Here is a 115343-nt window from a genome sequence, read left to right as displayed (position 1 = left end):
CATTACAATATCAATCGGTTTCAAATCCCAATCCTACTGAAATAGGGGTAGGAGACGCTTTACTGAACAATCAGCTTCCGTTAACCCCGCTGCAGGAGACGATTCTAGCGATGTGTTTTCGTGAGACCATAACGAATGTGGTGCGGCATAGTGGGGCAAAAAAGTGCAACATTCATTTGGACATTCAAGAAGGCGAAGTCCGTGTATCTGTAAGTGATGACGGCATTGGGGTAGATGCGGATCAACTCTATACCAGCAGCAACGGCATCGCCGGATTACGGCAACGGCTTGTTATGATAGATGGCCATATGTCGCTTTCTTCATCCCCAGGCAAGGGAACAGATGTAATCTTGCATATACCTAGGGTAATTCGCAATGAAAAGGCAGGTAACGCTTAGATGATTCGTATTATTTTGGCAGAAGATCAAAAGTTATTAAGAGGAGCACTTGCAACGCTACTTTCTTTGGAAGATGATATTGAAGTAGTTGGTCAGGCCGAAAATGGGGAAGAAGTGATATCCCTGATTCAGCAGCATAAACCGGACATTGTTGTCATGGATATTGAAATGCCGCTGAAAACAGGATTGGATATTGCGGAAGTGCTTCAAAAAAACAAATCAGATTGTCGTGTAATTATCTTGACGACATTCGCGCGTCCTGGATATTTTCAGCGGGCTATGCAGGCAGGGGTTTACGGATATCTTCTTAAAGATACGGGCAGTGACGAACTGTCTGATGCGATTCGCCGGGTCTATGATGGAAAACGCGTGATTAATGCGGAATTGTCCCTCGCGGTATGGGATGACCCATGTCCATTATCACCCCGCGAGCGCGATGTTATAAAGCTGGCTTCCCAAGGCTTAACTCTTCAAGAAATTGGTGAAAAGTTGTTCCTATCCTATGGAACGGTACGGAACTATATGTCGGAAGCGATTGGGAAGCTTGGAGCAAATACACGGATCGAAGCGATAGATATTGCACGTAGTAAGGGATGGTTGGATTAAGGGAATTCTCCGACGATCATTTCAATGTTGCTGTATTGTCATCAACTGCCTCAGCTTGCTCTCTGTTGTAGAATCAGCAGCGGGTGTATAAATACTGCAACGCAGATCGGTATCGCCTTGTACCTGTAGCGAGGTCAATTGAAAGAGCATTTTTCCTGCTTTGGCATGTCGAAATTCAAGCACGACCTCAGGAGCCGAGCTAACTCGGCTCTGCTCCCACAGTCTATTAAAATCTGGATGAGCTTCTTTCATTTCCTTCAAAAATCCCTCGTACCAATCATCTTCAACATACTGTCCATAATAGGCACGGAAAATCGCCAAAAATCCACTAGCAAAGTGCTCCCAATTAACTGCCAGCCTCTGAAGCTCCTTGCGTGTAAAGAGTAGCCGCACCAAGTTTCTCTCTGATGGAGGCAGCTGCTCAAAATCCAAAAAAACATGTGCTGCGGCTTCATTCCACCCAACAATTTGACAGCGTCGATCTGAAATAATGGTTGGACAAGTGTGCAGCTCTCTTAATATTCGAGCAAGCGAAGGGCTTACCTCGGATTGCTGCTCATCCTTAAAAGGTTGGATCGTGGCCGAGCTTTCCAGTGCCAGTGCAAATAAATACTTACGTTCGTCTGTAGTGAGTTGAAGTGCAGAAGCTATAGCATCCAGAACGGAAGATGATACTTTAATATCGCGTCCTTGCTCCAGCCATGTGTACCAGGTTAAGCTTACCCCTGCTAGCTGAGCCACCTCTTCTCGGCGCAAACCAGGTGTACGACGCCGGGTTCCGGAGGGCAGTCCTACGCTTTGGGGCATAATTTTCGCACGTTTAGCTTTAAGGAAGGTGGACAGGGCTTGTAATCTATTTTGACTTTGTTGATTCATAATACCCTCCAATTTACGATTCGTACTAAGCTATTACTTATTATACTAGTATAAACAACAACTTGTAATAGGATAAATGCTGTGGCAAAATATGTTCAAATCATTGATTAATACCTGGTACTAGTACCTAGTATTATAATAGTGCTTTAGGTAGTCAGAAACAGACTAGCTTATGAGGGAGGCTAATTTTATGGAACGTGTAGTCATTACAGGAATGGGAGTTATTTCACCGATTGGCAACGATGTTAAAACATTTTGGGATAATATATCTGCCGGAAAATCTGGAATATCGATGATCGAAACATTTGATACGACCAGATACAAAACAAAAATTGCTGGAGCAGTAAAAAATTTTGACTCAGAGTCGATATTTGGTCGCAAGGAGGCTCGTCGAATGGATCGCTATACTCAGTTTGCGGTAGCGGCTGCACAGCAGGCGATTGAGGACGCAGGGCTTGAATTGGATAAAATGGAACGTGAGCGAGTTGCGGTATATGTAGGCTCTGGAATTGGCGGTATCCAAACACTGCTTGAACAGGATGAGCAGCTAAAAAGAAGAGGTCCTGAGCGTGTTAGCCCATTGCTTGTACCAATGATGATTGCTAATATTGCGGCGGCTGCAATTAGTATTCGTTATGGTATTACGGGACCAACGATGTCTCCTGTTACTGCCTGCTCAATTGGTAATACGGCGATTGGAGAAGCAATGCGACTTATTCGATTAGGAATCGCAGATGTTGTGCTTGCAGGTGGGGCTGAAGCAGCAATTACAGATATTTCGTTAGCAAGCTTTGGCAACGCTACAGCGGTTTCAACTCGTAACGATGACCCTGAGCGTGCGAGCAGACCTTTTGATAAAAACCGTGACGGTTTTGTTATTTCCGAAGGTGCGGGTATATTTACGTTGGAAGCTTTGACACATGCTAATGCTCGGAATGCCCATATTTACGGCGAAGTCATTGGATATGGGGCTAGTTCAGATGCTTATCATATTGTGGCGACTCATCCTGACGGAGAAGGTGCCTTTCTTGCAATGCGTGCTGCTCTTAAAGATGCAGGTATATCTGCTGCAGAAATTGATTTGATTAGTGCACATGCAACAAGCACCGAGGTGGGAGATCGTTCTGAGACGGTCGCTATTAAACGACTATTTGGTGAGGATGCTTACAGAATACCAATTACAGCGAACAAATCAATGCTTGGTCACATGCTTGGTGCGGCAGGAGGAGTGGAGGCGATTGCCCTTGTTAAGAGTTTAAATGAAGGGTTAATTCCACCGACGATAAATTTGCAGGAGCAGGATGAACAATGCGATCTTGACTATGTGCCAAATATTTCCAGAAAAGCTTCACTGCGGACGGCAATGTCAAATTCATTTGGTTTTGGTGGACATAACGCTGTTATTATTATTAGAAACTATGAACAATAAATTCTAAAAAAACGAATGAAAGGATGTAGTTAGCATGGATCTGGGGTTAAAAGGGAAAAAAGCAATCATTACTGGGGGAAGCAAGGGGATAGGGTTTGCTACAGCAAAATTACTTATCGAAGAAGGGGCGCAGGTTGCTATTGTTGCACGAAATGAAGAATCGCTTCAGAAAGCAAAAGCACGGATTACTGAGCATACAGGCGTAGCACCATTCATTATTACAGCGGACGTTAGTATAGAAACAGAGGCACAACGTGCAGTAGTAACGGCGGCAGAGCAGCTCGGTGGCATTGATATCCTCATTAATAATGCAGGTTCAGCGGCGGCTCAACCTTTTGACAAAGTGGGAAGGGGAAAATGGGATAGCGATATCGATCTGAAGCTGATGGGTACTGTTTACTTCTCTCAAGCCGCAATACCTTTTATGAGGAATGCAGGTAGCGGAGCTATTGTTAATGTGACGGCAATAAGCGGCAAAGCGCCAGGTGCCTCTTCACTTCCGTCTTCAGTAAGCAGAGCAGCTGGATTAGCTCTTACTAAAGCGATGAGCAAGGATTTGGCGTCGGACAATATTCGCGTCAATGCGGTTTGTATTGGTATGATTCGAAGTGATCAGACTGAGCGCTTTTGGAAAGCTTCTGCTCCTGAACTGACATGGGAGCAGTTTGCGAGAGATGCTCAGCACCAAATTCCACTTGGAAGGATTGGCCAGGCTGAAGAAGCCGCTAATGTTATCGTTTTTCTAGTTTCTGCAGCGGCATCCTTTGTAACGGGAACCTCAGTGAATATTGACGGCGGGAAGTCTGTAGTTCTATAGCGTTGGTGGTCAACGTTCTATTGAAGAAATGACGGTGTATGAGCCTCATCGCGAATACTGCTTCTTCCATACATCACGTCCTGAAGTAGTGGCAAGAGAACGCTATGTAGGAGTAAGAGGGCCAAGATGAAACTAACAGAATGTTACGGTCTTTCGTTTGTCACTCGCTTTAGCAGCAAATAACATGTAAATCCACAACCTCATGAGGCTGCGGATTTTTGCTGTTACAAAATGCAAGTTACTGAAGAACCAGCTGTAAACAAACACGAAAAAGTTCCATTCCTAGCGGAACGGAGCTTTTTCTAGAGTTTATTTAGAAACAGGTGAATGATTGGATTGACTGCAAACTCAAACCAGTATACATCCAAAACCTTCCGTTCCACTGAAACCCCGCAACCGAGGTTCGCCCTACGAAAATCGGGAAAAACCAGAATTGATTTCTATTCACGAGCCAAACGTACGTATTCCGGAATAAACAGCCAGCAATCGCACCAGGGTCGACAGCAAGTGGCGAGACCGCAGGCTGCTGAGGGATGAATCCCGGGGGAGGTGAGGTAGGTCCCGTGGGCCCTTGCTGCCCCGGCTGCCCTGGAAATCCAGGGAATCCAGGGAATCCTGGTGGACCTGTGGGTGGTAAAAATGGCATGATCTATTCACTCCTTTATTGATGGGCTAAAACATTGTATGTAGGAGCGGAGATAAGTGAATGGGCATATTTACTTTCCAATATGTAATTCGTTTATTCCTAACTAGTGTTTGAACGGCTTAATTATGGTATATAACAATATAGGGGTTCAAAATTTCTCCATAAAGGGGCTGCTGAATAATGTCAATTCGTTTAACAGATCAAAAAATCGTTCCGCATCTTTGGTACGACAAGGAGGCAAAAGAAGTAGCAGAGTTTTACGCTTCCTTGTTCCCGGACTCAAACATTACGAATGTAACTACATTACAAAATACACCATCAGGCGATAGTGAAATAGTCTCTTTTGAAATATGGGGTCAGAAGTTTATGGCGATCAGCGCAGGACCCTATTTTAAAATCAATCCGTCGGTGTCTTTCATGATTAATTTTGACCCTTCTCGAGACAAAGATGCGAGAGAGAGAATTGATGAGATTTGGAATAAACTATCCGATGGCGGAACAGCCTTAATGCCGCTTGATAAGTATCCATTCAGTGAGAGATATGGCTGGATTCAGGACAAGTACGGGCTAACGTGGCAGTTAATTCTTACTAACCCGGATGGCGAAGAACGCCCTACGATAATACCGTCGATATTGTTTGTCGGTAATGTATGCGGTAAAACAGAAGAGGCGATAGATTTTTACTTGTCAGTATTTAAGAATTCCAGGCAGGGATTTACTGCTCGCTACCCCAAAGGCATGGAGCCCGATAAAGAAGGGACGATCATGTTCGCTGATTTCATGCTTGAGAATCAATGGTTTGCCGCAATGGACAGTGCGCATGAGCATAGGTTTAGTTTCAACGAGGCAACTTCCTTCATGGTGTATTGCGACACGCAAGATGAAATTGATTACTACTGGGAAAAGCTCTCTGCAGTTCCTGAAGCCGAGCAATGTGGCTGGCTGAAAGATAAGTATGGCTTGTCCTGGCAAATCGTGCCGAGAGAGATGGACGAGATGTTGAGCAAGGGTACACCGGAGCAAATTGCTTCCGTAACAAAAGCATTTCTTAATATGAAGAAATTTGATCTTGAGGAATTACGGAGAGCTTACAAAAGATAATGGTTGAAGCCGGCTGCGAGTGGCCTGCTTTCTTGCGATTTATTTGCTGGGGTATTAGCAAACAATAGGGACAACCCGTCACATGTGCAGTTGTATGTCTGAAGGTAACATAGTGTAGCCTCCATAAATTTTTAAATTGCTATGTATTTGAAAGGAAATCAAGAACTAATTGATTGAATTCATGCGGTTCCTCGATAAAGGGGAGGTGGCCGCAGTTCTGCATCATGACTTTGGATGATAGCTCTATGCTTTTATGCAAGTTTTCGGCAGTCTTTATGTTAAATGGATGATCTTGATCAGAAGTGATTATAAGGGCCGGAATGTTAATCTCTCGTAACCGGCTGATGGCGTAGGGTTTAACAGCGGCAGAAAGGTTTGGAGAGAAGCGACAGAAGTTGCTAGTTTTCCTGACATTATCGAGCACCTTTTTTCGAGCTTCTTCTTTTCTTTCGGAAGGAAAGAAGTATTGCCAGAAATGATTTGTGATGAATGCTTCGATAGCTTTCTCATGTCCATTCAGACGAACATTGAAATAATTTTTAATTCCTTGCCACGTCATGTTAATAGGATAAAGTTTGCCGTTTATAGAGGGCGAGGCCAGAATAAGAGCTTGAACCAGATGGGGATACGTGAGAGCAAAATCTATAGCAACGCCACCACCCAAGGAAGAACCGATTAGAGTAACTTTATGGAGTTTTAGGTGCTCAATTAGTGCCTTTAGATCGTCGAAATTAGCGAATGAAGAGTTTGGTGTGCTGGAAAGACCATATCCCCGCAAATCATAGCGGATTATTTTATAATGTGCGGAAAAAGTGTCAACCTGATCGTTCCAGATTTGATGGTCATTAAAGTTTCCATGAATGAGTAAGATGGGATCTCCTTTTCCGGAAACTTCGTAAAAAAGTCGTCCATCTTCTAAGTCTAAATAGTTCCGAATCATAAAATTGAACCTCCTTCGCCTACTAATTATAAGAGATCGGCATTATGAAGGTTGTCTTCTATAATGGATCTCAGCACCTCGGAAACGGAATAATCGCCTTTGCGGCAGTAGCGGTCTATTTCTTCCCAGCATTCCTGCGGCAAGGTTAATGATATTTTTCGAGTTGTACCTATTGGCTTGCGGCCTGCCCCTTTGCGGCTGCCTCCCCTGCTGCCAGCCATACAATCCGTATCTCTGTTATTTATTAACTCCATCATGTCATCACCCATCAATATAATTTCATATAATGATTTGGGAGTCAATTAATGCTACCTTAATCAAACTTTATGGTTGTAGCTATAAACAGCTGGCCAGCATATAATTTTGTCGAAGTGTCGTGCTGCCAGGACATGTGACAAATCTTGACAGGGGTGGGGTTCTGCTATAATATAAGGATCATGAAGTAAATCAAGCGATATGGTTCGATGTAAATTAAATATGACATTTACGTGTTACCCAGAGGGCTAGATATAAGGGGCATTAGTAAAAAGTATGTACTTTTTACTAATGCCCCTTTTTGTGTTCACAAAAATAGCCAAACTTACACAACTGGTCTATGAGGGCCTAGTTCAGGACTCGCGATCATGGGTGACGGCCAATGTCGCAAAACAAAAAAATAAGGGGGGAAGAAAAGAAGAATGGTATGGCTTTTGCCAAATGCCACAGTCGTCATACTTGGGTTCAACTAATTGCTGGATTAGATTCATTAACCGAAATCTAAGGAGGGTTTACATGGAAATCAGGGCAAGGGGAAAAATGAATGTCGCAATCCTTTGTGTTCTTTTGTTAATCGTCAACATGTTTCAGGGAATAGCGATATCAGCGGAGGGAGGCGAATCGAATCCTATTAATTTAGCGCTGGGGAAATCGGTCACCTACTCGGGTGTTGAAGGCGGAAAAGCAGGTGACAATTGGAAGTACCCGCAATTTGTCGGTGAAATGGTTGTAGACGGGAATGCGAGCACACGCTGGTCGGGGGAAAAGATAGACGATCAATGGTTAATCATCGATCTGGGTAAAGTGCAAGAAGTGAATGAAATCGTCATTGATTTCCACGCCGTCTCGCCCGATTACGAAGTGTTTGTTTCGCAAGACGGTACTCAATATGAAAGCATATATAAGGTAACGGACGGCCCGGAAGGCACGAATATCGGGATTACAGAAATCACCTTTGACCGCCAATCTGTTAGATATATTAAATATCAACAATATAAACAATGGTTGCATTCGGATGGGGTTAGATATTTTGGCTCTAGTATTCGCGAGCTGGAAGTGTATAACAAATATGCGAACGAAGCTCCATCGGTTCCTTCCAAAGAATTGTTGGAGATCCGCTTAAATGAAGCGAAAGGCTATCAGGCTGTACAATATACGGAAGAAAGTTATGCGCTTCTACAAGATAGCATACAGAAGGCAGAGTACGTATTTGTTCATGCTGATGCAGAACAAGCTGAGATTGATGAGGCTATCCAAAGCTTAGTCGAGGCCATCGATCAGCTAAAGACGAAGCGTGCGGAGTCCAACGAAAATTTAGCTCTTGGGAAACCCGTTACCTACTCGGGAGTTGAGGGGGGCAAGACCGGGGCGAACTGGAAGTATCCGCAATTTGCCGGTGAAAAGACTGTAGACGGAGATTTGGCCACACGCTGGTCGGCAGATAAGGCTGATGATCAATGGCTAATCGTCGACCTGGGCGCAGGCGTTGAGGTTAGCGTAATTAAATTGAGCTTCCATGCCATCTCGCCCGATTACGAAGTCTTCGTTTCGCCTGACGGCAATCAGTATGAAAGCGTATATAAGGTAACAAATGGTCGGGCAGGCGCGATTAGCGAGATAAAGGAAATCATCTTCAATCGTCAGCCTGTCAGATATATTAAATATCAACAATATAAACAATGGACGCATTCGGATGGCATTAGAACTTTTGGCTCCAGTATTTATGAAATAGAAGCATACAAAGATAGACCAGTTACAGCGGAGAATGTACTGGAAACAGCTGAAGAACAGGCACTAAAACTATCGGGGGATGGCAAGAAGCTTATTTTGCCAACTGTTCATGACGACTATCAAATCAGTTTATTTGGCTCGGATACGAAGGAAATCATCGCCATGGATGGTTCGGTCTATCAACCATTGGTTGCTATGGATGTCAATGTGCTCTACAAGGTTGAAAACAAGTATGATCCAAGTGATTTCGCAACATCGGAAGCGGATATTAATATTGTTATCCCCGGACAATATGTGCAAGAAGCCGGAGATAACCTCGTTCCCCCCGTGTTGCCGGGCTTGCGTGAATGGAAAGGTCATACAGGTAGTTTCACGATCACCGAAAGTTCAAGGATTGTGGTGGTCGATGATACCTTGAATGAAACGGCCCAGACGATACAAATGTACTTTAAAAGTATGCTTAACAAGGATATTCAAATTGACACTGGAATGGCACAGCAAGGCGATATTGTGTTGGCACTGGATGGTAAACAAGCCATTCTTGGTGAAGAGGGCTATACCCTCGACATCGATGACAAAATTGTTATCTCGTCCTCACAAGCTAAAGGAGTATTGTATGGCGGAATTTCGATTACGCAAATTCTTTATCAGGATAAAGATCATAGCAGTGTGCCGAAAGGATTCGCTCGCGATTATCCGAAATATGAAGTCAGAGCGGGCATGATCGATGTCGGAAGAATGTATATTCCGCTTGAATATATTCAAGAAATGTCGATTTACATGGCTTGGTTCAAGTTGAATGAAGTACAGATTCACGTGAATGATTATTGGGGCACCTCCGGCTATTCCGCGTTTCGTTTGGAAAGTACAAAATACCCGCAGATTGTATCTCAAGACGGATACTACACCAAGGAAGAGTACAAGCAGTATCAGATCGATATGAAAAAGTTCGGGATCGATGTCGTTACAGAAATCGATACGCCTTATCATTCGGAGGTATTCAGAGCTATACCCGGGGTGAAGATGCTGAAGAGAGGATCCCTTGACATTCGTGATGCCCATACAGTCAATATTGTATTGGATTTACTGGATGAGTATTTGGATGGAGAGGATCCGGTTATTCAGTCCAAAAAATTTCATGTTGGAACAGATGAATACGATAAGGCCTACTCGGAGGAGATGCGCGCTTATACGGACAAATTAATTAAATATGTTAACGGAAAGGGATACGAAACGAGGATCTGGGGCGAGCTGGGCACTAGAGGGTACAACGGCAAGACGCCGGTCACCAATCAAGCTACAATGAACATTTGGTCACCAGCCAGATCAGATGTTAAGGAAATGTATGAGGCTGGCTACGACATTATTAATACCGATGGCGGCTGGCTGTATATTGTGCCAGGCTCGAATGCCAATTTCCCGGATCGGCTGAATTTAACGAATTTGTACAATAATTTCGATGTCAATAATTTCGAGGACCCCAAGTACACAGCTGGAACGGCTATTATGCCGATGGCCCACCCGCAAACCAAAGGCGCCGAGTTCGCAATCTGGAACGATATGACATCATTTGGCGGAGGATTCTCTGAATTCGATGTTTTCGATCGAATGAAACCCGCGGTTGCCATTGTAGCCGAAAAAACGTGGTACGGTGAAAAAACAGAGGGACAAACTGCCGAACAATTCTTGAAACGCGTAGAAGCTTTATATCATACCGCTGGAGGAGCCAATCCGGGGCGATATGTCCGATCGGATGGCGATGTTATTGCGAAATATACGTTTGATGAACTGGATGGAGGGTACTCAAAAGACGGTTCGCCTAACAGGTACGATGCACAGGTTGTAAACGGGATACTTGACAAAGGTACCGATAACAATGGAATTGCCTTGAATGGGGACGGTTATATTTCGCTGCCGTTTGACAGTGTCGGATTCCCATATACGGTGTCTTTGGATATTAATCTATCCGAAATTCCGGAGAATACCGAGCTGTTCTCAGGGAAGGACGGAAGCCTGTATGCCAATATGAACGGCACCGGGAAGCTGGGGTTCAAGCGCGGTGAACTGGGGATTGCTTATGAATTTCTGTTTGATTACGAGTTGCCTGCGGGCGAATGGGTTAACATTGAACTGGCGCAGGAATTGACGTACAGGACAGGATCCAGTGAATCCAATACCAGTATGACGAAGCTATATGTGAATGGTGAATCCGTTGGAGTAGCAGAAAGCACTAAGGAGCCTATTAATAATATTCGTTACTCGTCCAGCTTTGTGCTGCCTACGGAGAAGATCATGAACCAGGCAATGGGACGCATTGATAACTTAACAATTACTCGGACTACAGGGGAAGACAGGGATAATCGGAGGGAAAACCTGGCTCTGCACAAGCCGACATCTACCTCAAGCGTATACCCCGATAGTACCCGGACGGGAGATAAGGCGGTTGACGGTACAGATAAAGATCTATCCAGCCGCTGGTCCTCCAAGAAAGCAACGGGATTAGGATCGAATGAAGACAGCGGCCTGCATGGCTCTAAGGAACAATGGATATCTGTTGACCTTGGCCATCCGTACACACTGTCTGAGGTGTACATTTCCTGGGAAGCAGCTTATGCCAAGTTGTTCAAATTGCAAGGCTCTTTGGATGGCATAGAATATTTCGATATGAAAGAGATCACGGAATTTACCGGCGGCAAGATTACAATTAGCGATATCGGAGGACGGCCTGTTCAATACATTCGCGTCTTTGCGATGGAGCCGTTTAATGCAGGTTGGGGATACTCGATCTATGAGATAGAAGCTTATGCTGCAGACAAATCCAAATTGGCAAAAACTATTGAAACGGCAACAAAAAGATTAGAAGAAACGGTGCAAGGTGATGAGCCGGGTCAATATCCAAGATCGGCGCGGGAGGCGCTGGAAGCGGCAATCGCACTGGCCAAGAAGCTTATCGAAAATAAATTGGCGACACAAGAGGCGGTAGATGAAGTGGTTGTCGCATTAAATCATGCGATTGAAGCCTATAACACTTCAGAAGTCCCGGGAATGGAAAAACCAGATACGCCGACTGCGAAGGATGTATCCATTACCCGGCCGGCCGTGAACGCAGCAGTGGGCCAAACTCTGATTACGATAAGTACTGCTTTGGAGTTTAGAATTATTGGTGAGTCCAATGCGGAAAAACAAGCGTGGACCTCGGGAACGGGAGAAGCGCAAAAGACTTTGGCAACTCCGGTGCTCGTTGCAGGAGACAAGATCGAAGTTCGCGTGAAAGAAACCGATTCTACTCCGGCTAGTGGGATTTACACTTATAAGGTTGTTGCCGATGATATCGGTACAGCGGCAACGGTAGTTACGCCGCCAGTTACAATCCCGGGAAGCAAGCCGGAAGGCGAATTGACTCTTGCTCCCGGACAATCGGGAACGGTTAGCTTGAATAAAGAAATGACGATTGCGATACCAAGCGAATCAACAGGCAAGACGCTTCATCTCGTGCTGAAGAAGATCACTGATCCGAGTGCTCTTGTACGCAATCAGGACGAATTGATCAGTTCTGTCATTGAGGTCTCGAATAATCTGACCGATGAGCTTAAAAAGCCGGCTACGGTTACGGTAAACTTCGATTCAAGCAAGCTGGCTGCCGGTACTAAAGCGTCTTTGTTTATCTATGATGAATCGGAGAAAGAATGGATAGAAATCGGCGGTGACGTAAGCGGAAATACGGTTACAGCTCAAGTAGATCGCTTCGGAACATTTGCCGTATTTGTAGTGAAGAGCATCGACGATTCCAACGAAGTGACTTTCGTAGATGTAACGAAGCATTGGGCTGAGGAGTCTATTCAGCAGGCAGTTGTGCTAGGATTCGTTAACGGATATCCGGACGGCACATTCAGACCAAATGCCGAGATTACAAGGGCAGAGTTTATCGTTATGCTGACCAAAGCTTTGAAACTGCAAGGAAGTGACCAAGTATTGAATTTTAGCGATCAAGCGGATATTGGCCAGTGGGCAAGGCAAGCGATCGCTCAAGCAGTTGAAGCCGGTATTATTAACGGCTATACAGATGGCACTTTCCGGCCGAATGCAAAAATTAGCCGCACCGAGATGGTATTAATGGCTGTACGGGCATTGAAGCTGAATGCAGAAGCTGTTGAACAAACCTCATTCAAGGATGACTCGGATATTCCGCAGTGGGCTAAGGCATCCGTGGAAGCGGCGATCAAGGAAGGTCTCGTGAACGGCATTGGAGCTAACAGGTTCGCTCCTAATCATACGGCTACGCGCGCCGAATCGGTTACGCTGCTGTTGAAGGCAATCGAACGCCGCAGCTAACCAGGCCAGTCACAAGCAATAGTCGTATTTAACCGAATAAGATGCAAGGGGATATCCTGCGTTCAATCGACCGTGGATATCCCCTATTTAGCTTGGAAGGCGATGTAAAAATGAGCGATAGATATTTGGCTATTGTAGAGACAACCTACGGCAAACCGCGGCCAATTCGGATTGGGGCATTGTGAAGCAAGCCGTTTTGAACGGAGACGGGGGTATTGATTGGGGGGATCTGGTTGCAGTAGCTTTAAAAATAGTCACTGATTAAATAATGCAAGGGATATCCACAAGGTCAAATGACTACGGGATATCCCTTTAGTTTGTTTTATTTTACGGCGCCGGCGGTTACGCCTTCCGCGATTTGTCGTTGGAATATGATATAAACGATGAGAACCGGGACGATGGAAAGCAGCAGGCCGGCGAATAGCGGTCCCCATTCCGTCCGATACTGCATTTCCGTCTGCATGACGGCAATGCCGACCGGCAGTGTATACAGCTTCGGATCGTTGACGAACACCGTTCCCATAATATATTCGTTCCATATATTTAACCCATTCATAATACTTATGGATATTAAGCCGGAGCGGGCCAGCGGCAGCATGACGGAAAAGAAGGTGCGCGAGTAACCGGCGCCGTCAATGAAAGCCGCTTCTTCCAGTTCCTTTGGCAGCATTTTGAAAAAGCTGACGAGTACAAATATTCCGAAGGGCAGTGCGCTGGCGGTGTAAACGATAATCAGACCAGCTAGCGTGTTGATTAACCCCATGTCATTCAATAGGAAAAACAGCGGAATAAGGCCTAGAATCATAGGGATCATCATAGCAGACAGATATAAGTAGTACAGCGTGCGTCCCGTTTTAAAAGTAAACCTAGCTAATACATAAGCTGTCGTAGCAGCGAGAAAAACAGATAGTGCGATGCTGAAAATGGTTACGATGATTGAATTGATAAAGAAGCCGCTAAAACCGTATTTACTCCATACATAAGTAAAATTGGACCAAAGCAACGGAAATTCCGGCAGCGCCCAAGGGTTCTTGAGCAAGAACTGCTGGTTATCTTTTAGAGCGCCCATCATAGTCCAGAGAAGAGGGTATAGTACCGCGACAGTCCATAAGAGCAGTATTCCGTTAGTGATGATGCGAACCAACGGATTTTGTTTTTTTAAGATCATTTTGTCAATTTCACTCCTCAAGCCAATTCGGTAGTATTTCTGCTAAGCAGGCGCTGAAGAACTAGTGTAGTAATTAGGGAAAGCACAAGAATTAACACGCCAATCGCAGCTGCATATCCCATGTGATATTGCCGGAAGCCCATTTGATACAAATAAGATCCCATAACTTGAGTAGAGTTGTCAGGGCCGCCCTCGGTCATAATCCAGACGATAATAAAAGAACCATTCAAGGTAGTCATGACGATATGCAGAATACTGACCTTCATCTGCTCCCAGATCAAAGGCAGGGTTACGGACCAGAATTGTTTGCCCTGAGAAGCGCCGTCCAGATTGGCAGCCTCATAAAGGTCAGCTGGAATGCTTAATATCGCGGCAATTAACAAAATCATATAAAAGCCGATACCTGCCCAAATGGAAGGCCACAGTAGTGACCACATGGCCAGGTTCTCGGATCCCAGCCAAGTAATTTGAACCGGCTCGCTGCTAAACAGCGACAAGAAGGAATTGATAAAGCCCATATTCGGATTATAGACGTATCGCCATAGCACACCGATGACGACGACAGATATCACGTTCGGAATAAAGAAGAGAACCCGATAAAATTTACTGCCCGCTACCTTCAGGCGTGTAACGGCTATTGCGAAGAAGGTTGCAAGCAGCATGATGCCGATAACCTTGCCGACAACAAGGAAATAATCGTTTTTGATTGCCGTCCAAATAATCGGATCGCTAAACAGCTCGCGAAAGTTATCCAGGCCGATGAAATCCATGTTCTTCGAGCTGCCGGACCAATCGAATAAAGAAATATGAATGCCTTTCACGATTGGATACAAGGTGAATAAACAGAAGAACAAAAAAGTGGGTAGCAAGAAAAATATAATAAATGCATTGCGTCTAGTTTGTTGTGCCATCGCGTTCACCTTTCTTAACCTGTCGATCAATCAGACAGCCAATAAGGGAGAGGCCATTCGTATGGCAGGCATTTTCCTTATTGGCTGCTTGTTTGTCACTATGCGTTTGTATATCGAAATTATTGCTTGCGTGCTTTTGCTGCTGCTTCTTCCATGCGTTTCATCCATTCTTCAGGCGTGATTTTGCCCACAGTCAAGGCTACAATCGCGTCTTGCTTCACCTTTTCGACGTCCGCATTCAGTACGGCAACGGGAGCAACAGTCGTTTGATTAGAGTTAAAGAAGCTCATCGCATCTTTGACGACTTCGCTTGCAGAGGAAGAGCTAAGATCTGCTTTAATGTTCATAAGCGCTCCTGTTAGTTCTGCCCAGCGTATCGCATTTTCTTTAGTGAACGCGAATTCGAGGAATGCTTTTGCCGCTTCAGGATTTTTCGCATCTTTGGCAATGGCAATCGTATTCGTGTAAGGAATGACAATGTTATTTTGACCCACATCTTGGGCGACCGAAGGAAGGAAACCGAATTCAAAACCGCTTGGAATATCCTTCTTCATTTCGTTCTCGAGCCACAGACCATTCGGAATGAATCCGGCTTTGTGTTGCAGCCATTGTGCTTGTGAATCGGTATGATTCAAGGATACGGAGCCTTTGTCAATCAACTGCTTGTCGACAAGCTCAATGATTTGATTCAGCGCTTTTTTCACCGGTTCACCAGAGAAGCTGCCTTCTTCCAGGTTTGCTTGGCGCGTTAGGATCGAGCCGTCCCCTCCATTGGCTGCGACAATTGCGGAATCAAGCAGTCCGCCGTTAATGTAGTATGGATAAACGCCAGTATGAATCAAGGCAGGTATGCCAGATGCTTTAATCTTCTCGCTAGTTTCGATAAATTCACCCCAGTTGCTAGGAGCGGACCAGCCATTCTCACGGAATAGCGCCTTATCGTAGAAAAGTCCCCATGAGCCGAATACAAGCGGGAGCGTATAGCTTTTGCCGCCCTCATAAGCCGTTGGCTGTGCAATGAGAATATCTGTTAGTTTTTCGCCATCCACGTTATTGGCTGTACTCAGAAAGTCTGTAATATCAAGCAACTGTCCATCATCGATCATTTGGCGCTCGTTAGAACCGGCTCCATCAATATAGACAACATCAGGCGGGTTGCCTTGAATCCAGCGAGGCTTCATTTGCTCATTAATTTTTGGCCCTGCAGATTGTTTGATCTTAAGCTCAGGATTGGCTTTTTGGAATGCTTCGATTACTTCCAGCCACCAAGCGTCGCCATAACCGCCAACGAAGTATTGAATTTCGAATTCGCCGGTTAAGCCGGCTTTTTCCGCGTTCGTGCTTGGTTCACTGGACGGAGTATTGCTGGAGGCCGGGGTTGGTGAGGATTGCCCCGATTGGTTGTCAGTTTTACTGCCGCAAGCAGCAAGTGAAAGTATTAACAGCAAGATCATCCCATACACAAACATTCGTTTTTTGAACATCATTCATGACTCCTTTTTCATCTCAATTGCCATTTTCTGGTATGTGGCAGCACAGCGTGAACACAAAAAAGGCACAAGTTGTGTAAGCATAATCACTGCTTACATAACTCATGCCCTTGCGGTTGCACGTTATGTTGCCTTACGTATTCGGCTGGAATTAGCATATATCGGGTTAGTAAAGTTTGTCAACTAAAAAAAATAACTTTTGAAAAAAAGTGAAAAGTTGGAAGTCTTATTGACATAAAGAGAAGCGTATAATAATATATAAAAATATTAGGCGTGTTACTAGTTGACTAGGCATGAGCCGAAGATATTCGACACCACTTTTTGTCGAAGTCTTCGGCTTTTTCTTTTTTTGTGCTAGTCTATATTCCGCAGGAGGGATGGATTTGTCCAGAAAAGGAATGTTGCAAATTGATCGCATCGTAGGCAATAACGTCATTCTGACTCTAGACCCCGGAGCGTCCAAGGAGTACGTTTTAGTTGGCAAAGGCATCGGATTTGACTTCAAAGGAAGCAAGTGGGTCGATATGGAAGATCCTCGGATCGAGAAGCGATACCGGTTGGATGAGGAGCAGCCTGCCCAACAATTTCAGGAGCTGGTTGAGAACATTGACCCGGAAGTTATTCAAATCTCGGAGCAGATTATCGAAAGCGTAAAAGAGAGGATGGGCACGCCAGTGCAGCCTAAAGTCTATTTTGCGCTCCCAAATCATATTCAATTTGCTATGTACCGATTGCAAAACGGGATGGAAATCATTAATCCGTTTCTTCACGAGACCAAAATGAGTTTTTCGCTGGAGTATGAGATCGCCGCCCAAGCCGCCATTATGATTAGTGAACGGTTCGGTATTCTTGTTCCGGAAGACGAGGTAGGTTTTTTGGCGCTTCATGTGCATTCTTGTGCCGGTAATGTAACCGTAGGACAATTGGTGAGAATAACCGGGCTTTTGAATCGAATCGTAGAGTATATTGAGCAACAAATGAAAGCAAGGTTGCAAAGAATGGGAAGCGATTACATAAGACTCATTACACATATTCGGGGAACGCTTGAGCGACTGCTGACAGGTCGTCATATTCATAATCCGTTGACAGCGGAAATAAAAACCCATTATCCAAAGTTATTTGCACTTGCCACCCAAATAACCGGGCTAATTAAAGAAGAACTGGACGTTACAGTTTCTGAGGATGAGATTGGCTATTTGGCCGTACATTTACACCGTCTTCTTCAGGTCCAGCCTCCAATTGGAAGGGAGTGACCGATGCACAATGTTTCAGAGATGGCTGGATCGTACGCAACAAAAACAGGACTATGTTGCGGCTGTGGCACCGGTTGCTGGTAAATTATTTCCGCTTCACGAGGTACAGGATGAAGCCTTTTCCCGCGAATTGATCGGGAAGGGAGTAGCAATAGAACCTTTGAACGGCTGCGTAGTTGCACCTGTTACAGGCAGAGTAAGTCATGTTATTGATACGAAGCATGCCATATTGATTGAGCATTCATCTGGATTACAGTTTCTTATCCATATCGGAATTAATACAGTCGATCTAAAAGGCGAAGGCTTCCATGTGTCGGTTAAGACAGATGACATCGTAACAGAGGGGCAGACTCTTATGGAGTTCGATATTCATAACATTCGCAAGGCGGGATATGTCGCGCATGTTATTGTAATCGCCATCGGAGAGCGGCTTATTGATTATATTGAATGTGATTACCGCGAAGTTCGAGCAGCGGAGCCAAATGTATTACGTATCGCACTGAAATAAGTCAGTTGGCTAAGGAGAGATTCAAGTATGTTTGCTTTCCTGCAAAAAATCGGAAAATCCTTGATGTTGCCTGTCGCGGTCTTGCCTGCGGCATCTATTCTGCTTCGGTTCGGCAATATCGATTACGAGAAAGACTTTCATTTCGGCGATTTCGGTAGATGGCTAAATACGTATATTGCCCCATTTTTAGATGCAGGCGGTTCTGCTATCTTCGACAATCTCCCACTTATCTTCGCGATCAGTATCGGGATAGGTGTCGGAGGGGATGCGGTTGCAGCATTGGCTGCTGTTATTGCTCATTTGGTCTTGAATTTTGTGTTTGTCGAAGTTGCAAAAGTATTTTCGCGCTGGTCTATGCTGGACGCCGAGCTGAATATGGGTGTTATGGGGGGCATACTAGCAGGGCTTGTCGCTTCTTTCTTTTATAAAAAATATTACAATATTACACTGCCAAATTGGCTTGGCTTTTTTTCGGGCAAAAGGTTTGTTCCGATCATTACTTCATTTTCGATGGTATTTATCGCGGTTGGGTTAGGCTTGATATGGGGTCCAGTCCAGGTCATTCTGAATGATTTTGGAAAGTGGATTACCGGCCTTGGAGGCATTGGCGCTTTAATTTATACGATTGCCAATCGGCTGCTGATTCCTTTTGGTCTTCATCATATTTTGAATAATATTGCATGGTTCCAAATCGGGACTTATGTCGAAGCCGGCGGGCAAGTATATCGCGGCGACATCAATCGTTTTTTCGCTGGAGATCCTGCAGCGGGACTGTTTATGACCGGGTTTTTCCCAATCATGATGTTTGCGCTTCCGGCGGCTGCACTTGCTATCGTTCATTCGGCAAAGCCTGAAAAACGAAAGCTTATTTCATCGATTTTTCTAAGTGCTGCGTTAGCATCGTTCTTGACCGGTATAACAGAGCCGCTGGAATTCGCATTTATGTTCGCTGCCCCGCTATTATATGTTGTCCATGCAATCCTTACGGGGATAAGTGCGTTTATTGCCGCTGAGCTTGGCATTAAGCATGGATTTGGTTTTTCAGCTGGCTTTATAGATTATGCCATTAATTTTCCGCTTGCAACGAAACCTTTACTCATCATACCGTTCGGGATGATCTTTGCAGTCGGGTATTATTTTCTCTTCCGTATTATGATAGTGAAATTGAATTTGATGACCCCTGGCCGGGAGCAAAGTGACGGGAACAAAGTGAAGATAACCGATGAACGAATTTCAGCAGGTGAGAATACCGCTGTTATGGTGGCTCACGCGCTTGGCGGTGTGGTCAATATCCAAAGCATTGATGCTTGCATTACACGTTTGCGGGTTATCGTTCGCGATGAGGGGCTTGTGGATGAGCAAAGGCTAAAAGAATTGGGAGCAGCGGGCGTCATTCATTTGGGCAAAGGATCCATACAGGCGATCTTCGGAATGGAAGCGGAAAAGCTGAAGGATAGAATTAAATCAATATTATAGGAGTGCTTCTATGCAAAAAACCTACACAATTACAAACATAACGGGTATTCATGCACGTCCTGCCAGGAAGATTGTTGAGGCTGCTGTTCGTTACCCTTGCGATATATATTTAACAAAGAAGGGAATTAAGTTCAACGCTAAAAGCTTGGTGGCAATGATTTCAATAGGGGCCAAATTTGAGGATCAGATTATTGTTGCTGCTGAAGGGGAACACGCAGAGCTTGCAATAGAGGAAATTGGAATGATCTTAACTTCAAAACATTAAAATACCAACAGCAGTCGTAAGTTCAATCATGGTTGCAGTTCGATGAATGTAATAATCACAACCTTGGAGGTTGAAAGCATGCATTTGACAGGAATATCAGCGTCCGAGGGGGTTGCATTCGGTCAAGCATTTATTATACGGACGGCATCGCGGTGTCCGCAAGGGAACGCGATGATCAAACCGTCCATGGTTCCTTCTGAATTGAAAAGTTTTGATGCTGCGGTTGATCAAGCTTGCAGAGATTTAAATAATATCCATTCAAGCTTATTGATGGAAAATAGGAAGGACGATGCGGAAATTATAGAAGTGCAGATGCTTCTCTTGAAAGATGCAGCATTGATCGGCGTTGCAAGGGACAAAATCAAGCAGTTATATTACTCATCCCAGCTAGCCGTTGAGTTAACGATGAAGGAAATCATAAAGGACATTCAACTTTTGGATGACGATTATTTGAAAGAGAGAGCGGTAGATGTAGAGGATGTGTGCCGCAGAGTCATCCGTAATTTACGGGGAGAAGAGGAGGAGTTTAAAGCGCTTGAAGACAAGGCGGGACTGATCTTGCTATGTGATGATCTTACGCCTTCGGAAGCCGTACGGCTGAATCCCAAAGTAATAGCGGGTCTGGCAATGGCGGCCGGAGGGACAATGTCTCATTCGGCTATCATAACTCGTTCCATGGGCATACCTGCCGTAGTGGGAATAAAAGAAGGGCTACTTGATATACATGATGGCCAGTGGCTGCTGTTGAATGGAACGGAAGGTTCATTAATGATAGATTCCTATGAGGCACTGCAATGCATGTATCAGAAGTTGATAGAATTTGAAAAGTCCGAGGAATCGTCGCCAGATACACATTCGTTTTCCTTAGCAGAAAAAGAGCCGTTTCCAGCAGTCGTCTCCAATATTGGTTCGGTTGCAGAGGCGCACACTGCGAAGCTGAATGGCGCTGATGGAGTCGGTTTATTTCGAACTGAGTTTTTGTTCATGGGGCGAGAGGACTTTCCTTCAGAGGATGAACAATTTGAAGCCTACAGAGCTGTAATCTCGGTCTTTGGTCAAGGGGCACCAATCGTTATTCGGACGATGGATGTGGGTGGAGACAAGCATCTGTTTTCACTTAAGCTGGAGAGAGAGGATAATCCATTCCTCGGCAATCGCGGCATTCGTATATCTTTTCAGCATCTCGATCAGTTCAGAACCCAACTTCGGGCTGCTCTAAGAGCAAGCAGTTGCGGAAACATCAAATTGCTGTTCCCAATGATCTCCACTATGTCTGAGTGGAGAAAAGCGGTAGCCGAAGTGGAAGCGATTAAGCGCGAGCTTAAAGAGAAGGGCATTTCGTATAATGAAAAGATGGAAATCGGTATGATGATCGAGGTACCAGCAGCAGCATTAATGGTCAGCCGATTAGCAGATGAGGTTGATTTCTTCAGTATTGGAACGAACGACCTAATTCAATACGTGATGGCGGCAAGTAGAACGGCTGCTCATTTGGTCGAATTAAACGATCCGCTGCAACCGGCGGTGCTACGATTGATACACAATATCATTACAGCAGCGCATGAGAAGGGAAAGAAAGTTGGGATGTGCGGCGAGATGGCTGCTCATCCTTTGGCTGCCCCGCTGCTGCTCGGAATGGGCTTGGATGAATTTAGTATAAGCGGTGCGGCGATGTTGCAAATGAGAAGTCTGTTAAGTCAATATGACAGAGCACTTCTGAGATCCATAGCAAATACGGCCTTGAGCATGGATGATGCGGAAGAAATTAAACAATATGTGGCGTGCGGGCTGCAGTTTTCTTAAATTTACAGTGGTTGCAGACAATTCCCAAATTCGAAATATGACAGATTGAACACAAAAAGAAATCGCTCTAGGCGATTCTTTTTGTGCCCTAAACAATCGACTCCAAATGATAGGCCCATAAATACCCTTTTGACTCCAGCAGAAGCGCATCCGGCCTTTCCTTGGGCTCGATTACGATACTGTTATTGGTATTCATCACATATCCGTTATTGATCCGATCAATTACGATAGGCACATCCAGCTCCATAAAAAGCTGCCGCATCCGATAAATTGTATTATATAGATTGGAAAGCGCGCGTTTTTCCTCTACATGCGCCCATATATCATCGATGATTCTCCATTTTAAGCACAATTTATTTTCATGAAGCAGGAAATAATAGAATAGCTCCTCGGTTATGCGAGTAGGCCATTTTGCCAGAAGATCCCCTTTTTTAACGTATGCTTCCCCATAAAGCTGGATATGAAGTTCATTTTTATTCGTTTGCTTCTGTTTCACCCCATAATACTTCTGAAGCCGTTCATCCAGCCGCTTAACTATATTTGGAGTCATCGGTTTCAAGATATAATCGAGTGCTTGGACACGGAAGGCCTGTACAGCATATTGCTGATGAGCGGTTGTGAAGATTACAGGGACGTCTATGCCGTTATCCACTAAGGTTTGAGCAAGCTGAAGTCCCGTCATTCTCGGCATTTCAATATCAAGCACAAGGGCGTCCAAATCATGTTTCGGTATTTCCTGCAGCGCATCGAACGGCGATTCGAAGCAGCCTACAATTTGAAAGGGCCCATAGGTTTCCAGCAATCTGGCATGCAGCCCCAGAATCGGCTTTTCATCCTCTACGATGATTACTTTCCACATCATTTCGTCCCTCCTTGATCGGAATTATGATTTGAATGATTGTTCCTTTGCCTGGCGATGAGCTAATCTCCAGGCTGCCTTGGGTGAGATCATGCACGCGCCGGCGCACATTTGTAAATCCGATGCCGGCATTGGCAATCGCTCCCCCCATTAATTGAGTGCATTGCGCTGCTGACATGCCTACACCATCATCAGTAACTCGTATGTATAAGTGAGCTTCCTGTAAGGTAATCGAAACCTGAACATGACCCGGACCCTCTTTGTCGAATAGGCCATGGCGAATGGCATTCTCAACTAAAGGCTGTAAAAGCAAGCTGGGAATCAATACGTTCTCAGCGGCGATTATCGGATTGATGTCATAGGCAAATGTTAATCGCTCGCCAAATCTTGCTTTCTCCACTTCCACATAGGCTTCAATTATTTCTAGTTCCTTCTGAAGGGAAGAGTATTGTCCATCCCGACTTGATTCAAATATGTAACGTAGGAAGGAACTGAGCATCGTCAGAAGGTAGGCAGCACGTTCTCCATCCGTATAGCAAAAGGAAATAATGTTGCTAAGCGCATTGTATAAAAAGTGCGGTTTGATTTGAGTTTGCAGAAAGGCCATTTCATACTCAATAGCTTTCAGCATAGACTGCTTTGTTTGTTCGGCGGCATTGAGGCGAGCCATCAATGTTTCTTTTGAGAAAGGCTTTATTAAATAATCATTTGCTCCAGATGCAAAGATTTTTTCAATATGCCTTGGGTATTCGGAAGAAATCATCATGATGACCGGCAAATCCATTAAAGGTGCTTGCGTACGGATTTGCTGAAGCAATTCGAGACTATTCATATTGCCCGGGATGATGTCATCAATGACCATCATTGCTATTTCCGGGTGATTGTTGTAATAGTCAAGCGCCTCTTGAGCTGTATAGGCAATACGTACTTTGTAGGTTTCGCTCAGCATGCCCCTCATGACTTCCGCGTGCATCACATCGTCATCAACGATTAGGATCGTTTCCAGCTCTCGGTCTTCTGCCGATAAGGCAGGCCGCATGTCGTATTCGGATGGTTCGACAGTAACCGGTTCCTTGAACTCGCTGAAGGCTAGTTTGAGCGTAACCCGGATACCAGAGTCCTTACGTTCATACGATATACTCCCATTCATTTGCTGGATAAGTTCCTCCGTCATCATGAGCCCGGAAGAAGGCTGCCGCTCGCGAAACGCTGTCGTTAACTTGCGGTTTGACGTCACACGAAGCAGAACATCCTCGCCATCCCGAATGGATTCTATAGTAAGGCTGGCATTTGCGGTATCGTGAGATATTTCTGTCATCATGCGCAAAAATACTTGCGTCAGACGCTGCTCATCGGCCCATACATAGAGCTTCTTTGAAATATTTTCGTGGACCTGAATTCTCTTCTTCGTAAATGTAAGCTGCATCAGCTGGACAACATGAAGCATAACCATTCGAAGATTGGTGGATTTAAGCTGGATGGCGTAATCATCAAATCGAATACGGGTAAAATCATGCAGATCTCTCAGGAGATATACCATGTTTCCAATTAGCTGTTCAGCCAGGTATAATTGCTCGCTTTGCTTTTCGTGATTGTGTTCGCGGGTAATTGATTTAATTAAATGGCCGGCATCATGCAGGGGTCTCTGCAAATCTTGCGTAGCGACCTTCAAGAAATTATCCTTCGCATCGTTTGCCTTCTTCAATCGGGCGGTCAGCTGTTCCGATTCCGCAGCCCGATTCATGAGACGCATGCCGAGAAAAACGTTCATCGTTATAATTCCCCCGATCAATCCGATTCTGTTCAAAATGTTGCGGCCGGAGAAGAATAAACTATCTGATGAACTGCTTACAGCGAAGATGGTTAGAAACAAAAGCAGGGATAAAAGAATGACAGCTTCGTTTCTGCGTATAGCTATTTTATTTTTAATCATTAGATAGATGATACGAATAATAATGGCCAGGAATAATCCATCGATGTAGTAAAAGAATTGATATTGCACGCCCGACACGGTTCTGGCCGGAAGAATTGCATTTAAAAAGGTGTAAACCAGAACCGGAAGAAAAAGCAGATACAGCGTCTTTCGGTTCATAATGTTAGGAATCATTTTGGCAATAAAGACAATAATCAATATAGCCATTAGGAGAGTCACGGTGTCTTGCAGACGAAAATAAAGCTCAAAGGGCAAGAAAGGGAATTCACGTATTAAAAGCCGCTCCCCGCGCAGCACAATGACTAACGCTAATAGAAGAAAGTGCAATCCGCTGTATAAAAATGCTTCATCCTTCGTCCGCAGCAGGAAGATGGTCATATGGAACATGCAGAACAGCAGCAAGCATAGGACTGCTGTCCATTCCAGGGAAAGATCTCGATGCACGTCCTCCTTCATATGCTCAGCGTCGCCTATATCGATCGGCAGGATAATGCCGCCTCTTGCATTGTAAAAGTTGGATACGTGAGCGGTAATAAGAAGCTGCCGGCTATCCGGTTTAAAGTACACCTCATAAGCAGGGTTATCCGGGACGGTTTCTTTTTTGGAAGCGGCTACGTTTCCTTTTTCCGAGACTGCTGCACCATTAATGTAGATGGTATGAGCAGACCAAATATTACGGACGCGGAGACCGATATCAGACCAGTGATCAGGCAAATACACGGTTATCTGATAGGAACCCCATTGTGCATTCGGCGCCCAGGGACCGGGCACCTTTACATTATTCGCTTCTTTCGAAAAGAGAGCCGGGGCGATAAAGGCTTCGGCTGTAAATTTCCAATCGCCTGCTAAAGATACGAATGGTGAACCAGTAAGCTCTCGCAGGTCTAGTATGCCATCTACAGCTTTTATATGGACTGCGCTTGTATCATCATCACTAAAAATCATATAGAGTATGGCGATTAAGGCACATACCGCACCCAGTAAGCCAATCCATTTTTTCATGTCTATGTCACACCCCTATAGATACTATCATACGTTAAAGATCTCTCAAAAAACTACCATCTGGCAGTGACGTTTGAGAGATTTTTGAGAGATATCTCTGTTATGTTGTAATCAACAGCTTGAATAACTAGTAGTGGAATCGTTTTTTGCAAGGTACTTAATTCTTAATTTGGAGGGTGTTGTCTGCGTAAATCATCATGAAATGGGGATAAAGGCACGAGTCATTATTACTAAATTTACAGGATGGGTGAATCAGATGAAGAAAAAAATGATTGCGATGGTAGTCGTTTTTCTATTAACAGTTACGAATACGTCAATGGCGCACGCACTATCGCCGGTAGCAGAGGTTTACTATAATATTGGAACAATAGATACATATGACCCTTCTGATTTTGAAAGCCAATTAAATGACGCAATTAAAGCCAAGCTGCAAGCAGGGGGCGTAAATCCTAAATATGTGTCCATCATGGATGCAAGTGCGAATCCAGTGGATGTAGAGGAAACTCATGTGCATTCCGGATACGAAAGCTGGTATAATGCCACTCCCCCGGAGGTTGAAACAGCCGATTATAACCATGTCCAAATTACTAATGACGGTAAAACATTAACCTTCTACGGTTATACTGCACCTGCCTACAAGGATTTTATGCTGACAAGCGGAACTCCTTCCGGCAAGAAAATCATCACCTTCGATATGGATGAATCCAAAGTGGATTATCATAGCATGGAAGGCGGAGGTTTCCTATTTAATACGAAGATTGATAGTGAAGGAAAATTAAGCGGTTACGCAATTTTATATATTCAAGGCGCTATCAATGTATATATGATCAATGGCGTGAACGCGGACGCTCTGCACAATGAGCCGTCGAGAGCTTTGAGTGCAATGACAGATGTCGTTACACGAATCGGAACATATACAAAAGGGGCATCCACTCAACACAGCATTAAAATTAATGTAACGGATACGGCCCTTAATATGTGGGATAACGGAGAACAAATCATTAAAAATTTAGCTCTGCCGGAAGCTTATGGCGATGAATTTGGTCCAATCGTTAGTCATATAAGTCATGGTTGTCAGATTATCTCGATTTTTTCATTTGACAATATGAAGCTTTTCTCCACCTCTACCAAGACATTAGGCGAAGCTGTAAAGGATATCGCGTGGGATACTTATTCGCCTTTGCGCTACGTCGTTAACATTAATGAAGATCCTACTGAGCAACTGGACGATTTGAAGGGTTCATTCAATAGCCACGATTTACAATATGTAGGTATATCCGATGAAGAATTCAGTGAAATCAGCCAAGATTTTATTGACGAAATTGATAAAGGCGGACTATATGTCAACTCTGGCGAATCAGCTGAAGATATTATTGAAGCAATCGCTAACCGAGTAGCAGAGCAAATTATTAACGATTACAAAGAGGCTATTCACGCTATTGAAATAGCAGAAGACAACACTGATATTTTGTTTAATTCCGGTGATACAAAAAATTCGGTAAGAAACAACATTACTCTGCAACAGGGTGAGAATGTTACTACAATCTGGTCTTCGGATCAGCCTTCTGTTATCGATCAGGATGGAAACGTAACAAGACCGGTTACTGCTCAATCAGGAACTTATGTGACCTTGAAGGCAACGATTACAGAGGGCGGTCTGACAAGCGAAAAAACTTTTACTGTTTTTGTTAAAGCAGCGGATCCTGCACCTGTAAGCAATCTGTCAGCTGTTGCAGGCAATAGGCAGGTTACTTTGAATTTCCCTGCTTTATTGGGAGCGACGGACATTATCGTCGAACAATCCACAGATGGTAACACATTTACGCCTGCTGTTACATCAGAGGTGCTTGATGCATCTTCTACAAGCGCAACGGTAACTGGATTAACGAATGGCACAACGTATCATATTCGATTGACGGTTGTTTCGGGTCCATATGAAGGCCCGTCCAATGTGGTTACAGTTAAACCAGTAGCGCCTTATGTGAATGTAGTTGAAACGCCTACAATGAAAGCCGATGTCATCGTTTCTGACCAAGCGAACGGAGGAAAAGTCGTTCAGGAAAAGATTACGAAGTTAATCGGAGATAACTTGAATGTAACTGGAAAAATAATATCGGCAAACGGCCAAGAAATGAATGTGCCGAAAATTGAAATGAATGAAGACGGAAGCTTCACACTTCCGAAAGTAGCGCCTGGCGAATACAAATTATCGATGAACGTTATTGCGCCAAATGGGGAAAAGCTGGCCGGCCCTGCAGGCAAGCTGATTGTTGACAGTGATGGAAAAGCAAGTTTATCGGTTGATTTGGTAGATCCGTACGGCACGATTCTCGACACGATCACCAATAAGCCTGTTACAGATGTGAATATGAAACTGTATTGGGCAGATACAGAGCTGAACCGTTCCAAAGGCAGAGTGCCTGGAACGCTAGTTAATCTGCCTGAACTGCCAGACTTTTCACCAAACAAAAACCATAACCCGCAAATCAGCTCTGACAGCGGTGAATATGGCTGGATGGTTTACGCAGATGGCGATTACTACTTCTTAGGCGAGAAGGATGGATACGTCGTTTTCGATAGCCGCAACGACAAGCGCGAGGAAGCTTTTGGGGATGACAGCTTTATTAAAGATGGAATCATCCATGTCGGTGATACAATTGTAAAATTCAGCTTCTCAGCACAGCCAAAAGTAAAAGCTGCAGGTGACCATAGCCCGTATATGGTTGGATATCCTGATGGAACTTTCCAGCCGGATCGCGGCATTCTCCGTGCTGAGGTTGCTGCAATTTTGTCCCGTTTGTATACATCTGCTGCGAGCTCCAACCAAGTATCGTATTCGGACGTAAGCGCAAACCATTGGGCAACAGATGCTATTTCCGTTGCAACTAATAATAAATGGATGGTAGGTTCCGGCGATAATACGTTCAAGCCGAAGAAGCAAATTACGCGTGCAGAATTCGCCCAGATCCTTGCGAATGTGTATAAATGGGATGCTGCAACAGAGAGCACATATACGGATGTAGCAGGACATTGGGCTGAACAGGCCATTGCAACGGCAGAAAAGCAGGGTGCGCTGAATGATTTCACGCAGCATACGTTCAATCCAAACCAGCCGATTACAAGAGTGGAAGCTATTCGGATCTTTAACAAGCTGCTCAACCGTAACCCGTGGCATATCGAGGCTGGAATGAAATGGACTGATGTACCTGAAGGTTACGAGTATTATTCAGACATTATGGAAGCTTCGATTCCGCATGCATTCGAGCAATTCGAGACTGGAATCGAAAGCTGGAAAGAATAATATTAATTGAATTCGTTCTCTAAGCATTCAAGGTCTTGGCCTTGAGTGCTTTTTATTTTTCATTAATATATAGACTGCGACCGCCACAAAACTGTAACAATTGCCCGTTGTGCAACTTTGCCCATTGGGCAATAATAGAAAAGAGCATTTATCGAATATATATTACTATTAACTTCTGAAATGAGGTGTACGCGTAGTCGGTTAATAATGAAAAAATATAGCCTACGGGATATGAAAAGGGAAGCAACCGCGAATGCGCTAGCCGATGCAGCGTTCGCACTTGCCCAGGAGAGGGGGCTTGATGGCTTCGTCGTGGAAGATATCGTTCAGCAGGCTGGCTACTCTCGGAGAACGTTCGCTAATTATTATTCCTGCAAGGAGGAAGCGGTGGCTGCAGCTACCGTTAACTTTAAGGGAGCGGATGAAGTCATTCAATGGATTGAGGCATTAGACGAGGAGATGTCCTTGCTAGACAGCCTGTACCAATTGATGAAACTGCAATTGACGGCAGAGCATATCCGCAAATTACGCCAGCTCGTGTCACTATCGAAACAGTACCCCACACTAGAGCCGTATATCCTCAGCGCATTTTATGGTTTGCAAAAAAACGCTTTGGAAATGTTAAACGAGCTGTCTCGCGGACGTTATCCCGAAGGATATACCCATCTTCTTACCGGCGCGGTTTATGGGGCCGTAATGCCCTTGCTGGACGGCAGCCTGAACGTGCATCTTCCAGAACATTCAACCGCCGAAGCTGCTGACGCTGTCACATTCGACCAATATTTAGACACTATGTTCAACTGTTTGCGCAGCGGTTTTTAGCGTATTGTCATCGTAATTCTAGTAGGTAAAGGAGTAATTCTGCCATATGTCCACTTTTTTATATAAATTAGGCAAGTCAGCATATACGAAACCCTGGTACTTCATCATCAGTTGGATTGCAATCCTCGGGATTGTTCTCGCTATTCTCGGTGTCAATGGCATACATGTCAGTTCCGAAATGAAAATAGAGGGCACGGAGTCTCAGAAGGTGCTGGACCAGTTAGCGAAAGAACTGCCGGAAGCTTCTGGAGGACAAGCAAGCATCTTGTTTAAGGCGCCTCAAGGTGAACGCTTGGACACAGAGGAACGTTTAGGATCTATCGCCGAAGCTGTTAATAAGGTATATAACCTTGAATATGTCATTAATCCTATAGAATTGGCTGCAAAAGCCGGGGTTTCGACGAGTGACGCTGCCCAAGGAAATGAAGCCGCACAAGCAGCTGCTGGTGAAATGCCTCCCTTTAGTCCGCTAATCGTTAATGGCATGCCGATACCTGGCGTGATGCTTGCTTCTGATGGCAGCGTTGCTTTGTTCCAGTTCCAATTCACCGTGCAACAAATGTCACTGCCGGATTCGGTTCCTGACTCTGTCATCGAAGCTGCTAAAGCTGTTGAGAAGGCTGGAATCACGGCATTGCCAAGCGACTCGCTTATGAGCAAGCCAGCCATTGGTTCGACAGAAGCAATCGGCATTGTCGTCGCTGCTGTTGTGCTTTTCATGACGCTCGGTTCAGTTGTTGCAGCAGGTTTGCCGCTTATGACTGCTCTTATGGGAGTTGGGATAAGTGTAGGAGGAGCTTATGCTTTTTCGAAAATGTTCCATATGACCGATCTTACGCCTGTCCTTGCGCTTATGGTTGGGCTCGCTGTTGGCATCGACTATTCCCTGTTTATAGTAAACCGTCAGCGCCGCATGATTCTCGAACAGGGACTTAGCGCCCAGGAAGCTGCGAGCAGAGCGGTCGGCACTGCCGGAAGTGCTGTGTTTTTTGCCGGATTAACCGTCATAATTGCTTTATGCGGCATGCTTGTGATCGGAATTGGCTTCTTATCTGCGATGGCGCTTGTAGCGGCTCTGGCAGTTCTTGTTAATGTATTGGTTGCCCTCACCCTGTTGCCGGCTCTGCTTGCCCTGGTAGGTGAGCGAATCTGTTCGGCAAAAGCTCGTTTGAAGAGCAGTAATGCTGCACAGCAAACTCGTAATAGGGCTGCACAGCGCTGGGTAACTGCAGTTGTGAAAGGCCGCTGGATCATTATTGTCGGCGTCATAGTGCTCCTTGGATTGGCGGCAATTCCGGTGACAAAAATGGAAATGGGTATTCCTTCTGGTGCGACGGCGAACTTGGATACCCCAGCAAGACAAAGCTATGATGCGATTTCAGATGGCTTTGGCGAGGGCTTCAACGGCCCGTTGCTATTGGTTGTCGAACCTCAGGGCTCCTCGGATATACTATCACCCGAGACACTAGGCTTATTGGTTCATGAGTTGCAGAATCATGACAATGTTTCGTTGGTCAGCCTTATGGGCTTGAACCAAACTAGCGATATGGCCATTATAAGTCTTATTCCGGAAACAGGCCCAACTGACACTGAGACGAAGAACCTGGTACAAGAGCTTCGCGCTTCGGACTCCAGCATGGCGCAGGCGAATGATGTCTCGATTGGGGTAACTGGATTTACAGCGATCAACATTGATATGTCGTCGAGGCTGGCTGAGGTGTTTCCACTTTACGTGGGAATTATCGTCATTCTCTCGCTTATTATTTTATTGCTGGTATTCCGTTCCATAATTGTTCCGGTCAAAGCGACGGTCGGTTTTCTTCTCAGTATTCTTGCCACCTTCGGTGTCACTACGGCCGTGTATCAATGGGGATGGCTGCATGCCTTCTTTGGTTTCGACACGGGTGGTCCGCTGTTAAGCTTTATGCCGATCATGGTTACAGGCATTCTGTATGGGCTCGCGATGGATTATCAGGTTTTTCTTGTGAGCTCTATGCGCGAATCCTACGTTCATGGGCATCACGGGACGGAGAGTGTTATTCACGGATACGATCAAGCTAGCCGCGTTGTAGTAGCTGCAGCCGTGATTATGGTGTCTGTCTTTGCGGGCTTTATCTTCGCCCATGATATTATGATCAAACAAATTGGTTTTGCGCTTGCTGTTGGTATTTTAATCGATGCTTTCATCATTCGTATGGCACTAGTTCCTGCTGTCATGGCGGTCTTCGGTGATAAGGCCTGGTGGCTGCCAAAATGGTTAGATCGTTTGCTGCCGAACCTGGACGTAGAAGGAGATAAACTTATTGCTAAAATAAAGACCAAAGAAGGAACGTCAAATATTATCTCCTAGCCTCAATGATTAAAGTATTTCTCATACCATATAGTAAACACCTTCAAGAGTTTGAAAGCATGTCGTAAGACATGTAATCAACCTTGAAGGTGTTTTATTAGTAGTAACCATGAAAAATTGCTTAGCAACTAAAATTCCTCTATAATAGTAGGCCAATGTACAAGAATTAGGAGGAAACCATGGATTTAATAAAAAAGCAGCTGGACGGAAATGGCTTGGGCGAGCAAACCATGGGATTTATAAAAAAACAGCTGGATGATTATGGAATGACTGAGCAAGCCATTGGTTATCTTTCGAATATAACTATGATTATATTGATAGCTTTGGTCTGCATACTGGCTAATTTCATAACAAAAAAAATCGTGCTAAAGACGATCATTCATATCGTTAATAACAACCGGTTTACATGGGATAACATTATTGTAGAGAAAAAAGTGTTCCACAAGCTGTCGCATATCGTGCCGGCGATTATAATTTATAACTCTGCGTCAATGTTTCCAGCCTATCAGACTTTGATTGAAAAAGCTGCGGTAACTTATATAATTATCGTAACCATCGCGGTATTTAATGCGCTGCTCAACGCTTTCGAGGCGATTTACCGCTCGTTTGAAGTGTCCAAGATCAGGCCGATCAAGGGATACATTCAGGTTATCAAGATTGTTCTATTTATTATCGGCGGCATTGTGGTGATTTCGAATCTCATCGGTCAGAACCCGCTTATTATTCTTAGCGGACTAGGTGCATTGTCAGCTGTTCTAATGCTTATTTTTAAGGACTCCATATTAGGACTCGTGGCAGGTGTTCAATTATCCTCCAATGATATGGTGCGTGTAGGAGATTGGATTGAGATGCCCAAATATAATGCCGATGGTGACGTGATCGACATTACTTTGAACACGGTTAAGGTCATGAATTTCGATAAAACGATTACGATGATCCCGAGCTATGCGCTCATTTCAGATTCGTTCAAAAACTGGAGAGGGATGCAGGCATCAGGCGGCAGAAGAATTAAACGAAGCGTATATATCGATACGAATAGTATTACTTTCTGTACGGAGGAAATGCTTGAGCAATTTCAGAAAATTCACTATCTTACTGAATATATCACGACAAGGGTAGAGGAAATCAAAGCATATAACCTAAAACACCAGATTAATACGGAAAGCAAGGTGAACGGAAGACATCTTACGAACATTGGCGTGTTCAGAGTGTATATACAGCAGTATCTCAGAAATCATCCGAAAATTCATCAGAATATGACGCTGATTGTCAGACAGCTGGCGCCAGGCGAAAATGGGCTGCCTCTGGAAATATACGCATTTGCCAATGATATTAATTGGGGAGTATACGAATCGATTCAGGCGGATATTTTTGATCATATTTTTGCAGTGGCGCCGAAATTTGGACTTCGTCCTTTCCAAAACCCGACTGGCTATGATATTGCTCGTATAAAAGAAAGCGCTGAATATGCGAGGGAACATTGAGATGAAAGAAATAAGGATATCCCTAAATAGATTTATCATTATATTCCAAACCCGGCCTGTAACTCAGGCTGGGTTTATTTAATAATATAAGAAAGTATAAGTTTTTGTAACCTTATATCTTTTCTTATATTTCAACGGTAAACGCGCCAATCCAAAGGACGGCGAAGCCGTGTATCCTTGGTTTTAGCGAGTATTTATCTTTCGGTGAAAAAAAATGCCGCCATTTACAAATTAAAAAGTAATTTTTTTTATAAAACAGGGTGGAACGTATTGACAGAGCAAGTGGACTTAAATAGAATCAGTATCAGGAATATCTGTAAGAATTATCATGTATTTATTAATGTTTGAAAAAAAGGGGGAATGAGATCATTGGTAAAAATGAAAGGGTTTTCAACTGTATTGGTTGCGTTATGTTTGGTACTGATTGTAGGCTGTGCTAACGCTGGTGGATCGAAGAAAAATGTTGAAATTAAATTTTGGACCATTTCATTAAGCCCTACTTTCGATGATTACATTAACGGATTAATTGATCAATTTGAAGCAGAGAATGAAGGTGTAACGGTCATATGGGAGGATATTCCGTATGATACCGTTGAACAGCGTGTATTGACTGCAGCGGCTTCTAAGCAGCTGGCAGATGTATTGAATTTGAATACGGATTACTTAAAGAAGCTGGCAGCTGTTGGAGCAGTTGCTGATCTCACTGAAAAAGCTGCAGATGTAAAGGATGACTTCTTTGAAGGCGTATGGGAAGCGGGCAACTTAGGTAATAAAACCTATGCGCTGCCTTGGTATTTATCTACTGGCGGAATGTTGTACAATAAGGAATTGCTGGCAAAAGCCGGATTTGATCACCCGCCTGCTACAGATGAAGAAGCTTGGCAAATGTCAGAAGTGCTTTATGAGAAATTAGGCGTATATGGAAATACGCCAAAGGATATTCATTTATACCTTCCGCAAAACGGAATTCCTCTAGTTTCAAGTGACCTCAAGAGTGCTGCTATCAACACACCCGAAGCCGTTGAAGTATTTAAGCAATTTAAAGAAAGATTTGATAAAGGTCTTATTCCAAGAGAAATTTTATTAGGGCAGGCGAAACCAAATGAATGGTATGCACAAGAGAAAATGGCATGGTGGGGCACAGGTCCTCAGCTTTTCCGTCAGGTTAATGATTTGGCGCCTGAAGTTTACAAAAAGTCTGATGCCGCTCCTTCCATTCTAGGAACGTCTGGCTATTATCATATTGCCATTATGAATATAGCCGTATCAGCCAAATCAAAGGCGCCTAAAGAGGCGTTGGCGTTTGCTAAATTTGTTACGAATGCTGAAAGCCAACTCGAATTCAGCAAGATCGTCGCAATCCTTCCATCTGTCAAGAAAGCTGCAGCGGATGAGTATTTTACACAAGGCGAAAATTCTGAAGATCCGTCAGAAAAAGGCAAGTTTTACGCAGCTGCGCAGTTAGAGCACGCTAAAGATATGTTCGCGCCTGTCGAAAATATTTCCGAAATTAATAAAGCGGTCAATGAAGAATTCCAACGCGTATTGCTTGAAAATAAAGACCCGCAAAAAGCGATTGAAGATGCTGAGGCACGCATTAATGAACTATTACAAACGAAATAAATTGACCTTTCATTTAGTGTGAAAATTTAGAAATTGTTGTAAGGCATTCATCGGTGCATAAGCATAGTGGATGCCTTACCTTTATCCAAATGCAGAAATACCTATGTGAGGAGAGGTTGCATGTATAAAGCAAGACACGCATGGATGTTTCTCGCACCGGCCGGATTACTGCTTGCAACGTTCAGCTTGATCCCAGCTCTTGCGGCGCTTGTGCTTAGCTTTACAAATTACAATGTATTTGAGCCTGTAGATTGGGTGGGGATAGATAATTTTATTAGAGCTTTTAATGACAAGAAGTTTTGGAGCGCTTTAGGCAATACTTTCTACTATTGGATATTGGTAACGCCCGCACTGGTCGTGCTTCCTGTGTTTATCGCGATTCTTGTCAATCAAAGGCTGATCGGGATAAAGCTTTATCGTCTGGTCTATTATTTTCCTGCACTTGTCTCTGTTGTAATCACAGCGATTTTGTGGAATTGGATTTTTGCTAGTGACGGGATTTTTAATTATGTCGCAAGCTTATTTGGCATCGCGCCGATCAACTGGCTGACCAGCAAACAGTTTGTCATGATTAGCTTAGCACTAGTTACTATTTGGCAAGGGTTAGGCTATTATATGCTATTTTACTTAGCTGGTTTGCAGTCCGTGCCAACCGATTTGTATGAGGCTGCTGAATTGGACGGTGCAGGCTTTAGGCAAAAACATTTTTACATTACGTTTCCGATGCTGAGGCCTATTATTTTCTTTATAACCGTTATGTCAACGATGTCAGCCTTCAAGGAATTCACACTTATGCTGGCAATGACGGAGGGCGGACCGATCGGGTCTTCGACAACTATCGTCTATCTCGTGTTTGATAAGGCATTTAAGCAATTGGAAATGGGGTATGCGAGCGCCGTTTCCTTTATATTGTTTATTATTATTTTGATTATAACATTAATTAACAAAAGAGCCCTGGATCGCCCGTCTTAAGGAGGTGGCTGCATGCAGACAAATACAATGACAACCAAAAAGCCTAGTATAAAAATGAGAAGATCACTTACTAGTATGAAAATCACACGCTATATCGTTTCTTATTTTTTATTAACGCTAGTAGCTGTTATTACGATTGTTCCTTTTCTATGGTCGGTTTCCACCGCACTAAAAGGGCAAAACGAAGCGATTTTTTCATTTCCGCCTAAATTTATTCCCGAAAATATTACATTTGAAAACTTTATAACCGTCTGGAACTCACTCCCTATCCCGTTATATTTGTGGAATAGCACAATATTAGCGTTCTGGGGTGTGCTGCTGCCGGTACTATTTTGTTCGTTAGCTGCATTTCCGTTAGCACGCATGAATTTCAAGGGGAAAAATACGGTATTTCTAATTATACTTGCGACCATGATGATTCCAGGTGAAGTAACGATGATCCCCATTTATTTGATTTTAGATAAATTAAATCTTATCGGTTCCTTTTCAGGGGTCATACTTCCAGGGGCTGTATCTGCGTTTGGCATCTTTTTATTGAGACAGGCTTTTGTAGGCATTCCCAAGGATATTGATGAATCGGCAATTATTGATGGAGCTTTGCCTTGGCAGGTTTGGTGGTATATATTGATACCTATGGTAAAGCCAATGCTGGCTACACTTGCAATATTAAGCTTCATAGGTGCCTGGAACAACTTTTTATGGCCGCTTCTAGTTTTACAGGATCCCAAAACATATCCGTTAACCGTCGGATTATACGACTTAAAGGGAACTTTTGTTACCAACACGAGGCTAGTATCAGCAGGTGCTATGATCGCCCTTTTACCTATTATGATTGTATTTGTAGCGTTCCAAAACTTTTTCATTAAAGGTGCATATAGCAGTGCTGTTAAGGGCTAGCATTTTCATAAAGGAAATTATTCCTAACTACGAGTATAGGTTGTATGTACTTTTACATAACCTATACCTAGTTAGGTTTTTGTGTTTATCCTTGTATGGAGGAAAAGAGATATGGAATCGTGGTTCAAGTTCAAAGAACGCAGCACATCTATTCGAACAGAGCTGTTGGCGGGAATTACCACCTTTTTTACGATGGTGTATATCGTTATTGTAAATCCTGGCATACTTAGCCAAGCGGGGATGGATTTTAACGGGGTGTTTGTAGCTACCGTATTAGCGAGCATTATAGGGACGCTTATTATGGGGCTTGCTGCTAATTATCCGATTGTCATTGCACCGGGAATGGGGCTGAACGCTTACTTTGCATTCAGTGTCGTCGGCGGCAAAGGCGTTTCGTGGGAGACTGCGCTTGGAGCGGTATTCATTGCAGGGGTGCTGTTTATTTTGCTGTCGTTAACATCTTTTCGGTTTATGCTTTTGGATGCGATCCCGGCCAGCTTGAAGCACGCGATTACAGCTGGGATCGGATTGTTCATTACGTTTATTGGCTTGCAAAATTCCGGCATTATTGTGAGCTCGCCGGCTACTTTGCTGACGTTGGGCTCACTTGTTGAACCCCAGGCTATACTCACCATTGTCGGACTGATAATAACGCTGATATTAATGGCTTTCCGCGTAAAAGGCTACTTATTTATTGGGATGCTGATTACCGGCATAATTGCAGGAGTCAGCGGGCTGCTGAAGCTGCCTGAAAAGCTAGTCGCTCTGCCAAGCGGCTTATCATCGACTTTTTTTCAGATGGATATTGGTGGCGTATTTGCTAATGGGCTTTATGCGATTATTTTTACGTTTCTGCTTATAACCTTATTCGACACAACCGGTACGATGCTTGGTGTGGCGGAACAGGCGGGTCTGGTGAAGGGCGGAAAGTTCCCACGCGCACGAGGAGCGCTGCTCGCTGATGCGATTGGGACTACGACGGGGGCAGTAATGGGAACAAGCCCGACCTCGGCGTTCATTGAATCCAGTGCAGGGGTTGCGGTTGGCGGCAGGACGGGATTGACAGCTGTTACTGTTAGCATTCTGCTCGGACTTACGTTATTTTTTTCTCCAGTTATTGCAGTGCTTGCCACATTTCCTGCCATTACGGCGCCTGTGTTGATTATTGTCGGTTTTCTTATGATTAATGTTGTATCGAAAATCGACTGGAGCGACTTTGAGATTGCCTTCCCAGCGTTTTTAATTATCGTGATTTTACCTTTTTCCTATAGCATTGCAACCGGCATCGGTGTCGGTTTTATTACATATCCGATCTTAAAGGCAGTTAGGGGCAAGTGGCGCGAGGTGCATCCTATCTTTTATTTGTTCGCAGTTCTATTCTTTATTCAGCTTGCTTTTTTTGGACATTAGGAGTACGTTAATTTTTATCAACAGGAAAGTTAGGTGTAGGAGATGAGTGAAAAGCTTTGGTTAGTTGTACAGTTTCCGATGAAAAGCGCGAAGGGGAATCAACGTGATGAATGGTTGAAAAATAAAGTGATTGAATATTTAGATTTATTTTTAGCTAATGCAGAGCTTGGTTATGTGGACGGCTTTGATATGGGAAAATGTGTGTCTGATCCAAATCAATATGCACTTAACATTTTTTGCGTTGTTACAGATGAAGCAAGAAGCATTGCTTTAATTAAGAGAGTTTTAAAGGAGTACAGGCTGGATTATACACGCATAAAAATGGCTACTATGCCTTTTGAAAACGGAGAAACACATACACTTAAATACGCCTATAAAAAAGGCGTAACGGAATTTTCACTATAGCTGCTTAGAAAATGAAGACCCAGACCTCGCGCGGACTGGGTTTTATAATCATCATATATGGGCTAAGTTATTTGGCATTCTCATCTGGCTGATGAATGCCCAAAATATTGCCTTCTGTATCTATATAATAGCCTTGCCACAGCGTAATCGCTCCAATCCTCGAACGTCCACCCGAACACCTCGCCATAAAACTTTTTGGCGCGCTTCGCATCGTCGACATGAATTTCAAAATGAACTAATCTGCCCATAATTACCTCCTGCGAGATGACTTTTCATGATCTTTGGCCATTGTAAAAGGAGAGTACTCTCTTTATAATAAAAGAGACTACTCTCGTTTTAGTTTAGGATCGGAGATATTTTATATGCCTAAAATTACACAACAAAAAAAAGAAGCAGTTCGAATGGATATTTTGAATACCGCACGAAATGTTTTCATAGAAAAAGGATATGAAGCGGCTTCCATGAGCGATATCGTAACAGGCTCTAACAGGAGCTTCGGAGGTGTGTATCTCTACTACTCCAATAAAGAAGATGTTTTTCTTGATTTGCTTCGTCGTGAGTATAACAATATGGCTTTGAATTTCGCATCAAATAACAGTACATGGAGCGCATTTGTACAATTCATGAAGGAGCAAGAAAAACGTATACGGGAGGTAGATGCTAGTCTAGCACCTTGCTTGTATGAATATTTTATTGCCGGCCGGAGAAAAGAGGAGCGGCGCAAGCTTATCGATGAACGGTATGAGGCTGTGTATAATAACATCTTTACCTTTTTAAATAATGGCGTACAGCGGGGGGAGCTTTATCCGTCACAGCCCCTGGAAACTTTTGTGCATTGGCTCATTTCGTTGCTTGACGGACTCTTTTTAGAAAGTATGATCAACGGTTTTGAAAACATACAATTAGCCAAGCAATTTGAGTTTATATTGACGGTTTGCCGATCTGCACTTATGCCATCCGAGATGGGGGAAAGCCAATGACAAGTACAGCCTTGAGTGAATTGCCTATATTTAAAAGTGAAGCAGGCTCACAGCTGTTTGCAGATTGTTACGAGAAGCTTTTGACGTACTGGCCAGGTCCATATGAAACGATGGAGATCAAGACTGAATTCGGCTTGTGTCATGTGATCGCTTGCGGACCTGAAGAAGGGAAGCCCGTCTTAATGTTTCATGGCATGACGAGCAATTCGGCATTGTGGTACCCGACCATTGAAGCGCTGACGGATTGCCGTGTTTTTTGTATTGATACGCCAGGAGATTTCGGGAAAAGTAAGGTGATTAAACAAATTCGGACGCCAGAGGATGCTGTGCTTTGGATGGATCAATTATTGGTTGGGCTTAAGCTTGAAAAGCCGGCCTTTATCGGTCACTCCATGGGAGGCTGGCTCTGTTCAAATTATGCTACAGCGCGGCCAGAGCGAATCGAACGGCTGGTGCTGCTTGCGCCTGTGGCGACATTTTTGCCCATCCCATTTCTGAGGCTGCTCCGAAAAGTCTATCCTGCGATGCTATGGCCTAAGCCTGATCGCATACGCCGAGCGTGGGATTGGTTTTGCACGAAAGGTTTTTCCCTGCCGCCGCATGTGATGGATTTGGTAATCGCCGCCTATACACACGGCCGCTCGCAGCTTCCGGTTGTCCCGCGAGTCATTAGCAAGGAAGCTTGGAGCAAGCTTTCAGCGCCGGTTCTGTTCCTTGTAGGGGATGAGGAGAAAATTTACAAGGCAAATAAAGTGATGGAGCGTGTCAAAAAAACGCTGCAAGATTCAGAGGTCATCCTGATTAATGGAGCGGGGCATTGTCTGATTATAGAGCAGCAATCAGCTGTGAATGAAGCGATTCGAAGGTTTATTACGGTCATGGATGACCGCACCGCCTGACTGTGAAAGAACTTTCACGACAAAATGAAGTGAAAAAGAAAGTGGAAGTAAATAGGTGAGTAAGTAGTTTTTATGAGATACGCAGGTATGACTTGCGCGATGGCCTCATGGTATTATAATTAGAATACATGAGGCTGTCCCGCGAGGAGGAACGGATATGCTGCAGAGTCCGAGGAAATTGTTCCGCAAACATCTAATGCTGTTTTTTATGACAATACTTATACCAGCGGTTCTCTTTCTTGCTTTTAACTTATATAGATCATCGAATCAACTGGTCCAAACCATTGAAGAGCATTCCGCCAATCAGCTGAATCAAATGAACCGCAGTCTGGACAGCTTGATCGCCAATGTCGATCAATTGGCGATCCAGTTGTCTTTAACGCCTTCGATCTACGATTTATTGAAAGAGCCATATCGATTGTCGATCTATGATTATTCCGTTATTAAAGAGCAGCTTCGTGGATGGACAACGTCGAACTCGATTATTTCTTCGCTTGCCCTTCATATTTACCAAAATGAAAAAGTGCTGACTACTAACGAAGGAATATATGACAGTGCGCATTATTTTGACAGCGATTTCATAGCGGGTTTAAGAAAAGAAGCAACTGAAAAGCATGTATCGTGGACTGGGATTCGTACGGTAAAAGGAAGCGGTGGTATGCCAGATGCAGAGATGCTGTCATTTGCTCGATCTATCCCAGCAACTTCACAGCTTCCGCTTGGCATGCTTATTATCGATATTCAGAAGGGCAGCTTTATGAAAGCAGTACTTAATTCTCCTGCTGCTGGAGAAACGGCCGATACAATTATAGTGCTGGACCCGCAGAATAAATTGGTTTCAGGCGCGCAGACAGGGCTGAATGCCGAACAATTAGCCTTGCATTTGGACAATGGGGAAATGAAGACAGAAGTGATTTCGTTGCCTGATGCGCGTTATTTTGTAACGGCTTACAAGGTTCAGCCATATGGCTGGACGCTGCTGCAGCTAACTCCATACACGATGTACAGCAAGCAGATGCAAGCGGATATTGGGCAGGCGTTCATGATATTATTGGCCATTTTGCTGGCCGGGCTAGGCGTATCTTATTTGTTTGCTTCTATTCTGTTCGATCCATGGAGAAGGCTGGCGGAGCGGTTAAGGGAGTATGTAGCCCGGCCGTCTGGTACGATTAAGGCTGATGCGTATAATATTGTGGATCATGCAATTGGGCATCTTATTACGACAGTCGATCAAAATAAACCGATTATTCGAGAGCATATGGTGCAGGAGCTGCTGCGCCATCGACAGCCTAAAGACAACGCCATTATTGAGCAATTCGCCCGTATGGGCATTTGCTTTGAGCATCCGAATTTTCTTGTGCTGCTAATTGTCGTCGAAGCCGGTGTTCAGGATCAAGGCAATGACGTTTATTTGTACAGCTTGGCAGAGGAATTGCTGGCTGCTCAATTTTCTGTCGCCGGTTCCATTCTGGATCGCAGCATGTTTGGCTTTATTGTCAATTTTTCTTCAGATCAGCTGGAAGCTGCGGAACAAGAGCGTTTGGAGCAATGCTTTGGCCAAATCAAGCACGAAGCTTATAATCGCTGGGCAGTGTCGCTTCATGCCGTGGCAGGCGGCATTCGGCCATTGTGGCAGGTGTACGAAGCATATGAGCTGGCTCGCCGGGCTGTCACTTATAGAGCGTTTTGGGCCAGCTCTAATTCTCAGATCGTATATGCCGACGGAGAGCGCGAAGAGCTGGAATTTGATTACCCGGCATCTTACCAAAAACTGCTGCTTAACATCATATTGGCGGGAGATCGGCAAGCGGCAGAAAAACTGGTATCGCAACTGTTCGAAAAATATATTCATCAAAACCACTATTCGCAGCCTAAATTGCAGCAAATGATAGTTATGCTAATGAGCCATATGCTCAGTTCACTTGTCGAAGAAGGCTATGACATTGGAAAGCTAATGGGCGAGGTTAATTTGCTAAATTTGGAAAAATACAAGGACAGCGCGGAATTGCAAGCTTATATTCATTCTGCTATTTATTCGATGATCGATTATATTCACGAGATCCGCAGCGAGACGAGCACGCCGCCGTATATTCAGGAAGCAATTATGTATATGGAAAAGAATTACGACCGCAATATAGCTATGTCAGATGTAGCGGAAGCTGTAGGTATTAGCAGCGGCCATCTAGGCCGGCTGTTTAAAGCGGAAACAGGAAAGCCGCCGCTTGAATATTTGACGCAATATCGTCTGCAGGAAGGCAAAAAGCTGCTGCTGGATACAAGCAAATCTTTGCAAACTATTAGTGAGGCGATCGGATATAATGATGTGCACACGTTTATCCGATTTTTCAAAAAATATGAAGGAATTACACCAGGTGAATATCGCAAAAAGGTCATGTAGCCTTTTCGATATCGATGTAAAGTTTTCGTCGTAACATGATTTATAGCGGTTTTTCCCCATTCTAATCGCAGAGTGGGGATTTACTGTCTTTTAGGGGACCTTTACGATGAAAGCGTAACCATATGCATATGGCAAACTTTCTACCACTACTGAAAAAGGAGGATTACTTGTGAAAGCAGTGTCTTCAGCTCCCGCAACAAGACAAAAATCGGTATGGAATATAAGAAGACATTGGAAAGAATGGGGCAAGCACAAATACTATTTTGCGCTTTTACTGCCGGGCCTTGTATACTTTGCGATATTTCATTATTGGCCTATGGCAGGCATTATGATCGCATTCAAAGATTTCCGATTGCTGGAAGGGATTATGAACAGTCCTTGGGTCGGGCTGAAATGGTTCCGTATTTTATTTGATGCTCCGGACTTTTGGACAGCACTGAAAAATACGATCATCATTAGTATTTATAAGCTTGTATTCAACTTTCCAGCCCCCATCCTGTTGGCTCTGTTATTGAATGAAGTATACAATGCGACCTTTAAGCGAATTGTACAAACGATTGTATACTTTCCGCATTTTTTGTCTTGGGTCATCTTGGGTGGAATCATGTTCTCTTTATTTTCCTCCGGTTCCGGGATATTAAGCTTTCTCGGCATGAAAACCTCCCCATTAATGGATCCTGGATCATTCCGCGGCTTCCTGGTAATTAGCGAGATGTGGAAGGAAATCGGATGGGGAACCATTATTTATTTGGCGGCTATTTCAAGCATAAATCCGGAAATGTATGAGGCCGCTCGGATAGACGGGGCGAACAGATTCCAGCTAGTACGGCATATTACGCTTCCTTCAATAACGAATACCATTGTTATTCTGCTCATTTTGCGCACTGGACAAATTCTGCATGTAGGTTTTGAGCAAATTTTCATTTTGTATAATCCGCTCGTTTTCGATGTATCGGATGTACTGGATACTTATGTGTACCGGACAGGTTTAACGATGGGCAGATATTCATTTGCTACAGCCGCCGGATTATTCCAATCCATCGTAGGCTTGCTGTTGCTGTTGATCACCAATGGCGTGGCCAGACGTTTGGGTGAGCGCGGATTATGGTGAGGTGACTATGAGAAAACATTATTTATCCAGACTTTTTGATTACTCCAATGGACTGATCCTTATTCTGCTAAGCGCGATTACACTCTATCCTTTATGGCATGAAATATCACTGTCATTAAGCTCAAAGACGGAAGCATTGCAGGGAGGCTTTTTCTTCTGGCCCCGCAGCTTTACTTTTCAAGCGTATACAAGCGTCCTTTCCTCAGATTATATTTGGACAGCTTACGGGAATACCATATTTATAACGGTTGCGGGCACTTTGTTATCGCTGCTTGTAACATCGAGTATGGCATACCCGCTTGCGAAAAGGACGCTGCCATGGAAAAAGTTATGGCTGACTGTCATTCTCTTTACAATGATTTTCAGCGGCGGTATGATTCCCGTATATTTGATTGTGAAGCAGCTTCATTTATTAAATACGTTGTGGGCATTAATTATTCCAAACTTGGCATCCGCATTTAATATCATTATCGTTATTAATTTTATCCGCGGAATTCCGGAGGAAATTGAAGAATCGGCTATGATCGACGGCGCTAATCCAATTCGTATTTACTTTTCTATTATTGTTCCTTTATGCAAGCCGGTATTGGCAACGCTGGCATTGTGGATTGCGGTAGGTTTGTGGAACAATTTTTTTCAGGCGCTTATTTATTTGAATGACAAATCGCTTACAACGCTGCCTTTGCTGATCAGACAAATTATAGCGGGCCAGCAGCTGGCGGAGGAAACAGGGCAATTGTCTGATTCTTCTACGGAGTCGGTTATAGCGGCTACTATTATTCTATCTATTATTCCGATTATTGCTGTTTATCCTTTTTTGCAAAAATATTTTGTAAAGGGCGTTATGCTCGGTTCTGTTAAATCCTAACCAATATTTTGGAGATAAATAGGGAGGTCTTTGTATGCAAAAGAAATGGAAAAAAGTAATGGCAGCAGCTTGCGCAGCAGTATTGGCTGTTACAGCCGCAGGTTGTGGAAGCACGACCAATTCAACAACACCAAAAGGCAATACGGCTGAAGAGAAAGCAATAACGTATCAATTTTTACGCAATAGCGGAATAGCCGAATATCCGGCTGATGGCGGAGAAGCTAGAAAGGTGCTTACAGAAGCCGCTGCCAAGGCTGGAGTGAAAGGCGTCGATTTTGTTGCCCAGCAAGCGCCTGGCGATGATTACAATACGAAGCTTAACTTGTTGGCCTCATCGGGTGAGCTTCCAGACTTTTTCGATATTGATGCTTTGACGCTAAGCCGCTTTGTTGAGCAGGGCCTTGTACAGCCTATTGATGAATATTTAAAAGCTGCTCCTAATTTAATGAAGCTGATTCCGCAGCATTACTGGGAGCAAGTTACTTTCGATGGCAAGATTTACGCGCTGCCTAATGGTTTGAGAGAGGAAGCATTTAATAGCCCGAATGTAGGCTCTATTTTGATCAGACAGGATTGGCTGGATACGCTGAATTTGAAAGCGCCTACAAATTTGGATGAGCTTTATACTATTCTAAAAGCATTCGTTAATGACGATCCGGATCAAAATGGAAAGAAAGACACCTTTGGCTTTAGCGGCACCAAACTGTCACGCTTCAATTCTATATTTGGAGCTTACGGGGTAATACCAAACTTTTGGATAGAGAGAGACGGCCAGATCAAGAAAGGCTTCACACTTCCTGAAACGAAGCAAGCGCTCGCTTTGCTGCAGCAGTGGTACAAGGAAGGCTTAATCGACCCTGATTTCCCGGTAATGGAATCCAAACAATTGAACGAGAAAATTATTAATTCCAAAATAGGCTTATTTGAAAATGATGCTTATCTGGTCGATCCCAAAGCGAACCCGACGTCCGAGGCATTAAACAAGACAACGCCGTCTTCCAAGCTTGTTTTAATACCTCCTCCTAAGGGACCTGAGGGTAAATCAGGCACTCCGCAAGTAAATGCAGTAGCGGCTGCTCCGCTGCGCGCATTGTCTGTAAATGCACAAGATCCGGAAAGATTGTTCCGTTTCCTGAATTGGTTTGTTGATGACAGTGAAGGCGGAGGATTTAATCTGGCTCTGTACGGCATTGAAGGAACAGACTATACGTACGATAAAGAGAAAAACTTAATTACACAGACGACCAGCTACGCAGATTTATATAAGAAGGGCTATAATAATCCGATTCGAATGGCTTTTATTACAGATAGACGCTGGACTACCGAAGAAGTACGCGCAGCTATTGAAGTTGCTTCGCAAAATGTGATTCCGAATGCATTTTGGAAGACCGTTCCAGCAGAGCTGGATTATCCGGATTTGGAGACGAAGCTTTGGGCTGAATATTTTGTAAAAATCGTTACAGGCGTTTGGCCAATTGAGAAGTTTGATGAATTCGTGGAAAAATATTATCAGCAAGGCGGGACAAAAATTGAGCAGCAAGCAAATGAGGAGTGGAAAAAAGTTAAGCAATAATTAGACCAGGTATAGTAACAGATACGCGTAAATACCAATTGGAGGGTATATACGCGTATCTTGTTTACAAGGAGGCAACGACTTTTGAAACCAAACATACTGTTTATAACCGTTGATCAAATGAGGGGCGATTGCTTGAGCGTGCTTGGGCATCCTGTCGTGCAAACGCCGAATCTAGATAAATTGGCTGAGGATGGCGTTCTATTTACAAGCACATATTCAGCGACACCAACGTGTATTCCGGCGAGAGCAGCGCTGTTTACTGGAATGAGCCAGCGATCACATGGGCGGGTAGGTTATGAAGAGCATATTCCATGGACTTACGAGCATACGCTGCCCGGTGAGTTAGCCAGGGCTGGATACCATACGCAATGCGTAGGTAAAATGCATGTATACCCGACACGCAGTTTATGCGGCTTTCACCATGTAGTATTGCATGACGGTTATATGCACTATAACCGATATAATGATCGAAATACGTACGCGGAACATTATAATGAGTGTGATGACTATTTGAACGGGTTGAAAAAAACAGCTGGTGCTTCTTACGATCTGATGGATAACGGACTTGATTGCAACGCTTCGACAGTTGCTATGCCTTGGCATTTGGAAGAAAGGCTTCACCCAACAAATTGGGCGGTCACAGAGTCCATTGATTTTTTGCGCAGGCGTGACCCAGGCAAGCCATTTTTTCTTTGGACATCCTTTGTTCGGCCGCATCCGCCATTTGATCCGCCGCAGGCTTATTTTGATATGTATTTAGGGGAACCAATGCCCGATTCACCCATCGGCGATTGGGTTGATCCCGAGATAGCGAGCGCAGGCTCGAAGCATACAACGACCGGATTTGGCAGCATATCCACAAGCCGCCTCAATCGAGCCAAAGCGGCCTACTATGCTCTTATTACACATCTCGATTACCAAATCGGCCGACTGCTGAATGCATTGAACGAGTATGGCGTGCTGAATAACACAATCGTTGTATTTACTTCTGACCATGGCGAAATGATGGGAGACCACCATTTCTTCCGCAAAGCGCTTGCTTACGAAGGAAGTGCGAAAGTACCTTTAATAGTGGCCGATTATACAGGAAGATTAGGCATCGGCAAAGGGTTTCGCGAGCAAGCTGTGGTGGAATTACGCGATATTATGCCTACACTGCTGGAAGCGGCTGACACAGCCATTCCCGAATCGGTTGACGGCAAAAGCTTGCTGCCTTTATGCCGGGCAGAAGAAAACACCGTTTGGCGGGAATTTATGCACGGGGAACACACCTATGGCGAATTATCGCATCATTATTTGACAAATGGCATGCAAAAATATATCTGGTATTCACAAAACGGAGAAGAGCAATTGTTTGATCTGACTGTTGACCCGGGCGAATTGCATAATCTGGCGGGTAACCCGGAGTGGCAATCGGTACTGCAAAGCTGGAGAGAACGGCTTGTACAGGAATTAACGGGGCGCGAGGAAGGCTATGTAGATGACGGCGAGCTAGTAGTTGGAAGAAAGCCGAAGACCGTGCTCAGCCATTTAAGGAGAAGCATCTAACGCTGTTTTGAAGCTATATTATGTAATGACGATTTGCTTGCAAGATGCAGCCTGCAAAGATACAATGTGTTAGGTGAAATTGCAGTTTGTTATCGAAGCAAGGAGAGTGCAATCATTTTGTCATCAGATGTTATCGCTTCAGCGACTTTATCCTTTCGTAAACGTCTCATTATATTGCTTCTTGTCGTTATAGTGGCTGGCATGAGCCAAGGCATGCTGCTGCCGCTATTGTCTATTATGCTTGAGGAAGCGGATGTTTCTTCTAGCTTGAATGGCATCAATTCTGCCGCGATGTATATCGGGATATTTTGTACGATGTTTTTGGTCGAGAAGCCTGTTAGGCGCTTTGGCTATAAGAAGGTTATTACTGCCGGGATATTGCTTATTACTTTTGCCAATATACTTTTTCCGTTTACTGAGCTGCTGGCGGTGTGGTTTTTGCTGCGGTTTATAGTAGGGGTAGGAGATAGTTTGCTTCATTATACGACCCAGCTATGGATTATTAGCTCCAGCCCTGCCGAGGGGCGCGGGAAGTATATTTCGTTTTATGGCATGGCGTACGGGATTGGCTTTAGCTTGGGGCCGCTGGGCATAAACCTGCTTCCGCTGGGCAAAGCGGTTCCGTTTATTATAAGCAGCTTGTTTTTTACTAGCGTGCTGCTGCTTGTGCTGCGGCTTACGAATGAGCTGCCAGAGCGGATAAAGAAGGAAGCGGCTCAAGAGAATCGTTTTAAAGCAACGTATCGCGCTGCGTGGTTTGTGCTTATACCGGGTCTGTTGTATGGATTGATGGAATCTTCCATGAATAGCAGCTTCCCGCTGTATGGTCTTCGTATTGAATTGGACCAGCATTGGATATCCCTTTTATTAATGGCATTTGGCATAGGCGGATTGATATTGCAGCTGCCGCTCGGCATGCTGAGCGACAGAATTGGAAGAAAGCCTGTACTAATCAGCTGCGGAATAGTGGGATCGCTGGCCTTTTTCCTGGTACCTGCGGCTGGCAGCAATATAGGATTATTGTTCATCCTGTTCGCGATTGCGGGAGGCGTTGTGGGATCGTTTTATTCGCTTGGCCTCGCCTACGCAGCTGATATTTTGCCACGGGCGATATTGCCGACTGCCAATGTAATCGCGTCTATTCATTTCAGCATCGGAAGTATGATCGGTCCAACATTGGGCGGATACAGCATACACTATATATCTATTTATAGTATTTTCCTGTTTCTAGGGAGTGTGTTCCTTATTTTCGCTTTGTTAGGCTTTGTCTTTAGGGCGAAAAGAAAGGCTGAAATAACGACTGGTATAAATGGATAGGATTAGGGTTTTACACCAAGTGCTCGTTCAATGTCAGGATAAAGCCGCCAATATGGCGGCTTTAAGTTTGTCGAGAAAGTTTTCCTTGCCTCCTTATCAAAGCGGGAGGGGGTTATCTTAAAACATAAACAGCTGAGAATGCAATATGCTTCTATCCCCTTTTGCAGGATCATGTATAATGTAAGATAGTATTACACCGGAAAACGTGTTTCTGGCTTTAAATTCTGAGGAGGATATTATGAGTTCATCAATACAGCAATTCAAATCTGATTTTTTTAAAGCATTGGCCCATCCTATGCGTATTCATATTTTAGAGGTGCTATGCAACGGACCGCGCAGTGTCAATGAACTGCAAGCCATTCTGGGCTCAGAAGGATCAGCGGTTTCTCAGCAGCTGGCTGTGCTGCGCAATAAAAATGTAGTGACCGGCACGAAGGAAGGCACCACGGTAACTTATTCCTTGCGGGATCCGCTTATTAAGGATCTGCTTTTAATTGCTAAACAAATTTTTGACAACCATTTGGTTGATGCGGTTTCCCTGTTGGAAGAATTCCGCAATGAACAGTAAATTTAGTTTTGCATCACTCCATACATAAACGATCCATCTCGCATGTTGAGAGCGGGTCTTTTTTATTGGTAATTCAATTATGAGTGCATTGACAGGTCAAGCCATCGTATAGTAACTTTAATATATTCAAATAATCAAATATATGAATATTGAAGGTGCTTATCATGAGGGCGCTCGACCGTTTTGTTGGCTATAATCGGGATTTGTTCAGAAAAGATCTTATTGCAGGCTTAATTGTAGGAATGATTGCTATCCCGCTCGGGATGGCTTTTGCTATTGCTGTTGGGGTTAAACCGGAGTATGGCCTGTATACAACGATTATCGCTGGAATTATTATCGCTTTGTTTGGGGGCACCCGCTTTCAGATTGGCGGGCCTACAGGCGCATTCGTGCCGGTTTTGCTAGCCATCGTACTGCAGTATGGATACAAGGAATTGTTAATCGCAGGCTTTCTATCTGGCATTTTATTAATCATGATGGGGTTATTGCGTGTGGGCAAAGCTATTCAATTTATTCCCCGTCCCGTCACAATCGGCTTTACTGCAGGCATAGCTGTTCTTATATTCAGCGGGCAAATTCCAAATGTACTTGGTTTGGGCCAGCTCGAGAAGCATGAATATTTTTTGCTCAATATGAAAGAAATACTGCTTCATCTGTCATCCGTTCATTTCTACAGTCTTTTGACTGCTATCATTTGCTTTTTAGTTATTATGGCGGTTCAACGCTGGCTTCCTAAAATTCCAGGCTCCTTTATTGGCATGATTGCCTCAGCAGTAATCGCGATGCTGCTCTTTCCTGCACATGTCGAAACGATTCGTACTGCATATGGAGCGATCCCAAGCGCACTGCCGAAATTCCAATGGCTTGACATTCAGCTGCACGATATTCGCATGATGCTCTTTCCGGCCTTGACGATCGCTTTACTCGGCGGAATCGAATCATTATTGTCCGCAGTTGTTGCAGACCGTATGAGCGGAACAGCTCATAACAGCAATCGGGAGCTTGTTGGACAAGGCTTAGCTAATATGGCCGTGCCTTTGTTCGGCGGGATACCCGCAACAGGCGCCATTGCGCGTACGGCAGCTAATATTAAAAATGGAGCAGCCTCACCTATCGCAGCGGTTATTCACGGGCTATTTGTACTGCTTGTCGTTATGCTGTTCGCAAGATGGGCGTCTGAAATTCCGCTAGCCAGTATGGCTCCGATCTTGATGATTGTCGCATGGAATATGAGTGAGCGGAAGGAATTCAGCCAAATTTTAAAAGCAAAAACAACGGATTCCCTATTGCTAATCAGTACCTTTGTATTGACTGTTTTAACTGATTTAGTTACCGCTATTTGGATCGGCATGGCTGCTGCGATCGTTTTCTACCTGCTGCGAATGGTTGCTGCTCATGTTAGAACGCTTGAATCCAGCAAAGAATTAAACGTTCTGCAACGTATTGCCAAAGGATGGGGTCAAGTATTTAAAAATGCTTCAAGCTGGTACAAATTTCAATGTAAAGTGATGCGAGCATCCGATTCTGGCAAAATATCGGAAATAGCTGCTGCTGCTCATTCCTATCATCAACAGACAGGCATGCATGTAAAGCTTCAGGGAGCGATGAGTTTTATCAGTGCTCCGCAAGTAAAAGAAGCGCTGCTGCAGCTTGCTTCCTCTAAGCCTGGATTTATACAGCTTGATATGAGCGAAGTGCCTTATATCGATACTACCGGCGAAGCGCTGCTGCACAGTTTTATCCAATATGTTCAAGGTTATGGAGGGAAATTGCTGTTAATAGATCCGCAAATGAGAACGAAGGGAATGCTCCAGCAGGCTGACAAGCAAGGAGTTATTCGCATGCCAAATCAATAAATTCAAAGTAGCCGAGCTGAGTATTGTTATCCTTAAGCTCGGCTTTTTACTTTAAAAATTTTCATGCTAGCAGACATTGCATAACAATGTCTCAAAATTTACTAATAACAATATAATGCTTTAATATGAAACCATTTGGGCGCAGAAAATGTATATAATAAAATAAGAACAATTTTAAAGAACATTTTTTGTAGGAGGAGTTCGGCATGGGACTTTTATCCAGATTCAAAAATATTGTGAAAGCTAATGTGAACGCCTCGAAGGACAGTACAAAAAATCCAGAGAAGGCGCTAGATGATTTTTTTCGAAATGCGAATATGGAGCTTGGCAAAATCAAAGCAGAGGCAGCATCGGCGCAAGCGGAGATGAATACAGCAAAAAGAGCGCTTGATGAATCGAAAAGCGAAATGAATAAGCTTCAGCGTTATGCTGAAAAGGCAGTAGAAGCCGCAAATGATGACGATGCTCTTAAATTTTTGGAGCGCAAGTCACTGCAGGCGGCGAAGCAGAAGCAATTGCAGGCAGGTTATGAGCGGGCTGCCTCTAAAGCTGCAAGCTTGCAGCAGATTCAAGATAAGCTTGCGGCAGATTTAGATCGTTTGGAAGCACGCCGTTTAGACTTGAAGGGAAAGCTGGCAGATGCAAAGCTGCAGCAGCAGCTGAATACTGCAGGCTCTTCGATTCATGATGCCTTCAAGGCTGTAGAAGAAGAAGCGAACCGGATTTTGGATGAAGCGGCGGCAAGAGCGGAGCTCTCGCATGATGGGCAAGCCATTGATCTGGATGAAAAGTTCAAAGCATTGGAACAAGATACGGTTAGCGATTCTGACGAAAATGCAGCTATGAGTACCGAACAGGAACTGTCTGTCATTAAAGAAAAAATGAAGAAGAAGGAATAAGCAAATGCCGGTTATCGAATATAAATGCCCCAATTGCGGCAGCGGGATGGTCTTTGATGGAGAGACAGGAACGCTGACTTGTCACAGCTGCGGAAGACAGGATAATATCGAGCAACTGTCCGATCCAATTGCGAATCAGTTTTTTTCAGATGAAGATAAAACGTTAGAATATCATTGCAACAGCTGCGGAGCTGTCATTATGACCGAGGAAGAGACGAGCGCAACCTCTTGCAGCTTTTGCGGATCAGCGGTCGTTCTTGGTGACAGGTTGTCAGGAAAGCTTGCCCCGGTAATGGTGATCCCTTTTTCAATTCCAAAGGAAGAAGCGATGAAGGCCTTTCGAAAGTGGTGCCGAAATGGACTGTTAACACCTAAAGATTTCATGACAGCAGATCGCGTCAAAAATATTACCGGCTTATACGTCCCCTTTTGGCTGTATGATCTGGACAATCATATTGAGGTGCACGGGCGTGCCACAAAAATTAGAATGTATGAGCAAGGCGACTATCGGTACACCGAAACCAGGCATTTCGAGATTTATCGAAAAATCCGCTTGAATTATGTGAAGGTGCCAATTGATGCATCTGAAAAAATGAATGATCAGTTGATGGACAAATTGGAGCCATTTCCTTATGATCAGCTGAAAAGCTTCAAAACGCAGTATCTTGCGGGATATATTGCAGAAAAATACAGTTATACAGATAATGAGCTGCTGCCGCGTGTAAAAGACAAAATAAAGCATTATATTGACTCCTATATCGGGTCTACTGTGGCGGGCTACAATACGGTCAATTATTCCGATAAGCAAATTAATACAAGGCTCAAAAACTCTGATTATGTGCTGCTTCCTGTTTGGATGGTATACTATGATTACAATAAAAAGGTATATACGTTTGCAATGAACGGCCAAACCGGCAAAGTAGTCGGAAAGCCTCCTATTAGCCCTAACAAGGTAATAGCTTGGTTCGCGGGAATATGGGGAGTTTCTATCCTATCCTTAAAGACCATCTCGTGGTTGATGGGAGGAGGATTCTGGTGAGAAAATATGTATCGGCAGTTGCATTTGTGTGCCTTATTATTTCCTTGCTCGTTCCTGTAAGTTTGATGGCTGCGCCTGAGCAGAAGCAGTTAGTATTTGATCAAGCGCGCCTGCTTTCAGAAGGCGAACGCAGCGAGCTGACTGCCTTGGCAAATGAGCTGGGAGCGGAAAGAGAAACGGATATTATAATTTTGACTATTAATAATGCTGACAATAAAGACGTTCAAATTTTGACAGAGGACTTTTATGACGATCAAGCTCCCGGTTATGATAAGCCGCATGGCAATGCAGTAATTCTGACACTGGATATGAGAAATCGTGAAATATACTTGGCAGGTTTTTATAAAGCTGAGACATACTTGGATGACAAGAGATTAAACAAGATTCGCGATAAAATTACCCCGAATTTGTCAGATGGAGAATATAAGCGAGCTTTTGAAATGTATATTAAAACGGCTCACAGATATATGGGATTTGAACCGGGGACCAATCCTGACAATATTTTGTTTAATCGCTGGTTCCAGCTTGCCGTTTCGCTAGGCTTGGCATCCTTAGTGGTGTGGATCATGGTTCATCGTTCCGGAGGCCGTGTTACCGTAAATGCTAAAACCTATGAGGCGAGCAATCAATCCGGAGTGCTGGAACGAGAGGATCGTTATATTAATACAACAGTGACGAAGCATAAAATCGAACGAAACAACGGCGGCGGCGGTTCTGGACGCGGAGGCGGCGGAATATCGGGCGGCGGACATTCGCATAGCGGCAGCAGAGGAAGGTTTTAATCGAAAGGATGGATGAAAATGTCTTTTTTTAGAAATCAATTTGCAAACGTAGTAGAATGGGAAGAATTTCGCGATGACATGATTTTTTGGAAATGGAGCAATCGTGAGATTAAAAAAGGAAGCAAGCTCATTATTCGCCCTGGCCAGGATGCTATCTTCGTAAATAACGGCAGAATCGAAGGCGTCTTTACGGATGACGGAGAGTATAATGTAGATTCCGAGATCATTCCCTTTCTTTCTACGTTAAAAGGGTTCAAGTTCGGCTTCAACAGTGGGATGCGTGTAGAGGTTCTATTCGTGAACACGAAGGAATTTACAGTGAGATGGGGAACGCAAAACCCGATTATGATCCCTGTTCCACAGCTTCCAGGCGGTATGCCTATTCGCGCAAACGGCACGTTTAATTTTAAGGTAAGCGACTATGTAACCCTTATTAATAAAGTTGCTGGCGTGAAAAACAGCTATCTGGTAGAGGATGTAAAAATCCGTATTACTTCCGTGCTTGATCAGCTGCTGATGAAATGGATCAGCCGCGAAGGAAAAGATATGTTTAATCTGCAAGCAAACGCTTCTGATATCGCCAGGGGTATTCGTGAAGACCTGGATATGCAGGTGTTGGATGACGGCTTCTCCATTACAAATTTCCAAGTGATGAGTTTCAACTATCCGCAGGAAATTCAGGACATGATTACGAAGAATGCATCCTATGAGATGATCGGCAATATGCAGAAGTATCAGCAGGCAGCTATGACGGAAGGGATTGCATCGGGCAAAGTTCAAGGCGGCGGCGCAGCTTCGGATATGGCGGGTATGATGATGGGGATGAATATGGCTAATGAAATGTTGAAAAACATGAATCAAAACCAGAATCAAAATCAAAATCAAAATCAAAATCAACAATCCGCATCTTCCGCTCCAACCTCTGAGGGGGACAGCAAAAAGGCTAACTTCTGTCCAAATTGCGGCACGAAAAATGAAGGAGCGAACTTCTGTCCGAATTGCGGCCAGAAGCTCAATTAAGCTGTTAGAAAATCTGATTGTATAAGAAGTATGGAAGCCAGCCGTGAGGCTGGTTTTTTCAATCTCTCATCGCTAAAATTAAAACATGATGTGCATTTGCAGGACTAATCTATATTTTTTGATACATACTAGCAAATATGAAGAGTTAGTGAACAGGTTGACATTGAAAATCGTTACTATATAATAATAATTATAAATAAGGACTGGTTAACTTGTTAAGTGAGACTATAGCGGGTTCAGTTCACTAGGAGGTAGGAGTAACTAGGCACTGAAACGCTAAAGCCGAGCCTTGATCTTGTAGGTAAAATATAAGGGGGAGAGACTATGAAACTGGATGCAGAAATAAAAACACAGCTGGAGCAATATCTTCAGCTTATGGAAGGTGACGTCCTGCTGAAAGTCAGTGCAGGAGACGATTCGGTATCTCAAGATATGCTGGATTTAGTTAATGAGTTATCCAGCATGTCCAGCAAAATTACGATTGAACAAACTCAATTGTCTAGAACACCAAGCTTTAGTGTAAATCGTATCGGTGAAGACACTGGCGTCACCTTTGCTGGAGTACCGCTAGGACATGAGTTTACTTCGTTAGTGTTAGCATTGCTTCAAGTAAGCGGAAGACCTCCAAAGGTTGAACAAAACGTCATTGATCAGATTAAAAGCATACAAGGCGAGTATCATTTTGAAACCTATGTCAGCCTAAGCTGCCATAACTGTCCTGATGTTGTACAAGCTTTGAATTTAATGAGTGTTCTTAACCCCGGCATTACCCATACGATGATCGACGGCGCAGCTTTTAAGGAAGAAGTTGAAAGCAAGGAAATTATGGCGGTGCCGACGGTTCACTTGGGCGGAGAATTTTTCGAAAGCGGAAGAATGACGATCGACGATATTCTTGCCAAGCTGGGTACTGCTGATCAATCCGAGTTTGAAAACAAAGAGCCCTATGACGTTCTAGTTGTCGGAGGCGGACCTGCCGGTGCGAGTGCGGCAATCTATGCAGCACGTAAAGGAATTCGAACAGGGATTGTCGCTGATCGCTTTGGCGGACAAGTGAATGATACGCTAAGTATCGAGAATTTTATTAGTGTGAAGTATACCGAGGGTCCTAAGCTTGCTGCAAGCCTTGAAGAGCATGCGAAGGAATATAAAATAGATATTATGAAGGCGCAGCGTGCGAAGCGTCTGGAGAAAAAGGAACTTATTGAAGTAGAGTTGGAAAATGGGGCTATTCTGAAAAGTAAAACCGTCATCATTTCTACAGGTGCTCGCTGGCGCAATCTGGGCGTGCCTGGCGAGGCGGAATTCAAGAACAAAGGTGTAGCTTACTGTCCGCATTGTGATGGTCCTTTATTTGCGGGAAAACACGTCGCAGTTATTGGCGGCGGCAACTCTGGCATTGAAGCGGCGATTGATCTTGCGGGCATCGCGAAGCAAGTAACGGTGCTGGAGTTCATGCCTGAGCTGAAAGCCGATTCTGTCTTGCAAGACCGTCTTAATTCTCTAACGAATACAACGGTAATCAAGAATGCTCAAGTGAAGGAAATTACGGGAACCAGCAAGGTTGACGGCATTAGTTACATCGAGCGTGAAAGCGGTGAAACGAAGCATATTGATCTGGAGGGCGTATTTGTACAGATCGGGCTCGTACCTAGCACAGAGTGGTTAGAAGGCACGGTCGAACGTACGCGTATGGGCGAAATTATTGTAGATAGTCATGGCGCAACAAGTATTCCTGGCGTATTTGCTGCAGGTGATTGTACAAATACACCTTATAAGCAAATTATTATTTCTATGGGATCAGGTGCTACTGCAGCATTAGGAGCCTTTGATTATATGATCCGAAATCAATAAGAAACGCCGTATAGTTTATACAGAGTCATTAAAAGACACCCGATCGGGTGTCTTTTGTATGTTCAATTCTTCGCATAATCTATAAATCTGCAAACATCCCTACACGATCTTGAAAAAAAACAAGACAAATAAAATATACTTCTGTCAAGATGTAGGCACAGCTCATTACCCGCAAGCTTCTTTTCTTCACCACATAAGTTTCAATCTTGCTCTCCGTTTCCCTTTCCTTTGCTTCATCCAGAGTTGCCCACAATGAAGACGCGTTCCTATTAGCTCGTTGTTATAAAGGAGGTGATCCCGCCGCCATATCCGGTATCCAGTCGTAACCGCTTGTCCAAATGAAAATAGGAGGAGTTGTTGTATGGTAATTAAGGAACGCAGGTTTATCAGCAAGATTTATGCTGTTTTCTTCTGCCTATGCTTGGTGCTGCTGTCTTTTGGGTTATTGCCTCAAAAAACGATAGCTGCATCTATTACTTGCAGCACATCTGCTTGTCTGACCACGGCATTATCGAATGCTGCGCCTGGCGATGTTATTACTCTGGCTGCTGGCGTGACGTTTTCAGGTGTATTTGTAGCCAGCGCTAATGGCACCTCTGCTAACCCAATCATCCTTCAATCCGATAGCTCCAACAAAGCCATACTTGAAGGACCAGGAACGAGTGCAAACTATAATTTGCACATGACAGGCGATTATTGGATTGTAAAAAATGTGAAAATTACGAATGCAAAAAAAGGAATTGTGCTGGACAATGCCAATTATACGTTAATCGATAATGTAGAGGTTTATCACATTGGTGAGGAAGCCATTCATTATCGCGATGGAAGCTCTTTCAATACGCTTCAAAACTCTAACATTTATGATATAGGTACTGTAAATCCGCAATTCGGCGAAGGCGTTTATGTAGGTTCAGATGTAGGCAAATGGGGATCATTCGCCAAGGAAACGGATCATAATGTTATTAAAAATAACGTTATTGGCCCTAACGTAAGAGCTGAATCCATTGATATTAAAGAAGGCGCTACAGGAACCATAGTAGAAGGCAATACATTCGACGGAACAGGCATCTCTGGCGCAAACGCAGCGGACAGCTTTATAGACATAAAAGGGAATAATAGTATCATTCGCAATAATATTGGATACCGCAACAATAACCCGCAAATCAACGATGCGTTTCAAACAAATGAAAAATCGCCGGGATGGGGATATAACAACGATATTTACAACAATGTCGTCGATATGAATAATACGACTGGATATGTTATCAATGTCAAAGCAGGCTCAGCAAATGCGTGCAATAATACGCGTACTCCGGCCGGTAATATGTATTTGGGAGCGGTAACCTCTTATACAAGCTGCAGCGACATCACGCCGCCAGCGCCTATAAAATTTACGGTACCTGCAGCGAATGTGACGGCAAGCACTTCTGATTTCAATCTTCCCGCCAGAGCCGTGGATGGAAGCTTGAGCACGCGCTGGTCAGGCGAAGGCGATGGCGCTTGGATCAAATTTGATCTGGGCTCCAGCAAAACGGTTGCCTTTATAAAAATAGCATTTTATGATGCCTCCAAAAGAACGTTTACCTTCGATATTCAAACATCGGTGGATGGTACCGTCTGGACTACTCATAGCGTCGGCCTGCAGAATGCTTTAAATAATAATTTACAAACCTTCGATATTGCCGATTCAACTGCGCGTTATGTCAGAATAATCGGGCATGGCAATACAAAAAATGCCTGGAACAGCTATACAGAGGTTGAGGTTTGGGGTTTGTGAAAATGGCAAGAGGATGAACAATAATTTGCTGAAGTGAAAGTGCAAGTTCCGGGGCAATATTAGCTCTGGAACTTGCACTTTTGATCGTTACTTAAATCTAAGTTGAACTGCGCAATACGAGATGTGTAGGGAGGGTAACTCTCCTTGGCAAAAATGTATTTCCGTTAATGCGCTCCAATAAAAGATCAAGAGCTAACATGCCTATTTCTTTGGTTGGTACATGAATCGTCGATAACGGAGGATTGGAATACTTCGACACTCGACACCTCTATATTCGATAAGCCCATAACGGCTACTTGGTCAGGCACGGATATACCATTGTTATACAAACTATTAAGCGCCGCCATAGCCATTAAGTCGCTGGCTGCAAAAAAAGCAGTCGGATAATCATTTGTTTTACATAGTTCATTCATTTTTTCTATACATAAAGCTTCATCCCACCTGCAGTCCACCACCCAATCGGGATTGACCGGCAATCCAGCAAAAAATAAGTAAATATGTTGGCATAAAAAAGGAGTTGGTATAGTGCTGGCTCCTCAGGTATTAGAGAAATCCGCGTTTTTTTCAAAACGCCGGGTTTCTCTTTTTTTTGAAAAGACTTATAATGAGTTATTAAACTGACTTTAGCATGTGTTCTCCTTCATAAACAAAGTGAGAATAAGATTTTTGTAAACGCATTCAAAATGCCGGGATAAGGACTCAGAGGGAAGGGAAAGCATTGAAAAGTTTTACTTCAAATTCGCATAAGATTTTCTTTAAGCATCTTGCTTCTTATATGATCTTGTTAATGCTGCCAGTTATCGTGTTGGGCGGACTTATTAATTTGCATTTTATTAATAGTTTGGAAAATGAAATTCTTACGGCAAATCTTAATAAACTGGATCAGGTGCGCAGCATAACAGATGATAAATTGCAGCAATTGTATAATATTAGCATGCAGATTTCCTTGCGGAGAGATCTTGGCTATTTTCATTTTAGCGATGATCCGTTGAATGCTCTTAATGCTTCAAAGGAGCTGCGCAATTATTTGGTAACTGATCGATTTTTTTATGAGATGTTCCTTTATCATCGCGGGGATGAATACATCTATTCCTCTTCAAGCTCTATGCCTCTTCAATTGTTCGAAAAAAAATTATATCAATACGATTCATGGAGTTTCGAAGCGATCAAGAATGAATTGAACACATTAAAAAACCCTAAGGTACGGGCTGCCGAAGGATTGGTTTCTAACCAAGTGAAAAGTCGGGTCGTTACGTTTTTATATCCACTCTCGAGTGACGGCTTTACAGCCGATCGGACCTTAATGGTTCTTGTTTCTGAACAAGCGTTAACAGAACTTTTGCGGGATGCTAATAATGAATATACAGGAAATACTTACGTGCTGGACAAAGAAAATCAAGTAGTTGCATCACTGCTTTCTGACCCTTCCCTGGATATTACAGAAATGGTGAGTTCGTTCGGGGAGGATCGCTATTCCATTAACGACACAGTGACACTTAATCATAATGCTTACCTTCTTTCCTATATAAAATCAGATCAAACAAATTGGAAATATATAACGATAGTGCCTAAGGAAGAAGCATTGCACAAAATTAATGATGCCAGACTTGTATTTCTGTATACTGCGGTTATTCTTCTCCTTTTTGGCGCATGTGTGATTTGGGCCTCGATCAGGCTAAATTACAGTCCTATTTATAATTTAAAGAAGTATTCCGACATGCTATGGGGCGGGGGCGAAAATAACGGAAATGAGCTTGATGCTGTTAAGGAAGCACTTGATTATTTAAGCCATCAAAATCGACAGTTAAATGTTCAGCTGCTGGATCAGTCTGTTCTGGCACAGGATTACTTTTTATTTAATCTTTTTAAAGGGACAAACATGTCAGAGGATCAAATTAAGAAGCAACAGTTGGAAGTCGGCTTGCGATTAGATAAAACCTCCTATCAAGTCGCCATTTTTTATTTTCATCTAAACGGGCAATCTGCCCTGAACTATGCAAAGATGAAAGCTTTATTGGAGGTGAGGGATTCCGAGCCCGTGCTAAGCTATGTCAGAGATGATCTGGACCAACAAAAGTTAATTATGCTAATAAATTTCGATCAAGAGGATGTTGTTGAAGCGAAAGAGTTGTTGGAGAAATCAAAGGAGCAGCTGCAAGCATATAGCAACAGCTATGTCACTATGGGAGTAAGTGGAATTTATATATCTCCAACAGCTATTCCGAAGTCTTATTTAGAAGCTATGTCGGCGATAGATTATCGGCTAATTAAAGGGATTGGACAATCGATCTATTTCGAAGAAAATCATTTAAGTGATCAACTGCTAGTTCTTAATTCGGCACAGATCGTGGAGAAGCTCGGTCATTATATTAAACAGAGTAATCAAGAACAGATCGAGTTGCTGCTCAACGATGTGATTAACAGTATTAAAAATAAACAAACGACATTATTTGCTGTAAGGATGGTTTGCTTCGATATTATACATACAGCAGTAAGAGCATTCGATGAAATTAACAGATCCAGCCACTCCTTCAATGCAGCTTTGCCTAATGCGCTTCTTCTCAAGGAATTTGAAACGATTGACGAACTGGTGGAAATTGTTAAATCTATTAGCCGGGAAATTAGCGACCTGCTTGACAGGCAAAATCAACAGAAAGAAGAAACTCCAGCCGAAAGCATGACCGCTTACATTCAAGAGAATTATACGAACCCTGATTTCAGTGTTGTTTCAATGGCTGAGGTTTTCCAAATGTCACAAACCTACTTGAGTCAATATTATAAAGAACAGACAGGATCCACGATATTGGAGTATGATACTTTTCTAAAGATGGAAAAAGCGAAGCAACTGTTAAGTTCAACAAAGCTTCCTCTTAAGGATGTCTCGTTAGAAGTAGGCTATTATAATGTGACTAGCTTTATCCGCAGGTTCAAGCAAGTGATCGGAGTAACTCCGGGGGAATATAGGAAACAGAACAGCAAGTATATGTCTAGTTGAAAATCGTGATTGGTAAGAGGGGAGTTTATTCCCCTCTTATTTTTATTGCACACTCGCGATCGCAAAAAGGACGGCGACAGCCGTTTCACCTTGCGTGATATACAATTATTTTGGATATACAATTCGTTACTGACAGCCGCTAAACCGCTAGCGGGCGCAGGTTTATGGGTGAATACTAATAAATTGCATGGACCTGAGAAATTGTAAATTTACAAAATGATTGCCCCTCGGATATTGTGAAATGGAAAGGCAGCTATAGCTTGGATCTGCCGGAACAAAGAAAACAGCAGAGGTGGAACATGGAAACAGTAAAGGAGAGAAGAGGAGTCCTTACAAAAGTTTTTAGAGATTATCAATTGTATGTTTTGGCTTTACCTGCAATCGCTTACTTACTCATCTTTCATTACATTCCGATTTATGGCGTACTGATGGCTTTTAAAAAATTTAACGCGGTATTGGGGATTTGGGGAAGTGAATGGGTGGCATTCGAACATTTCCAAAGATTTTTCAAATCGTATCAATTTTGGCCCATCATAAAAAACACGCTGACTTTAAGCGTATACCAATTGGCGGTAGGGTTTCCGATTCCAATTATTCTGGCGATGCTGCTTAATCAAACGAGAAATAAGCGCTTTAAGTCCATTGTGCAGACGGTTACTTATGCGCCGCATTTTATTTCGATAGTTGTACTTGTCGGTATGGTTTTTATTTTCCTATCTCCGGGATCAGGTCTTGTGAATCATGTGATTGCCGCTTTCGGCGGTGAGAGAATGTTATTTATGGGTGAACCTGCCTATTTCAAAACCATTTATGTCCTTTCTGGTGTTTGGCAGAATATGGGGTGGTCGAGCATTATTTATTTGGCTGCACTCGCTTCGATAAGCCCGGAGATGTATGAGGCAGCCAAGGTAGATGGAGCGAATAAATGGCAGCAGATTTTGAAAATCGATCTTCCGAGTATTATGCCTACAGCAACCATCTTGCTCATCCTTCAAGTCGGACAAATTATGAATGTTGGATTTCAGAAAGTATTTCTGATGCAGACGCCATTAACCGCCGCATCGCAAGAAATTATTAGTACGTATGTTTATAAGATTGGTTTGATTCATTCCGATTTCAGCTATTCTACTGCAATTAATTTATTTAATTCAATTATTAATGTGGTCCTGCTTATTACCGTCAATCAAATAGCAAGACGCTCATCAAACACAAGCTTGTGGTAAAGGAATGAAGGAGGGAAAACAGCAGTGAAGGCGATTAAGCTATCCAAAGGGGACCGCATCTTCGATGTTGTCAATTATGTAATATTAAGCATCATTTTATTGATCATTTTTTATCCGCTATACTTCATTTTTATTGCTTCATTTTCCGATCCAACGTATGTGAACAACGGGAAAATGCTGTTGTGGCCTGTAGGGTGGATGACGTTGGGCTACGAAAAGGTGTTCCAATACAAGGATGTTTGGATTGGCTTCCGCAATACGATTTTATATGCGGTTTGCGGAACTTCATTGAATGTAGCATTGACAATGGGCATTGCTTATACATTGTCGCGCAGGAGCTTCGTTGGAAAAAAAGCGTTGATTGTATTTATTTTGATCCCTATGTTTTTTGGCGGCGGTCTAGTACCGACGTATTTGCTTGTGAAGGATCTTGGACTGTATAACACACCATTGATCATGATTATTATGGGAGCAGTAAGTATATTCAATGTGATTATCGCCCGGACCTTTATTCAGGTGTCCATTCCTGAGGAACTTTACGAGGCTGCTCAAATAGACGGCTGCAATCATTTCACCTACTTTTTTCGGATTATTCTTCCTCTTTCCAGTTCTATCATCGCTGTATTGGTGTTGTATTACGGGGTTGATCATTGGAATGAGTTTTTCACAGCTCTTATTTATTTGAACGACAAAAATTTGTTTTCACTGCAATTGGTCTTACGAGGCATATTGATTGAAAGCGCTGTACAATCCGATCTTGTGGCAGGAGCTGAAGACGCTGTTCGCCGTCAGAGGGAAATGGAACAGCTTAAGTATGCTCTTATTATTATGACAAGCTTGCCTATGCTGATCGTATATCCTTTTCTGCAAAAATATTTTGTCAAGGGTGTTATGATCGGTGCAGTTAAAGCATGAAAGGTGTCCTATGAAATCGTCAAGTTGGCTATCTGGAATGTCTGCAGCGTTCCTTAGCATAGATTGATAAAAATCCAGGAGGGTTAGCAATGAAAATAAGTCAGAAGCTGGTGTTTTTGCTGGCGATCATGCTGCTTGGCGTCACTTTATTATCTGCATGCTCGAGCAACAATGGGGGAAAGAAAAATGGGGATAGGCCATCTTCATCACCGAGCGAAACTACAGACAACAAAGAGACAAAAGAAGATGCGGTACCTAGGGAAGGACTGCCTCTATCAAAGGAACTGCAAGAAGTGAATATAGTTACAGTAGTTCTCGATGGGAAGCCCGCAAGCTCAGAAATTCTTTATTGGAAAGATATAGAAGCGGAGACTAATGTCCGCGTTAAGTTTCAAGATGTTGCTCAAAGTCAATGGAACGAGAAGAAAGGGCTGCTGTTCGCCAGCGATGAGCTGCCGGATGCCTTTATTGGACATGCCATTTTAAGTGAAATTGATTTGTTGAATTATGGAGCACAAGGCCAGTTAATCCCGCTTGAAAAGTTAATTGAAGAATATGCACCAAATTTGAATAAAGTGTTTGTGGAATACCCTGAGCTAAAGCAACAATTAACAGCTCCAGACGGACATATTTATAGTATCCCAACCTTCGATGATGGCGTTGTTCCAGAAGTAGGTTATCCGCTATTTGTAAATAAACAATGGTTGGAGGATGTGGGCCTGGAAGTTCCGGTAACTACGGATGAGTTCGAACAAATGCTGCTCGCATTCAAAGAGCAGAAAAAGACTGTTGAAGGATCGGCCGTTATCCCACTTACTACAGGTCCGGGCAATAATTTTTTCTCACAGCTTTTCGGTGCTTTCGGTGTTATTGATTATTATCCAACAGGCTCCAATCAATTCGGTGCTCATATCTATAATAAAGACAACGAAGTATTCTATACGGCAGCAACTGAAGAATATAAAAACGCAATTAAATATTTCCATAGATTGTATTCCCAGGGGCTGATTGATAACGAGTCATTTACACAGGATGGAAGTGTTATGGGCTCCAAAATCAAAACAGTTCCCCGAATTGTAGGTGCATTTCAAGGCTGGCGCAGTACGGCTTGGGCAAATACAGAGGAAGAAGTTGGTGATTATATTGCAATAGGTCCACTAAAGGGTCCGGATGGACATCAAATGTGGATGAAAAATCTAACGGGTCTAACGACGCATGGATCTTTCGCCATTACTAAAAAAGCTGAAAAACCAGAGCTTCTCATGAGATGGGTAGATAATCTGCTTTCAGATGATAACAGTTTAAGAATGGCATTCTCCTATCGATTTGGAGATACGATCGAGAAGACAACAGACAACAAAATCAAAATCCTTCGAAACCTGGATTGGAACAACCCAAGTGAGAGTTTAACTGCTCCTTCAAGCTCATCAGGATTTAGCTTCATGACTAGAAGTAATGCAAATCGTTTTCTGGATATTCCATCTCACATGGTGGAAAAAAAGGGTTATGACAAACTATATGAAGGATATACGGTAAATCGATTCCCGAAATTTTTTGTTAGCCAAGAGGAATCTCAGAAACTGGCGACAGTTGGCACCGATCTCAATACGTATGCCAATAGCATGTATGCCAAATGGATTGTTAAGGGCGGAATCGACGAGGAGTGGGATGGCTACCTGAAGCAGCTTAACGCTATGGGGATGGATGAATACGTAGGCATTTATCAAACTGCATTCGATCGCTATAACAATGTGAAGTGATCATCCACGAATAAAGTGAATCCGGCTTGATGGGCAGGGGATTAGAAGACAGACTTTAATCCCCTTTCTGAGACTGTCGATTCATTGTGGGCAACTATTGATAAGCAATGAGAAAGGGGAAACGGAGAGCAAGAATGGGAATGGAGAAGCGGCAGCGTCCGCCTTTGTAGGCTGATTTTTTCCTTTTTCTATTGCTTGTTGCAACTATCCACAATGAATCGACAGTCTCTTTCTAGTGGTTACAGGATGTAATCTACGGTCAATCTAGCTAATGTAGCTGAAGGAGGACAAAAATAATGAGTAGAACTACTAAAACTGTAAGCGCTTTAATCATTATATTGTCAATGTTTTTCGGATACCTTCCAGTAAAAAGTGAAATAGAAGCAGTGCAAGCAGAATCTACTAGCGATTTTGACCAAATGAGGTCGAAATGGCATGAAGTATTGACCGGCGGGGCATGGAATGATCCAAATGATCCGGATGTTAGGGTGATCATTGAAGCTCAAATATCCGTCATAACGAATGATGAAGCTATTGGACATTGGGATACGATGAATAAAAATGCGGAACGTACAACGCTTTGGGAAGATCTGGCGAGTACGATTTCTTCACCTCAAATTACAAGCAGTTATAACCGAATTATGGCGATGGCAAGAGTTTATGGGACGATAGGTTCAACCTTTTATAAGAATGCATCACTGCGAGAAGATATTATTGGCGCATTGGAATGGATGTATGCCAATCGCTATAACGAGCTATCTGCCTCCTATGATAACTGGTGGGACTGGGAACTGGGTATCCCGCTGGAACTGAACAATATAATGACGATCATGTTTGATGATCTGACTGAGGAGCAGGTCGAGAGATTCAGCCGCCCTGTTCTAAAATATTCTCCTGGCATTAAATACAATGATACGGGAGCAAACCGATTATGGCGTGTGTCCGTTCTTGGATTAAGCGGCGTATTGAATCAAAATGCAGCGCTTCTCCTTAAAGCGCGTGATGGAATTAGCGATGTATTACTTTATGTGAATGACGGAGACGGATTTTATGAGGATGGCTCATTCATCCAGCATAACAAGCATCCGTATAATGGAGGGTATGGAAAGGCGCTGCTAGGCACTATTGCCAACATTATTTATTTATTGAAGGACTCAGCATGGGAGGTTACAGATCCGAATATACAGAATGTGTATAGTTGGGTAACGGATTCGTTCGAGCCGCTCATCTACAACGGAGCATTAATGGACATGGTTCGAGGAAGAGAAATTTCACGTGAGTACGCTGAAAATCATGTTGTTGGTCATCAGACGATTTCCGCAATTCTAATGCTTTCGAGGTCCGCTGATGCGGTAAATAAGCTAAGGTTTGAACGTATGGTGAAGAATTGGATAGTAAACGATCACTATCGTAATTATATTAGCCATGCTAGTTTAAACGTTATAGGACAAGCCAAAGCTTTGCTCCAAAATAGTGACGTCCAGGCCCGGGATGAGTATGTTTTGAACAAGGCTTTCTCATCTATGGATAGGGTCGTTCATCACCGTGAGGAATTTGCTGTTGGCTTAAGTTTATCCTCTAACCGAACCTATAAGTATGAGGCACTTAATAATGAAAATTTGAAGAGCTGGTACACATCGGATGGCATGACCTATTTATACAACGGAGATTTGTCACAGTATAGCGACGGCTTCTGGGCCACGGTCAATCCTTATCGTCTTCCTGGCACGACTGTGGATACCCGCGAAAGAATTGCTGGTAATGCTTCCAATTATACTTCAAAAAACCAATGGGCAGGCGGAACTGTACTGGATGACGTATATGGAATTTCGGGTATGGAGCTTGATGCAGAGGGAAGCGATTTGAAGGCGAAAAAATCATGGTTCATGTTCGATGATGAAATTGTTGCATTAGGTGCGGGGATTTCCAGTAATGAAAACAGAACAATCGAAACTATTATTGAAAATAGGAAATTAAGCCGAACCGGGAGTAATATATTGACGGTAGACGGCGCAGTTAAGATGGTTAATACAGGTTCACAGGAAACGATGAATGATACGTTATGGGCGCATTTATCCGGAGAGACAGCGGAATCGGATATCGGTTACTTCTTTCCTGGCAGCGCAAAGGTTGAGGGCTTGAGAGAACTGCGGACTGGGGCATGGTCGGATATAAATCAGTCCAAAGGTTCTTCAGATTTAATCTCCAATCATTTCCTTAATTTATGGTTTGATCACGGTGTTAATCCGAATAACGCGGAGTACGCCTATGTATTATTGCCGAACAAGACTGCTGCACAGACAGGGGAATATAGTGAAAACCCGGACATTCAAATTGTCAAAAATACAGAAGAAGTTCAAGCGGTGCGCGAGAGTGATCTGGGGATATTGGGCGTTAACTTCTGGGATCCGGGCCGCGTGGAATATATTAAAAGCTATCAAGCCTCTTCTGTTATTGTCCAAGAAGAAGCAGGGCAGCTCAGTGTGTCTGTGTCAGATCCTACGCATGCTCAGGATAAAGTAATTATTGAGCTCAGCAAGGCGGCGACGAATGTAATAAGCCAGGATCCGACGATTACGATCCTAGAGACAGCACCTATAAAATTTGCTGTTAATACGGCCGGCTCTATGGGGCGTTCGCATACGATTAAGCTTTCTTACGACTCTGAGCTTATGAATCCTGTGAAGAAGCTGTATCCTGAAGCAGATGCTTATGTTGACAGTACTCAGCCTGATTCAAATTTTGGCTCAGAAGCGTGGCTTGAAGTTGACGCTGCTCGTGAATCATTGTTGAGATTCGGCCTTCCATCTCTAAATGAAGAAATAGATGCAGCGACATTAAACCTGCTTGCCATTTCAACGGGGTCACCAAGTGAAGGTCAATCAAACGTCGTTCATGAAGTAATTCAAAATGATTGGATAGAAACAGGATCTGCAGGTGTTACCTGGAACAGTAAGCCACTGACCGGGAATGAGCTGGGAGCATTTACAGCTAACGAAACGGCAGATTGGGTAAGCTTGGATATGACGGAATACATCCGCTCACATTTTGATGAAAACCATAAGGCAGGCTTTGCTATAAAGCAAAGCGAACCAGGGTTGATTTCTAGTATTTATAGTAAAGAAACAGATAATCCAGATAATCGGCCCTATTTAGTCATCACATCCTATCTGTTTACAGGTGCACAGCTTGATCGGGTTGAGGCATCGATAGAGGGTCCTAGTGTAATAAAGGTTGGAACAAGCACTAGGCTGATGATTGAGGGAAGGATGGAGGATGACACACTAGCGGATCTGACGGAAGGTGACATCACATATGTAAGCAGCCATCCCAATATAATATCGGTTGACAACCAAGGAAATATTGCCGCGATAAAAGCAGGCAGAAGTACAATAACGATTTCGGTTACGCTTAATGGTAGAATGATAACAACAGTTGTATCGGTTGCGGCAACAGTTAATGGCCTGCGCACGATAGAGATTTTGGCAGAGGCTGACAGCTATGTGCACGAAAAGACACCAGATACGAATTATGGAAGCGCTACAGGAGTTCCAGTCACAAATAGTCGTTCTCAAGCCCGTGAAGCTTACTTCAAATTTGACCTCAGTCAGATCGAAGGCGAGATTTACTCTGCGAAGCTGAAATTATGGGCCACAAACACGGATGGCAAAGGCGGAATGAAAGAAAACAAGGTGTATATAACAGATAATAGCTGGGAAGAAAACACTATTACTTGGAACAACAAGCCTGCTGCAAGCTATTATGCTGGCTCGATACATGTTGATCCGGGCTGGAAATGGCAGGAAGCAGATGTAACCTCCGCTATTGTCGATCAAATGGAATTAGATCGCAGGCCAAGCTTTGTAGTGCTTCAAGAAGGGGAAACTCGCTTTATTAATATTTTTAGCAGAGAGAAGCCAAGTGAACAACCAAGACTAGTACTGCAAACATACGATACTCCCCCTGCTGAAGGAGCTGATAGGAGATTATCGAAAATTCATGCCACGGTTCCCGGAGCAACCGTGCTTAAAGTGGGGACGGGTACATCGCTGACCGTTGAAGGCGTGATGGAGGATCTTTCCATTACGGATCTGGCTGAAGCTGATATCATTTATAACAGCAGTAAACCAAGCGTAGTGACAATTGATACTCAAGGGAAAATTTCAGCTGTGAAGGCTGGGAAAAGTACGATTACAGTCACAGCCACACTTTACGATATTACCAAAACAACGGATATAGTAATTGTAGCAACGGCAGATGGGTTAAAAACAATAGAAGTATTACCAGTCGCGGATAGTTATGTCGCTTCCAATTTACCTGACCAAAATTATGGAAGTACAGGAGGACTCCCGGTAACTAGTAACAAGTCTAGCATTCGGCAAGCTTACTTTAAGTTTGATCTAAGCGGAGTCCAAGACGAGATTTACTCCGCAACGTTTAAGCTGTGGGCTACAAACTCGGATGGCAAGGGCGGCGTGAAGGAAAATAAAGTGTATCAGACAAGCAATGACTGGACTGAGGATGAGATTACGTGGAGTAACAAGCCTGCAGCGGGCAGCTACATGGATTCATTCTATATCGATCCTGGTTGGAAGTGGCAGGAAGCCAACGTAAGCACTGGAATTGCAGGCCAAACAGGAGCTGGGCAGACCTTTAGCTTTGTTGTGCTTCAGGAAGGGGAGGCACGATATATTACAATTTACAGCAAGGAAAAGACAAGCGAACAACCACGTTTAGTTCTGCAAACCTATACTTTGGAGGAGGATGAAGAGGAATTTTAGACATGAATTAATTTATTGGGAGTTGCAGAGATGAATGAGAATGTGGATCATGCCGAAAATCTGGCATTGGGAAAAACGACGGTTATCAACCAGGGCGGGACGCTTGCAACAACAGATGCAGCCTATATAACAGACGGCGACCCAACCACAATGTGGAGATCCTATTCTCCCGGAGCGCCTTCGGTATTAGCTGCAGATGTAACTTTGGATTTAGGCTCTCTGCAGCTATTTAATAAGATTGTCCTTACTGAATATAAACAGAAGGCTAATCAATTACTAGTAAGCATTTCAGATGACAATGCCAGTTGGAATGTGGTGCATAACGAAATTCTTCCGGCCTCTAGTGAGACTAATAGAGAAACAACGATTACCGTCGACAATCTTGCGGCCAGATATATTAAACTTTCCGCTCCTGACGCGTCCTGTGGATTCGGCATATATGAACTTGAAGTCTATAATATTTCTAGCTTTTCAAGCATGATTGTTTGTACTGATCATTACGGCGGACCAGAAGTGAAAATTAATTACCCGAAAAGGGATTTTCATTTGTACCTGCTTATAGGACAATCCAACATGGCTTCAAGAGCGCCTTTCGAATCCCAGGATATCGCAGCTATGGATAGAACCTATTTATTTAACGGGCTCAATCAATGGGAATCTGCCGGGGCGGGACTTATAGCCAATAATCCGGGTATCAATACCCTTCAAGGATTAAACAGATATTCTTCAGTAGAAGTTATGACGAAAACGAATGGATATAGTCTAGGCAGCTCTTTTGCACAAGCCATAACGGAACGATTTCCCGACATCAGTGTGGGTATTATTTCCAATGCAAGAGGCGGCACGACTATGGCTGAATGGCAAAAAGGTAGCGGTACCGATCTTTATGAAGAAGCAGTAAGAAGAACGCTTTCGGCTATGGAGTCAGGTACGTTAAAAGGAATTTTATGGCATCAGGGAGAATCGGATGTAGGTCATGTCAGTACGTATATGAGCAGTCTTCATATGCTTATTGCGAATCTGAGGGAAGATCTTGGCGTGCCGGATGTGCCTCTTATAGTGGGACAGATTTTGCCTGGGAAGAGCGATTCCTTTAACACGCTGCTTACAATCGTTGGTCAGCATATAGAACAATCCGAGTGGGTATCCAGCAACGACACTTTTTCTATAGGAGATGGAACACATTTTGATAATGCCAGTCAAAAGCTGCTCGGATTAAGGTATGCGGATAAGATGATCCCGCGTTTATTAAGCGGCTTCGCTTGTGAATCTGATTGATAGAAAATTACGCATTTTAATATCGGCCAAGCCATTCTTTCGAGGGATGGCTTTTTTTTGATTAGATGCATTAGCATTGAGCAATAAGTGGTCAGTAAAGTGGTCAGACGTTCCGCTATTCAGCGAAAAATTCCTGTTTTGAAGGGTGAAAGTGACACACGTTCCGTTATTGAGCGAAAATGTGGTGAAAATACACTTGTATGAGCCGGATAGCGGAACGACTGTCCGCCAAACTCAAAAAGTGATGTTTTTAAGGCGGATAGCGGAACGTGTGTCCAGCAAATTCGGCACGTTAACCTCAACAGATACTTTTTTGTTTCGTCTTTGTTTCGTCTTATAGGAGTATCAATGGGGAGACTTCCAATGAAAGGGAAAAGGAATGGAAAAAATAGATATTGTAAACGGTTTTAAAATGGTGTATATTCAACTTGAACATATTCTTAACCTCTGAACAAATGTTCAAGGACGAGGGGGGAGGTTGCATGGGACAACAAGAAGAACGGATAAGGCTGCTGGTTAAGATTAGTACGCTTTATTATTTAGATGGTATGAACCAGCAAGAAATTTCCAATCGGCTTGGTGTTTCCAGACCACAAGTAAGTCGTTTATTAGCGGAAGCAAAGACAGAAGGGATCGTTCAAATCGATATTCACAATCCTTTCTCAGAGGAACAGCAGTATGAGCGCGCTATATCAGAAACATTCGGCATTCAAGATGTCATCGTGGTGCAATCAACTGGGGATGACCAAGGCAAGGAAGACGTACTTCTTGCTCGAGCAGCTGCAACCCTGCTGGAAAGTGTTATACGCGATAACGATACGGTCGCTATTATGGCTGGTCGAAGCATCGCTTCTGCGGGAGCGAGGCTGCGTTACAACAACACGAAGGGAACTTCCTTTGTACCGATGATTGGCGGTTTTGGATCAGATGGATCGAGTATGCACGCAAATACGAACACACGGATTATGGCGGAGAATATGAAGGGGAGTTACTCGCTGCTCAATGCGCCCGCAATCGTTGTTTCGTCAGAGGCTAGAGAGCATTTTCTTGCTGAACGCGATATAGCCAATGTATTAGAGAAAGCACGAACAGCTGATGTGGCCATTGTCGGTATTGGTCAGGTTACGAAAGAATCTGCAATAGTTCAATCGGGGTATTTGCAGTCGAGCGAGGTGGAAGCGATTCATAAGCAAGGAGCTGTATCACAAATAGGAGCTTCTTTCTTAAAGGCAGATGGCGAGCATCTTGAGAACGAGCTGGAGTCCAGAATTATCGGGTTAAGCATTGGAGACATTAAAAAAATTGCTAACGTTATTGCAATTGCAGGGGGCAAGCATAAGGTAGAAGCCATTGCCGCTGCTTTGCGGGGAAAATGTATGAATGTGCTTATTACTGATTTGGTGACGGCTAAGCTTGTCCTGGAATGGAATCGCTTAAATCCTGTTTCTTCCTGACAGTTACAAAGAACAAGAAATTAGAAAACGATTTAAGGAGACATTGGAAATGAAAAAATATGCAACATTACTCATGATTGTAGCATTAGTAGTAGGCCTTTTAAGCGCTTGCGGATCGAAGTCTGAAAACGGCACTAAAACCGTTTCAATTATTACACCTTATTTATCTTCAGTAACAACAAATCAAATGGTAGAGTCTCTTAAAAAGCTAGCATCCGACAAATCTTGGAAAACGAACGTAATTGATACAGCAGGCGATATTTCTCAAATGGCAAGCCGTCTGGAGGATGCGATTACATCTAAAGTAGATGCGATCGTTATTGTCAGCAGCGACCCAAGCCAATTGACAAGCCAAATTCAAGATGCTAAAAGCAAAAACATTCCTGTATTCGGCGTAGACTCCGGTTATGTTGACGGTATGGCAATGAACGCGACAAGCGACAATGCGCAAATGTCTCAATTAATTACGGATTACTTGCTAGGCGAAATGGGCAATAAAGGAAATCTGGTTGTATTGACTCACCGTCCGCATCCAGGCGTGCTTGCCCGTACAGAAAAGCTTGATCAAATTCTAGCTGAAAACAAAGACATTAAGCTTGTAACTGAGCAGCAGGTTGATGTTCCTGGTCCAATCGAAAACGCTCGTAAGCAAATGGAAAATATTCTTCTATCCAATAGTGCGCCAGGCGCTGTTACAGCGGTATGGGCTGGCTGGGATGAAGCAGCTATCGGTGCAGCACAAGCGATTGAAGAAGCAGGCCGCTCAGACATTATCGTTACTGGCATTGACGGAAACAGCCAAGCCATTGAAATGATTGACCGCAACTCTCCACTTAAAGCAACTGTTGAGCAAAACTTTATTGGTATGACTGAAATCGTTGTAAAACAAATTGAGCGTGTATTCAACGGCGAACAGGTTGAGGCTACTGAGATGTATGCACCGGCATCTTTGATCAAGAAATAAGAGGAAGGTGTATGAAATGTCATTATTGAACGTCGAAGGACTTAACAAGATATTTGGTAAACACTATGCGCTATCCAACGTACAATTCGAAATTGCACCTGGAGAAGTACATGCGCTAGTCGGCGAGAACGGCGCAGGCAAATCAACCTTTATTAAAATAATAACAGGTGTTTATTCTCCAGATGGCGGTACGATCATGTGGAAGGGCAAGCCGGTTACTATTACAGCTCCTATTGACGCTCGAGAAATTGGAATTAATGTTGTGCACCAGGATCGCCACCTGGTGCCATCGTTTACCGGTTATGAAAATTTGTATTTAGGCCTTCCTTATCCGAAAGCGATGGGGGTAGGCGTGGATTGGCAGTCTATGAAGCAAAGAGCGCAAAAGCTGATGGATCAATACGGTGTAAAGCTGGATATGAACAAAATAGCTGCTCGCATGACGCCGCCGGAAAAAACGATGCTGGAAATTTTAAGAGCAATGATGATGGAATGCCATCTCTTGATTCTTGATGAGCCGACAGCGGCATTAACGAACCAAGAATCGGAGCAGCTGTTTGCACTTATTAATCGGTTAACTGAACGTGGAACAGCCATACTGTATGTTTCCCATCGTATGGATGAAATATTTAGATTATCAGATCGAATTTCTGTATTCCGCAACGGTGCATATGTGGCAACAGTCAATACCAAAGAAACGGACAAAGATCAGCTTATATCTTTAATGAACAACAAAGAGTACAAATCAAAGGTCCGCGAGGAAAGCGAAGCTCAGCGTGAAAAGGTTGTGCTGGAGGTTAATCAATTATCCAGCAAGGATCAACGAGTGAAGGACATTAGCTTCCGTGTTCATGAAGGTGAAATTGTCGGCATGTTCGGCCTTGCCGGTGCAGGGCGGACAGAGCTTTTAGAAACCATATATGGCCTGCGTGAAAAAAGCGGCGGCGAAGTGAAGCTGATGGGCGAAGTGAAGCATTTGCGTACGCCAAGAGAATCGCTCGATGCAGGTGTAGTGCTTATTCCGGAGGAGCGCAAACGCGACGGAATCATTCTTGATATGAGCATACGTGAGAATATGACGCTTCCATTGTTAAAGCGATTTGCCAATGCATGGCGGGTACGCCTTAAGGATGAGAAGAAAACGGTGAAAAATTGGGGAGACAATCTGCAGTTAAAGTCTACCGGCACAGAGCAGAAAGTTGGAGAGCTTAGCGGCGGCAATCAGCAAAAGGTCGTGTTCGCCAAGGCTCTTATGCAAAATCCAGTATTGTTTTTGTGTGATGAGCCGACCCAAGCAGTAGATATTATGACTCGCGATGAAATTCATCGCTTATTGCGAGTAGAAGCAAATAAAGGCGCAGCTGTGTTGTTTGTTTCTTCTGATTTGCAAGAAATATTAGATGTGGCCGACCGTATTTATGTGCTTCATCAGGGTAAAATCGTCGCTCATTTGACTTATAAAGAAGCGACGCCTGAAAAGGTGCTTGCCTACTGCTTTGGCCAAGGAAAGGAATGATATAGATGGAAATCACACAGAAAAAGCAGCCGTATATGCATCTATTCCGTTCCTACGGAACTGTACTAGCCGGTTTGCTGATTATATTGGTATTTAGTATTTTAAGCCCCAATGCGTTTGCCACATTAGATAATGCGATAAACATTTCTAGACAAATTGTATTTTTAGTTCTTATGGCGCTTGGCGCAACTCTAGTAATGGCAGTTGGAGAATTTGACCTTTCAGTAGGGGCTATTGCTAGTTTAGGCGGCGTATTCGCAGCAAAATTAGCGGTAGCGGGATATCCTATTGTCGTCGTCGTTCTAATTCCAATCCTGTGTGCCTTCGTTATTGGTTATATTAACGGCTGGATTGTTACCAAATTCCGAGTGCTGTCATTTATAACGACATTAGGAATGGGGACAGTTATTGGCGGGATCAGCTTCCGAGTGACTAACGGGGCGACTATTTTTCAGAATATTCCAAAATCTTTCCTTTATTTAGGTCAGACCAAATGGGGCGCGATCCCATTGCTGTCCATTATTATGATCGTTATTACAGTGCTTTTCTGGTACATCATGTCTCATACTGCATTTGGACGTAAGTTGTATGCAATTGGCGGCAACGAGTCAGCATCCCGCGTAGCAGGGGTAAAGGTTGCTTTTAATAAAAATTTAGCATTTGCGCTTTGCAGCGTACTAGCGACGCTGGCTGGTATTCTTATGGCTTCGCGTCTAGGTTCTGCACATCCTACTGGTGCGGACGGATTATTTTTGAATGCTTATGCTGCTGTATTTCTAGGTATGACTTGCTTCAAGGAAGGTACGCCAAACATTTGGGGAACTTTCGTTGGGGCAGCGATTATCGGAATTTTGTCTAATGGCATGACCATTCTTGCAGTACCTACTTTCATGCAAAATGTTATTACAGGTTTAATTGTTATTGTGGCGGTGCTTGTGCAAAAATTTGGAAAAGGTAGTGCTTAATAATGAAGCAAGGAATTATGTACAACAAGAGAAATATAAACACATGGGAAACTGCACGCGAGCGTCAAGAAGGATTGCTAATAGGTTATTTGGTTTCAGGAGATCCTTCTCCTGAAACCTCGCTTCAGCTTATTAAAGAAGGAATTGAAGCAGGGATCGATATACTTGAACTGGGAATTCCAAGCCAAGAGCCTAAGCTGGACGGACCTATTATTCAGCGTGGACATCAACGCGCAATTGAAAACGGGTCAGATGATATTGCCGTTATTATAGAGCAATGCCGTAAAATAAGAAGTATGGTTAACAATCCGATTTGGGTTATGGGCTATAAGACAGAAGTAGTGGATAGCGGACTATATATCCAATTAACAGAGCAAGGATTGATCGATGCTTTGGTGCTGCCTGATTGCACATTGGCAGAGCAGCAAAAAATCGAGGAAGAGGTTGCCGGCCATGGCGTGGATGTGATACGTTTTGTTAACGGCGGCATGGATGATGATATGATGCGCCAGGCTACAGACGGATCTTCCATTATATATGCGCAATCTTACACCGGAGCTACAGGCAGCTCTGAAGCCAAAGAGGATAGTTTGGCAGAGCTGTGCGGACGCACGCGCCAGTTTTTGCCTAACGGCATGATTGTTGCCGGCTTTGGCCTTCGTACGCCTGACACCGTTAGCGGAGTTATGGCCAGCGGCTTTGATGGCGCTGTTGTAGGAACAGCCTTTGTATCACGTCTTGAGCATGGTGAAAAGGATTCATTCCTTCGTTTAATTGCTGATATGAAGCAAGCAACGATGCATGTGCCTAATTAGGGGGGAGAGGCGATGAGTTACATTGCTGCCTTCGATATTGGAACGACAAATATCAAAGGTGTATTGGTCGACCAGCAGGCTAAGCTATGGCATGAGCTTAATTTGCCATTAGAAACATTGGTAAGCGCTGATGGAGGGATGGAGCAGCAGCCTGAAGCATGGTATGATGCGGTCGTCCAAATGGCTAATTCCTGGTTTTCCTCAGGTGTAGAGCCTGAAGCGATTCGCTGTATAAGCTTTAGCGGCCAGATGCAGGATATGATCCCGATCGGAAGCGATTATGTCCCGGTACGGTCAGCTATCTTGTATTCCGACAGCCGCGGCACGAGCCAAGCGGAATTAATTCTGAAACAGCTTGGCGAAGCGGAGATTGCTCGTATTACTGGAAATCATATGGACGGAACGTTGACTTTTCCAAAAATACTGTGGATGCATGAGCATGAAAAAGCGCAATATGAAGCCACAAAAAGTATACTTATCAGCTCGAAGGATTATGTGATTGCCAAGCTGACTGGCCGATTCGTGACAGATCCGACTGCAGCAGCTACGGCTGGCTGCATGGATATTGCCAATCGTGTATGGGCGGCGCCATGGTTTGAGCAGTTCGGATTAGATGTGGCAAAAATGCCGGCGATTTGTGCATCGGACGAAATTGTCGGAACTGTGCATGCGCAAGCAGCTGCTGAGACGGGGTTTGCCGAGGGTACTCCCGTTCTATGCGGTATAGGCGATGCCGGTTCGGCAACGCTTGGAGCAGGTGTATATCAGGAAGGCGATGTATATGTCTATCTGGGCACCAGCGGTTGGATGGCTACAGTATCCGAGCAATTTACCGATGTCAAAAGCGGAGTATTCAATCTTTCCTATGTAGAGCAGGGTAAATATATATCTGTTGCTCCTATAACGAATGGCGGCAGTGCTTATCGCTGGGCAATGGAGCAGTTTAGCAGTTCAGCTGCTTCGTTGCAAGCTGATGGGGATCCTTACGAGGTATTTGAGCAGCAGCTCAAAAACGCCGAACGGGGCGGATCGTCCAAGCTGCTCTTTTTACCTTACTTAAATGGTGAGCGATGCCCGGTTCAAGATCCGGAGGCAAGCGGTTCTTTTATCGGTTTAAGCACGACCAGCACAAATACACAGATGGCTGTAGCGGTGCTGGAAGGCGTAGCCTTTGCCTTGCGGCAAATTATGAACTTCGTCGTACCAAATCAAACGATCAACAAGCTTACGCTTATTGGCGGAGGAGCAAAAAGCGCCGCATGGTGCCAGATCATTGCTGATGTGCTGCAGTGTAATATTATAGTACCGACGCAGTCGCAATATTTGCCTACCATCGGCACAGCTTTATTAGGCTTCCAGCATGCAGGCTGGGGAGAAGGCTACCGCGAGCTATGCGATCAAATTATGCAGAAGCAGCAGCTGACTGAATATGCTCCCAATCAACAGCTTGCGGGCCATTATGACTCGCAGTACAAAATTTATGAACAGCTTTATGACAGGCTGGCTCCAATATATCGCCAGCTATAAAGAAACTGCACCTTCATTGTAAAATGGATATTTTACGATGAGGTGCAGTTTTTTTATTGAATTATAGCCTTATTTATTTGTGCCATGTTGCTTATTGGGCAGCTTGTGCCCGGCGTGCGCCTTTCCTTGCCGCTTTTTGCTTCGTTCATTTCTGCGTTGATTCTCATGCAAATCTTCCAAATAATGGCGAGTATCATCTACCATTGTATATAGCCCCTCCTTTGTATGCAGGTTGAGCTTAGGTTTACCAGTCTTATTCGATTTATGTGCTGCAAAAAAGTGAAATGACCCTGGTCGACAAAACCATGTACCCTCATAGATCGAAGTGGTTTATTAGTTGCAGGGTCTCTGTTTCTAAGCTTAGAGGGACGTTAATAATCCTCTGGTTAGAAGAACCGCGATATAGAAGCGTAAGATCGCGAAGCTGCTCGTTATATTTTCCATCGATAATAACATCACATAACTGGAGGAGCTGAAACTTACTGTCGTGTTTATTGCGTATAAGTGCTTCAAATGTAAATCCGGTATAACTCCATATGTCCAAGTAGGGGAGCCGCTGCCTGATGGTTTGGACAAATGGAATAAGCTCCTCTGCCGAAAAGAACGGATCGCCGCCGCATAATGTAATCCCGCGCAGCAGCGGATTGGCTGCAATGTCGTTCAACAATTCAGCTTGCTTTGCCTCATGGAATGGCTCCCCTGCCTCGAACGACCACGTCTGTTTGCTAAAGCAGCCTTTGCAGCCATGCCTGCACCCGCTAATGAACAGTACAGCGCGCAGGCCTGGTCCTTCGTTAATGCTTTCAGGGTAGAAGCCGCATATATTCATAGATGCTTGACGCGATCTTTAACCTCAGCTACCTTCGCAGCGTTGAAGCGGGTTAAATAATCGCCGGTCAAATATCCAGTAACGCGCCGCAGACGCCGGAAGGGCTGCTCTTCCTCGCTCGTGCAGCAAACGGGGCAAGTATTGCCGATTATGCCTTCATAACCGCAAACAGGGCAGCGGTCGATCGGGTGATTGACGCTGAAATAGCTAATATCCTGGGAAAGGGCATATTGAACAATTTTAAGAAAAGCCTCTTTATTGTTCCGTGCATTGCCATCAAGCTCGATATAGGAAATGGCTCCTGCATTGCACAGCTCGTGGAAAGGGGCTTCGAGTTTTATTTTGGCTGCTGCCTGGATCGAGCAATAAACCGGTATGTGAAAGGAGTTGGTATAGTACTCTCGATCAGTTACTCCGCTAATTGTGCCATACTTGGCGCGATCCTGTTTCGTAAATTTACCGCTTAATCCTTCTGCTGGAGTAGCAAATAAAGTAATGTTGAGGTTATGCTCCTCGCTTTTCCTATCACAGTACTGGCGCATAAAGCGAATAAGGTCAACGGATTTTCGATAAACGTCTTTATCCTCCGCGTGATGCTTTCCATACAAAGCCTTCATACATTCTGCGATACCAATAAAACCTATCGATAAACTGCCGTGCTTGAGCAAATCATGAACAGATTCATCAGGCGCCAGCTGAGATCCGCCTTCCCATACATCTTCACGCATCATGAAGTCGGAAGCTTTGGCTTTTTGCCCAGCTTGTATTTTGTAGCGGTGAAGCAGACCAAGCAGGGCGATGTCCAGCTTGTTTTGAAGAGCTTGATAGAAAGCTTCCTCGTCAGCTTCTGACCGTGCTTCCAGACAAATGCCATAGTCGATTCCCAGCTTCACCAGATTAATGGTGTTAAAGGATAAATTCCCTTTGCCGGACAGCCGGTTGCGCCCGTAACGATCGCCAATTACTCTTGTCCGGCAGCCCATTGTCCCGAATTCTGTATCAGGCTCACCAGCTACATAATAAGCCGCATTACAAGGAGCATCGATATTGGCAAAGTTAGGATAAAGGCGCTTTGAGGAGCATTCAATGCTTTTTAGAAACAGCTCATAGTTTGGCTCGCCGGGCTGCTGATTCACGCCTTGCTTGCATTTGAAAATTTGTATAGGGAATACAGGCGTTTCGCCGTGACCAAGCCCTTTGATAGTTGCATTCAAAATTGCATCGATAATCAGCTGTCCTTCTTCTGATGTGCAAGTGCCGTAGTTAATGCTCGTAAAAGGGATTTGACCGCCTGCCCGCGACGACATCGTGTTCAAATTATGAATAAGCGCTTCTGCAGCTTGGTTCGTTTCCTCAATCGTTTGCAGCCTTGCAAAACGATAGGTTTCGGGATAGCGGACAGCGAGCTGTTTATTTGAGAAAGTGAGATGCTCAAAAGTATCGTATCCAGCAGCTTCCTCGAACGGGATTTCACTGCCATCAGGTGCAGCCAATACTTTAGCCTGCTCTTGAATCAATTGCTGAGCTTTAATGAAATGCTTTTGAAATGATTTATTGATATAAGGCGCCAAATCCCAATCAAGCTTGCTAGCGGAAACACCGCCATATTGGGCATTTTGCTGGGATTGAAAAATGATCGCTGTCAGCGCCATTGCAGTTGTAATCGAATTCGGTGGACGGACGCTGCCATTGCCGGTATTAAAGCCTCTAGCCAGCAGCTTATCAAAAGGAATAAAGATGCAATTCGTTGTGCCGAGAACGTATTGATCCAGGTCATGCACATAGACTTCATTTTGATCAATGGCTGTTACAAGCTCTTGAGGCAAAATGGAATGCTTGGCATACCATTTGGAAAACTCACTGCCAAGCTTGCTCATCTTCCCTGAGAAGCTCTCTCCATTCATATTTGCGTTCTCTCGGGTAATATCCTGATCCTGTACGTCAATAATGGTTTGTGCCAATTCAATAAAATCAGCTGACGATTGCGACATGCCAAACACCTCTTCAACATTTGTAATTAAGTGCCATTCAGGAAAATCAACAATCAATATGTAGATATATTCGAATGATAATCTAATTCGACATACAACTTCTAGTGGATGTTGAAGAAGACACAAAAAATTAAAACATTGTACTTTAATTCGCAATCAATTCGTCGGAAATTTGACATTAGTTTAACTTGTTCTTCGGACCCTTCTTTGGTTAAACCCAAATCCAGGCGAGGGCGGTACGAGCCCTAACCTAGGTGGCGGAACTGACGAATCAAACGAAGAGGGAGGCACCGATCCTAATCCGGGTGAGGGAACAGAGCAACCTTTATTTATTGATATTGCTGGGCATTGGGCGGGAGAATGGATTGCTCAAGCAGCTAAACTCGATATCATTAAAGGATTTGAGGATCAATCCTTTAAACCCGATGCAGTTGTAACACGTGCGCAGTTTGCTGTAATGATAAGCAGAGCTTTGCAATTGCAACAAACTGATAATGAGAGTAAGGATGCAGCAATAATCAATTTTACGTTTAAGGATGATTCCGTTATTCCGGCATGGGCAAAAAACCATATTGATCGGATTGCTTCGGAAGGGATTATTAACGGCTATACGGATGGAACATTCCGGCCAGCTGATCAAATTACACGTGCAGAACTTGCAGTTATGACCGTTAGAGCACTTCGATTAGAAACGAAGCAGGAAGCTGAGCTTACATTTGCTGATTCCGAACAAATAGCGGCTTGGGCGAAGCCTTACATTGCAGCAGCTGCTCAGGCAGGTATTGTGAATGGAAAGGGCAATAACCGATTTGCTCCATCTGACACAGCAACAAGAGCAGAGGCGGTCAAGCTAGTATTGGCGTTGTTAGAAAGTAAATAGTATCGATTGTTATAATTTAATAAGGAAGCTGCCATTGAGTAAGTATTTACTTTAGGGCAGCTTTCTTGGTTATTCAGGCGTAAGAAGACCGCATTGTGGGGACAATATCAGAAGGAAATCATCACTATATGAAAGAGTGTGAATATCGTTGGATAAAAAGTTTGTAAAGGAAACCCGCTGTTTTAAAATATCAAGAGTTTTTCCGCCGGATGTAAATAATCATAACACCTTGTTTGGCGGAAAATTAATGTCCTATATGGACGATATTGCATCCATTTCTGCATCTAAATTATGCCGTGTTACCGCAGTTACTGCTTCTGCGGACTCTGTGGATTTTTTGCACCCTATCAGACCGACCGATTCTGTTTCATTGGAGTCTTTTGTTTCATGGACAGGGAGAACGTCTATGGAGGTTTTTGTGAAAGTGGTTCGGGAGGATTTGAGAACGGGAGAAAGAAAGATTGCAGCTACTTCATTTCTTACTTTTGTAGGCATGGATGAGTATAATAATCCAATACCGGTGCCTCAGGTCGTGCCAGAAACAGAAGAGGAAAAAATATTGTTTGAAACGGCAGGGCAACGCAAGGAAATGAGAAGAAGCCGGCGAGAGGAAAGTAAAAAGTTTGCAAGTTTTTTACTAACGAACTACCCTTGGGAGTAAGTGTATACGTATGCTGAGCTTGACGCAATATTTTCATCATGATAAAATGAATGACAGTCATTCATAAACGGAGGTGGTTGCCGTAATGTCAAAAAGCCTCGACGGTAAATACGATAAAATTTTAAAGGCTGCAATTGAAGTCATTTCTGAGAAAGGGCTTGATAAGACGTCCATATCAGAGATAGTGAAAAAAGCAGGAGTTGCGCAAGGCACTTTTTACTTATATTTTCAATCCAAAAACGCTTTGATTCCAGCAATTGCCGATAATCTTCTAACGATGACTTTAGGAGTGATCAAAGAGAAGGTCGAGGGAGAAAAAAACATTTGGCGAATCCTTGAGATTTTTATAGATGAAACGTTCCGAATTACAGACTCCTATAAAGATGTAATCATTCTTTGTTATTCGGGATTGGCTATCGACCATTCGCTTGAAAAGTGGGAAGCGATCTATCAGCCTTATTATGACTGGTTTGAAAGTATTTTAACTAGAGGGATGGAAAGCAAGGAGCTTTTTGGAGGCATTCATGTGAAATGGACGGCCAGAATGGTTATTAACCTGGTGGAAAACGCTGCCGAGCGTTTTTATATCGGAAATGAACAGCAGGATACGCTCGAGGTATACAAATCAGAAGTGTTTGATTTTGTGAAAAGATCGCTGGGAACCAGCTAGTATGCTTGTTAATGTAAGAAACCGTTTAGTGTTAAGTCTTTAAAGTCTGGCGCTGAAGAAGCGCCTATTTTTAAACAATAAAATGACTGACATTCATTCATTTTATAAAGGGGCGTTTATAGATGAAGTGGTTACCTGTATTTATCGCCGGTATTCTGGAAGTCGTTTGGGCATCCAGCCTGAAGCATGCAGAAACGGCTCTGGAATGGATTGTGACAATATTATTAATTGCTGTAAGTTTTGCTTTGCTGATTTATTCCTATCGGCAAATTCCTGTTGCAGCAGCCTACACCGTATTTGTCGGCATTGGCGCAGTCGGCACTTATTTGGTAGGCATTCTGCTCGGTGAGCCATTCTCAGCCAGGCAAATCTTTTTCCTATTTATTTTAGTGGCCGGAGTAGTGGGCATGAAAACTTTTACGAAAGCAAACAGTAATGAAACAAGAGGTGAAAGCTGATGGTTTGGGGATATTTGATATTGGCAGGAATTGAAGAGGTTATCGCAGTTATTGCCATGAAAAAAATGGATGGTACTAGAAAAAAATGGCCTATTGCCGTTGTCATTGTTGGTTTTGCATTTTCATTTTATTGTTTATCACAGGCGATGCAGACTTTATCCGCTGGTGTCGCATATGCCGTATGGACGGGAATTGGCAGTGTAGGTATTACTATTGCAGGGATCTTATGGTTTAAAGAAAAATTTACTTGGCTGCAAATGCTGTCCTTATGCTGTATTCTCATTGGGGTTTCCGGATTAAGACTAACTTCGTAATACGTCTTTTATGAAAATCTATGCTCGTCATAGCGCTGTCACATTGCTGTTCTATAATAATAGAGAACGTCTATAGTTTGATTTTATATAATGGTTATATTCCTATATCAGTGACGGAGTGAGGCTGCTTTGAAAAAAGTATTTGTGGTGGAGGATGAACAGAGCATTGCCAGACTTCTTCAAGTCTATTTGGAGCGGAATGGTTTTATGGTGAAGTGCCATGCGGGAGAGCAGGATGTTCTGGCTGTTTTTCAATCCTGGAAACCGGATTTAGTGCTGCTTGATTTAATGCTGGAAGAGACACAGGGCATGGAAATTTTGCAGCAAATCCGGCAGGAAGGGAGCTGCCCTGTCATCATTGTTACAGCAAGAGGAGCTGTGCCTGATCGTTTGGAAGGCTTGCAGCTCGGTGCGGATGATTATATCGCTAAGCCATTCGATCCTGAGGAAGTGGTTGCGCGTGTAAAAGCTGTGCTGCGGCGTTCTCCATATTTGGCTGATGCAGAGATTATCCGGCTGGGCAGTTTGATTATAGACTTTTCATCTCAAGCTGCAGCAAGAGGGCAGACGCCAGTATCGCTTATTCCGCGTGACTGGCAGCTGCTGGCTTTTTTGGCCCGCCATCCTAATCAGTGCTTCAGCCGCGAGCAGCTGCTTGACCGGGTATGGGGAATCGATTTTGCAGGCGGAGACCGTTCGGTTGACGCCGCCGTCAAGCGCATACGAAAAAGCTTGCAGGGGTGGCCAGTCAGCGAAGGGGAGATTGTAACGGTCAAAGGAACGGGGTATAGCCTACGTGTTTATTAAACGCAAACAAATTAAAAGTATTTCCTCTACAGTTCCGCTGCTGCGGTATTGGACCTGGCGTTTTACGCTGCTTTTGCTGATTTTGCTAATTGGTTTTGGTTTGCTCGGTATTAGTTGGATTAGAGAGAGCGCCATGAATCAGCAATTTGCAGTACTGGAAGCAAGAGCGGAGCTGCTGGCCTCTTATTATTCAAAAGCAAAGGATGAACAGAGGCATATCAAGACAATGCCTGCCGATCAGACAGGTCAGATTAGTGATGAACCTGTTGCGCCAATTACGGCCATACCAGTTACTCCTGCCATTCCAAAGGATGTTTATGTGCAAATATTTGATTTTGCCAGCGGTTCGATCAGCACGGAAGGGCAGAAGCTGCCAGACGGGTTAAGCCAGAAAACAGATTTTCCTAAAGCGATGGCTGCAGAAAGAACAAAGGAAGTCATTTCTGCTGATCATAATAAATGGTTTCGGGTAGGAATGCCGCTGTATTACAACAATCAGTATGCCGGAAAATATTATGTCAGCATGGGTGTGGATAACAGTTTCGAGCGAACATATATATTGATTTTGGCAGCCATAGGTCTAATCGCGCTTTGCGGCTGGATGGTCGTTTATTTACTTTCCCGTTCTCTGACAAAACCGCTGCGCCAGCTGGCACATGCTGCAGGTCAAATTTCTGGCGGCAATTACAGGCCTGAGCTGCCAGATTCAGCGCAGATTAAGGAAGCAGAAATTTATCAGCTCGTTCATTCGTTTGATGACATGTCTGCCCGGCTTGAACAGCTGGAGCGGCTGCGTACTGATTTGCTGGCAAGCGTGTCTCATGAGCTGCGTACACCTGTTACTTCGATACGCGGTATGATACAAGCGGTGAAGGATGGGGTCGTGACCGGCTCAGAGGCGGAGGAATTTATGCAAATTTGTATGAATGAATCGAAACGGCTGCAAACAATGGTAAATGAGCTGCTGGACTTCTCGGCTATGGAGACTGATCAAATACATGCGTCCAAAGAGAAGGTGGAGCTGTCACTGCTTATTGGCGAGGTCATCACGCAGCTTCAAGCGATGACAAAGTTTGCAGCACTGGATTTAATTGCAGAATTGCCAAGCTCTGATATTACCTGTATTGGCGATCCTACTCATCTGAAGCAAATTTTGTTTAATTTGATCAGCAACAGCGCTGCCGCCGGAGCGAAACAGATTAAGATAAAAGCAAGCAGAGAGGAAGGCATTATACGGATTGATATATCCGATAATGGCAAGGGCATTCCAGCTGAGGAAGCACCCTTTATATTTGAGCGTTATTATCGCGGTGACAGCAGACGCAAGAAGAAACAGGGCATGGGGCTGGGACTCCCTATTTGCCAATTGCTCGCCAAGGCGAATGACGGAAAGGTAGAGCTGCTGCAATCTGCACCGTCTGGAACAATTTTTCGGATTCAATTAAAAGCGTCAAACACATAGATCAGTTATTGCACAGCTGGAAGCGCCGATGATCGGCGCTTTTTTTGTTTCCGTCATTCGGCTGTCATATTGGACAGGTATGATACGGTATGCCGGACAAACAAGAGGAGGTTGGCGTTCATGAAATTTAACCGTTCGGCAAGCAAGGAAATAATGGTCGCTTTCTGCTTCTTGATCCCCAGCTTCGCCGGATTTGCAGTTTTTTATGTGATTCCTTTCGGTTAGAGCGTAATGACCTCTTTCCTGAATGAATTCGGTGGAAGCGGAGATGGGGGCGGCTGGACATTAGGCAATTATGCAGACCTGCTGGCGAGCTCTTCCTTTCGCAAAGCGGCGGGCAATACGTTTCAATTTATGGCAGCCAGCGTTCCGATTATTACTGCTTTAGCCCTTGGCTTGGCGCTGCTGCTTAATCAGCGGGTGTTTTTCCGCAATTGGCTGCGTACAGCATATGTGCTTCCGCTTGTTGTGCCGGTTGCATCCGTTGTGCTGGTGTGGCAAATCCTTTTTGACTGGAATGGCGCTCTGAACGCCTGGATGGAGCATATAGGACTGGACCGGACAGATTGGATGAAGTCGGACTGGGCGCCGCTGGTCATTATTCTAATTTATGTATGGAAAAATATCGGCTACAATGTGGTACTGTTTCTGGCCGGCCTGCAAAATATTCCAGAGCAATATTACGAGATTGCCAGCCTGGAGGGGGCAAGCAGGCTGCGTAAATTAAGCATTACGCTAATTTACTTAACGCCTACGACCTTTCTTGTTGTGCTAATGTCAATTTTAAATTCATTCAAGGTATTTCGCGAGACGTATTTGGTAGCGGGGGATTACCCTCATGACAGCATTTATATGCTGCAGCATTATATGAACAATATGTTCCTGTCGCTTGATATTGAGAAGCTGTCTGCTGCGGCTTCGCTTATGGCGGTCGCCATACTATTGCTCGTTATGATTATGTTCCGGATGGAGCGTGTGTTTCGTTCTTATATGGAGTAGGAGGTAAATCAGAATGCAAGAAAAACATGAAAATATTGTCCCTCTGATGCGCACGCTCCTGTTGGCACTGATTGCTGCGATTATGTTCATGCCGGTCATTTTGACGATCGTGAACTCGCTTATGACAGAACGTGAAATATTGGTCAATTATGGCATGCTCGGCAGCACGGATGTGAGTGATTTTGTTCATTTGAAGTGGATTCCAGATTGGGTTTCCTTCAGTCAATATTACAATGTACTGATTTCAACGCCGCAATTTTTATATATGTTCTGGAATTCAGTCCTGCTGGTCGTGCCGATCATTGCTGGACAGGTAACGGTTGCGGCGCTGGCCGCTTTCGCATTTGGCAAGCTGCGCTTTCCCGGCAGGGAGCCGCTGTTTTTTTTGTACTTGATTACGATGCTCATGCCTTTTCAGGTGACGCTCGTGCCGAACTATATGATGGCAGATCAGCTGGGCCTGCTAGATCATCCTAGCTCCATCGTATTGCCGGGCATTTTTGCCGCCTTCGGCGTGTTTCTGCTTCGGCAGTTTATGCTGCAAATTCCGGGCGGCTATATCGAAGCGTCGAAGATCGATGGAGCCGGGTATTTACGCATTTTCACATCGATTGTGCTGCCTATGGTTAAGCCAGGTGTTGCAGCGCTTGTTGTACTGTTGTTCGCTGATTATTGGAATATGGTTGAGCAGCCGCTTATTTTTTTGCAAAATGCGGAACTGCAGCCACTGTCTGTATTTCTATCCCGGCTGCAAAAAGAAGCGTTTAGCGTCTCCTTTGCTGCCTCTGTTATTTATATGATTCCAATGCTGCTGCTGTTTTTGGCGGCAGAGAAGTATTTCATTGAAGGGATTCAGCTCTCCGGCATTAAAGGATAGCAGATTAGGAGGAAGTATGAAGCTGCAGAGACAACGCGCGGTAAGTATGTTGCTCATTTTATTTTTCGTTCTGCTGGCAGGACTGACGCTATTTAGCAATACTTTTCAGACGGCGATGCTGCCTAAAGTAGCTACAGAGATGCCGCAGAAAAAATCGCTTAGCCATAGTGTCAAAGGGAGCGGCATCATTACGGCTATAGAGAAAAAAGAGATTAGCAGCGAGAATGGCGGAAAAGTTGCGGTTATTCATGTCAAGGAGGAGGAGGCTGTAAAGAAAGGACAGCCACTCATTTCGTTCGATGATGCCAATCTGGAGCCGCTTCGTCAGCAATTGCGTGAAGCAGAAATTCAAATAGAGAAACAGCGATTAACTCGCGAGCTGCTTAAGGAACAGTTTGTCGCTGCCCAGCATGATGGTGATGAGATTGCGATCAGTAAGGCGAAGCGCGATTTGCAGCTTGATCAGCTGGATAAGGAGCTGGCTGAGCTAAAAATCGGGAATATGCGCAAACAGCTTGAGCGCAGTCAAAGTGTCACAGCCCCTTTCGACGGGATCATAATAGAGCTTAACCTGGCTGAAGGTGCTTCTGTTTCTGCAGGACAAACAGTTATGAAGCTTGTAAATCCGAAGGCGGGCTTTGAAATGTCATTTGGGCTAGACGGAGCAGCTGCGGAGCTTATGGAGCTGGGGAGTCGGCTTCCAGTCAGCATTAGGACAAAGGAAGGGAAAAGACTGCAAGCAGAGGGAACGATAGAGGAAATCAAATCAGCGGAGTCCGGCAGCGAGAACGCTTCGGAAACTGCTTTGCGCAAGACGATAGTGGTTCATTTTTTTGCGGAGGGCATGCATGAAGGGAATCAGGCTGAAATAGCACAAATGATTCCTGCCCGGGAGCAAGGACTTGTTTTGCGAAAGGAGCTGCTGAAGAAGGATGGAAAAGGCAGTTACGTATTCGTTGTACGAGAAGTGAAAAGCTCACTCGGCAATAAATATTTAGCTGAAAAAGTATATGTAGCGGCTGGGGAGGAAATCGGAGACGAGGTTATTATTTTACGGGGGCTTGCACCAAATGACAATGTCATCTCAGAATCCAGCGAACCGCTGCAGGAACATAATCGCGTCAGACTAATGTAAATATACGAAGGCAGGGATGATTACAATGAAAATTAAAGGGTTGCTCGTTATGCTCATTATGCTAATGGTTACATCGGCATGCTCTGGAAATAATGGAGGCTCACTCCCAGTCGGAGGTGAAAGCGGGGGGACAGATAAGCCGCAAGCGCAAGCTGGCAACAAAAAAACAGTCGTTATTGCCGTTCAGGGCTCCAATCCGTTTTTAGAGGCGGCAGCGGAACAATTCGAACAGGAGCATGACGATATTGATATTGAAATCAAGTCTTATATGGCGATGCCTGAAGCAAGCGGAGGCGGGATGTCAGCCGCTATTTCGCAGGCCGATATCGAGAAATATGTGCAAACCGTCACGACGCAGATTATGGCAGGCAAAGGCTCAGATTTGATATTAATGGAAAATTTGCCGCTAAGTAAGCTGGTGGAGAAAAAAGTGCTAGTCAATTTATATGATTGGATGGAGAAGGATTCGTCGTTTGCGAGGAGCGATTATTATGAAAATGTATTTAAGGCCGCTCAAGACGGAGACGGTCTGTATGCCCTGCCTATTGCAGTAAATATCGACGTTATTCAAGGCCGTGCAGATTTGTTGGAGAAAGCAGGCATCGAAATAGATGAAGGCACCTGGACGTGGGAGCAATTCAAGGCTATTTCTAAAAAAGCCAAAGAGCAGATCGGACAAGAATATTACGCTTTTATTAACGTATTTCCTCTCAATTTGCTAATTAGTTATATGGAAGACAATTATGCGGAACTGGTTCAGCCAAATGGGAAGGTAAACTTTGATTCCGATCTTTTCCGGGAAATGATGAGACAGATCAAGTCGATGTATGATGAAAATGTGCTGCAGGCTGAATTTACGTATGATTATGATAAGGCGATATTTTCACAAATGACCTTAAGCAGCCCGGAAGAAACGATGCGATTGATGTCTGCCGATAAGTATCAATTTTTTAAAGGTCCGACGTCCAAGGGAAAATCAAGCGGCATCCCATACCGTTCCTGGGTTAATCTCGGCTTGAACAGTAAATCAAAAGTGCAGCAGGAGGCATGGGCATTTTTGAAGTTCCTGCTTTCCGAACAAATTCAGCAATCGCCAGCGCTGAGCGGATTTCCTGTAAATAAGAAGATAGCGGAGAAACGCCTAGACGATGCGGCGGCCAAGCTGGCGAGTGGACAACTCGAGCACGCCTTTGATGCGGTTGAGCCTGCTGCAGCCAAGAAAAAAGCAGAAGAGGTTAAAAAATTGCTGGAACATACCGGCGCAAAGCTAAGTCTCGACTTTAAAGTGCAGTCCATTGCAATAGAGGAATTTAATGCATATATGAGCGGTCAAAAATCGGCGGAAGAGGTCAGTAAGCTTATTCAAAACCGGGTGACGACATATTTGAATGAATAACTTTAGCGTATAAAAAAAATCCCCGGCCGGAGTTGGCCGGGGCGTTTAATAATGTTAAAGATTTGCAATCAGTAAAGGAGCGATATGCTGGCGGAAATATTCAAGCGGCGACAAGCCTTTCTTTCTCGGCTTGCGTGTCAGGACGACAACTGCTTCTGCAGCAGGGACAATAATAATAAATTGCCCGCCAAACCCTCGCGCATAATAGTAAGAAAGTGCGTTTGCAGGCAAGCAATCCACCCACCAATGCCAGCCATAGCAGCCCTGCTCAGGCGGGGTTACAGCAATAGCTGCCCTTGTGGAGAGATCAACCTTAGCCTCAGAAATCAACCGCTCCTTTTTCCACTTGCCTTTATGTAAAAACAGCAATCCAAATTTAAGCATATCGTATGCGCATAGCTGCAAGCCGAAGCCTCCTGTATGAATGCCTTGAGGATCACTTTTCCATTCGTATTGTTGAATATTAAGCGGACTAAATAAATGACGCTCAGCAAATTGTGCAATTGAAGTATTCGCCGCCTGAACCAAAACGGCAGCCAGCAACTGGGATACGCCGGAATTATACACCATTTTAGAACCAGGCGCATCAGACAACGGTTGAGCAAGTGTATACTGCACCCAATCCGGGGTGCGGGTCATTGTGGGGAAAGAATTGGCGCCGCCAAATTCTGTCCAGCTGAATCCTGCAGTTAAAGTCAAAAGCTGCTCCATCGTTATGAACGCTTTGCGCGTGTCTTGGTCATCCAGCAGCTGGGGAAAAAAATGTTGAATCGGGGTGTCCGGGCCAGGAAGCATGCCTTTATCCATCGCGATACATATAAGTGCGGAAAGTATACTTTTCGTACAGGAATTGACGGGCACTAGCCTCGAGGAGGCGCCTTCAATATTTTCATAGTGATATACAATGGTATCGTTTTTGCTAATGATACAGCTGCTTACATCGTAAGGCCCGATGGCATGCGTTAAAGCTAGGGTATCCATTTCTCTCATTCCTTTTATCTTATTTAGGTCGCACGAAGCTGCCGAGACTGTAGGTTGATTAATTGGCCCAGCTTGAACATGTCCATTAGAGGGTAACAAATGGCAAGGCGGCTGTCTAGTATAGTTGAGTGCAAATACAAAGAACCGTCAGAAGCTTGAGGCCTCTGACGGCACCATTCATTCCACTGCCGTTTCCAATCTGATTGCGCGCTTCCGATATACAATACGCGATAAGCCGACGCTGATTTCGTACAAAAGCAGAAGCGGGACGACCACCAATATATCTGATACGATATCGGGCGGCGTTATGGAAACCGCTACAATCGTAAGCAGCAAGTAGGCGACTTTACGCATTTTAGACAGACGATGCGGATTCAGTATGCCCAGTGATGTCAAAAACATAATGACAACCGGCATTTCAAATAAAATACCGAAGGGCACCGTCATATGAATCATGAAGCGGAAATACTTTTCAGCGGTATAAGCTGTAACAAAGTTATCCGATAATGAATCCAAAAAACTAAGCACCATCGGATAAATGATAAAGTAGCCGAAAGCAAGTCCGATCAGAAACAGCACTGCGAGCGCCGGAATATATGCAAGGGAGGCGCGGCGCTCTATTTGGCTTAGTCCGGGAACAACAAACCGCCATAATTGATAGCCTGCTACGGGAATAGTCACCGCTATAGCAAATACGCCTGCAATCATGAGATATACCCAGATCACATCGGTAGGGCCAAGCACCTGCAGCTTGCCTGGAACTCCGCGTGTCAGCAGGTCGTACATGGACTCCACATAGACTAATGCGCCGCATAGTGCGACCAGAAAGGTGCCCAATATGACCAGAATCCGCTTGCGCAGTTCAGCAAGATGCTCTGTCAGATGCTGTTCTTGATCAATCATTTCAATTTATCTCCTGTTTCTTTGTCCTCGCTAATTACAAGCTCGCGTGTCGAGTTTTTGAACTCACTAAGCGTCCTGCCGAAAGCGCGGCCAAGCTCAGGAAGCTTAGATGGCCCAAATATGATTAGGGCAATGAGAAGGATTAACACTAGCCCGGTAACTCCAATATTGCCGAATGGCATATGATCAGCTCCTTATTATTTATTGTTTTCGGGCTTCATTTGCAGCAGCTTGGAAATATCCTCAGCTACTGAATGGTCAGAAGCGGAGGCCCTCAGCTTCGAAGTAATTTGTTCTATTAATTTTGGCGCATTCGGATTCGTAATGGATACGATATTAACTTTTCCATCAAACATCGTCTGTACCAGCTTATTGGCCTGCGCCAAATCATCTACATGTGTCTTAGTGTCCCCTACAATACCTTGATCCGGCTCGCCCTTCCCTGATAGGCCTTCCGTTTGACTCAGCACCTTTTGCTGCATGGCATCATATTGGCTTGAAGATGTGCCAGACTCTGAACGAGCCAGAAATATCGTATCGCCAAGCACGAATACTTTGATGTTTTCAATTCCTTTGCTAGAAAGCCTGGATTGGACATGAGCGGTAACGCCGCCTTCGTGCAAGCTGGAGGAACCAATTAAGCTGTAAACTGTCGTCCCCATCCCGCTCGTTGTTTTCCCATATTCATTGGTCGTTTGAGTTTTTGGACCATGATAGCTGGGGATTTCATCCGGATTGTGCAGCTGGGAGGAGTTCATATGCCCATTCGGCAAGCCTTGCATATGCGTTTGATCCTGGGGCGGATTGGCTCTGGCGCAAGCAGTTAGCGCAATCGCTAATACTGCCGTATAAAAAAGCACCTGCCAGTTTTTCCATCGGTAGTTCATCATTTTTGCCTCCTTCATTTGTTGATACCTGTAATATGCCCGAATGGAGATTAATGTATGTTTGAAAATTTGTGTGGAATAATACCCCTATCAACAAGATGCAAGGAAAGGGTGCTGGAATGTGAGCAATCAAAATCAAACTGAAGATAAATCAAAGCAAACCATGTCCCGCAGAAAGTTTTTAACTAACTCTGGCTATGCGGTTGGAGGCGTTGTATTAGGCGGGGTGCTGGGGTCGCTGCTGCCAAGACCAGCTAAACAGGCCGCTCCGCAAACGCCGCAGACGCAGACAAATGAAGGAAAAAGCTATAATGAAGCGCTTATGTTTTTCAACCAAGAGCAGTTTTCCATTACACAGGCGGCGACAGATCGGATTTTTCCAGCTGATGAGCAGGGGCCAGGCGCTAAAGATTTGGGTGTAGCGTTTTATATCGACCATCAGCTCGCTGGAGATTGGGGCTTTAATGCTAGAGACTATATGCAGCCCCCTTTTTTCGTAGGTGAACAAACACAAGGCTATCAAGGACATTTAAAAAGAAGAGAAATATTTTATATTGGCTTGCGCGAAATACAAAATTACAGCCATAACAAATACAATAAAGGCTTTACAAGCCTTACCCCTGAGGAGCAGGACGCTGTACTGGCTGCTTTTGAGAAGGATGAAGTCAATTTGACCACCATATCAGCAAGCGGATTTTTCAAGCTGCTGCGAAGCAGCACGCTTGAAGGGGTATACAGCGATCCCTTATACGGAGGCAATAAAAATATGCAGGGCTGGGTTATGAGAGGTTATCCCGGTGATCAGATGGCATTCACGGACATTATTGAGAAAGATTATACGGTGCTGCCGCCAAGAAGCTTGAAGGACCATATGTAGCAGCCGGCTAAATTTTCGAGAGGGGCAAGAACATGGCAAAGAAATTACCCAAGGTAGATGTAGTTATAATAGGAGTTGGCTGGGCGGGAGGTATTATAGCTGCTGAGCTTACGAAGAACGGCATGTCTGTCGTAGGTTTGGAAAAAGGAAAGGAAAGACTGACCGAGGATTATTTTATGGCTCACGATGAGCTTCGTTTTGCGCTTCGATACGATCTGATGCAGGATTTGTCCAAGGAAACGATTACGTTTCGCGGCAATGAAAAAATAAGAGCTTTGCCTATGCGGCAATACGGCTCATTCTTGATTGGCGACGGACTAGGCGGAGCAGGCGTGCATTGGAACGGTCAAACGTATCGTTTTTTGCCGTACGATTTTCAAATTCGCAGTAAAACAGAAGAACGCTATGGCAAAAATAAAATTCCGAAGGAAATGACAATTCAGGACTGGGGCATCACCTATGATGAGCTGGAGCCTTATTTCGATACCTTCGAAAAGATGACGGGAATATCCGGTGAGGAAAATCCGCTTGGTGGCAAACGGGCAAGCGGTTATCCGACACCGCCAATGCTGCAAACGCCGTCTATGAAGCTGTTTTCAGATGCGGCGAAAAAGCTTAATCTTCACCCTTTTTCAGTGCCTTCTGCCAACTTGTCGCAAGCCTATACGAATCCGGACGGCATTGCCCGGGCAGCGTGCCAATATTGCGGCTATTGCGAAAGATTTGGCTGTGAATATGGAGCAAAGGCCGATCCAGTCGTTACGGTTATTCCAGTTGCCAAGCAGACTGGCAAATTTGAAATTCGCACCCACTCGTATGTAAGAAGAATATTACATACGGGCGGCAAAGCTACGGGTGTTTTATATACTGATTTGACGACAGGCGAGGAAATCGAGCAGCCAGCCGACATCGTCGTATCTACTGGATATGTGTTTAATAATACACGCCTATTGCTGCTGTCAAAAATCGGCAAGCCTTACGATTCAGCCTCCGGAACCGGCGTAGTAGGTAAAAACTATGCTTATCAAGTAACGAAAGGTAATGCGATAGGATTTTTTGAAGATCAAAAGTTTAATTTGTATGCGGGAGCTGGCAGTCTAGGCATGTGCCTGGATGATTACAATGGCGATAATTTTGATCACTCGAATGTGAATTTTATTCACGGGGGCAATATCGCGCATACGTTTACCGGTCAAAGGCCGATTCAGAATAATACGGTGCCGGAAGATACTCCAAAGTGGGGAAAGGAATTTAAAGCTAATTCCCTCAAATATGCAAACAGCATATTGGCAGTCGGCTCTCAAGGGGCTTCCATGCCATTCAAGCACCATTATCTGGACTTGGACCCGACGTATAAGGATGCATTCGGAGATCCGTTAATTCGTATTACGTTTGATTTCGAAGACCAGGATCGAGAGCTGGCGAGGTATATTTCAGACCGATGTGCGGAAATTATAACGGAGATGGGTGCAGATCGCGTCCAATCTCTTAAGGAAAGGCTTGGACCTTACGAAATTACTACCTATCAGTCCACACATAATACCGGAGGCGTTATTATGGGAGCTGATCCAGGCACTTCAGTAGTCAATAATTATTTGCAAGTGTGGGATATGGAAAATCTTTTCGTAATCGGAGCATCCGCATTCCCTCATAACAGCGGCTATAATCCGACTGGCACAGTAGGCGCATTAGCGTACCGGGCAGCCGAAGGAATTGTTGCCTACAAAAAAAAGGGCGGCATGCTAGTGTAGCCGTTTCATCATTCAAAGGAGGTTACTAAAATGTTAAAAAAAGTATGGTTAGTGACAGCATTAATCGCGTTGGTATGTTCTATCGCAGCTTGCGGCGGCGGGGGTGGTAATGGGCCATCGCCAACGGTGAGTCCAGTTTATACACCTACAGCCGGTGCAGAGCAGACGCCTCCTGCGGGACAGGATACAGAAGCAATGGCTATTTATAAGGGGAACTGCATGGCCTGTCATGCAACTGACCTGAAAGGCAGCGGAAACTTTCCGAGTCTGCAAGAGGTAGGTTCGAAATATTCCGAGAGTGAAATTTCAAACATTATTCATAATGGCCAAAACGGTATGCCTGCTTTTAAAGGCAGATTGACTGAACAAGAAATAACAACATTATCGAAGTGGCTGGCTGAAAAGAAATAACAAGCATAAAAGGAAGAAGCCTCTCCCCTAAAAATAACGGGTTGAGGCTTCTTGTTGTTTAAAATTGAATTTTGAGACTTGCGCCGTCGACATAGACACCTTCTGACCGGCTAATCGGCAGCTTCTGCTCAGCTGAAAAACCGATCGTTTCTCCATCCCTCAAGGTGACGTTCTGCTGAATAATATAGTCGGAAATATCAATTAAAAAATCGCGTAAATCAGCTGGAGACGCTTGACTGCCGATTATTTCAATCTCATCCTTGCCAAATGACATAAGCCCGTGCGTGTACGCGTTCATTCCTGCTTCCGTTCCCACTAAACCAAAGTGAATGAGGTTCAATAATGGGAGGGATGGATCAGATTTCATGATTTCCGCCATATCTATAAACATCTGCGGGTGAAAGACGGTGCCGGATGTATAGATTCCTATAGCGTTAGGAAGTTTCAAGCAGCTGGCAGCCAGCTTAGTGTAGAGCTTACCGCTTTCAACCGGCGAGCCGGATCGTGTAAATACTGCTAATATTATTTGGGCTACATGTGTGCTGGTAACCTCTGCGGCTTCCTGCCACAAATAGTTCCCTTGTGCGTAATGCTCAGCTTCGCCGTCAGGGATTGGCGCATCAATAAAGCTTGCTGCCAAAGTGAAGCCATCTGCTTCAAACACAAGCGTTCCTTCTTTTATTTCTGCCTCATGCTCATCAGCTGCTTCAGGCGTAACAGCAATATTCCAGTCGTTCAAAAGATGCGCCTTTACCGCGTTAAGGTCGCATTCAGCGGAGTTCAGCAGAACGAATCCATTAAAAATACCGGATGAGTCGTCTTCGGCTTCCGCTTGTGCTTGAACATTTCCTTTTGATGCTTCAATTGCTGCTGCCTGATTCATCCAATACTCGCGAATCATTTCAACCATAGCTGCAGCTTCCTGCTTGGCAGTGGAAGGATCGTAAGGCTGCATATCGCTAAACACATGGCCGCAGTGTGTTGTATCGGTTTGGTTTTCATAGCCGCCACAAACGCCGAGAAGCCACTTTCCTAATAAGGATTTTTTATATTTGAATATGTAGTATTGCATGCCATGCAGCTCAAAATCACCTGCAGCTTCAATTTTGCTCGGCTTTTTGCCAAGCTCATGCTCATCTGCCAACCAATCAATCATCGATTGCATGGCCGCTTGTTGTTGGGTTGTCATTTTTTCCTCTCCTTGATTAAAAAATATAATGCCTATAATTGTATATACTACAAGGTGATTAGAGGCATAGCAACCAAATGTTACCTGCCTGTTCCGTAATTTGTTGCAGGTATAGTAATGAAAAGGCTTGGGAATTTTAAAGTTAAGAAATGATTTTAGAGGAGCTGACTTAAATGAAGACGTTAAATACAATTGCGCTTACGATATTGATTATTGGAGGACTTAATTGGCTGTTGGTCGGGTTGTTTCAGTATGATTTAGTGGCCGGGCTATTTGGGGGACAAGATTCTGCTCTGTCACGCATCATTTATGTCCTTGTCGGCATAAGCGCGTTATATGCAATCAAGTTCTACAGTGATGTTAACGAAAGAGAGCATGCCAGGTAAAGGCACGAATTGTCTTGCCGTCTGTTATTGCCGGCAAACTTTGAAAAAGCTGCGCGCTTGCTTCATAAGAAGCAAGCGCGTTTTAATTAACAATCTCTAATGCGAAATACTTGGCCGCGAATTTGTCCGTCAGGATGTTGAATGGTGTGCACATTTACATAAGCATTGCCTTGTCTAAATTCACGAATCAGGTTTCTGAGGCTAAGTCCTCTTAATGGACCTACCAAATCATTTCTAGATATGGTGCCTCGAATAACGCCGAGTCTGAAGGAAACTCCAGATCGGTTTGGGCCGAATAGAAAGGCGACGACAGGTCCGTTAACACCTCTCCTGCCCAGATGGATATGGGCCTGTGTTACCCGATTAATATTTCTGACTACAAGAACAAATCGGAGCTGATTGCCGGACTCACTGAGACGGAAAGTTACATGGCCCGTTGAAATGGTACGTACAGGCGGAACTTCGTTTCTTCCTCGCAAAATAGCAGCAAAGCGTCTACTCATAAAATCACTCCCCTACTCTTTTAAAATAGCTTATTCTATTTAATAGAATTGGTTCTTTTAATAGCCTATTTGCTAGAAAAATAATTAATGAGTCGCGAAAGGTGGACAATTTACCATGATAGCAGCAATTCGTAAATCCGAAGGGACATACATTGCCGAATTTGAACGCAGCTTGAAGCACCCTGCAGCAAAAGTATGGTCTTTTCTCACAGAAAATGAAAAATTGAAATTGTGGTTCTCAGAGTTAAGCATCGATAATCTTGTTGCAGGCGGAATAATTAAATTCGATATGGGCGATGGCAGTTTTGAGGAAATGACAATCTTAGAGGTTCATCCTAACAGCGTCTTGGAATACACTTGGGATAAAGATGTTGTGCGCTTTGAGCTGGCTACTGTTGATGGCGGCTGCAAGCTGACTTTGATTGAAAAGATAACAAGCTTAAATGACCATACGCCAAGAGACCTGGCAGGCTGGCATGTGTGCCTGGATGTCATTACTGCATTGCTGGATGATGCCAGGCTCGAAAACCGCAGCGAGCAGTGGAAGGTATGGTATGAACGTTATCGTGAAGCGGTAGATGCGCAAGCCTGGATCGATTGAGATTTGGGCTTTTTTTTGTGGGGACGGCTCTAACGAATAGACAGCTTCGCCAACTGGTCAGTCGTTCCGTTATTACGACCAAATCGTAGTTTTAAGGTGGCAAAGTGACAGACGTTCCGTTATTGATCCATAAATCATAGAAAAAGCATCATTTGGAGCTGTATAGCGGAATGTGTGACCGCGAAATTCAAAAAATAACGGTTTTTAGGCAAATAACGGAACGTGTGACCAGGTCAATTCATTTCGGGCAACCATTCGCAAGCAAGAAAAGGAGAAGAGAGCAGATTTGGGATTGGAGAAGCGGGAACGTCGGCTTTGTAGAACAATTTTTCGCAGCCAGGTTAATCAAAGTTAACCTTTTGGGGTATTAACTAAGTAGAAGCATCATTTTAGCTACCGTAAATATAGGAGGAGGTTGACGAGGGTGAAGATGAGGATAAGGATAATCGTGTTCCGCTGGCTTAACATGATCAGCTTCCTGGCTATGATTGCGGTCAATATAGCAGCGGAAAGAAGGCTGTTAGGAGGCAAAACGACCGGAGAAATTTCAGCTCAATATCCTGTTCTTATTACTCCAGCAGGCTATGCCTTTCTAATTTGGACAGTCATTTATATACTGCTGCTGCTGTATGTTGTTTATGGCTTTACTAAGGCAGGGCAAGAAAGCAAAGTCAATCAAGCGATATGTCATCTCTTCTTTGTATCTTGTTTATTGAATATCGGCTGGCTGGTTGCTTGGCATTATGAAAGACTGGCGAGCAGCGTATTTCTAATGCTGGTTTTGTTATTCACGTTAATTACAATCCATATTCGCACCAAGGATACTATGAGGGAGCCTGCTGCACTTTCTGACAAATGGCTCGTTCGCTTGCCATTCCGAATTTATTTGGGCTGGATAAGCGTAGCGGTTATTGTAAATATTGCAGTTGCCTTATATGCAAGCAATTGGGACAGATTTGGGTTGTCCGAGACGGCTTGGGCTATTATTATGCTGAGCGTTGCAGTGCTGCTTGCGATAATTGTGGTGGTAAAAGAACGAAATATTGTTTTTGCAGCGGTATTTATATGGGCGATTTGTGCGATTGGCGTTAAGCAGCTGGCATACCCGGCTGTTGCCTATACAAGCTTTGCATATGCGCTGGCGCTAATTGTGGCGTTATGCTGGATAGTCGCAAGAAAAAAACAAGAACAGGCTGTTATTTCGAGGTAAGATGCACGCTAGCAGCACAGCGGGATGTATAACGGGGAGCACAGCAAGGAGGAGTGATGGGCAGAGCTTGTTATTATGAAGCAAGAGCTTCGTTTGTTATTTTCGCGATATCGATAGGGGAACGAGTTCCTTCCTGGACCATGTCAGGCAAAATATGATGGAGGAAATAGTCAACGCAGTGCAGCTTGATGCCTTTTATTTTAATGAGGGCATGACGGTACATCGTTATAAATTCTTTTTCTGTATTTCCTCGCTGCAGCTCTGAAAAGGCTTCGTATATTTGATCGAGCTTGTCAGCAACCTCTAATATTTGCCCTTCTACAGAATCATCTTTTCCTTCACGCAGCTGGCGGCGGAAGATCGCTTTAAACTGCTCGGGAATATGCTCCTCAATGAAATGAGCGACCATGCCTTCCTCAACCTGCTGCAGCATGGCACGAAGCTCCAGCGAATAGTGCTTGACGGGGGTTTTTATATCGCCTATAAAAATTTCACCGTAGTCATGACTGCTTGTAATCTCATATAGCTTTTTCCAGTCAATAGAGACACCATTGCTTTCTTCAATATCTGCTAAAGTTTTAGCATATTGAACGACCTTCCAAGAATGTGCGGAGACGCTATGCTCCTGAAATTTAAACTTGCCTGGACAGCGAATGATGCGCTCCAGATCGGTTAGTGATTGAAAATACGTATGAATACCCATCGCTTAAATTCCTTTCTTATCGTTTTAAATGTAGTTTACGCTTTATTTGTTAAGGGAAAATTAACTGTAGTTCAAAATTGAATCAGCGATTGTTGGTTATCGTTATTTTGGCAATATTATTGTAAAAGAAGCTGTTGACTTTCACATACCCTATGGGGTATATTTATAGACGTAGAAAGCAAGCAATTGTTGCATAAGGGAATAAGTTTGCTTCATTTTATACGGGGAGGCTGCTATGGAATATATTATTATTGCTGCACTTGTTATTTTATTTTTTGTATGGCGTTTAAAGCCGGCTAAAGGAGTTGCCACTATTTCAACTGAGCAGCTTAAGCAACAATTGTCTCAGAAGGATAAGATGTTTATTGATGTGAGGACACCAAGCGAATATAAAAGGCAGCATATTGCACAGTTTGCAAATATTCCGCTAGGTTCGGACTTGTCCAATTTGCCAAAGGATAAAGAAATTGTAGTGATATGTCAAAGCGGCATGCGCAGCAGCCAGGCCTGCAAGCAATTGAAAAAATTAGGCTATGCCAAGGTGACGAATGTTCGCGGTGGCATGAGCGCTTGGAGAGGATGATATTGGTGAAAGAAATTTCTGCAGCAGAAGTTGAGCAGCGTTTGGAGAAAGGGGAGCAGCTTCGCCTTATCGATGTCAGAGAAACAAGTGAGGTTGCTGAAGGCCATATACCGGGCGCAATAAATATTCCGCTTGGCCTATTAGAGTTCCGCATACATGAGCTGGATAAAAAAACACCTTATATTATAGTTTGCCGTTCCGGCGGAAGAAGCGGCAAGGCGACTGAATATTTAACTTCATTTGGTTACGATGCCGTTAATATGATTGGCGGAATGCTGGAGTGGCAAGGTAAGATAAAGGTTTAATTTACATTATTAAGTGTTAGTTATATTAATGAAGGCGGGCGCTTTTTTTTACTATCTTGTATACCCCATTGGGTATTTTTGAATTGAGGAGGAATAATAGATGTTAAAAGCAGATTATCAAGTAGACGCCAAAGGTATGGCCTGTCCGATGCCTATTGTAAAAACAAAAAAAGCAATGGGCAGCTTGGAGGAAGGTCAAGTATTGGAAGTGCAAGCGACAGATAAAGGCTCCAAAGCTGATTTGGCTGCTTGGGCGGCTTCAGTCGGCTATCAATATATCGGCACTCTTGAAAAAGGCGAAGTACTGCTGCACTATATTCGCAAATGCTCGGGCGATAACGTTTTTGAAGCTGCGCATGAGCAAACGGCAAGCAATGAGGAAGCGGCAACAGCCGCCAAGCAAGGCGGTTTGCTTATAGATGTCCGTGAAGCTGCAGAATACGCTTTTGGACATATTGAGGGCGCTATTTCAATACCGCTGGGCGAGTTAGATGAGCGAATGAATGAGCTGGATAGAGAAAAGAATATCTATTTGATTTGCCGCACAGGCAAACGCAGCGATCTTGCTGCACAAAAAGTAGCCAAAGCAGGCTATTCAAATGTTTATAACGTATTGCCTGGAATGACGGGCTGGAATGGCCAACTTAACCAAATCGTTAAGGCGGAAAGATAAATTACGTCTAATAAAGCAGCAATTATATTGTACTAAAAACAGACAGCATGATAAGGGAGGGAGTTGCAGATGTCTATCAAGAAATGGACAGCAGCAGATGTTGCTCAAAGAGTCATTCATAATGAGCCGCTTTTTATAGTTGATGTGAGAAACCCGGATGCTTTTGCAGACTGGAAAATAGAAGGCCGCCAATTTCAATATTTGAACGTCCCCTATTTTGATCTGCTTGATGGGGTGGAGGGAATATTGCCCCAAATTCCTGCAAAAGGCGAAGTACTAATCGTTTGCGCAAAGGAAGGCTCATCTGTCATGGTTGCTGAAATGCTTAGTGAAGCAGGCCGCACTGTCGCTTATTTGGAAGGCGGCATGAAGGCTTGGAGCATGTATTTGGAGCCGATCAAGGTTGCCGATCTGACTGGCGGCGGAGAACTTTACCAATTTGTGCGCTTAGGCAAAGGCTGCCTGTCTTATATGATTGTATCCAGCGGCGAGGCTGCTGTTATTGATGCGGTGCGATTTACTGATGTGTTTACACATTTTGCACAATCAAAAGGCGCTGTAATTACCCATGTATTTGATACGCATCTTCATGCGGATCATATATCCGGAGGCCGCCTTATCGCAGAACAGACAGGGGCAAGCTACTATTTGCCGCCGAAAGATGCTTCAGAGGTTTTGTTCGATTTCACACCGCTGACAGATCGTTTATCGGTTAACATAGGTGAGTCCAGCATACAGGTTGGGGCACTCTATTCACCGGGGCATACGGTTGGCTCCACTTCTTTTGTAGTGGATAACCGTTATTTGCTGACAGGAGATATACTATTTATTGATTCCATCGGAAGACCGGATTTGGCGGGGCTTGCAGAGGATTGGGTAAGTGATTTGCGAGAAACGCTGTATAGCCGTTACCGTGAGCTGGCAGAGGATCTGATTGTCCTGCCTGCACATTTTATGATTATCGATGAAATGAATGAGGACGGGACGATTGCAAGGCGGCTAGGTGATTTATTTGCACAAAATCACGGCTTGAATATTGCCGACGAAGCGGAATTTCGCCGTACCGTTACCGATCATTTGCCGCCGCAGCCCAATGCGTATCAGCAAATTAGACAAGTTAACATGGGCAAAATTATGCCTGATGATGAAGAGCAGACGGAAATGGAGATTGGTCCGAATCGCTGCGCTGTAAGATGATAAAAGCATAAGTAAATGACGTCATAACGCAGCAGAGCTGTCCTTTAGCGATCCATTGTGATTGCCGGGCCAGCTTTTTTTGTTTATATAGGACAAATAAGGCTTTTGATAATCGTTAGCTCTCCTAGATCGGCGCCAGGATGAGGCAAAGCAAAACTTTTTCTTGTTAGTTTTCTCAATTCCTGTTATGCTCATATCGACTTATTAAACGTCTTTAAAAAGTATTGGCATACCTAGGTGGGAATGATATGAGAGATGTACGAATGAGTGCGCAGGAAACGAAAGCAAGCATTATGCGAAGTATGCGCAAGCTTTTACTTGGGCAGGGAAGTGGAACGAAGGCTGAGCTTAGTGAGAAACTGCAGATCAGCTTTCCTACGATAAGCAAATTTTTAACGCTCATGGAGCGTTCAGGTGAGGTTTCCCTGGCTGGGCTGGATGAATCGAGCGGCGGCAGAAGAGCAAAGAGATATGTTTATAATGCGAATTATAGGCTGGGACTCGCTATATTTTTGGAGAAGCATGAAACGCACTATACGATCTTTAACGGCTTTGGAGACCAAATGGGGCAGGGAAGGACAAATAGTGTTTTGCAGGAAGAGGCATCAAGCCTTGTTAATCTAATCCGAGATATAATGGACAGCTACCCCAGTATTCAATCAGTTGCAATTGGGGTTCCCGGAGCAGTTAATGAAGGGAAAATTTTCTATATGCCAGCCTATGAGCAGTACGATAATCTTCATTTGAAGCAATATATTGAAGAGCAGATCGGCGTGCCTGCCGTCGTCGAGAACGATATGAATGCAGCTGTGCTCGGCTATATAGCGCGAAGGAAGCTGCAGGAGATGGCTTCCATTATTTATTTATATTTAGGGCAAAATGGTCCTGGAGCCGGTGTTGCCGTAAACGGTCAAATTGTGCGCGGCAAATCCTTTTTCTCAGGCGAGGTTTCTTTTATACCGCAGTACGATTATAAAAATTTTTTGCAAGCTTTAAACGATGAGCGTGATGCAGATGCAGCAGTTAAACACATAGATCCGATTAGCCGATTAGTCGCTGCGATAACGGCGATTTTGAATCCGGACTATTTTGTATTTTGCGAGGAAGAAGTAAATTCTCATCTCATAAGTGAAATTATTGCGCACAGCGCTGCATATGTTCCAAAAGAGCATCTTCCGGAACTTTCGGCAAGCGATTGGAAGTCGGATTACTTGTATGGCCTTCAAAGTCTTGGCCTTAATGCCCTGCTTATCCAAACGAACTAAATTTGCATTAAGGAGTGCATCTGCTAATGGCAACGTTTTTTCTAATTATTATTTACTTGGCATTTATTAGTCTCGGATTGCCGGATTCCTTATTGGGAGCAGCATGGCCGGTCATGAGCAAGGATATGGATGCTTCATTAAGCACAGCTGGAGCCATATCGATGGTTGTTGCAGGCAGCACGATTATTTCCAGCCTGATGAGCGGCTACGTGCTTAAACGCTTCGGTATTGGCAAGGTTACGCTTATCAGCTGTTTAATGACAGCAGCGGCATTGCTCGGCTTTGCCTGGTCGCCTTCACTGATCTGGTTGATTCTTTTTGCAATACCGCTTGGGCTGGGCGGCGGCTCGGTGGATGCCGGCTTAAACAGTTATGTTGCTGCTCATTACAAAGCTCATCATATGAGCTGGCTGCATTGCTTCTGGGGGGTTGGCGCGACACTTGGCCCTATTATTATGGCATCTTATATATCCGGCCAAAACTTGTGGAGGCAAGGCTATTTGACGGTTGCGGCTATTCAGTTCGGATTAGTGATCATTTTACTAGTATCGCTGCCATTATGGGATAAGGTTGCAAAGTTGAGCGGCGCAGCAGCTGAACAAGATAACGCTGTAAAGCGGGCATCAGACCGTTCTGCAGTATCTTCTGCGGATCAGGAAGAGGAGCAGCAATTAAAAAATATGAAGCCCTGGAATGTTAAGGGCGTTAAGCTGGCGATGCTGACCTTTTTATTTTATTGCGGGATTGAAGCGAGCGTTGGTTTGTGGGGCAGCAGTTTTCTAGTGAATGTGAAGGAGCTGGACGCTGCTGCAGCTGCGCAGTGGGTGTCTGTGTTTTATATAGGCATTACAGCAGGAAGAATGATTACAGGGTTTATTACGTTCAAAATGAGTAATCGAAAGCTTATCCGATACGGTCAGCTTATTGCACTGCTTGGCACGGTACTGCTCGTATTGCCTTTGCCATCGATTGTTTCACTTATTGGCTTTATTGTGATCGGATTAGGGCTTGCGCCTATATTTCCTTGTATGCTGCATGAAACGCCAGCCCGCTTTGGCAAGACGCATGCACAATCGATTATGGGCTATCAAATGGCAACTGCTTATACGGGAAGCACGCTAATTCCGCCATTTCTTGGTGTCGTGGCGTCTTATTTTACAATTGGCATCTTTCCTGTCTTTGTCGTTATATTTGCAATAGTAATGCTTTTATGTACGGAAAGATTAAATCGATATCTTAAAAAGAAACGCGGCCGTCTCATTGACGCGTAAAAGCAATCCAATCGTTCGGTAATAGTTATAAAAGTACAAAAAGATCCTTTTTTCATAAAAGAAGAGGGTCTTTTTTTCTTTTTTAAACAAATAGGAAGAAGTCTCGTTCGCCCTTTAATTACGGGGGTAAAGCATAATAAAAGTGATTGACAAACTCTAATACGTGCAGTAGTATTGGAATATCATATTAATACTACTTATTTAGTAGGAATTATCGGAATTGATTTCTCGTCATACTAAGGGGGCACAATACAATGAAGTCAAAAAAATGGGGTTTATTAGTTGCAATATTATTACTGATGGTAACGGCTGCCTGCGGCAGCGGTGGAAATAAACAAACGCCGGGAAACAGCAGTCCGAGTCCGGCAGTAAATGAAGGCAGCAAAGACGATGCCAATAAAGATGAGTCCAAGGAATATAAAGATGAACTAAATATCGCGCTGACAGCACAGCCGCCTACTTTGGATACAGCTATGACGGTGTCCGCAGTAGCGCTTGATACAGCAGGCAATATATTTGAGCAGTTATATACGCTGAATGCGAATTATGAGCCGGTGCCTGCTCTTGCGGAATCAGTAGAGCGCAGCGAAGACGGGTTAGCATATACATTCAAGCTGAGACAAGGGGTTAAGTTTCACAACGGCAAGGAATTAACATCCGAGGATGTAGTAGCATCCATGAACAGATGGCTGGTCACTTCTTCCCGCGCTAAGGTGCTATTGCAGAATGCCAAGTTCGAAGCCGTTGATACTTACACAGTTAAGCTGACAGTAGAAAAGGCTACATCTGATGTATTAATACTTATTTCAGCACAAGCACAATTCCCGGCTATTATGCCTAAGGAAATTATAGAATCAGCGCCTGCAGAAGGCATCAAGGAGTATATTGGTACTGGCCCTTATAAATTTGTGGAGTGGAAGCAGGATCAGTACATTCATTTGGAGCGTTATGACGAGTACCAGTCTGTAGATAGAGATCCAAGCGGGTTTGATGGAAGAAAAGAAGCGCCTACGAAAAATTTGTACTTCCATTTTGTAACTGACCATGCTACGAGAATTGCTGGTGTGAAAACAGGCAAATATGATGTTGCGGACAGCATTCCAATTGAAAATTATGATGAACTCGCCGCTGTTAATAATGTAGAGCTTCAATCCTTCCCAGGCGGTGCATTGACAGCATTCTTTAACACAACTGAAGGTGTTCTTTCCGATGTGAAGCTGCGTCAAGCTGTGCTTGCTGCTCTCAACAATGAAGAAATTATGCTCGCAAGCTTTGCCAAACCGGAGCTGTATTCTTTATCGCCAAGCTACTTGAGCACGAATCAAACGCAATGGACGAATGAAGCTGGTGCAGAGTACTATAACCAGTCCAATCCGGAGAAGGCGAAGCAGCTTCTTGCAGAAGCAGGCTACAACGGAGAAGAAATTACTTTGCTGACTACCAAGGATTATAACGAGATGTATACGGGAACTTTGGTTATCCAGGAGCAGCTGCGCCAGATTGGCATGAATGTGAAGGTCATTAACTTTGATTTCCCAACCTTCCTGGAAACAAAAAATGATCGCAGCAAGTGGGATATTTTCCTTGCGAGCACAGGCTATCAAATTACGCCGCCTCAGCTTTTGGCAGTAAACCCTGATTGGGCAGGTCTTAATAATGAGACAGTGGCAAATGCGCTAGTAGCTATCCGCAGTGCAGCAACGCCGGAAGCAGCCAAGCAGGAGTGGGAAAAGCTGCAAGGCTTCATGTATGAGTTTGCTTCATCGACAGTACTTGGACATTATAACGGTGTCGTAGCGATCAATAAAAATCTAGAAGGCTTTGAGCTATATGAAGCGCCGGTTGTCTGGAACGCGAAAATAGCGAAATAATGGACGGGAAGGTGTAACAGATTACTTAGGTAAGCTGTCTAACACCTTCCTTTTCGAGATTATAATGGCTTAAATATTAGTTGAACGAGGAGCGATTCAAGTGCTCGCTTACATTATAAAAAGATTATTTTCATTAATTCCAGTTCTGCTGGTTGTTTCAATCGCTATCTTTTTGCTGATTCATATAACCCCCGGCAAGCCAGCTGCTGTAATGCTCGGAATGGAAGCATCCGAGCAGGAGATCGATGCGCTCAATGAGGAACTGGGGTTCAATCTTCCGCTTTATGAGCAGTATACCAATTGGGTCGGGAAGCTGTTTAAGGGCGATTTGGGCGATTCTATCTTTATGCATCAGCCGGTAAGCGAAGCAATCAAGGAGCATATCGGGCCTACGTTGTCGCTAGCTATACTGGCACAAATCATCGCATTAATAATAGCGATTCCTTTTGGGATAATAGCGGCATACAAACGAGGAACGATAACCGACTACTCGCTTATGGGCGTTTCTTTGCTCGGTATGGCGATCCCAAGCTTTTTGCTAGGATTGTTTTTAATGCTGGTGATTGGAGTTAAGCTCCAGTGGTTGCCTGTGGCAGGCTATGAACCGCTGTCCAACGGCCTATGGACGCATTTGCAATATTTAATATTGCCGGGTATTTCATTAGGCACGATACAAGCTGCGCTTATTACGCGCATGACACGCTCCTCTATGCTCGAGGTGCTCAATTTGAATTTTATTAAAACAGCGCGCTCCAAAGGGCTGAACGAGTGGAAGGTGCTGCTCAAGCATGCGTTTCGCAATGCTTTTTTGCCTATATTGACTGTCATTGGCCAAACCTTCGGCACTTTAGTTACGGGAGCGGTAGTGGTGGAATCTATATTCAATATACCTGGCTTGGGACAGCTCATATTGAATTCAATAGCAAGAAGAGATTTTGCTGTCATCCAAGGTGTCGTGCTTAGTGTGACAGTCATGTATGTCACGATAAACCTGTTGGTAGATTTGCTATATGGCGCAGTGGATCCGCGCGTTCGATTGGATCGCAAATAGAAAGAGGGGTCACAATGATTACAGCTCAGGAGAAAGAGCATATCGCACAAATAAGTAAAAAGCTTAAGCAAGAGCAGCGTTCATTAGGACTTCTCCGACTAAAATCTAATCGCGGATTGATAATAGGCGGATCAGTATTTTTGCTGCTTGCTGTTTTAGCTATATTGGGCCCGATTCTAGCATCCTACGGTCCTTATGATATGAAGGTGGTCGACCGCTTAAAGCCGCCAAGCGGCGCGCATTGGCTGGGGACAGACGAGTTCGGCAGAGATTTGCTGACTCGAATATTATATGGCGCGCGGGTTTCAATAAGCGTAGGGCTCGTTGTAGCATTAATCTCCTCGCTGCTGGGGCTTGTCATTGGAGTCTACGCGGCTTACTATAGAATGCTGGATCATATATTAATGCGCATATCTGATGGATTGACGGCTATACCCGGCATACTGCTGGCGATTGCTTTAATGGCTGCGCTCGGGGCATCGGCTACTAACGTGATTATTGCGCTGACGATCGTTTTTACCCCCAATATTGCCCGCGTTGTACGCTCTACAGCTCTTGTCGTGCGGGAGCAAACCTATATTGAAGCGGTGATGGCGCAGGGAGCCAGCGATTCGCGAATCATATGGCGTCATATTGTGCCGAATACCTTATCGCCATTACTTGTGCAAGCGACCTTTGTATTTGCCGAGGCAATTATTTCGGAGGCAGCTCTAAGCTTTCTGGGAGCCGGGATTCCAGCGCCCGAGCCGAGCTGGGGAAATATTTTACAGGCCAGCAAGCTTGTTATTTATAAAGCCTGGTGGATGCTTGTCTTCCCGGGCGTAATGATTGTTTTGTCCGTTCTTAGCTTGAATCTGCTTGGAGACGGACTGCGCGATCAGCTTGATCCGCGCTTGAAGCAAAAAATTAAGAAGTAATACGCTGATCAAACAGGAGGTGTTGGCATACGATGAGCGGACAGACTCTTTTGGAAGTCAAGCATTTAAAAACGCATTTCCATACCGACCGCGGCAAAGTGACGGCAGTCAATGACGTTAGCTTTACGATGGATAGGGGCGAAATTGTCGGCATAGTTGGAGAGTCCGGCTGTGGAAAAAGCGTAATGTCCCAGTCGATTACGAGGCTGCTTGATCATACGGATGCTATTTCATATGAAGGCCAGGTTATATTCGATCAGCAGGATTTATTCAAGCTTTCCCCTGCCAAAATGAGAGCGATTCGCGGCGATGATATATCGATTATTTTTCAGGATCCGCTGACCTCGCTTAATCCTGTTTATACAATCGGCAATCAGTTGGAAGAGGTTATTCGCCTGCATCAGAAAAAATCAAAAAAAGAAGCGCGTCAAAAAGCGGTAGAAATGCTGCGTCTAACAGGCATTCCGGCGCCGGAGCAGCGCGTGCACGAATATCCGCATCAGCTGTCAGGCGGCATGCAGCAGCGCGTGATGATTGCGATGGCACTGGCTTGCGAGCCTAAGCTGTTGATCGCAGACGAGCCGACAACCGCGCTGGATGTTACCATTCAAGCGCAAATATTGGATCTGATTGTGGAGCTGAACCGCAAGCTGGGCATGGGCGTTTTATTTATTACGCACGATTTGGGTGTGGTAGCGGAGATATGCACGAGCGTTAAGGTTATGTATTTGGGCCAAATTGTTGAGGAAGCGCAGACGGAGCATTTATTTCAAAGACCTCTGCACCCTTATACCCAAGGTCTTATCAAATCTATTCCAAGGCTCAACGGGAGCCGCAATGAGAAGCTTCATGTTATAGAAGGCACAGTCCCCTCGCTTGCCAATATTCCGCAGGGCTGCAGCTTTGCAGCAAGATGCCCATTTTCGGATGACAAATGCCGCAGCCAGCAGCCGGTTATGGAGCAGGCGGCAGATGGACACCGGGTTAAATGCTGGCATTATAAAGAGATAAGCAGTGTGAAGGGAGGAGAGGCAGTTGGCTGAGAAAGCAATAGGCTTAGATTATGCTGTCTCTGCGGCAGAGCCGCTGCTTGACGTCGTTTCGCTTCATAAGCAGTTTCCGGTTTACAGTCCTTTTGGCAAAATTTTTGGCGCAAAAGCGTTTGTGCACGCTGTATCGGATGTATCTTTTCAGCTGTATGAAGGTGAAACCTACGGACTAGTCGGCGAATCCGGTTCGGGAAAAAGCACGATCGGACGTACAATTCTTGGGCTTACTCCGGCCAGCTCGGGCCAGGTGCTATACAAGAAGCAGGATTTGGCTGCAATGCGAAAGGGCGATCTGAGGAAATTCCGGAAAGATATTCAGATGGTATTTCAAGACCCCTTCTCTTCCTTGAATCCGCGCAAAAGAATCGGTGCTATTTTGGAAGAAGCTTTAATTATTCATAATCAAGGCAATCAAGTAGAGCGCCAGGAGGCTGTATTCCGTATTTTACAAACGGTCGGACTGCAGGCTGAGCATTATTTTCGTTTCCCGCATGAATTTTCAGGCGGCCAGCGTCAGCGTCTGGGGCTTGCCCGCGCGCTTATTATGAATCCAAAAATCATCGTTTGCGATGAGCCGGTGTCCGCTCTGGATGTGTCAATCCAGTCGCAAATATTAAACCTGTTGAAGCAGCTGCAGCGCGATCTGAAGCTGACGCTATTATTTATTACTCACGATATCAGTGTCGTACGGTATATATCTGATCGGATCGGCATTATGTATTTAGGAAAAATTGTAGAGGAGGCTGCTACAGATCAATTGTTCAGCAACCCCGTTCATCCTTATACGAAGTCGCTATTTTCTGCTGTGCCCGGATTTTCCGGTAAGAAGCTGAAGGAACGCATCATTCTCAAGGGCGAAATTCCGTCCCCTCTTTCGCCGCCATCTGGCTGTGTATTTCATACGCGCTGCCCTTATGCGACAGAACGGTGCAAGACTGAAGTGCCTGGCTTAACGAATATTGCCAGCAATCATAAGGCTGCCTGTCACCTTATCTCAACTTAGGAGTGAATAATTATGACAATCATTAATATAGAAAATGGCCAGAACCGCATATACAATGACGCAGGCTTTCAAATAATCGGCAGCACGGCCCCTAATTCAGAAGGTCTATCGCCAAGAGAGCTGCTGGAGGCTGCGCTCGGCCTATGCGTATCGATTACGCTGCAAAAAATAATCGAAAGAGACGGCTTGGAGTATGACAAGTCGGAAATAAGCATTAAGGTGTTGGCAGTAAAGGCAGCAAAAGCGCCAAGCCGCTTCTCCAAATTCATTGTGCATACGACCCTCCCTTCAGGGCTTGATCTTGCGTATAAAGAGCAGCTGAAAGAGGAAGTAGAGAAAACTTGCACGATTAGCAATACCTTGCATTTGGGAGCCGATATAGAGCTGGTCGAGGTATAAAGAAGTTGATTAGCTTGCAACATTGTGCATGCTATGAGCGATAGAGAAATGGGTGAGAAGTGAGTCGGCTGACAGAGGAGGGGGTTAATTTGGCGAATATTGATAGAAAGAAAGAAATTATACTGCTGCTGGAAAATGGCGAGGTTGCCAAGGTTGCGCAAATGAGCAAGCGGTTCGGCGTAACTGAGGAAACGATTCGCCGTGATCTGGATGCGCTTGAAAAGGAAGGCCATTTGATTAGAACGCACGGCGGCGCCATCTTAAACCGCAAGGAAGGTACGGAGCTGCCATTGCTTCAGCGAGAAGGAATCAATCTCGGGGAAAAGCGGAAAATCGGCCTTTACGGCGCGTCTTTAGTGGAGGAAGGCGACGTTATTTCCTTGGATGCCAGCACAACCTGTCTTCTGCTTGCCAAGCAGCTGCCTGATATCGACATTACCGTAATTACCTATTCTGTACCGATCGCGTACGAGCTAGCGAGGAAAAGCAGGATTAGAGTTTTTCTGATCGGCGGATACGTAGACCGCCAATTATTAGCCAATACAGGCGCCGCTGCTGAAAAAATGATCGAGGGCTATCATGTTGATAAATGCTTTATTTCCTGTAAAGGGTTTGATTGGAAGCGAGGCATTAGCGAGCCTTATGAATCTCAATCTCAAATAAAGCGAAAGATCATGCACATTTCGGAGCAAATCATTCTACTTGCGGACAGCCACAAATTTCAAAAGAAATCATTAATCCGTTTGGCTGGCCTCGAAGAAGTAGATATTGTAGTTACTGATTCGGCCATACCTCATTTGTTTTTGGAAGAAGCAGTCAACAATAACATAGAAGTAATCGTGACGAAGTAGCATCATTGGACAAGGACAAGGACAAGGACAAGGACAAGGACATGGACAGGCTGAGCACCTTGGGTTGCTCAGCCTGTTAACGTGTAAAGCCCAAAACTCTACAACCCTATGCGTGTCCGCGCACCTCGAAATAACTCAATGTATATGAAAATTCATACAGAACCGGACGGTGCCACCTCAAAACGGGTCAATGTATATGAAAATTCATATACAATACTCTGAAATGCTCCATAAAACACAATTGTATATGAAAATTCATACAGAACCGGACGGTGCCAC

At 44.2% G+C, this 115343-nt stretch carries 98 protein-coding genes and 3 pseudogenes (1 of these 101 running past the window's edge); 79 read left to right on the top strand and 22 right to left on the bottom strand.

Annotated elements, in window-relative coordinates; genetic code table 11:
• Together ACRRU2_RS13755 and ACRRU2_RS13750 are read left to right on the top strand one after the other, a co-directional pair.
• Positions 1-398, top strand: the 3' portion of a protein-coding gene (locus ACRRU2_RS13755) for a sensor histidine kinase (protein ID WP_432502419.1). It extends 775 nt beyond the left edge of the window; the window shows 398 of its 1173 coding nt (coding positions 776-1173); its start codon lies beyond the left edge, outside the window; the stop codon is at positions 396-398.
• Entirely contained in the window at positions 399-1004 is a 606-nt protein-coding gene (locus tag ACRRU2_RS13750) for a response regulator transcription factor (protein WP_331700488.1), read from the top strand. It begins immediately after the preceding gene.
• Between the two features lie 21 nt (positions 1005-1025).
• Here ACRRU2_RS13750 and ACRRU2_RS13745 read toward each other — a convergent pair whose 3' ends face one another.
• On the bottom strand, positions 1026-1880 hold the full coding sequence (locus tag ACRRU2_RS13745) for a helix-turn-helix transcriptional regulator (RefSeq protein ID WP_331700487.1): 855 nt from the start codon (positions 1878-1880) through the stop codon (positions 1026-1028).
• Positions 1881-2070: 190 nt separating this feature from the next.
• Between ACRRU2_RS13745 and fabF the strand changes: the two genes are divergently transcribed.
• Positions 2071-3309, top strand: a complete 1239-nt coding sequence (gene fabF, locus ACRRU2_RS13740) for a beta-ketoacyl-ACP synthase II (protein ID WP_432502417.1) — start codon at positions 2071-2073, stop codon at positions 3307-3309.
• A 34-nt stretch (positions 3310-3343) separates the two neighbouring features.
• Positions 3344-4126, top strand: coding sequence for an SDR family NAD(P)-dependent oxidoreductase (locus tag ACRRU2_RS13735; protein WP_432502415.1), 783 nt, complete (start codon positions 3344-3346; stop codon positions 4124-4126).
• A gap of 313 nt (positions 4127-4439) precedes the next feature.
• Here the strand turns inward: ACRRU2_RS13735 and ACRRU2_RS13730 are convergent, their stop codons facing one another.
• Positions 4440-4772: a transporter gene (locus ACRRU2_RS13730; protein WP_432502413.1), complete on the bottom strand. Its 333-nt coding sequence runs from the start codon at positions 4770-4772 to the stop codon at positions 4440-4442.
• Positions 4773-4952: 180 nt separating this feature from the next.
• Between ACRRU2_RS13730 and ACRRU2_RS13725 the strand changes: the two genes are divergently transcribed.
• Positions 4953-5873, top strand: coding sequence for a VOC family protein (locus ACRRU2_RS13725; RefSeq protein ID WP_432502411.1), 921 nt, complete (start codon positions 4953-4955; stop codon positions 5871-5873).
• 139 nt (positions 5874-6012) lie between these two features.
• Here the strand turns inward: ACRRU2_RS13725 and ACRRU2_RS13720 are convergent, their stop codons facing one another.
• Both ACRRU2_RS13720 and ACRRU2_RS13715 read right to left on the bottom strand, forming a co-directional pair.
• Positions 6013-6813, bottom strand: a complete 801-nt coding sequence (locus tag ACRRU2_RS13720) for an alpha/beta fold hydrolase (RefSeq protein WP_432502409.1) — start codon at positions 6811-6813, stop codon at positions 6013-6015.
• Positions 6814-6839: 26 nt separating this feature from the next.
• A complete protein-coding gene (locus ACRRU2_RS13715; RefSeq protein ID WP_432502407.1) occupies positions 6840-7115 on the bottom strand; it encodes a ribbon-helix-helix domain-containing protein in 276 nt (91 codons plus the stop codon).
• Positions 7116-7584: 469 nt separating this feature from the next.
• On the opposite strand from ACRRU2_RS13715, the gene ACRRU2_RS13710 reads away from it, so the two are divergent.
• Entirely contained in the window at positions 7585-13131 is a 5547-nt protein-coding gene (locus ACRRU2_RS13710; protein WP_432502405.1) for an S-layer homology domain-containing protein, read from the top strand.
• Between the two features lie 322 nt (positions 13132-13453).
• Here the strand turns inward: ACRRU2_RS13710 and ACRRU2_RS13705 are convergent, their stop codons facing one another.
• The 3 genes from ACRRU2_RS13705 to ACRRU2_RS13695 form a co-directional block, all read right to left on the bottom strand.
• Complete coding sequence (locus ACRRU2_RS13705; RefSeq protein WP_331700480.1) at positions 13454-14299, bottom strand: carbohydrate ABC transporter permease; 846 nt, start codon at positions 14297-14299, stop codon at positions 13454-13456.
• Positions 14300-14316: 17 nt separating this feature from the next.
• The gene (locus tag ACRRU2_RS13700; RefSeq protein WP_331700479.1) at positions 14317-15210 is read right to left on the bottom strand and encodes a carbohydrate ABC transporter permease; all 894 of its coding nucleotides are present in this window, start codon (positions 15208-15210) and stop codon (positions 14317-14319) included.
• A 119-nt stretch (positions 15211-15329) separates the two neighbouring features.
• Positions 15330-16697, bottom strand: a complete 1368-nt coding sequence (locus tag ACRRU2_RS13695; protein ID WP_432502403.1) for an extracellular solute-binding protein — start codon at positions 16695-16697, stop codon at positions 15330-15332.
• Between the two features lie 380 nt (positions 16698-17077).
• Here ACRRU2_RS13695 and ACRRU2_RS13690 point away from each other — a divergent pair, with 380 nt between their 5' ends.
• The 5 genes from ACRRU2_RS13690 to ptsP all read left to right on the top strand — a co-directional run bounded on the left by ACRRU2_RS13690 (position 17078) and on the right by ptsP (position 22005).
• Positions 17078-17953 (top strand): PRD domain-containing protein, encoded by an 876-nt coding sequence (locus ACRRU2_RS13690; protein ID WP_432502401.1) that lies wholly within the window; start codon positions 17078-17080, stop codon positions 17951-17953.
• A gap of 10 nt (positions 17954-17963) precedes the next feature.
• Complete coding sequence (locus ACRRU2_RS13685) at positions 17964-18461, top strand: PTS sugar transporter subunit IIA (RefSeq protein ID WP_331700476.1); 498 nt, start codon at positions 17964-17966, stop codon at positions 18459-18461.
• 27 nt (positions 18462-18488) lie between these two features.
• Complete coding sequence (locus ACRRU2_RS13680; RefSeq protein WP_331700475.1) at positions 18489-19937, top strand: PTS transporter subunit EIIC; 1449 nt, start codon at positions 18489-18491, stop codon at positions 19935-19937.
• A gap of 10 nt (positions 19938-19947) precedes the next feature.
• The gene (locus ACRRU2_RS13675) at positions 19948-20202 is read left to right on the top strand and encodes an HPr family phosphocarrier protein (RefSeq protein ID WP_331700474.1); all 255 of its coding nucleotides are present in this window, start codon (positions 19948-19950) and stop codon (positions 20200-20202) included.
• A gap of 78 nt (positions 20203-20280) precedes the next feature.
• A complete protein-coding gene (gene ptsP / locus ACRRU2_RS13670; protein ID WP_432502398.1) occupies positions 20281-22005 on the top strand; it encodes a phosphoenolpyruvate--protein phosphotransferase in 1725 nt (574 codons plus the stop codon).
• A gap of 88 nt (positions 22006-22093) precedes the next feature.
• Here the strand turns inward: ptsP and ACRRU2_RS13665 are convergent, their stop codons facing one another.
• On the bottom strand, positions 22094-22864 hold the full coding sequence (locus ACRRU2_RS13665; RefSeq protein ID WP_331700509.1) for a response regulator: 771 nt from the start codon (positions 22862-22864) through the stop codon (positions 22094-22096).
• Entirely contained in the window at positions 22836-25799 is a 2964-nt protein-coding gene (locus tag ACRRU2_RS13660) for a histidine kinase (protein WP_432502396.1), read from the bottom strand. Before ACRRU2_RS13660 ends, ACRRU2_RS13665 begins: the two co-directional genes overlap by 29 nt.
• Positions 25800-26055: 256 nt before the next feature.
• Here ACRRU2_RS13660 and ACRRU2_RS13655 point away from each other — a divergent pair, with 256 nt between their 5' ends.
• From ACRRU2_RS13655 to ACRRU2_RS13615, 9 genes are all read left to right on the top strand, one after another.
• Complete coding sequence (locus ACRRU2_RS13655; RefSeq protein WP_432502394.1) at positions 26056-29100, top strand: S-layer homology domain-containing protein; 3045 nt, start codon at positions 26056-26058, stop codon at positions 29098-29100.
• 207 nt (positions 29101-29307) lie between these two features.
• Positions 29308-29922: a TetR/AcrR family transcriptional regulator gene (locus ACRRU2_RS13650; RefSeq protein WP_432502392.1), complete on the top strand. Its 615-nt coding sequence runs from the start codon at positions 29308-29310 to the stop codon at positions 29920-29922.
• Between the two features lie 46 nt (positions 29923-29968).
• Positions 29969-32272 carry an MMPL family transporter gene (locus ACRRU2_RS13645; protein WP_432502390.1) on the top strand — a complete coding sequence of 768 codons (2304 nt, stop codon included), beginning with the start codon at positions 29969-29971 and terminating at the stop codon, positions 32270-32272.
• A 230-nt stretch (positions 32273-32502) separates the two neighbouring features.
• On the top strand, positions 32503-33756 hold the full coding sequence (locus ACRRU2_RS13640) for a mechanosensitive ion channel family protein (protein WP_432502457.1): 1254 nt from the start codon (positions 32503-32505) through the stop codon (positions 33754-33756).
• 378 nt (positions 33757-34134) lie between these two features.
• Positions 34135-35379: an ABC transporter substrate-binding protein gene (locus tag ACRRU2_RS13635; RefSeq protein ID WP_432502455.1), complete on the top strand. Its 1245-nt coding sequence runs from the start codon at positions 34135-34137 to the stop codon at positions 35377-35379.
• A 120-nt stretch (positions 35380-35499) separates the two neighbouring features.
• Positions 35500-36351: a carbohydrate ABC transporter permease gene (locus tag ACRRU2_RS13630; RefSeq protein ID WP_331700467.1), complete on the top strand. Its 852-nt coding sequence runs from the start codon at positions 35500-35502 to the stop codon at positions 36349-36351.
• A gap of 12 nt (positions 36352-36363) precedes the next feature.
• On the top strand, positions 36364-37248 hold the full coding sequence (locus ACRRU2_RS13625; protein WP_331700466.1) for a carbohydrate ABC transporter permease: 885 nt from the start codon (positions 36364-36366) through the stop codon (positions 37246-37248).
• A gap of 111 nt (positions 37249-37359) precedes the next feature.
• Positions 37360-38658: an NCS2 family permease gene (locus tag ACRRU2_RS13620; RefSeq protein WP_331700465.1), complete on the top strand. Its 1299-nt coding sequence runs from the start codon at positions 37360-37362 to the stop codon at positions 38656-38658.
• Positions 38659-38700: 42 nt separating this feature from the next.
• Positions 38701-39063 carry a hypothetical protein gene (locus ACRRU2_RS13615; RefSeq protein ID WP_432502387.1) on the top strand — a complete coding sequence of 121 codons (363 nt, stop codon included), beginning with the start codon at positions 38701-38703 and terminating at the stop codon, positions 39061-39063.
• A gap of 67 nt (positions 39064-39130) precedes the next feature.
• Here ACRRU2_RS13615 and ACRRU2_RS13610 read toward each other — a convergent pair.
• Positions 39131-39311, bottom strand: a pseudogene (locus ACRRU2_RS13610) (VOC family protein).
• Between the two features lie 114 nt (positions 39312-39425).
• Here ACRRU2_RS13610 and ACRRU2_RS13605 point away from each other — a divergent pair.
• The 16 genes from ACRRU2_RS13605 (at position 39426) to ACRRU2_RS13530 (ending at position 59555) form a co-directional block, all read left to right on the top strand.
• Positions 39426-40043 (top strand): TetR family transcriptional regulator, encoded by a 618-nt coding sequence (locus ACRRU2_RS13605; protein ID WP_432502385.1) that lies wholly within the window; start codon positions 39426-39428, stop codon positions 40041-40043.
• Positions 40040-40942 carry an alpha/beta fold hydrolase gene (locus ACRRU2_RS13600; RefSeq protein WP_432502383.1) on the top strand — a complete coding sequence of 301 codons (903 nt, stop codon included), beginning with the start codon at positions 40040-40042 and terminating at the stop codon, positions 40940-40942. Before ACRRU2_RS13605 ends, ACRRU2_RS13600 begins: the two co-directional genes overlap by 4 nt.
• Positions 40943-41099: 157 nt before the next feature.
• Complete coding sequence (locus ACRRU2_RS13595; RefSeq protein WP_432502380.1) at positions 41100-43340, top strand: AraC family transcriptional regulator; 2241 nt, start codon at positions 41100-41102, stop codon at positions 43338-43340.
• 169 nt (positions 43341-43509) lie between these two features.
• Complete coding sequence (locus tag ACRRU2_RS13590) at positions 43510-44451, top strand: ABC transporter permease (protein WP_331700459.1); 942 nt, start codon at positions 43510-43512, stop codon at positions 44449-44451.
• Positions 44452-44458: 7 nt separating this feature from the next.
• Positions 44459-45319: a carbohydrate ABC transporter permease gene (locus ACRRU2_RS13585; protein WP_331700458.1), complete on the top strand. Its 861-nt coding sequence runs from the start codon at positions 44459-44461 to the stop codon at positions 45317-45319.
• Between the two features lie 34 nt (positions 45320-45353).
• Entirely contained in the window at positions 45354-46892 is a 1539-nt protein-coding gene (locus ACRRU2_RS13580; protein ID WP_432502377.1) for an extracellular solute-binding protein, read from the top strand.
• An 84-nt stretch (positions 46893-46976) separates the two neighbouring features.
• The gene (locus ACRRU2_RS13575) at positions 46977-48443 is read left to right on the top strand and encodes an arylsulfatase (RefSeq protein WP_432502374.1); all 1467 of its coding nucleotides are present in this window, start codon (positions 46977-46979) and stop codon (positions 48441-48443) included.
• Positions 48444-48560: 117 nt separating this feature from the next.
• Positions 48561-49760 (top strand): MFS transporter, encoded by a 1200-nt coding sequence (locus tag ACRRU2_RS13570; protein ID WP_432502372.1) that lies wholly within the window; start codon positions 48561-48563, stop codon positions 49758-49760.
• Between the two features lie 238 nt (positions 49761-49998).
• A complete protein-coding gene (locus tag ACRRU2_RS13565) occupies positions 49999-50328 on the top strand; it encodes an ArsR/SmtB family transcription factor (RefSeq protein WP_331700455.1) in 330 nt (109 codons plus the stop codon).
• Between the two features lie 164 nt (positions 50329-50492).
• On the top strand, positions 50493-52184 hold the full coding sequence (locus ACRRU2_RS13560; protein ID WP_432502368.1) for a SulP family inorganic anion transporter: 1692 nt from the start codon (positions 50493-50495) through the stop codon (positions 52182-52184).
• Positions 52185-52390: 206 nt separating this feature from the next.
• The gene (locus ACRRU2_RS13555) at positions 52391-53083 is read left to right on the top strand and encodes a PspA/IM30 family protein (protein ID WP_432502366.1); all 693 of its coding nucleotides are present in this window, start codon (positions 52391-52393) and stop codon (positions 53081-53083) included.
• A 4-nt stretch (positions 53084-53087) separates the two neighbouring features.
• Complete coding sequence (locus ACRRU2_RS13550; RefSeq protein WP_432502364.1) at positions 53088-54122, top strand: TFIIB-type zinc ribbon-containing protein; 1035 nt, start codon at positions 53088-53090, stop codon at positions 54120-54122.
• Positions 54116-54904, top strand: coding sequence for a TPM domain-containing protein (locus ACRRU2_RS13545; protein ID WP_432502453.1), 789 nt, complete (start codon positions 54116-54118; stop codon positions 54902-54904). Before ACRRU2_RS13550 ends, ACRRU2_RS13545 begins: the two co-directional genes overlap by 7 nt.
• Before the next feature lie 18 nt (positions 54905-54922).
• Entirely contained in the window at positions 54923-55924 is a 1002-nt protein-coding gene (locus ACRRU2_RS13540; protein WP_432502361.1) for an SPFH domain-containing protein, read from the top strand.
• Positions 55925-56248: 324 nt separating this feature from the next.
• A complete protein-coding gene (gene ahpF, locus ACRRU2_RS13535; RefSeq protein ID WP_432502359.1) occupies positions 56249-57778 on the top strand; it encodes an alkyl hydroperoxide reductase subunit F in 1530 nt (509 codons plus the stop codon).
• 361 nt (positions 57779-58139) lie between these two features.
• Positions 58140-59555, top strand: coding sequence for a discoidin domain-containing protein (locus ACRRU2_RS13530; protein WP_432502356.1), 1416 nt, complete (start codon positions 58140-58142; stop codon positions 59553-59555).
• A 97-nt stretch (positions 59556-59652) separates the two neighbouring features.
• Here the strand turns inward: ACRRU2_RS13530 and ACRRU2_RS13525 are convergent, their stop codons facing one another.
• Positions 59653-59754: a hypothetical protein gene (locus ACRRU2_RS13525; protein ID WP_331700447.1), complete on the bottom strand. Its 102-nt coding sequence runs from the start codon at positions 59752-59754 to the stop codon at positions 59653-59655.
• A complete protein-coding gene (locus ACRRU2_RS13520) occupies positions 59741-60007 on the bottom strand; it encodes a substrate-binding domain-containing protein (RefSeq protein ID WP_432502354.1) in 267 nt (88 codons plus the stop codon). The genes ACRRU2_RS13525 and ACRRU2_RS13520 overlap by 14 nt, the downstream gene beginning before the upstream one ends.
• 266 nt (positions 60008-60273) lie before the next feature.
• On the opposite strand from ACRRU2_RS13520, the gene ACRRU2_RS13515 reads away from it, so the two are divergent.
• The 12 genes from ACRRU2_RS13515 (at position 60274) to ACRRU2_RS13460 (ending at position 79748) form a co-directional block, all read left to right on the top strand.
• Positions 60274-62550 carry a helix-turn-helix domain-containing protein gene (locus ACRRU2_RS13515; RefSeq protein WP_432502351.1) on the top strand — a complete coding sequence of 759 codons (2277 nt, stop codon included), beginning with the start codon at positions 60274-60276 and terminating at the stop codon, positions 62548-62550.
• A 299-nt stretch (positions 62551-62849) separates the two neighbouring features.
• Positions 62850-63773, top strand: coding sequence for an ABC transporter permease (locus ACRRU2_RS13510; protein ID WP_432502349.1), 924 nt, complete (start codon positions 62850-62852; stop codon positions 63771-63773).
• Positions 63774-63797: 24 nt separating this feature from the next.
• Positions 63798-64688, top strand: coding sequence for a carbohydrate ABC transporter permease (locus tag ACRRU2_RS13505; RefSeq protein WP_432502347.1), 891 nt, complete (start codon positions 63798-63800; stop codon positions 64686-64688).
• A gap of 89 nt (positions 64689-64777) precedes the next feature.
• Complete coding sequence (locus tag ACRRU2_RS13500; protein ID WP_432502345.1) at positions 64778-66448, top strand: extracellular solute-binding protein; 1671 nt, start codon at positions 64778-64780, stop codon at positions 66446-66448.
• Between the two features lie 296 nt (positions 66449-66744).
• The gene (locus ACRRU2_RS13495) at positions 66745-71229 is read left to right on the top strand and encodes a DUF7594 domain-containing protein (protein ID WP_432502343.1); all 4485 of its coding nucleotides are present in this window, start codon (positions 66745-66747) and stop codon (positions 71227-71229) included.
• Positions 71230-71259: 30 nt separating this feature from the next.
• Positions 71260-72507 carry a sialate O-acetylesterase gene (locus tag ACRRU2_RS13490; protein WP_432502341.1) on the top strand — a complete coding sequence of 416 codons (1248 nt, stop codon included), beginning with the start codon at positions 71260-71262 and terminating at the stop codon, positions 72505-72507.
• 482 nt (positions 72508-72989) lie between these two features.
• Positions 72990-73961, top strand: coding sequence for a sugar-binding transcriptional regulator (locus ACRRU2_RS13485; RefSeq protein ID WP_331700441.1), 972 nt, complete (start codon positions 72990-72992; stop codon positions 73959-73961).
• Between the two features lie 49 nt (positions 73962-74010).
• Positions 74011-74925 carry a sugar ABC transporter substrate-binding protein gene (locus tag ACRRU2_RS13480; RefSeq protein ID WP_331700440.1) on the top strand — a complete coding sequence of 305 codons (915 nt, stop codon included), beginning with the start codon at positions 74011-74013 and terminating at the stop codon, positions 74923-74925.
• A 16-nt stretch (positions 74926-74941) separates the two neighbouring features.
• Positions 74942-76441, top strand: a complete 1500-nt coding sequence (locus ACRRU2_RS13475) for a sugar ABC transporter ATP-binding protein (protein ID WP_331700439.1) — start codon at positions 74942-74944, stop codon at positions 76439-76441.
• A 5-nt stretch (positions 76442-76446) separates the two neighbouring features.
• Complete coding sequence (locus ACRRU2_RS13470; protein ID WP_331700438.1) at positions 76447-77406, top strand: ABC transporter permease; 960 nt, start codon at positions 76447-76449, stop codon at positions 77404-77406.
• A 2-nt stretch (positions 77407-77408) separates the two neighbouring features.
• Positions 77409-78221, top strand: coding sequence for a tryptophan synthase subunit alpha (trpA, locus tag ACRRU2_RS13465; protein WP_331700436.1), 813 nt, complete (start codon positions 77409-77411; stop codon positions 78219-78221).
• Between the two features lie 12 nt (positions 78222-78233).
• A complete protein-coding gene (locus tag ACRRU2_RS13460) occupies positions 78234-79748 on the top strand; it encodes a xylulokinase (RefSeq protein ID WP_432502337.1) in 1515 nt (504 codons plus the stop codon).
• Between the two features lie 69 nt (positions 79749-79817).
• Here ACRRU2_RS13460 and ACRRU2_RS13455 read toward each other — a convergent pair whose 3' ends face one another.
• The 3 genes from ACRRU2_RS13455 to ACRRU2_RS13445 form a co-directional block, all read right to left on the bottom strand.
• Entirely contained in the window at positions 79818-79952 is a 135-nt protein-coding gene (locus tag ACRRU2_RS13455) for a DUF4023 family protein (RefSeq protein WP_331700433.1), read from the bottom strand.
• Between the two features lie 109 nt (positions 79953-80061).
• Positions 80062-80577, bottom strand: a complete 516-nt coding sequence (gene nrdG / locus ACRRU2_RS13450; RefSeq protein ID WP_432502335.1) for an anaerobic ribonucleoside-triphosphate reductase activating protein — start codon at positions 80575-80577, stop codon at positions 80062-80064.
• On the bottom strand, positions 80574-82568 hold the full coding sequence (locus tag ACRRU2_RS13445; protein WP_432502333.1) for an anaerobic ribonucleoside triphosphate reductase: 1995 nt from the start codon (positions 82566-82568) through the stop codon (positions 80574-80576). The genes nrdG and ACRRU2_RS13445 overlap by 4 nt, the downstream gene beginning before the upstream one ends.
• 331 nt (positions 82569-82899) lie before the next feature.
• Between ACRRU2_RS13445 and ACRRU2_RS13440 the strand changes: the two are divergent.
• The 12 genes and pseudogenes from ACRRU2_RS13440 to ACRRU2_RS13385 all read left to right on the top strand — a co-directional run.
• Positions 82900-83010 (top strand): annotated as a pseudogene (locus tag ACRRU2_RS13440) (S-layer homology domain-containing protein); the annotation flags it as partial.
• Positions 83011-83046: 36 nt separating this feature from the next.
• Complete coding sequence (locus ACRRU2_RS13435; RefSeq protein ID WP_432502331.1) at positions 83047-83448, top strand: S-layer homology domain-containing protein; 402 nt, start codon at positions 83047-83049, stop codon at positions 83446-83448.
• A gap of 148 nt (positions 83449-83596) precedes the next feature.
• Complete coding sequence (locus ACRRU2_RS13430; protein WP_331700429.1) at positions 83597-84109, top strand: acyl-CoA thioesterase; 513 nt, start codon at positions 83597-83599, stop codon at positions 84107-84109.
• 85 nt (positions 84110-84194) lie between these two features.
• Positions 84195-84779, top strand: a complete 585-nt coding sequence (locus tag ACRRU2_RS13425) for a TetR family transcriptional regulator (protein ID WP_331700428.1) — start codon at positions 84195-84197, stop codon at positions 84777-84779.
• Between the two features lie 122 nt (positions 84780-84901).
• Positions 84902-85237 carry a DMT family transporter gene (locus tag ACRRU2_RS13420; protein WP_432502328.1) on the top strand — a complete coding sequence of 112 codons (336 nt, stop codon included), beginning with the start codon at positions 84902-84904 and terminating at the stop codon, positions 85235-85237.
• Positions 85237-85551: a DMT family transporter gene (locus tag ACRRU2_RS13415; protein ID WP_331700426.1), complete on the top strand. Its 315-nt coding sequence runs from the start codon at positions 85237-85239 to the stop codon at positions 85549-85551. The genes ACRRU2_RS13420 and ACRRU2_RS13415 overlap by 1 nt, the downstream gene beginning before the upstream one ends.
• 129 nt (positions 85552-85680) lie before the next feature.
• Positions 85681-86358 carry a response regulator transcription factor gene (locus ACRRU2_RS13410; RefSeq protein WP_331700425.1) on the top strand — a complete coding sequence of 226 codons (678 nt, stop codon included), beginning with the start codon at positions 85681-85683 and terminating at the stop codon, positions 86356-86358.
• Positions 86348-87820, top strand: coding sequence for a sensor histidine kinase (locus ACRRU2_RS13405; RefSeq protein ID WP_331700424.1), 1473 nt, complete (start codon positions 86348-86350; stop codon positions 87818-87820). Before ACRRU2_RS13410 ends, ACRRU2_RS13405 begins: the two co-directional genes overlap by 11 nt.
• 120 nt (positions 87821-87940) lie before the next feature.
• A pseudogene (locus ACRRU2_RS13400) lies at positions 87941-88819 on the top strand (carbohydrate ABC transporter permease).
• A 13-nt stretch (positions 88820-88832) separates the two neighbouring features.
• Positions 88833-89696, top strand: a complete 864-nt coding sequence (locus ACRRU2_RS13395; RefSeq protein ID WP_432502325.1) for a carbohydrate ABC transporter permease — start codon at positions 88833-88835, stop codon at positions 89694-89696.
• 16 nt (positions 89697-89712) lie between these two features.
• Complete coding sequence (locus tag ACRRU2_RS13390) at positions 89713-90831, top strand: efflux RND transporter periplasmic adaptor subunit (protein ID WP_432502323.1); 1119 nt, start codon at positions 89713-89715, stop codon at positions 90829-90831.
• A 25-nt stretch (positions 90832-90856) separates the two neighbouring features.
• Positions 90857-92227, top strand: coding sequence for an ABC transporter substrate-binding protein (locus ACRRU2_RS13385; protein ID WP_432502321.1), 1371 nt, complete (start codon positions 90857-90859; stop codon positions 92225-92227).
• Positions 92228-92281: 54 nt separating this feature from the next.
• On the opposite strand, the gene ACRRU2_RS13380 is transcribed toward ACRRU2_RS13385, so the two are convergent.
• The 4 genes from ACRRU2_RS13380 to ACRRU2_RS13365 form a co-directional block, all read right to left on the bottom strand.
• A complete protein-coding gene (locus tag ACRRU2_RS13380) occupies positions 92282-93208 on the bottom strand; it encodes a serine hydrolase domain-containing protein (RefSeq protein ID WP_432502318.1) in 927 nt (308 codons plus the stop codon).
• Positions 93209-93385: 177 nt separating this feature from the next.
• Positions 93386-94111 (bottom strand): twin-arginine translocase subunit TatC, encoded by a 726-nt coding sequence (gene tatC, locus ACRRU2_RS13375; protein ID WP_432502316.1) that lies wholly within the window; start codon positions 94109-94111, stop codon positions 93386-93388.
• Positions 94108-94293 carry a twin-arginine translocase TatA/TatE family subunit gene (tatA, locus tag ACRRU2_RS13370; RefSeq protein ID WP_331700417.1) on the bottom strand — a complete coding sequence of 62 codons (186 nt, stop codon included), beginning with the start codon at positions 94291-94293 and terminating at the stop codon, positions 94108-94110. Before tatA ends, tatC begins: the two co-directional genes overlap by 4 nt.
• 15 nt (positions 94294-94308) lie before the next feature.
• Positions 94309-95001: a hypothetical protein gene (locus tag ACRRU2_RS13365; RefSeq protein WP_331700416.1), complete on the bottom strand. Its 693-nt coding sequence runs from the start codon at positions 94999-95001 to the stop codon at positions 94309-94311.
• Between the two features lie 160 nt (positions 95002-95161).
• On the opposite strand from ACRRU2_RS13365, the gene ACRRU2_RS13360 reads away from it, so the two are divergent.
• Genes ACRRU2_RS13360 through ACRRU2_RS13350 form a run of 3 tightly spaced genes read left to right on the top strand, consistent with a single transcriptional unit; the run spans position 95162 to position 98037 of the window.
• Positions 95162-95875: a gluconate 2-dehydrogenase subunit 3 family protein gene (locus tag ACRRU2_RS13360; RefSeq protein ID WP_432502451.1), complete on the top strand. Its 714-nt coding sequence runs from the start codon at positions 95162-95164 to the stop codon at positions 95873-95875.
• A gap of 32 nt (positions 95876-95907) precedes the next feature.
• The gene (locus ACRRU2_RS13355; RefSeq protein WP_331700415.1) at positions 95908-97626 is read left to right on the top strand and encodes a GMC family oxidoreductase; all 1719 of its coding nucleotides are present in this window, start codon (positions 95908-95910) and stop codon (positions 97624-97626) included.
• Between the two features lie 30 nt (positions 97627-97656).
• Positions 97657-98037: a c-type cytochrome gene (locus tag ACRRU2_RS13350; protein WP_432502313.1), complete on the top strand. Its 381-nt coding sequence runs from the start codon at positions 97657-97659 to the stop codon at positions 98035-98037.
• A 58-nt stretch (positions 98038-98095) separates the two neighbouring features.
• Here ACRRU2_RS13350 and ACRRU2_RS13345 read toward each other — a convergent pair whose 3' ends face one another.
• Positions 98096-99226, bottom strand: a complete 1131-nt coding sequence (locus ACRRU2_RS13345; protein ID WP_331700413.1) for a DUF4261 domain-containing protein — start codon at positions 99224-99226, stop codon at positions 98096-98098.
• 173 nt (positions 99227-99399) lie between these two features.
• On the opposite strand from ACRRU2_RS13345, the gene ACRRU2_RS13340 reads away from it, so the two are divergent.
• The gene (locus ACRRU2_RS13340; RefSeq protein WP_331700412.1) at positions 99400-99612 is read left to right on the top strand and encodes a DUF378 domain-containing protein; all 213 of its coding nucleotides are present in this window, start codon (positions 99400-99402) and stop codon (positions 99610-99612) included.
• 86 nt (positions 99613-99698) lie between these two features.
• Here ACRRU2_RS13340 and ACRRU2_RS13335 read toward each other — a convergent pair whose 3' ends face one another.
• A complete protein-coding gene (locus ACRRU2_RS13335; RefSeq protein ID WP_331700411.1) occupies positions 99699-100115 on the bottom strand; it encodes a CHRD domain-containing protein in 417 nt (138 codons plus the stop codon).
• A gap of 115 nt (positions 100116-100230) precedes the next feature.
• On the opposite strand from ACRRU2_RS13335, the gene ACRRU2_RS13330 reads away from it, so the two are divergent.
• Entirely contained in the window at positions 100231-100716 is a 486-nt protein-coding gene (locus ACRRU2_RS13330) for an SRPBCC family protein (RefSeq protein ID WP_432502309.1), read from the top strand.
• A gap of 430 nt (positions 100717-101146) precedes the next feature.
• A complete protein-coding gene (locus ACRRU2_RS13325; RefSeq protein WP_432502449.1) occupies positions 101147-101926 on the top strand; it encodes a tryptophan-rich sensory protein in 780 nt (259 codons plus the stop codon).
• Between the two features lie 73 nt (positions 101927-101999).
• Here ACRRU2_RS13325 and ACRRU2_RS13320 read toward each other — a convergent pair whose 3' ends face one another.
• The gene (locus tag ACRRU2_RS13320; RefSeq protein ID WP_432502307.1) at positions 102000-102629 is read right to left on the bottom strand and encodes a YfbR-like 5'-deoxynucleotidase; all 630 of its coding nucleotides are present in this window, start codon (positions 102627-102629) and stop codon (positions 102000-102002) included.
• A 235-nt stretch (positions 102630-102864) separates the two neighbouring features.
• Here ACRRU2_RS13320 and ACRRU2_RS13315 point away from each other — a divergent pair, with 235 nt between their 5' ends.
• From ACRRU2_RS13315 to ACRRU2_RS13255, 13 genes are all read left to right on the top strand, one after another.
• Positions 102865-103212 carry a rhodanese-like domain-containing protein gene (locus ACRRU2_RS13315; RefSeq protein ID WP_331700408.1) on the top strand — a complete coding sequence of 116 codons (348 nt, stop codon included), beginning with the start codon at positions 102865-102867 and terminating at the stop codon, positions 103210-103212.
• A 5-nt stretch (positions 103213-103217) separates the two neighbouring features.
• The gene (locus tag ACRRU2_RS13310) at positions 103218-103517 is read left to right on the top strand and encodes a rhodanese-like domain-containing protein (RefSeq protein ID WP_432502305.1); all 300 of its coding nucleotides are present in this window, start codon (positions 103218-103220) and stop codon (positions 103515-103517) included.
• 100 nt (positions 103518-103617) lie between these two features.
• Positions 103618-104190, top strand: a complete 573-nt coding sequence (locus ACRRU2_RS13305; protein ID WP_432502303.1) for a sulfurtransferase TusA family protein — start codon at positions 103618-103620, stop codon at positions 104188-104190.
• 69 nt (positions 104191-104259) lie between these two features.
• A complete protein-coding gene (locus ACRRU2_RS13300; RefSeq protein WP_331700405.1) occupies positions 104260-105387 on the top strand; it encodes an MBL fold metallo-hydrolase in 1128 nt (375 codons plus the stop codon).
• Between the two features lie 248 nt (positions 105388-105635).
• Complete coding sequence (locus ACRRU2_RS13295) at positions 105636-106652, top strand: ROK family transcriptional regulator (protein ID WP_331700404.1); 1017 nt, start codon at positions 105636-105638, stop codon at positions 106650-106652.
• Between the two features lie 26 nt (positions 106653-106678).
• Positions 106679-107923, top strand: a complete 1245-nt coding sequence (locus ACRRU2_RS13290; RefSeq protein ID WP_331700403.1) for an MFS transporter — start codon at positions 106679-106681, stop codon at positions 107921-107923.
• 254 nt (positions 107924-108177) lie between these two features.
• Complete coding sequence (locus tag ACRRU2_RS13285; RefSeq protein WP_432502300.1) at positions 108178-109794, top strand: ABC transporter substrate-binding protein; 1617 nt, start codon at positions 108178-108180, stop codon at positions 109792-109794.
• Positions 109795-109894: 100 nt separating this feature from the next.
• Positions 109895-110845, top strand: a complete 951-nt coding sequence (locus ACRRU2_RS13280) for an ABC transporter permease (RefSeq protein ID WP_432502298.1) — start codon at positions 109895-109897, stop codon at positions 110843-110845.
• A gap of 14 nt (positions 110846-110859) precedes the next feature.
• A complete protein-coding gene (locus ACRRU2_RS13275) occupies positions 110860-111762 on the top strand; it encodes an ABC transporter permease (protein ID WP_331700400.1) in 903 nt (300 codons plus the stop codon).
• Positions 111763-111794: 32 nt separating this feature from the next.
• Positions 111795-112805, top strand: coding sequence for an ABC transporter ATP-binding protein (locus ACRRU2_RS13270; RefSeq protein ID WP_331700399.1), 1011 nt, complete (start codon positions 111795-111797; stop codon positions 112803-112805).
• Positions 112798-113814 (top strand): ABC transporter ATP-binding protein, encoded by a 1017-nt coding sequence (locus ACRRU2_RS13265; protein ID WP_432502295.1) that lies wholly within the window; start codon positions 112798-112800, stop codon positions 113812-113814. The genes ACRRU2_RS13270 and ACRRU2_RS13265 overlap by 8 nt, the downstream gene beginning before the upstream one ends.
• A 12-nt stretch (positions 113815-113826) precedes the next feature.
• Positions 113827-114213: an OsmC family protein gene (locus ACRRU2_RS13260; protein ID WP_331700397.1), complete on the top strand. Its 387-nt coding sequence runs from the start codon at positions 113827-113829 to the stop codon at positions 114211-114213.
• An 89-nt stretch (positions 114214-114302) separates the two neighbouring features.
• Positions 114303-115064: a DeoR/GlpR family DNA-binding transcription regulator gene (locus ACRRU2_RS13255; RefSeq protein ID WP_432502292.1), complete on the top strand. Its 762-nt coding sequence runs from the start codon at positions 114303-114305 to the stop codon at positions 115062-115064.
• Positions 115065-115343 lie beyond the last annotated feature (279 nt).

This window comes from Paenibacillus sp. GXUN7292 (assembly GCF_050864975.1).
GTDB lineage: Bacteria > Bacillota > Bacilli > Paenibacillales > Paenibacillaceae > Pristimantibacillus.
This window is presented reverse-complemented; position numbering and strand designations above follow the sequence as displayed.

Excerpts from the sequence above, each read along its gene's own strand:
- ACRRU2_RS13585 (WP_331700458.1), top strand. The coding sequence starts at position 44,459 with ATGAGAAAACATTATTTATCCAGACTTTTTGATTACTCCAATGGACTG.
- ACRRU2_RS13565 (WP_331700455.1), top strand. The coding sequence starts at position 49,999 with ATGAGTTCATCAATACAGCAATTCAAATCTGATTTTTTTAAAGCATTG.
- ACRRU2_RS13625 (WP_331700466.1), top strand. The coding sequence starts at position 36,364 with ATGCAGACAAATACAATGACAACCAAAAAGCCTAGTATAAAAATGAGA.
- ACRRU2_RS13635 (WP_432502455.1), top strand. The coding sequence starts at position 34,135 with ATGAAAGGGTTTTCAACTGTATTGGTTGCGTTATGTTTGGTACTGATT.
- ACRRU2_RS13605 (WP_432502385.1), top strand. The coding sequence starts at position 39,426 with ATGCCTAAAATTACACAACAAAAAAAAGAAGCAGTTCGAATGGATATT.
- ACRRU2_RS13330 (WP_432502309.1), top strand. The coding sequence starts at position 100,231 with ATGATAGCAGCAATTCGTAAATCCGAAGGGACATACATTGCCGAATTT.
- ACRRU2_RS13710 (WP_432502405.1), top strand. The coding sequence starts at position 7,585 with ATGGAAATCAGGGCAAGGGGAAAAATGAATGTCGCAATCCTTTGTGTT.
- ACRRU2_RS13650 (WP_432502392.1), top strand. The coding sequence starts at position 29,308 with ATGAAAAAATATAGCCTACGGGATATGAAAAGGGAAGCAACCGCGAAT.
- ACRRU2_RS13285 (WP_432502300.1), top strand. The coding sequence starts at position 108,178 with ATGAAGTCAAAAAAATGGGGTTTATTAGTTGCAATATTATTACTGATG.
- ACRRU2_RS13300 (WP_331700405.1), top strand. The coding sequence starts at position 104,260 with ATGTCTATCAAGAAATGGACAGCAGCAGATGTTGCTCAAAGAGTCATT.
- ACRRU2_RS13275 (WP_331700400.1), top strand. The coding sequence starts at position 110,860 with ATGATTACAGCTCAGGAGAAAGAGCATATCGCACAAATAAGTAAAAAG.
- ACRRU2_RS13725 (WP_432502411.1), top strand. The coding sequence starts at position 4,953 with ATGTCAATTCGTTTAACAGATCAAAAAATCGTTCCGCATCTTTGGTAC.
- fabF (WP_432502417.1), top strand. The coding sequence starts at position 2,071 with ATGGAACGTGTAGTCATTACAGGAATGGGAGTTATTTCACCGATTGGC.
- ACRRU2_RS13540 (WP_432502361.1), top strand. The coding sequence starts at position 54,923 with ATGTCTTTTTTTAGAAATCAATTTGCAAACGTAGTAGAATGGGAAGAA.
- ptsP (WP_432502398.1), top strand. The coding sequence starts at position 20,281 with ATGCATTTGACAGGAATATCAGCGTCCGAGGGGGTTGCATTCGGTCAA.
- ACRRU2_RS13335 (WP_331700411.1), bottom strand. The coding sequence starts at position 100,115 with ATGAGTAGACGCTTTGCTGCTATTTTGCGAGGAAGAAACGAAGTTCCG.
- ACRRU2_RS13750 (WP_331700488.1), top strand. The coding sequence starts at position 399 with ATGATTCGTATTATTTTGGCAGAAGATCAAAAGTTATTAAGAGGAGCA.
- ACRRU2_RS13580 (WP_432502377.1), top strand. The coding sequence starts at position 45,354 with ATGCAAAAGAAATGGAAAAAAGTAATGGCAGCAGCTTGCGCAGCAGTA.
- ACRRU2_RS13295 (WP_331700404.1), top strand. The coding sequence starts at position 105,636 with ATGAGAGATGTACGAATGAGTGCGCAGGAAACGAAAGCAAGCATTATG.
- ACRRU2_RS13680 (WP_331700475.1), top strand. The coding sequence starts at position 18,489 with ATGTTTGCTTTCCTGCAAAAAATCGGAAAATCCTTGATGTTGCCTGTC.
- ACRRU2_RS13315 (WP_331700408.1), top strand. The coding sequence starts at position 102,865 with ATGGAATATATTATTATTGCTGCACTTGTTATTTTATTTTTTGTATGG.
- ACRRU2_RS13260 (WP_331700397.1), top strand. The coding sequence starts at position 113,827 with ATGACAATCATTAATATAGAAAATGGCCAGAACCGCATATACAATGAC.
- ahpF (WP_432502359.1), top strand. The coding sequence starts at position 56,249 with ATGAAACTGGATGCAGAAATAAAAACACAGCTGGAGCAATATCTTCAG.
- ACRRU2_RS13305 (WP_432502303.1), top strand. The coding sequence starts at position 103,618 with ATGTTAAAAGCAGATTATCAAGTAGACGCCAAAGGTATGGCCTGTCCG.
- ACRRU2_RS13340 (WP_331700412.1), top strand. The coding sequence starts at position 99,400 with ATGAAGACGTTAAATACAATTGCGCTTACGATATTGATTATTGGAGGA.
- ACRRU2_RS13475 (WP_331700439.1), top strand. The coding sequence starts at position 74,942 with ATGTCATTATTGAACGTCGAAGGACTTAACAAGATATTTGGTAAACAC.
- ACRRU2_RS13320 (WP_432502307.1), bottom strand. The coding sequence starts at position 102,629 with ATGGGTATTCATACGTATTTTCAATCACTAACCGATCTGGAGCGCATC.
- ACRRU2_RS13290 (WP_331700403.1), top strand. The coding sequence starts at position 106,679 with ATGGCAACGTTTTTTCTAATTATTATTTACTTGGCATTTATTAGTCTC.
- ACRRU2_RS13425 (WP_331700428.1), top strand. The coding sequence starts at position 84,195 with ATGTCAAAAAGCCTCGACGGTAAATACGATAAAATTTTAAAGGCTGCA.
- ACRRU2_RS13700 (WP_331700479.1), bottom strand. The coding sequence starts at position 15,210 with ATGGCACAACAAACTAGACGCAATGCATTTATTATATTTTTCTTGCTA.
- ACRRU2_RS13530 (WP_432502356.1), top strand. The coding sequence starts at position 58,140 with ATGGTAATTAAGGAACGCAGGTTTATCAGCAAGATTTATGCTGTTTTC.
- ACRRU2_RS13445 (WP_432502333.1), bottom strand. The coding sequence starts at position 82,568 with ATGTCGCAATCGTCAGCTGATTTTATTGAATTGGCACAAACCATTATT.
- ACRRU2_RS13695 (WP_432502403.1), bottom strand. The coding sequence starts at position 16,697 with ATGATGTTCAAAAAACGAATGTTTGTGTATGGGATGATCTTGCTGTTA.
- ACRRU2_RS13705 (WP_331700480.1), bottom strand. The coding sequence starts at position 14,299 with ATGATCTTAAAAAAACAAAATCCGTTGGTTCGCATCATCACTAACGGA.
- ACRRU2_RS13730 (WP_432502413.1), bottom strand. The coding sequence starts at position 4,772 with ATGCCATTTTTACCACCCACAGGTCCACCAGGATTCCCTGGATTCCCT.
- ACRRU2_RS13350 (WP_432502313.1), top strand. The coding sequence starts at position 97,657 with ATGTTAAAAAAAGTATGGTTAGTGACAGCATTAATCGCGTTGGTATGT.
- ACRRU2_RS13720 (WP_432502409.1), bottom strand. The coding sequence starts at position 6,813 with ATGATTCGGAACTATTTAGACTTAGAAGATGGACGACTTTTTTACGAA.
- ACRRU2_RS13500 (WP_432502345.1), top strand. The coding sequence starts at position 64,778 with ATGAAAATAAGTCAGAAGCTGGTGTTTTTGCTGGCGATCATGCTGCTT.
- ACRRU2_RS13640 (WP_432502457.1), top strand. The coding sequence starts at position 32,503 with ATGGGATTTATAAAAAAACAGCTGGATGATTATGGAATGACTGAGCAA.
- ACRRU2_RS13325 (WP_432502449.1), top strand. The coding sequence starts at position 101,147 with ATGAGGATAAGGATAATCGTGTTCCGCTGGCTTAACATGATCAGCTTC.
- ACRRU2_RS13270 (WP_331700399.1), top strand. The coding sequence starts at position 111,795 with ATGAGCGGACAGACTCTTTTGGAAGTCAAGCATTTAAAAACGCATTTC.
- ACRRU2_RS13690 (WP_432502401.1), top strand. The coding sequence starts at position 17,078 with ATGGATTTGTCCAGAAAAGGAATGTTGCAAATTGATCGCATCGTAGGC.
- ACRRU2_RS13415 (WP_331700426.1), top strand. The coding sequence starts at position 85,237 with ATGGTTTGGGGATATTTGATATTGGCAGGAATTGAAGAGGTTATCGCA.
- ACRRU2_RS13735 (WP_432502415.1), top strand. The coding sequence starts at position 3,344 with ATGGATCTGGGGTTAAAAGGGAAAAAAGCAATCATTACTGGGGGAAGC.
- ACRRU2_RS13620 (WP_331700465.1), top strand. The coding sequence starts at position 37,360 with ATGGAATCGTGGTTCAAGTTCAAAGAACGCAGCACATCTATTCGAACA.
- ACRRU2_RS13665 (WP_331700509.1), bottom strand. The coding sequence starts at position 22,864 with ATGTGGAAAGTAATCATCGTAGAGGATGAAAAGCCGATTCTGGGGCTG.
- ACRRU2_RS13495 (WP_432502343.1), top strand. The coding sequence starts at position 66,745 with ATGAGTAGAACTACTAAAACTGTAAGCGCTTTAATCATTATATTGTCA.
- ACRRU2_RS13460 (WP_432502337.1), top strand. The coding sequence starts at position 78,234 with ATGAGTTACATTGCTGCCTTCGATATTGGAACGACAAATATCAAAGGT.
- ACRRU2_RS13390 (WP_432502323.1), top strand. The coding sequence starts at position 89,713 with ATGAAGCTGCAGAGACAACGCGCGGTAAGTATGTTGCTCATTTTATTT.
- ACRRU2_RS13355 (WP_331700415.1), top strand. The coding sequence starts at position 95,908 with ATGGCAAAGAAATTACCCAAGGTAGATGTAGTTATAATAGGAGTTGGC.
- ACRRU2_RS13600 (WP_432502383.1), top strand. The coding sequence starts at position 40,040 with ATGACAAGTACAGCCTTGAGTGAATTGCCTATATTTAAAAGTGAAGCA.
- ACRRU2_RS13655 (WP_432502394.1), top strand. The coding sequence starts at position 26,056 with ATGAAGAAAAAAATGATTGCGATGGTAGTCGTTTTTCTATTAACAGTT.
- ACRRU2_RS13485 (WP_331700441.1), top strand. The coding sequence starts at position 72,990 with ATGGGACAACAAGAAGAACGGATAAGGCTGCTGGTTAAGATTAGTACG.
- ACRRU2_RS13480 (WP_331700440.1), top strand. The coding sequence starts at position 74,011 with ATGAAAAAATATGCAACATTACTCATGATTGTAGCATTAGTAGTAGGC.
- ACRRU2_RS13380 (WP_432502318.1), bottom strand. The coding sequence starts at position 93,208 with ATGGATACCCTAGCTTTAACGCATGCCATCGGGCCTTACGATGTAAGC.
- ACRRU2_RS13675 (WP_331700474.1), top strand. The coding sequence starts at position 19,948 with ATGCAAAAAACCTACACAATTACAAACATAACGGGTATTCATGCACGT.
- ACRRU2_RS13615 (WP_432502387.1), top strand. The coding sequence starts at position 38,701 with ATGAGTGAAAAGCTTTGGTTAGTTGTACAGTTTCCGATGAAAAGCGCG.
- ACRRU2_RS13630 (WP_331700467.1), top strand. The coding sequence starts at position 35,500 with ATGTATAAAGCAAGACACGCATGGATGTTTCTCGCACCGGCCGGATTA.
- ACRRU2_RS13525 (WP_331700447.1), bottom strand. The coding sequence starts at position 59,754 with ATGTTAGCTCTTGATCTTTTATTGGAGCGCATTAACGGAAATACATTT.
- ACRRU2_RS13550 (WP_432502364.1), top strand. The coding sequence starts at position 53,088 with ATGCCGGTTATCGAATATAAATGCCCCAATTGCGGCAGCGGGATGGTC.
- tatC (WP_432502316.1), bottom strand. The coding sequence starts at position 94,111 with ATGATTGATCAAGAACAGCATCTGACAGAGCATCTTGCTGAACTGCGC.
- ACRRU2_RS13420 (WP_432502328.1), top strand. The coding sequence starts at position 84,902 with ATGAAGTGGTTACCTGTATTTATCGCCGGTATTCTGGAAGTCGTTTGG.
- ACRRU2_RS13685 (WP_331700476.1), top strand. The coding sequence starts at position 17,964 with ATGTTTCAGAGATGGCTGGATCGTACGCAACAAAAACAGGACTATGTT.
- ACRRU2_RS13345 (WP_331700413.1), bottom strand. The coding sequence starts at position 99,226 with ATGACAACCCAACAACAAGCGGCCATGCAATCGATGATTGATTGGTTG.
- ACRRU2_RS13365 (WP_331700416.1), bottom strand. The coding sequence starts at position 95,001 with ATGATGAACTACCGATGGAAAAACTGGCAGGTGCTTTTTTATACGGCA.
- ACRRU2_RS13745 (WP_331700487.1), bottom strand. The coding sequence starts at position 1,880 with ATGAATCAACAAAGTCAAAATAGATTACAAGCCCTGTCCACCTTCCTT.
- tatA (WP_331700417.1), bottom strand. The coding sequence starts at position 94,293 with ATGCCATTCGGCAATATTGGAGTTACCGGGCTAGTGTTAATCCTTCTC.
- ACRRU2_RS13490 (WP_432502341.1), top strand. The coding sequence starts at position 71,260 with ATGAATGAGAATGTGGATCATGCCGAAAATCTGGCATTGGGAAAAACG.
- ACRRU2_RS13555 (WP_432502366.1), top strand. The coding sequence starts at position 52,391 with ATGGGACTTTTATCCAGATTCAAAAATATTGTGAAAGCTAATGTGAAC.
- ACRRU2_RS13595 (WP_432502380.1), top strand. The coding sequence starts at position 41,100 with ATGCTGCAGAGTCCGAGGAAATTGTTCCGCAAACATCTAATGCTGTTT.
- trpA (WP_331700436.1), top strand. The coding sequence starts at position 77,409 with ATGAAGCAAGGAATTATGTACAACAAGAGAAATATAAACACATGGGAA.
- ACRRU2_RS13645 (WP_432502390.1), top strand. The coding sequence starts at position 29,969 with ATGTCCACTTTTTTATATAAATTAGGCAAGTCAGCATATACGAAACCC.
- ACRRU2_RS13660 (WP_432502396.1), bottom strand. The coding sequence starts at position 25,799 with ATGAAAAAATGGATTGGCTTACTGGGTGCGGTATGTGCCTTAATCGCC.
- ACRRU2_RS13455 (WP_331700433.1), bottom strand. The coding sequence starts at position 79,952 with ATGGTAGATGATACTCGCCATTATTTGGAAGATTTGCATGAGAATCAA.
- ACRRU2_RS13510 (WP_432502349.1), top strand. The coding sequence starts at position 62,850 with ATGGAAACAGTAAAGGAGAGAAGAGGAGTCCTTACAAAAGTTTTTAGA.
- ACRRU2_RS13470 (WP_331700438.1), top strand. The coding sequence starts at position 76,447 with ATGGAAATCACACAGAAAAAGCAGCCGTATATGCATCTATTCCGTTCC.
- ACRRU2_RS13385 (WP_432502321.1), top strand. The coding sequence starts at position 90,857 with ATGAAAATTAAAGGGTTGCTCGTTATGCTCATTATGCTAATGGTTACA.
- ACRRU2_RS13360 (WP_432502451.1), top strand. The coding sequence starts at position 95,162 with ATGTCCCGCAGAAAGTTTTTAACTAACTCTGGCTATGCGGTTGGAGGC.
- nrdG (WP_432502335.1), bottom strand. The coding sequence starts at position 80,577 with ATGAATATATGCGGCTTCTACCCTGAAAGCATTAACGAAGGACCAGGC.
- ACRRU2_RS13395 (WP_432502325.1), top strand. The coding sequence starts at position 88,833 with ATGCAAGAAAAACATGAAAATATTGTCCCTCTGATGCGCACGCTCCTG.
- ACRRU2_RS13560 (WP_432502368.1), top strand. The coding sequence starts at position 50,493 with ATGAGGGCGCTCGACCGTTTTGTTGGCTATAATCGGGATTTGTTCAGA.